The 115343-nt window shown below is 44.0% G+C and carries 104 protein-coding genes, 1 tRNA gene and 5 pseudogenes (2 of these 110 cut by a window edge); 53 read left to right on the top strand and 57 right to left on the bottom strand.

Going from position 1 to position 115343, the window contains the following annotated elements; translation table 11 throughout:
- On the top strand, positions 1-336 hold the final stretch of the coding sequence (locus NIES1031_RS06300) for a DUF790 family protein (RefSeq protein ID WP_073548681.1). 876 nt of this gene lie to the left of the window's left edge; 336 of the gene's 1212 nt are visible here — the last part of the coding sequence; the start codon falls outside the window, past its left edge; it ends in the stop codon at positions 334-336.
- Between the two features lie 428 nt (positions 337-764).
- On the opposite strand, the gene NIES1031_RS06295 is transcribed toward NIES1031_RS06300, so the two are convergent.
- From NIES1031_RS06295 to NIES1031_RS24780, 9 genes are all read right to left on the bottom strand, one after another.
- The gene (locus NIES1031_RS06295) at positions 765-1187 is read right to left on the bottom strand and encodes a hypothetical protein (protein ID WP_143167717.1); all 423 of its coding nucleotides are present in this window, start codon (positions 1185-1187) and stop codon (positions 765-767) included.
- A 335-nt stretch (positions 1188-1522) separates the two neighbouring features.
- The gene (locus tag NIES1031_RS06290) at positions 1523-1840 is read right to left on the bottom strand and encodes a hypothetical protein (protein ID WP_073548625.1); all 318 of its coding nucleotides are present in this window, start codon (positions 1838-1840) and stop codon (positions 1523-1525) included.
- Positions 1837-2520, bottom strand: coding sequence for a hypothetical protein (locus NIES1031_RS06285; RefSeq protein WP_073548624.1), 684 nt, complete (start codon positions 2518-2520; stop codon positions 1837-1839). The genes NIES1031_RS06290 and NIES1031_RS06285 overlap by 4 nt, the downstream gene beginning before the upstream one ends.
- 225 nt (positions 2521-2745) lie before the next feature.
- Positions 2746-3324: a hypothetical protein gene (locus tag NIES1031_RS06280; RefSeq protein ID WP_073548623.1), complete on the bottom strand. Its 579-nt coding sequence runs from the start codon at positions 3322-3324 to the stop codon at positions 2746-2748.
- Between the two features lie 327 nt (positions 3325-3651).
- Positions 3652-5709: a ribonuclease catalytic domain-containing protein gene (locus tag NIES1031_RS06275; RefSeq protein WP_073548622.1), complete on the bottom strand. Its 2058-nt coding sequence runs from the start codon at positions 5707-5709 to the stop codon at positions 3652-3654.
- A gap of 120 nt (positions 5710-5829) precedes the next feature.
- The gene (gene rpsR / locus NIES1031_RS06270; RefSeq protein ID WP_015189143.1) at positions 5830-6045 is read right to left on the bottom strand and encodes a 30S ribosomal protein S18; all 216 of its coding nucleotides are present in this window, start codon (positions 6043-6045) and stop codon (positions 5830-5832) included.
- A gap of 2 nt (positions 6046-6047) precedes the next feature.
- Complete coding sequence (gene rpmG, locus NIES1031_RS06265; protein ID WP_015189142.1) at positions 6048-6242, bottom strand: 50S ribosomal protein L33; 195 nt, start codon at positions 6240-6242, stop codon at positions 6048-6050.
- A gap of 141 nt (positions 6243-6383) precedes the next feature.
- A complete protein-coding gene (locus tag NIES1031_RS24785) occupies positions 6384-6596 on the bottom strand; it encodes a hypothetical protein (protein ID WP_218596683.1) in 213 nt (70 codons plus the stop codon).
- Positions 6593-6892 (bottom strand): hypothetical protein, encoded by a 300-nt coding sequence (locus NIES1031_RS24780; protein ID WP_218596682.1) that lies wholly within the window; start codon positions 6890-6892, stop codon positions 6593-6595. The genes NIES1031_RS24785 and NIES1031_RS24780 overlap by 4 nt, the downstream gene beginning before the upstream one ends.
- A 220-nt stretch (positions 6893-7112) precedes the next feature.
- Between NIES1031_RS24780 and NIES1031_RS06255 the strand changes: the two genes are divergently transcribed.
- Positions 7113-8402 (top strand): molybdopterin molybdotransferase MoeA, encoded by a 1290-nt coding sequence (locus NIES1031_RS06255; RefSeq protein WP_073548621.1) that lies wholly within the window; start codon positions 7113-7115, stop codon positions 8400-8402.
- Positions 8403-8465: 63 nt separating this feature from the next.
- On the opposite strand, the gene NIES1031_RS06250 is transcribed toward NIES1031_RS06255, so the two are convergent.
- Both NIES1031_RS06250 and NIES1031_RS06245 read right to left on the bottom strand, forming a co-directional pair.
- Positions 8466-9215, bottom strand: a complete 750-nt coding sequence (locus NIES1031_RS06250; protein WP_143167716.1) for a hypothetical protein — start codon at positions 9213-9215, stop codon at positions 8466-8468.
- A gap of 208 nt (positions 9216-9423) precedes the next feature.
- Positions 9424-11043, bottom strand: coding sequence for a serine/threonine-protein kinase (locus NIES1031_RS06245; RefSeq protein WP_073548619.1), 1620 nt, complete (start codon positions 11041-11043; stop codon positions 9424-9426).
- Positions 11044-11562: 519 nt separating this feature from the next.
- Between NIES1031_RS06245 and NIES1031_RS06240 the strand changes: the two genes are divergently transcribed.
- Positions 11563-12351: a hypothetical protein gene (locus NIES1031_RS06240; protein ID WP_073548618.1), complete on the top strand. Its 789-nt coding sequence runs from the start codon at positions 11563-11565 to the stop codon at positions 12349-12351.
- Between the two features lie 328 nt (positions 12352-12679).
- Here the strand turns inward: NIES1031_RS06240 and NIES1031_RS06235 are convergent, their stop codons facing one another.
- The gene (locus NIES1031_RS06235) at positions 12680-12979 is read right to left on the bottom strand and encodes a hypothetical protein (protein WP_073548617.1); all 300 of its coding nucleotides are present in this window, start codon (positions 12977-12979) and stop codon (positions 12680-12682) included.
- Between NIES1031_RS06235 and pheT the strand changes: the two genes are divergently transcribed.
- Both pheT and NIES1031_RS06225 read left to right on the top strand, forming a co-directional pair.
- Entirely contained in the window at positions 12978-15422 is a 2445-nt protein-coding gene (gene pheT, locus NIES1031_RS06230) for a phenylalanine--tRNA ligase subunit beta (protein WP_073548616.1), read from the top strand. The two genes, NIES1031_RS06235 and pheT, sit on opposite strands and share 2 nt — an antisense overlap.
- Positions 15423-15431: 9 nt before the next feature.
- The gene (locus NIES1031_RS06225; RefSeq protein ID WP_073548615.1) at positions 15432-15701 is read left to right on the top strand and encodes a YciI family protein; all 270 of its coding nucleotides are present in this window, start codon (positions 15432-15434) and stop codon (positions 15699-15701) included.
- 69 nt (positions 15702-15770) lie between these two features.
- On the opposite strand, the gene NIES1031_RS06220 is transcribed toward NIES1031_RS06225, so the two are convergent.
- Positions 15771-16586 (bottom strand): cobalt-precorrin-6A reductase, encoded by an 816-nt coding sequence (locus tag NIES1031_RS06220; RefSeq protein ID WP_073548614.1) that lies wholly within the window; start codon positions 16584-16586, stop codon positions 15771-15773.
- 707 nt (positions 16587-17293) lie between these two features.
- On the opposite strand from NIES1031_RS06220, the gene NIES1031_RS06210 reads away from it, so the two are divergent.
- Together NIES1031_RS06210 and NIES1031_RS06205 are read left to right on the top strand one after the other, a co-directional pair.
- On the top strand, positions 17294-19852 hold the full coding sequence (locus NIES1031_RS06210; protein ID WP_073548612.1) for a mannose-1-phosphate guanyltransferase: 2559 nt from the start codon (positions 17294-17296) through the stop codon (positions 19850-19852).
- 132 nt (positions 19853-19984) lie between these two features.
- Positions 19985-20527: a single-stranded DNA-binding protein gene (locus NIES1031_RS06205; RefSeq protein WP_073548611.1), complete on the top strand. Its 543-nt coding sequence runs from the start codon at positions 19985-19987 to the stop codon at positions 20525-20527.
- A gap of 67 nt (positions 20528-20594) precedes the next feature.
- Here the strand turns inward: NIES1031_RS06205 and NIES1031_RS06200 are convergent, their stop codons facing one another.
- Positions 20595-21917: an ABC transporter substrate-binding protein gene (locus NIES1031_RS06200; RefSeq protein WP_073548610.1), complete on the bottom strand. Its 1323-nt coding sequence runs from the start codon at positions 21915-21917 to the stop codon at positions 20595-20597.
- A gap of 120 nt (positions 21918-22037) precedes the next feature.
- Between NIES1031_RS06200 and pilM the strand changes: the two genes are divergently transcribed.
- From pilM to cobD, 6 genes are all read left to right on the top strand, one after another.
- Positions 22038-23168 carry a type IV pilus assembly protein PilM gene (gene pilM / locus NIES1031_RS06195; protein ID WP_178378058.1) on the top strand — a complete coding sequence of 377 codons (1131 nt, stop codon included), beginning with the start codon at positions 22038-22040 and terminating at the stop codon, positions 23166-23168.
- Between the two features lie 41 nt (positions 23169-23209).
- Positions 23210-24070, top strand: coding sequence for a PilN domain-containing protein (locus tag NIES1031_RS06190; protein WP_073548609.1), 861 nt, complete (start codon positions 23210-23212; stop codon positions 24068-24070).
- Positions 24067-24822, top strand: coding sequence for a pilus assembly protein PilO (locus NIES1031_RS06185; RefSeq protein ID WP_073548608.1), 756 nt, complete (start codon positions 24067-24069; stop codon positions 24820-24822). The genes NIES1031_RS06190 and NIES1031_RS06185 overlap by 4 nt, the downstream gene beginning before the upstream one ends.
- A gap of 494 nt (positions 24823-25316) precedes the next feature.
- Positions 25317-27656, top strand: a complete 2340-nt coding sequence (locus NIES1031_RS06180) for a type IV pilus secretin family protein (RefSeq protein ID WP_073548607.1) — start codon at positions 25317-25319, stop codon at positions 27654-27656.
- 368 nt (positions 27657-28024) lie between these two features.
- Complete coding sequence (locus NIES1031_RS06175; RefSeq protein WP_073548606.1) at positions 28025-28312, top strand: HU family DNA-binding protein; 288 nt, start codon at positions 28025-28027, stop codon at positions 28310-28312.
- A 14-nt stretch (positions 28313-28326) separates the two neighbouring features.
- Complete coding sequence (gene cobD / locus NIES1031_RS06170) at positions 28327-29418, top strand: threonine-phosphate decarboxylase CobD (RefSeq protein WP_073548605.1); 1092 nt, start codon at positions 28327-28329, stop codon at positions 29416-29418.
- On the opposite strand, the gene NIES1031_RS06165 is transcribed toward cobD, so the two are convergent.
- On the bottom strand, positions 29404-29775 hold the full coding sequence (locus NIES1031_RS06165) for a four helix bundle protein (protein ID WP_073548604.1): 372 nt from the start codon (positions 29773-29775) through the stop codon (positions 29404-29406). The genes cobD and NIES1031_RS06165 overlap by 15 nt on opposite strands.
- Before the next feature lie 148 nt (positions 29776-29923).
- Here NIES1031_RS06165 and NIES1031_RS06160 point away from each other — a divergent pair, with 148 nt between their 5' ends.
- Positions 29924-31330 (top strand): dihydrolipoyl dehydrogenase family protein, encoded by a 1407-nt coding sequence (locus NIES1031_RS06160; protein WP_073548603.1) that lies wholly within the window; start codon positions 29924-29926, stop codon positions 31328-31330.
- A gap of 874 nt (positions 31331-32204) precedes the next feature.
- Positions 32205-33207, top strand: a pseudogene (locus NIES1031_RS06155) (IS701 family transposase).
- Positions 33208-33264: 57 nt separating this feature from the next.
- Here NIES1031_RS06155 and NIES1031_RS06150 read toward each other — a convergent pair.
- Positions 33265-35040: a DUF3685 domain-containing protein gene (locus NIES1031_RS06150; protein ID WP_073548602.1), complete on the bottom strand. Its 1776-nt coding sequence runs from the start codon at positions 35038-35040 to the stop codon at positions 33265-33267.
- A gap of 41 nt (positions 35041-35081) precedes the next feature.
- Positions 35082-35525, bottom strand: coding sequence for a Fur family transcriptional regulator (locus NIES1031_RS06145; protein WP_015189117.1), 444 nt, complete (start codon positions 35523-35525; stop codon positions 35082-35084).
- A 769-nt stretch (positions 35526-36294) separates the two neighbouring features.
- Here NIES1031_RS06145 and NIES1031_RS06140 point away from each other — a divergent pair.
- Positions 36295-37965: a GspE/PulE family protein gene (locus NIES1031_RS06140; RefSeq protein WP_073548601.1), complete on the top strand. Its 1671-nt coding sequence runs from the start codon at positions 36295-36297 to the stop codon at positions 37963-37965.
- Between the two features lie 93 nt (positions 37966-38058).
- Complete coding sequence (locus NIES1031_RS06135; RefSeq protein WP_073548600.1) at positions 38059-38529, top strand: CRR6 family NdhI maturation factor; 471 nt, start codon at positions 38059-38061, stop codon at positions 38527-38529.
- 72 nt (positions 38530-38601) lie between these two features.
- Here the strand turns inward: NIES1031_RS06135 and NIES1031_RS06130 are convergent, their stop codons facing one another.
- Positions 38602-39546 carry a glycosyltransferase family 9 protein gene (locus tag NIES1031_RS06130; RefSeq protein WP_073548599.1) on the bottom strand — a complete coding sequence of 315 codons (945 nt, stop codon included), beginning with the start codon at positions 39544-39546 and terminating at the stop codon, positions 38602-38604.
- 274 nt (positions 39547-39820) lie between these two features.
- Between NIES1031_RS06130 and NIES1031_RS06125 the strand changes: the two genes are divergently transcribed.
- Positions 39821-40531 carry a carbonic anhydrase gene (locus NIES1031_RS06125; RefSeq protein WP_073548598.1) on the top strand — a complete coding sequence of 237 codons (711 nt, stop codon included), beginning with the start codon at positions 39821-39823 and terminating at the stop codon, positions 40529-40531.
- 107 nt (positions 40532-40638) lie between these two features.
- On the opposite strand, the gene NIES1031_RS06120 is transcribed toward NIES1031_RS06125, so the two are convergent.
- The 6 genes and pseudogenes from NIES1031_RS06120 to NIES1031_RS25945 form a co-directional block, all read right to left on the bottom strand.
- Positions 40639-41772 carry a geranylgeranyl reductase family protein gene (locus NIES1031_RS06120; RefSeq protein WP_073548597.1) on the bottom strand — a complete coding sequence of 378 codons (1134 nt, stop codon included), beginning with the start codon at positions 41770-41772 and terminating at the stop codon, positions 40639-40641.
- A 548-nt stretch (positions 41773-42320) separates the two neighbouring features.
- Positions 42321-42869, bottom strand: a complete 549-nt coding sequence (frr, locus tag NIES1031_RS06115; protein ID WP_073548596.1) for a ribosome recycling factor — start codon at positions 42867-42869, stop codon at positions 42321-42323.
- Positions 42856-43584 (bottom strand): UMP kinase, encoded by a 729-nt coding sequence (pyrH, locus tag NIES1031_RS06110; RefSeq protein ID WP_073548595.1) that lies wholly within the window; start codon positions 43582-43584, stop codon positions 42856-42858. The genes frr and pyrH overlap by 14 nt, the downstream gene beginning before the upstream one ends.
- A gap of 174 nt (positions 43585-43758) precedes the next feature.
- On the bottom strand, positions 43759-44691 hold the full coding sequence (gene speB, locus NIES1031_RS06105) for an agmatinase (protein WP_073548679.1): 933 nt from the start codon (positions 44689-44691) through the stop codon (positions 43759-43761).
- Between the two features lie 84 nt (positions 44692-44775).
- A pseudogene (locus tag NIES1031_RS25445) lies at positions 44776-45204 on the bottom strand (Clp protease N-terminal domain-containing protein); the annotation flags it as partial.
- Positions 45205-45369: 165 nt separating this feature from the next.
- A pseudogene (locus tag NIES1031_RS25945) lies at positions 45370-45615 on the bottom strand (ArsR/SmtB family transcription factor); the annotation flags it as partial.
- Between the two features lie 173 nt (positions 45616-45788).
- Here NIES1031_RS25945 and NIES1031_RS06095 point away from each other — a divergent pair.
- Positions 45789-46676 carry an alpha/beta fold hydrolase gene (locus NIES1031_RS06095; RefSeq protein ID WP_073548593.1) on the top strand — a complete coding sequence of 296 codons (888 nt, stop codon included), beginning with the start codon at positions 45789-45791 and terminating at the stop codon, positions 46674-46676.
- A 1-nt stretch (position 46677) separates the two neighbouring features.
- On the opposite strand, the gene NIES1031_RS06090 is transcribed toward NIES1031_RS06095, so the two are convergent.
- Entirely contained in the window at positions 46678-48105 is a 1428-nt protein-coding gene (locus tag NIES1031_RS06090; protein ID WP_073548592.1) for an LCP family protein, read from the bottom strand.
- 259 nt (positions 48106-48364) lie between these two features.
- Positions 48365-48901 (bottom strand): hypothetical protein, encoded by a 537-nt coding sequence (locus NIES1031_RS06085; protein ID WP_143167715.1) that lies wholly within the window; start codon positions 48899-48901, stop codon positions 48365-48367.
- A gap of 108 nt (positions 48902-49009) precedes the next feature.
- Between NIES1031_RS06085 and NIES1031_RS06080 the strand changes: the two genes are divergently transcribed.
- A complete protein-coding gene (locus NIES1031_RS06080; protein ID WP_073548591.1) occupies positions 49010-50191 on the top strand; it encodes an AI-2E family transporter in 1182 nt (393 codons plus the stop codon).
- A 187-nt stretch (positions 50192-50378) separates the two neighbouring features.
- On the opposite strand, the gene NIES1031_RS06075 is transcribed toward NIES1031_RS06080, so the two are convergent.
- A complete protein-coding gene (locus NIES1031_RS06075; RefSeq protein ID WP_073548590.1) occupies positions 50379-51680 on the bottom strand; it encodes a serpin family protein in 1302 nt (433 codons plus the stop codon).
- A 94-nt stretch (positions 51681-51774) separates the two neighbouring features.
- Positions 51775-53370: a S8 family serine peptidase gene (locus NIES1031_RS06070; protein ID WP_073548589.1), complete on the bottom strand. Its 1596-nt coding sequence runs from the start codon at positions 53368-53370 to the stop codon at positions 51775-51777.
- A 243-nt stretch (positions 53371-53613) separates the two neighbouring features.
- On the opposite strand from NIES1031_RS06070, the gene rpe reads away from it, so the two are divergent.
- A complete protein-coding gene (gene rpe / locus NIES1031_RS06065) occupies positions 53614-54318 on the top strand; it encodes a ribulose-phosphate 3-epimerase (protein ID WP_073548588.1) in 705 nt (234 codons plus the stop codon).
- Positions 54319-54414: 96 nt separating this feature from the next.
- On the opposite strand, the gene NIES1031_RS06060 is transcribed toward rpe, so the two are convergent.
- From NIES1031_RS06060 to NIES1031_RS06045, 4 genes are all read right to left on the bottom strand, one after another.
- The gene (locus NIES1031_RS06060; RefSeq protein WP_073548587.1) at positions 54415-54936 is read right to left on the bottom strand and encodes a hypothetical protein; all 522 of its coding nucleotides are present in this window, start codon (positions 54934-54936) and stop codon (positions 54415-54417) included.
- Positions 54937-55032: 96 nt separating this feature from the next.
- The gene (locus NIES1031_RS06055) at positions 55033-55461 is read right to left on the bottom strand and encodes a hypothetical protein (protein WP_073548586.1); all 429 of its coding nucleotides are present in this window, start codon (positions 55459-55461) and stop codon (positions 55033-55035) included.
- Between the two features lie 134 nt (positions 55462-55595).
- Entirely contained in the window at positions 55596-55778 is a 183-nt protein-coding gene (locus NIES1031_RS06050) for a CsbD family protein (RefSeq protein ID WP_073548585.1), read from the bottom strand.
- A gap of 257 nt (positions 55779-56035) precedes the next feature.
- A complete protein-coding gene (locus NIES1031_RS06045) occupies positions 56036-56497 on the bottom strand; it encodes a hypothetical protein (RefSeq protein ID WP_073548677.1) in 462 nt (153 codons plus the stop codon).
- Positions 56498-56666: 169 nt separating this feature from the next.
- On the opposite strand from NIES1031_RS06045, the gene uvrB reads away from it, so the two are divergent.
- Both uvrB and NIES1031_RS06035 read left to right on the top strand, forming a co-directional pair.
- Complete coding sequence (uvrB, locus tag NIES1031_RS06040; RefSeq protein ID WP_073548584.1) at positions 56667-58664, top strand: excinuclease ABC subunit UvrB; 1998 nt, start codon at positions 56667-56669, stop codon at positions 58662-58664.
- A gap of 129 nt (positions 58665-58793) precedes the next feature.
- Positions 58794-59252, top strand: a complete 459-nt coding sequence (locus NIES1031_RS06035; protein ID WP_073548583.1) for an MEKHLA domain-containing protein — start codon at positions 58794-58796, stop codon at positions 59250-59252.
- Positions 59253-59350: 98 nt separating this feature from the next.
- Here NIES1031_RS06035 and NIES1031_RS06030 read toward each other — a convergent pair whose 3' ends face one another.
- Both NIES1031_RS06030 and gmd read right to left on the bottom strand, forming a co-directional pair.
- On the bottom strand, positions 59351-60295 hold the full coding sequence (locus tag NIES1031_RS06030; RefSeq protein WP_073548582.1) for a GDP-L-fucose synthase family protein: 945 nt from the start codon (positions 60293-60295) through the stop codon (positions 59351-59353).
- Positions 60296-60320: 25 nt separating this feature from the next.
- Positions 60321-61400: a GDP-mannose 4,6-dehydratase gene (gene gmd, locus NIES1031_RS06025; RefSeq protein WP_073548581.1), complete on the bottom strand. Its 1080-nt coding sequence runs from the start codon at positions 61398-61400 to the stop codon at positions 60321-60323.
- Positions 61401-61719: 319 nt separating this feature from the next.
- On the opposite strand from gmd, the gene NIES1031_RS06020 reads away from it, so the two are divergent.
- From NIES1031_RS06020 to NIES1031_RS06010, 3 genes are all read left to right on the top strand, one after another.
- Positions 61720-65391 (top strand): hydantoinase B/oxoprolinase family protein, encoded by a 3672-nt coding sequence (locus tag NIES1031_RS06020; protein WP_073548580.1) that lies wholly within the window; start codon positions 61720-61722, stop codon positions 65389-65391.
- Positions 65392-65775: 384 nt separating this feature from the next.
- On the top strand, positions 65776-65991 hold the full coding sequence (locus NIES1031_RS06015; protein ID WP_073548579.1) for a hypervirulence associated TUDOR domain-containing protein: 216 nt from the start codon (positions 65776-65778) through the stop codon (positions 65989-65991).
- 5 nt (positions 65992-65996) lie between these two features.
- Positions 65997-66326: a DUF3140 domain-containing protein gene (locus NIES1031_RS06010; RefSeq protein WP_073548578.1), complete on the top strand. Its 330-nt coding sequence runs from the start codon at positions 65997-65999 to the stop codon at positions 66324-66326.
- Between the two features lie 39 nt (positions 66327-66365).
- Here the strand turns inward: NIES1031_RS06010 and NIES1031_RS06005 are convergent, their stop codons facing one another.
- Complete coding sequence (locus NIES1031_RS06005; RefSeq protein WP_073548577.1) at positions 66366-66719, bottom strand: late competence development ComFB family protein; 354 nt, start codon at positions 66717-66719, stop codon at positions 66366-66368.
- 693 nt (positions 66720-67412) lie between these two features.
- Between NIES1031_RS06005 and NIES1031_RS06000 the strand changes: the two genes are divergently transcribed.
- The 4 genes from NIES1031_RS06000 to NIES1031_RS05985 all read left to right on the top strand — a co-directional run bounded on the left by NIES1031_RS06000 (position 67413) and on the right by NIES1031_RS05985 (position 70502).
- Entirely contained in the window at positions 67413-68249 is an 837-nt protein-coding gene (locus tag NIES1031_RS06000; protein WP_073548676.1) for a YaaW family protein, read from the top strand.
- Positions 68250-68265: 16 nt separating this feature from the next.
- Positions 68266-69591 (top strand): O-antigen ligase family protein, encoded by a 1326-nt coding sequence (locus NIES1031_RS05995; protein WP_073548576.1) that lies wholly within the window; start codon positions 68266-68268, stop codon positions 69589-69591.
- Positions 69592-69697: 106 nt separating this feature from the next.
- On the top strand, positions 69698-70249 hold the full coding sequence (locus NIES1031_RS05990; protein ID WP_073548675.1) for a J domain-containing protein: 552 nt from the start codon (positions 69698-69700) through the stop codon (positions 70247-70249).
- Positions 70230-70502 carry a DUF3143 domain-containing protein gene (locus tag NIES1031_RS05985; RefSeq protein WP_073548575.1) on the top strand — a complete coding sequence of 91 codons (273 nt, stop codon included), beginning with the start codon at positions 70230-70232 and terminating at the stop codon, positions 70500-70502. The genes NIES1031_RS05990 and NIES1031_RS05985 overlap by 20 nt, the downstream gene beginning before the upstream one ends.
- A 120-nt stretch (positions 70503-70622) precedes the next feature.
- Here the strand turns inward: NIES1031_RS05985 and NIES1031_RS05980 are convergent, their stop codons facing one another.
- The 3 genes from NIES1031_RS05980 to lysA form a co-directional block, all read right to left on the bottom strand.
- A complete protein-coding gene (locus NIES1031_RS05980; protein WP_073548574.1) occupies positions 70623-71372 on the bottom strand; it encodes an undecaprenyl pyrophosphate synthase in 750 nt (249 codons plus the stop codon).
- A complete protein-coding gene (gene cdaA, locus NIES1031_RS05975) occupies positions 71369-72295 on the bottom strand; it encodes a diadenylate cyclase CdaA (protein ID WP_073548573.1) in 927 nt (308 codons plus the stop codon). The genes NIES1031_RS05980 and cdaA overlap by 4 nt, the downstream gene beginning before the upstream one ends.
- 227 nt (positions 72296-72522) lie before the next feature.
- A complete protein-coding gene (gene lysA, locus NIES1031_RS05970) occupies positions 72523-73917 on the bottom strand; it encodes a diaminopimelate decarboxylase (protein ID WP_073548572.1) in 1395 nt (464 codons plus the stop codon).
- A gap of 63 nt (positions 73918-73980) precedes the next feature.
- Here lysA and rimI point away from each other — a divergent pair, with 63 nt between their 5' ends.
- A complete protein-coding gene (gene rimI, locus NIES1031_RS05965) occupies positions 73981-74565 on the top strand; it encodes a ribosomal protein S18-alanine N-acetyltransferase (RefSeq protein WP_073548571.1) in 585 nt (194 codons plus the stop codon).
- Between the two features lie 290 nt (positions 74566-74855).
- Complete coding sequence (locus NIES1031_RS05960) at positions 74856-77333, top strand: ATP-dependent Clp protease ATP-binding subunit (RefSeq protein ID WP_073548570.1); 2478 nt, start codon at positions 74856-74858, stop codon at positions 77331-77333.
- A 154-nt stretch (positions 77334-77487) separates the two neighbouring features.
- Here NIES1031_RS05960 and mgtE read toward each other — a convergent pair whose 3' ends face one another.
- Complete coding sequence (gene mgtE, locus NIES1031_RS05955; RefSeq protein WP_073548569.1) at positions 77488-78858, bottom strand: magnesium transporter; 1371 nt, start codon at positions 78856-78858, stop codon at positions 77488-77490.
- Positions 78859-79077: 219 nt separating this feature from the next.
- On the opposite strand from mgtE, the gene NIES1031_RS05950 reads away from it, so the two are divergent.
- The 5 genes from NIES1031_RS05950 (at position 79078) to NIES1031_RS05930 (ending at position 87679) form a co-directional block, all read left to right on the top strand.
- Positions 79078-79881, top strand: a complete 804-nt coding sequence (locus NIES1031_RS05950; protein ID WP_073548568.1) for an alpha/beta fold hydrolase — start codon at positions 79078-79080, stop codon at positions 79879-79881.
- The gene (locus tag NIES1031_RS05945; protein WP_073548567.1) at positions 79863-83066 is read left to right on the top strand and encodes a hybrid sensor histidine kinase/response regulator; all 3204 of its coding nucleotides are present in this window, start codon (positions 79863-79865) and stop codon (positions 83064-83066) included. Before NIES1031_RS05950 ends, NIES1031_RS05945 begins: the two co-directional genes overlap by 19 nt.
- Positions 83067-83199: 133 nt before the next feature.
- Positions 83200-85281 carry a response regulator gene (locus NIES1031_RS05940; protein ID WP_073548566.1) on the top strand — a complete coding sequence of 694 codons (2082 nt, stop codon included), beginning with the start codon at positions 83200-83202 and terminating at the stop codon, positions 85279-85281.
- Positions 85282-85287: 6 nt separating this feature from the next.
- A complete protein-coding gene (locus NIES1031_RS05935; RefSeq protein ID WP_178378057.1) occupies positions 85288-85758 on the top strand; it encodes a response regulator in 471 nt (156 codons plus the stop codon).
- A complete protein-coding gene (locus NIES1031_RS05930; protein ID WP_073548565.1) occupies positions 85751-87679 on the top strand; it encodes a hybrid sensor histidine kinase/response regulator in 1929 nt (642 codons plus the stop codon). The genes NIES1031_RS05935 and NIES1031_RS05930 overlap by 8 nt, the downstream gene beginning before the upstream one ends.
- On the opposite strand, the gene NIES1031_RS05925 is transcribed toward NIES1031_RS05930, so the two are convergent.
- Entirely contained in the window at positions 87676-88665 is a 990-nt protein-coding gene (locus NIES1031_RS05925) for an aspartate carbamoyltransferase catalytic subunit (RefSeq protein ID WP_073548564.1), read from the bottom strand. The genes NIES1031_RS05930 and NIES1031_RS05925 overlap by 4 nt on opposite strands.
- A gap of 310 nt (positions 88666-88975) precedes the next feature.
- A pseudogene (locus NIES1031_RS26310) lies at positions 88976-89065 on the bottom strand (hypothetical protein); the annotation flags it as partial.
- 314 nt (positions 89066-89379) lie between these two features.
- On the opposite strand from NIES1031_RS26310, the gene NIES1031_RS05920 reads away from it, so the two are divergent.
- The 7 genes and pseudogenes from NIES1031_RS05920 (at position 89380) to NIES1031_RS05890 (ending at position 93840) form a co-directional block, all read left to right on the top strand.
- A complete protein-coding gene (locus NIES1031_RS05920) occupies positions 89380-89691 on the top strand; it encodes a hypothetical protein (protein ID WP_073548563.1) in 312 nt (103 codons plus the stop codon).
- 411 nt (positions 89692-90102) lie between these two features.
- Positions 90103-90273: a hypothetical protein gene (locus NIES1031_RS24205; protein WP_178378056.1), complete on the top strand. Its 171-nt coding sequence runs from the start codon at positions 90103-90105 to the stop codon at positions 90271-90273.
- A gap of 103 nt (positions 90274-90376) precedes the next feature.
- Complete coding sequence (locus tag NIES1031_RS24200) at positions 90377-90679, top strand: hypothetical protein (RefSeq protein WP_073548561.1); 303 nt, start codon at positions 90377-90379, stop codon at positions 90677-90679.
- Between the two features lie 39 nt (positions 90680-90718).
- A complete protein-coding gene (locus NIES1031_RS24195; RefSeq protein ID WP_178378055.1) occupies positions 90719-91099 on the top strand; it encodes a hypothetical protein in 381 nt (126 codons plus the stop codon).
- Positions 91100-91250: 151 nt separating this feature from the next.
- Positions 91251-91948 (top strand): annotated as a pseudogene (locus tag NIES1031_RS05900) (DevA family ABC transporter ATP-binding protein).
- A 1-nt stretch (position 91949) separates the two neighbouring features.
- Positions 91950-92807 carry an SDR family oxidoreductase gene (locus NIES1031_RS05895; protein ID WP_073548559.1) on the top strand — a complete coding sequence of 286 codons (858 nt, stop codon included), beginning with the start codon at positions 91950-91952 and terminating at the stop codon, positions 92805-92807.
- A 463-nt stretch (positions 92808-93270) separates the two neighbouring features.
- Positions 93271-93840, top strand: coding sequence for a manganese efflux pump MntP (locus tag NIES1031_RS05890; protein WP_073548558.1), 570 nt, complete (start codon positions 93271-93273; stop codon positions 93838-93840).
- A 22-nt stretch (positions 93841-93862) separates the two neighbouring features.
- On the opposite strand, the gene NIES1031_RS05885 is transcribed toward NIES1031_RS05890, so the two are convergent.
- On the bottom strand, positions 93863-94783 hold the full coding sequence (locus NIES1031_RS05885) for a magnesium transporter (RefSeq protein ID WP_073548557.1): 921 nt from the start codon (positions 94781-94783) through the stop codon (positions 93863-93865).
- 120 nt (positions 94784-94903) lie between these two features.
- Positions 94904-96100 carry an FAD-dependent monooxygenase gene (locus NIES1031_RS05880; RefSeq protein WP_073548556.1) on the bottom strand — a complete coding sequence of 399 codons (1197 nt, stop codon included), beginning with the start codon at positions 96098-96100 and terminating at the stop codon, positions 94904-94906.
- A gap of 122 nt (positions 96101-96222) precedes the next feature.
- On the opposite strand from NIES1031_RS05880, the gene NIES1031_RS05875 reads away from it, so the two are divergent.
- On the top strand, positions 96223-96792 hold the full coding sequence (locus NIES1031_RS05875; protein ID WP_073548555.1) for a DUF4126 domain-containing protein: 570 nt from the start codon (positions 96223-96225) through the stop codon (positions 96790-96792).
- 20 nt (positions 96793-96812) lie between these two features.
- Here the strand turns inward: NIES1031_RS05875 and NIES1031_RS05870 are convergent.
- The 4 genes from NIES1031_RS05870 to NIES1031_RS05855 form a co-directional block, all read right to left on the bottom strand.
- Positions 96813-96886: transfer RNA gene (locus NIES1031_RS05870), tRNA-Pro, on the bottom strand.
- Positions 96887-96993: 107 nt separating this feature from the next.
- Positions 96994-97359, bottom strand: coding sequence for a DUF1818 family protein (locus NIES1031_RS05865; protein WP_073548554.1), 366 nt, complete (start codon positions 97357-97359; stop codon positions 96994-96996).
- Between the two features lie 105 nt (positions 97360-97464).
- Positions 97465-97995 carry a hypothetical protein gene (locus tag NIES1031_RS05860; RefSeq protein ID WP_073548553.1) on the bottom strand — a complete coding sequence of 177 codons (531 nt, stop codon included), beginning with the start codon at positions 97993-97995 and terminating at the stop codon, positions 97465-97467.
- A gap of 9 nt (positions 97996-98004) precedes the next feature.
- Entirely contained in the window at positions 98005-98238 is a 234-nt protein-coding gene (locus NIES1031_RS05855) for a DNA-directed RNA polymerase subunit omega (protein WP_015189056.1), read from the bottom strand.
- Positions 98239-98377: 139 nt separating this feature from the next.
- On the opposite strand from NIES1031_RS05855, the gene NIES1031_RS05850 reads away from it, so the two are divergent.
- Both NIES1031_RS05850 and NIES1031_RS05845 read left to right on the top strand, forming a co-directional pair.
- Positions 98378-98800 (top strand): fasciclin domain-containing protein, encoded by a 423-nt coding sequence (locus NIES1031_RS05850; RefSeq protein ID WP_041919145.1) that lies wholly within the window; start codon positions 98378-98380, stop codon positions 98798-98800.
- 296 nt (positions 98801-99096) lie between these two features.
- Positions 99097-99408 carry a hypothetical protein gene (locus tag NIES1031_RS05845; protein ID WP_073548552.1) on the top strand — a complete coding sequence of 104 codons (312 nt, stop codon included), beginning with the start codon at positions 99097-99099 and terminating at the stop codon, positions 99406-99408.
- Between the two features lie 64 nt (positions 99409-99472).
- Here NIES1031_RS05845 and NIES1031_RS05840 read toward each other — a convergent pair whose 3' ends face one another.
- A complete protein-coding gene (locus tag NIES1031_RS05840; RefSeq protein WP_073548551.1) occupies positions 99473-100936 on the bottom strand; it encodes a glycoside hydrolase family 13 protein in 1464 nt (487 codons plus the stop codon).
- Between the two features lie 229 nt (positions 100937-101165).
- On the opposite strand from NIES1031_RS05840, the gene NIES1031_RS05835 reads away from it, so the two are divergent.
- The 3 genes from NIES1031_RS05835 (at position 101166) to NIES1031_RS05825 (ending at position 104506) form a co-directional block, all read left to right on the top strand.
- Positions 101166-102455 carry a glucose-1-phosphate adenylyltransferase gene (locus NIES1031_RS05835; RefSeq protein ID WP_073548674.1) on the top strand — a complete coding sequence of 430 codons (1290 nt, stop codon included), beginning with the start codon at positions 101166-101168 and terminating at the stop codon, positions 102453-102455.
- Between the two features lie 52 nt (positions 102456-102507).
- On the top strand, positions 102508-103029 hold the full coding sequence (locus tag NIES1031_RS05830; protein ID WP_073548550.1) for an AAA family ATPase: 522 nt from the start codon (positions 102508-102510) through the stop codon (positions 103027-103029).
- A gap of 451 nt (positions 103030-103480) precedes the next feature.
- Positions 103481-104506 carry a DnaJ C-terminal domain-containing protein gene (locus NIES1031_RS05825; protein WP_073548549.1) on the top strand — a complete coding sequence of 342 codons (1026 nt, stop codon included), beginning with the start codon at positions 103481-103483 and terminating at the stop codon, positions 104504-104506.
- A 114-nt stretch (positions 104507-104620) separates the two neighbouring features.
- Here NIES1031_RS05825 and NIES1031_RS05820 read toward each other — a convergent pair whose 3' ends face one another.
- Entirely contained in the window at positions 104621-105184 is a 564-nt protein-coding gene (locus tag NIES1031_RS05820; RefSeq protein ID WP_073548548.1) for a peroxiredoxin family protein, read from the bottom strand.
- Between the two features lie 175 nt (positions 105185-105359).
- The gene (locus tag NIES1031_RS05815; RefSeq protein WP_015189047.1) at positions 105360-105971 is read right to left on the bottom strand and encodes a peroxiredoxin; all 612 of its coding nucleotides are present in this window, start codon (positions 105969-105971) and stop codon (positions 105360-105362) included.
- Between the two features lie 134 nt (positions 105972-106105).
- Here NIES1031_RS05815 and NIES1031_RS05810 point away from each other — a divergent pair, with 134 nt between their 5' ends.
- A complete protein-coding gene (locus tag NIES1031_RS05810) occupies positions 106106-108103 on the top strand; it encodes an amylo-alpha-1,6-glucosidase (RefSeq protein WP_073548547.1) in 1998 nt (665 codons plus the stop codon).
- Positions 108104-108139: 36 nt separating this feature from the next.
- On the opposite strand, the gene NIES1031_RS05805 is transcribed toward NIES1031_RS05810, so the two are convergent.
- On the bottom strand, positions 108140-109933 hold the full coding sequence (locus NIES1031_RS05805; RefSeq protein ID WP_073548546.1) for an iron uptake porin: 1794 nt from the start codon (positions 109931-109933) through the stop codon (positions 108140-108142).
- 269 nt (positions 109934-110202) lie between these two features.
- On the opposite strand from NIES1031_RS05805, the gene NIES1031_RS05800 reads away from it, so the two are divergent.
- Entirely contained in the window at positions 110203-111186 is a 984-nt protein-coding gene (locus NIES1031_RS05800) for an acetamidase/formamidase family protein (protein ID WP_073548545.1), read from the top strand.
- Between the two features lie 17 nt (positions 111187-111203).
- Here the strand turns inward: NIES1031_RS05800 and NIES1031_RS05795 are convergent, their stop codons facing one another.
- The 6 genes from NIES1031_RS05795 to NIES1031_RS05775 all read right to left on the bottom strand — a co-directional run bounded on the left by NIES1031_RS05795 (position 111204) and on the right by NIES1031_RS05775 (position 114993).
- Entirely contained in the window at positions 111204-111338 is a 135-nt protein-coding gene (locus tag NIES1031_RS05795; RefSeq protein WP_236738735.1) for a DUF3303 domain-containing protein, read from the bottom strand.
- Positions 111328-111474 (bottom strand): hypothetical protein, encoded by a 147-nt coding sequence (locus tag NIES1031_RS24190; protein WP_178378054.1) that lies wholly within the window; start codon positions 111472-111474, stop codon positions 111328-111330. The genes NIES1031_RS05795 and NIES1031_RS24190 overlap by 11 nt, the downstream gene beginning before the upstream one ends.
- 202 nt (positions 111475-111676) lie before the next feature.
- Positions 111677-112714 carry a cyanuric acid amidohydrolase gene (gene atzD / locus NIES1031_RS05790; RefSeq protein WP_073548544.1) on the bottom strand — a complete coding sequence of 346 codons (1038 nt, stop codon included), beginning with the start codon at positions 112712-112714 and terminating at the stop codon, positions 111677-111679.
- 5 nt (positions 112715-112719) lie between these two features.
- Positions 112720-113133 (bottom strand): GlcG/HbpS family heme-binding protein, encoded by a 414-nt coding sequence (locus NIES1031_RS05785; protein ID WP_073548543.1) that lies wholly within the window; start codon positions 113131-113133, stop codon positions 112720-112722.
- Positions 113134-113162: 29 nt separating this feature from the next.
- Entirely contained in the window at positions 113163-114311 is a 1149-nt protein-coding gene (locus NIES1031_RS05780) for a ring-opening amidohydrolase (protein ID WP_073548542.1), read from the bottom strand.
- 7 nt (positions 114312-114318) lie between these two features.
- Positions 114319-114993, bottom strand: a complete 675-nt coding sequence (locus tag NIES1031_RS05775) for a GntR family transcriptional regulator (RefSeq protein ID WP_073548541.1) — start codon at positions 114991-114993, stop codon at positions 114319-114321.
- Positions 114994-115178: 185 nt separating this feature from the next.
- Between NIES1031_RS05775 and NIES1031_RS05770 the strand changes: the two genes are divergently transcribed.
- On the top strand, positions 115179-115343 hold the 5' end (the start) of the coding sequence (locus tag NIES1031_RS05770) for an ABC transporter substrate-binding protein (protein WP_073548540.1). It continues 945 nt past the right edge of the window; 165 of the gene's 1110 nt are visible here — the first part of the coding sequence; its start codon is at positions 115179-115181; its stop codon lies beyond the right edge, outside the window.

Here is a 115343-nt window from a genome sequence, read left to right as displayed (position 1 = left end):
TTTGTAAATCGCTGGGAAGCATTAAATACAAATTGGGTTCTAGAACGCGAAGTTGATTTAATTCCAATTCCTGGTAGCATCATGATTCCCGACTTTCGCTTGGTACATCCCGATGGCAGAATATTCTTATTAGAAATTGTCGGTTACTGGCGACCTGAATATTTACAAAAGAAGTTTTCTCAAGTGCGTAGAGCGAATTGCGATAATTTAATCTTAGCAATCTCTGAACGCTTAAATTTAGAAAAAGCTGGAGTAAAACTAAACGATTGCCCTGCAAGAATTGTGTGGTTTAAAGATAAATTACAACCCAAATCTGTATTAGCCATACTAGAGTAGTTTATTTAATATTTATTAGATTACCGATACAATTTGAATAGGATTAGTAATTTCTAATAAGAAAACTATCCTAAAAGCGTTATTTTTGACTTTTTTGACTTCAGATTTTGTGACAATTTCACTAAATGAGAACTACAATTAATTTCTCTTGAAGCCCCTCTACTTACTCTCCTCCTCACTTGTCTTACAATCAATAGTTGGTTAAAATGAAATAAAAAAATCTTACCAAGCTAGTCGGATTTATCCAACTTAAGCTATCAGCCAAGAAATTAATTCCTTGGCAGGATGGTACTTTATACTGAGTTACTGACTATGAATCAGAAAGAAGCTGCAACCACTGTTTAATGTATAAAAGCATCTAACAAGCAGAATTAAAAGATATAAACCTTTCTTGCAGCGCTCTGAAACATCACATAAATGAAATATGACTAAGCCACCTTGACTAGTATATTATTTTCTTTTGATTCCTTAACCGAGCGAACAAGACTTATAAAATAATCTTGATTTTGGTAAACTAACTGAAATTTATTAAATCTTTTTTTCAAAAAGTTAACAGGGTACTTTTCTAATTTAAGTTCTTTCAAAACTGACGACAAACTTTTACCATAAATACTGCAAAAGTGACTAGCTAAAACACTGAGTAAGACGCTTGCCGTTTTTTTCTTGGCACACAAATCTGCTAATAAAGTAACTAGGCTATTTTCTAATTCTTCTTCAGTAAAAGTCACTCGCTTAGTTTTAGATAACTTAGGTACTTCGATGACTTGATGATTTGGAGCGTCGATATGTTCTTGCAATTTCTGGTTAACGCGATCGCAGCGTTGATTGACAAGCTGCATTACTTCTTCCACGCGATCGCTTGTCAAATTGTTTTGAATTTGGAGTTTGTTAATCGCACATTGAGAGTCCTGTAAAGCTTCAACAGCACTTTTTTCTGCCTGTTGTGTTTTTTAAATCACTATTAATAATGTAGTAAAAGCAGACATTAAACCGATATCTTTGGGTTTATTTATCATAGTATTAGCAATACCGACGGTGCAAACTATTGTAAGTGCAACAGTGATTATTTTCTGTTGGCTAATGTGCGTAAAAGTCATTGTATAAATTTTCCTTTAAAGTTACAAACAAGTTGATTGGTCTTTTTTGTAGCGTACAGGAATTTATATTCAATCAACTCGATACGATATTACTGCCAATACCCTAAATGAACCAAGGCAGATTCAATATTATTAACTTTCTCAACTAATGTAGTCCAACTTTTTGCTTTAATGCCGTAGATTTTTGCAAAGTGATTTTTAGCCGCCTTGAATCCACCAAGTTCGCGCTTCATGATAGCGATCGTCCAAGTTTTTCTTTTGGCTGGTAGTGTAGGTTGATTAAACATATCCAGTTGCTCTAATATGCGCTCATGAGCCTGAACGAGTTCTGATGTAGCTCCTAAAATTTCAGAAGTTGTTCGACGAGAACGCGCTACGTTATTTCGTATCCGTTGTGCAAGACTCATAGATTCTCCTCTGTCAGCCATTGAATTATTTGCTGTAGCTCTAGCCGTAATTTTGGCTTTAGCCGCCGCGAAAACCGAGTTAACTTTTCACCACCAGTCTTAATCCGCAACTCCTTTTGCTCCACTTGCTCCACTTCCTCAGCAATCACGAGCATCTCTTTATCTTGTTGTGCTTTTTGCTGAATCAGGTTAGCAATTTCTTGTTTTAATCCTTCAATCCAATACTTTTGTCTGTAAATTTCCTTACTTAATTCTGCGTTCCTTGTTTCAGTTTCTGCTGCTAAATCAATGGCTGCTTCAACATCATCTTTTAATTTTTTATTAGTTGAATTTGCTGCTGCCAGCTGAACCTCAAGTTGATTAATTTTAGCTTTGTAGAAATTTGAGACTTTTTGAGGCTTATGGTTTGCGTTTATGTATTCCACATCCTTAACCGAAGGCTGCTGTAGTGATTTAATGACTTTATGCGCTGTACCGTTAGGAACAATTGTGCTATCTCTATGTCCTGGAATGGGAACGCTGGAATGTCCTTTTTTACAGGCTTTTAGTTGTTCTTTGCCTGCTGGTACAACTTCCCAACCGTTGTTTATAGCAATTGCGACAATTTCTTTGCGAGTTATATTTCTACATATCTCACCTGTACGTCTACAAGATCTCTGTAGTGTCTCTTGTTGCCCCATGTATTTTCATCAATAAAGTTTTGACATAAAAGGTGGTTTCTTTCAAATTCAGACTATTGTTTAGATAGGTAAGTCTATGAGATTATTTAGATGACTCAATATGGATTTCGAGAACTTTAAAATAACAGAAACCTTATGTAGCGCGAAGTTGTATGTTTTGTCATTTTTAATAAAATGGAAACTTCTGTATCTCTAATATCCATATTGAGAAAGCTATAAACTATGTTAATTGAAAGTTGGTTGTTGGGAAACTTCCTTATTTGAAAAGAGTGCTTTCAACTTCGTCTTAGCACTTCGATCTAAATAAAACATCTTATTAACAAATCCTTGTACTCCTTCTTTTGTACTGTTCAACTCCTGCTGAGTTTTTTGTAATTCTTCTTCAGTAGAAGATAATTGTTGCCGAAGTTGACTTAGCTCAATTTGAGCTTGCTGTTCTTGTTGCTGAGCTTGCTGTAATTTAGCATCAAAATAAGATTGGATTTGGAGTTTGTGTTGATGAGATTGTGTTAATTGTTGTTGAGTTTGTTGTAATTGTTCTTGAGTAAAAGATAGTTGTTGCTGAAGTCGACTTAGCTCAATTTTAAGCTGTTCTTCAATTGAAACAGGTTTTTGTTCACTTACTTGTGACTTGATCGGCTCTGGTTGTGACGCTCCTTCTTGAGGAGGTTCACCATCTACTAATTGTAGTTGTCCTTGTGTCCAGTACTGATATACAATAGTTGCACCAGCTGCGAGTACTCCAGAAATGGCGACACCATTAATTAGATAAGTCAATGTATCCTGAAGCAGTTGATATTGCATTTTTCAATTCCTTTAATAGAATCTAGATTATTCTTACCGATGGGAATTAATTGTTTTAGTAAAAAATCTAATTCTTGAAGTAAAATCAATTTCGTTCGATAGTTTCATCTTAGAAACTAGAACTTTAAACTACCACTGTGTAATTACTACTTAAAATTTAAAAGAAGAATAAAGTATAATTGCTATCTTTAAACGAACTTTATCAAGTTTTAAAGCATAGCAAAAGTACTATTATGAATTTGATGTGAAGTAGAGAGCTAACTGTGTTGTGGTAACAGTAATCTTACGGAAGTATATTTTGTGTGCGATCGCATTTACACTACTGCATTAATTAGCCGCCTGTTGTGCTTCCGAATAAGTGACTTCTTGAAACTGCAACACGTCTTGACGCGGATCGACGTAGCTGACTTTTACTGATACCTGTTCGCCTATTTTAACGCCACGCTTGAAAACCATTGGTAACTGCAACCCTAAGTCTTCAATCAAAATCAGAGCTAATCGGCTATCTTCGCGCAGCCACATCAGTACTAATGCTTGCCAAACATGATTCGGATGACGACGCAGATATTCTAATCCCCAGTAGCGGTTTGTTTGACGTTCGACTAACGTTGCTTCTTGCGTTGCACTCGTTACACTCAGCATAACTTCTTGAATTTGTTCGCCGGAAAAAGGAGGCGTTTCACCGCGTAGGTGTGCTTTTAATTGAAAATGCGTGAGGAGATCTGCATAGCGGCGAATCGGTGAAGTTGCTTGCGTATAAGTTGCTAACCCTAAGCCTGCGTGACGTGTAGGTGTAATACTCATCTCGCTTTTAGGCATACAGCGGCGCATCGCACAAGCCCGCGCAAAGCCTGCGGGTAATTGAATTAACTCTTCTTCGGAAGGTAATTCCGGTTGTGGTTGACCGCGAAATGGTAAGGCAATTTTATGAACTTGGGCGTAATGACCTGCAACTTCTCCTGCTAAGATCATCATCTCGGCGACTAACTGGCGCGACAGAGAATCGTTCAAAACCTTGATTGTAATCTCGTCGTCTTGAACTTTAATAATAGCTTCTGGTAGATTAATGCTAATTGCGCCTTGCGACTGCCGCCACATTTGACGACGTTGGGCTAAGTTTGCGATCGCGGCAATTTCTGGTTCTCCTTCTACCCCCAGTTCCAACATTTCGTCTACATCTTCATACGTCAGACGATATGTTGGTTTGATCAAACTCGGATGAATACTGTACTCTTGTACCGCGCCCGATTCATCTAAAACAACACCAAAACTTAAAGCACAACAAACTTTTCCCTGCAACAAACTCATTGGTCCTGTTGCTAAAATTGAGGGAAACATCGGGATCATTCCCGTTGGTAAATAAACTGTTGTTCCCCGCCGTCGCGCGTCTAAATCAAGTTCATCTTCTGGAACTAACCACCGTGTCGGATCGGCAATATGAATCCACAACCTTTGGCGTTGATCCGCAAGCAATTCCCAGCTGACGCCATCGTCAATTTCGCTCGTACTTTGGTCATCGATTGTGTAGACTTTAAGATAGGTTAAATCGAGGCGCTGATCGACATCAGGTGGTGGAGAATCCATACGCTGTTGAGCCACTTCTAACACCTTGGTAGGGAACTGAACCGAAATTTGGCTGCGCCGTAAAAATAAATTTTCGTGAACACTCCAGAGTCCCAAATCGACGAGCAACTGAAAAGCTGCTTGCGGCGTAGCGGAACGTCCCAAGGTATTCATGGTTTCTACAACCGAAGCCGGTGGGGCATAAGTACGCGCTAGCGAGTCTGGAGTTACCCCCGAACGCACACTTTCTACTAGTAGTGTCGCATACTTTTCTAACATCTCGATTCGTTGGCGATCTTGGCGACTCCACTCCACGGCTTCACCGTTGATCGCTTGTGCAACTCGCGCGAGAAATTCTTGTTGTTCGCGTTGGCGGTTGACTTCAACTTCGATTTGATGTTTTCGTTCAGCAACTTGTGCTGCACTTCGTGGCTCGTAGCTATCGCCTTTTTGCTTAAAGTACAGCTTATCGTCGGATAATAAGCAGTGCGCAGCGTAACACTGCGGCGGGTTTTGCTCGGCGAATAACAACATTGCCATTTGTGCGGGATTGACAGTTTCGCCGCTTTCTACGAGCAATTCCCAAGCGACTTCTAAGCTTGCAGGGTCAAGGTATGTTTGTACTTCTGCCAAAAATTGGGGAATTTCTGGTGGTTTGTACGTTTGACCGCAGACTTGGTAGGTAATTTGTCGTGGTGCTAGACTATGCGTTGAACCACGTTCGTCTATGGCAATCCAACGCGATTTGCCATCAGGACGATCGACAACTCCAAGTCGGCGATCGCCTTGTAATCGAAATTCGACTAGCGTTCCCTTTTCCACAACAAGCGCACTCAGCAGTTAAGTTTATGTTCGATCCAGTGTTACAAGCAGGGTTTAGGGCAAAGTTACCAAAAGACAGCTAAAGTTCTCGCTCCTCGCCCCTCGCTCCTCGCTCCTAATTTACCCCTCTTGATTAATAAAAGGTAGCATTGCTAAAATGCGCGCCCGCTTGATTGCTACGGTCAAATCGCGTTGTTGCTTAGCAGTTAATCCTGTAATCCGGCGTGGCAGAATTTTTCCCCGCTCGGTAATAAACTTGCGCAGCAATTCGATATCTTTGTAGTCAATCGGGTCTTGCGGTTTAATTGGTGACAGACGACGACGAAAATAACTCATTCTTACTTAATTTCCTTGTGAACGGTGTGGCGGTTGCAGTTTGGGCAAAACTTCTTGAGTTCTAACCTCGCAGTTGTGTTGCGGCGGTTTTTCATCGTGGTATAACGCGAAACCCCAGGCGATCGCTTGTCTGGGTTAGTGCGACATTCAGTGCATTCTAGTGTCACGGTAATTCGGACACCCTTACTTTTAGCCATATTGACACTTACTCAAGTTTAAACAAAATTAAACACAATCTATTATTTTATAATACGCTGGCAAGCTTGGACAAGAAAACGCTTGACTTTGATGTCGAGCGAATAGCCGCGTAAGCAAACTTACAACAATTGTACGGGCAATCATGTCATGTCCGGCAAGCGATCGCGTGTTGTCTGTAAACGCAATACTACAGTCAATTGCCAAAGGCAGCAGTAATATATTATTACTGGCACTGGTAAAAAAATATTGAGGGCGATCGCGGCGAGCATTGCACCCAACCCAAGAATACTTTCGCGTATCACTAAAGCTAGTAAACTTGGAACTTTACCAAACTCGACATCGAGGACTTTCATGTCCAAAGCCCAGCGACCGAAACTTTAAATACCCGCGTACCGTACCACGGTAACAAAAATACGATACCCTGCGCCCAAGAAAAGCGATCGCCTCCACCTAATACAGAAGTTAGTAGCCAAACTCCCAAAAAATCTATTCCAAAACCTACAGCGCGCCTTCCCATTTGCACCCGAGGAAAGCGGGTACAGTCTAGCGAAGTATTCATAGCAAAAAGTTGTGACTGGCTACTTTCATATCCTATGCTGATAGCTGTTGCATTGTAGCCATTGAATCGTTCAATTTTACTTTGAGTCAAAAGTGTTTGATTATATAACTTATGATAAGTAAAGCGACGCTGAACCTACAGCAAATGTTTACTTACCAAAAAAGCAATTAGTACGTGCTTAATGATGCTCAAGCTTGCATATGATATTTACATCCTCGAAATCGATTTTTGAGGATTATGGCTAAGTGTTAATTGCTAATAGCTAAGCGCTGTTACTAAGCTAAGAATACAGAATTCAGAGTTAACTTGTATGCTGCCAGCAAGCCAAGCAGAGGCAATGATTTTAGATTTGGTGCAACCCCTAGATGGAAAGCGACACGGTGAGGTTGTAACACTTTTAACAGCAATTGACCGCATCCTGGCAGCACCAGTTGTGAGTCAGTTGGATTTTCCGCACTGGGATAATTCGGCGATGGACGGCTACGCGGTGCGTTACGAAGACGTTAAAAGTTGTCACGCAGATCAACCCATCGCGTTAGAAATTGTCGAAGAAATCCGCGCGGGACAAGCACCAAAACGCGAGATCAAACCAGGACAAGCCGCACGCATTTTTACAGGTGGGGTAATGCCTTCCGGTGCAGATACCGTTGTGATGCAAGAACACACAAAACGCGAAGGCGATCGCGTCATGATTTTAACAGCACCACCTGAAGAAAAAGCTTTTGTTCGTCAGGGTGCATCGTATTATCAAGCGGGAACGCCTCTTTTATTGCCAGGAATTGCGCTACAACCTCCAGAACTCGCAGTACTAGCAGCAGCGCAGTGTACCCAAATCAAAGTTTATCGCCGCCCACGCGTCGCAATTCTTTCGACAGGTGACGAATTAATTACCCCTGATCAGCCGTTACAACTCGGTCAAATTGTTGATTCCAATCAGTATGCTTTAGCCGCCCTCGTCGCGCAGACAGGTGCAGAACCGTTACATTTAGGAATTTTCCCAGATAAACCTAATGTCTTGCGCCGCGCGATTTCGCAGGCGATCGCTACTGCCGATGTTGTCTTATCCTCTGGTGGTGTTTCGGTGGGTGACTATGACTATGTAGAGCAAATTCTTGCTGAGTTGGGCGCGACAATTCATATCCGTGCCGTCGCCGTTAAACCAGGTAAACCATTGACATTTGCGACATTTCCTGCATCAGCAGCGTCTAAACATAAACCTGTGTTGTATTTTGGTTTGCCTGGTAATCCCGTTTCTGCCTTAGTCAGCTTTTGGCGGTTTGTGCAGCCTGCATTACGCAAGCTTTCTGGACTCGCACACAGTTGGGGACCAATGTTTGTGCAAGCGCGATCGCAACACGATTTAAAATCCGACGGTCAGCGCGAAACTTATCTTTGGGGACAACTACACCTCATCGATGGTGCCCACGAGTTTCATTTAGCTGATGGTAGCCACAGTTCAGGCAACTTGATTAACTTAGCACAAACTAATGGCTTAGCCGTCATTCCCATCGGTCAACCCGCGATCTCCAAAGGTGAAATCATCCGAGTGCTACAGGTAGGTACACCTTTAATACCGCTAACCCAAACTGAACAATACTAACATTGCGATCAGCAGTTGTATCCAATCATGCAACTGCTCGCATTCAGCAAATCGTACAATAAGCTAATTTACAATCCGCCCGTTAACATAGTGTGTTGCTTTACCTACCGTTCCGCCTACTTGTTGAGCGAAAGACAACGCACGTTCGTAAGAAGTAAAAGAAGCGACTTGAACTGAGCGAATTCCTCTTTCTCTAACAATAGAAAATGCATCATTACATAGGTTTTTTCTGATTTTACTCAGATTTCCTCCATCTATAAATACTGGCCAATATGTTCCTTGGCTCTGAAATGGATCTCCACAGCTTTTGCGAGGAAATGACGTATTTCTAGCGACAGTTACGCTATTACTTGCGCGAGAACTAGTTACGGTTTGTCTTCCACCGTTAGCAGTTCTTAAGCTACAAACGTAAAGTAATTGCATTTCACCAATACTATCAGGTACAGGTGAACGTAAATTACGTGGGACTTTAAGATAACTTAAGTCATAATCATTTAATACATTACCTTTAGAATCATATTCTACCCGTCTTAATACACCTATTTCATTACTTACACAATTAACATACATTAAGGATTTTATTAGAGTTTGACGTTTTACGCTATCAAATGAAAAGTAAGAACTAGAAGATGAACCTTGCGCATCAATTAATTCACTCCAAAAAGTTCTACTATCTCCCGTTCCTTTAATACTATCAATATCTACAGCAAGATAAGGCTCAGGATTCAACACTACCCATTGTCGTGCTGAAACGGGGTTTATAGAAAATATTGCTACTAGGGAAACAGTAGCTGCTATAATTTTTTTCAACATAGATTTGCTTTTCTATTTTTAAATAGATAGAAAAACTCAATAATAGTAATTTCTATTAATTTGTGTTGAGCTTGAGTTAGTGGTAACTATTTAACTGAGTTCTATATCAAATATATTTCTTGTATGTATGATCGTGTTAAAGAATGGCTCTTATTCAGACTCAAAACTATGAAGTTATCGTAAATTTAATAGTCAATCTTCACGATGACTAAAACCAACCACGCTTACCATTAGGGCGCACTGTCATCCAATTTACTTTAGCTTGTGCTAGCTGTTCATCCGAAACTTTTGCCCCAGTAAGATTAGCGCCGCATAAATTAACATTTTGTAAATTAGCCTCACTCAAATCAGCGTAGCTCAAGTTAGCACCGCGCAAATCTGCTCCTTCTAAATCCGCAGAATGAAAGTACGCCTTCGTTAAGATTGCTTCTCTAAAATTAGTTCGCTTAAGGCTAGCGTGGCTAAAGTCATTACCTGACAAAATACATTTAAAAAAAATTGTGCGGTCTAATTTTGCCGCACGAAAATTTACCTCTGATAAATCTACTCGCTGTAGGTCAAGTAAACTCAGGTCGTAAGAGGCAAAATCTCTTCTGCCTTTGATATAAGACAAGACTAAATTATCAGCATCGAGCTTTCTCGGTGGTGAAGTTTTAGGTTTCGCCCCAAGGACTGAAGGTGCAGGAGTAAGCGCGACTGATGGTAGTGGAGGTTGTACGGGTGTATGCGATACCTCCGTCAGATTCGCTTTTCTTGCACGAATTGCAGCCGCCATTTGTGCCCGCGATTGCGCAGCGTTACTCCCAGAATAAGTACTTGTTGTAGTCGCTACTGGCGTTGTCGTAGGTGTTGCTTGCTTCACCATGCGGGGTAATTTGGGTTTACGCACCGGTGAGGGTTGCGCCGCCATGCTATTTGCTAAACTATCCATGTATGGTTCGAGTTCGAGGGCGGTGAGCACATCATTCGGTGATTGGTAGCGATGTCGCACCGAACCTTCTACCATTTTTTGTAAGACTTCGCGAAAGCGATCGCTAATCTGAACTTTGTTTTGCCACAGCATTTCCCCCGTCGAGGAATTATAGTCTAGATCCTTAGGCGATTTCCCAGTGAGGAGATAAATGCAAGTAACTCCTAGTGCGTAAACGTCACTTGCATAGACAGGACGCATTGCAAGTTGTTCAGGCGGTGCAAAACCTGGAGTTCCCACAGCAAAAGCTGTTAAGGCTGTATTTTCTGACATACTCGTTGTTTGACTGACTTGGTCTTTCACAGCACCAAAATCGATTAACACGAGTTTGCAGTCCTCATGACGACGAATAATATTAGCGGGTTTGATGTCGCGGTGAATCACCTGTTGGCTATGAAGATATTGCAGCGTTGGTAAAATTTCACTTAAAAATTGTTTGACCCCAGCTTCGCTAAAAGGACCAGAGCGTTTGATTTCCTGTTGCAGCGTTAAACCATTTATGTACTCTTGAACCAAGTAGAATTGTTCGCAATCTTCAAAGTAGTCAAGTAGCCTAGGAACTTGCGGATGGCTGCCAATTTTACCCAAAGTTTTAGCTTCCCGTGCAAAAAGCTTCCGCGCCATATCTAATGCTTCTAGCGATGTCGCTGAAGGGCGAAGCTGCTTAACAACGCACTTAGGTTCACCAGGTAACGTGACATCTTGCGCTAAAAACGTCGCACCGAAACCACCTTGTGCGAGTGCTTGCAGTGCGCGGTAGCGATCGCGTAATACCAATTGAGCGCCACAAGCTGCACACGTTTGACGAGAACTTGAGTTTTGCGGATGGGAACAGTTGGGATTTAGGCAATAGCTCATATGAGCGTTTACTCACTGTTTCAGGTAACACTGGGAGCGATCGCACCCTGCTTCAATTATTTAAAGAAAAATTACTCATAGCCACGTGATTTATACGGAAAACGAGAGATGCGGCTCCAAGTAGCCGTATTCCCTTACTCATTAATTGCCCAGCGCAGGTAAGATACGTGCCCTCCTGGCTTCTAGAGCGTTTTTTAAAACTGGGTTAGCAAAAATTAAGAGTTGGATGTCAAACGAACAGGTTCCGGTTGTCCTTAAGTGCGTTCCATTGCATTGTTGCAGACAACTAAAACTACCTTGCTATGTTGTTGACTGTCGTCCCTATTCCTTATGGCTGTAGTTTTAAAACAGAGCCTAGCCATACTACTAACTCACTCTAAAATTTCTAACTTTAGATAACTATTGTATTTGGCGTTGTCCCCCCTCAGTTAGGTGTAAGTCCTTTTTTGTAATCGTTACATTGGCACTAGTCAACTTGCCACAAATTGTTGGTGAATACTTTACTCAAAGGAAAAAGCGATGACTGAGAACAAGCAACCAATTAATGATGACGAGAATATTGAACCTAATATGCAGCAGGAGGAGCAGCCAAGCAGTTCGGGTATTGGTGCAGCGGCAGCTGGCGCGGCTATTGGTGCTATACTTGGCGGTCGAACTGGAGGAATCATTGGTGCTGTAGCCGGTGCAGCAGCGGGGGCGATGGCCGGTAGGGGTACCGCTGAGGCTGTCAATAAGACTGTAGAAGGTGTAGTAGACGCTGTAGAGAGTGTAGCCGAGAATGTAAACGAAACTGTAGAAGTTGTAGGCGAAGCAGTAAAAGATACAGCTGAGTATGTTAAGCCCTCTGTAAAGGGTGCAGTAGACTCAGTCAAGGAGACAATTGAGGAAGCAAGACCTTCCATCGTTGACACAGCAGAAGCTGTCAAGGAGACAGTTCAGGAGTCCAAACCCGCTGTTGTAGAAGCTGTCCAATCTGCATCTGAAGAGGCTAAGCCAGCCGTAAGAAGTGTAGCTGACTCGGTAAAGGGTGCAACACAAAGTGTAGCTCACTCTGTCAGAGGCGCGGTTGAAGATGTCAAACCAGCCGCACAGAGTGCCGCAAACTCAGCCATGGAAGCAACAAAAAGTGTTGCTGACTCAGCTAAGCGTGCTACTGAGGAGGTGCAACCACCCTCAATCAAGAAAAAGCAAGTTGAGCTACCAACAACAACTACAAACTCTGAAACGCTAGTTGCTTCCAGTGAAGCAGACTCACAAGAACGGAAAGTTGTTCCGGTAGAAATTCGCGATCAAAGAACTGATGTGTAAAAGTAACCTTGTCAGGGAAGAGGACATCAACAGTTTTTTGAGTTGACGTGAGACAGTTTAACCAAGGTTGTCTTAAAAAATTTTTCCCTGATTAAATACACTAGCTAACGTAGCAACAAGTATCGGAACAGAAAACTGGTTTAAGAGTGTAGGGCTTAAAAATAAGTTGTTTCAACCCTCATCTTTAAGGCTTCTTCTTGATGGTTAGTTCTATCAAGTAAAGATTGATTTTCACTATATACTTAGCGAAACGGGTAATTAGTGCTTAAAGCAGTCCTTGATTCCAGTTTGGTGTTCCGTTGCTGTCTGCTGTAGCCAAGCAATATCACTACCACGTGAAACAACTGACAACGAGTTGCAGGAAAACCCGTTGCGGATTGATTGCATTTGCCTCAACTGTGCCTGACGGGCGGACTTGATAGCAGCTATATCTACTCTTATTACCATGCGCATGGCTGTAATGAAGCGGGTTGCAAAGAAAGTAAGCAACAAAAATTTTTAGTTGCGTTCGCAGACGTTGACACAATTGCAGAGCATCATATGCCTGCTGCGGTGCGGTAATCTCTTCAAAGCTTTGCAATAATTTTGATAAGATAGTCTGGCTAAGGTCTAAGCAAGCACACTCCATGCGTATTTCTCTGAATTGGCTGCAAGAACTGGTTGAGTTGACGCTTTCTCCTGAAGAATTGGCGGAAACGTTAACAATGGCAGGATTTGAAGTAGAAGAAATTGAAGATCGCCGTGCATGGGCAAAGGGTGTTGTTGTTGGGAAAGTGTTAGAGTGCGATCGCCATCCAAATGCAGATAAACTCAGTGTCACGAAAGTCGATGTCGGAACAGCTTCCCCAGAACCATTAAATATTGTCTGTGGTGCGCCGAATGTCCGTGCGGGAATATATGTACCCGTCGCCACAGTGGGTACTTACCTCCCTAAAATCGACGTCAAAATCAAAGCAGCCAAACTACGCGGAGTCCGTTCAGAAGGAATGATTTGCTCTTTAGCTGAGTTAGGACTCGCGAAAGAATCCGCAGGAATTCATATTTTTGAGCAGGAACTCGAATTAGGAAGTGATGTTCGCCCGTTGCTCGGTTTGGATGATGTGATTCTTGACTTGACAGCAACTGCAAATCGTGCTGATGCGTTAAGCATGGTGGGTGTCGCGCGCGAAGTCGCCGCAATTACAGGAAAAACAGTGCGACTACCACAAGCCCCAGAAATCTCGATTCCTGACACTCAGAAGAATTTAAAACTCAAAATCTCGCAGCCACAAGCTTGCCCTGCGTATATTGGTACAGTTATTGAGTCGGTTAAGATTGCGCCTTCGCCTGCGTGGTTACAACAGCGACTACAAGCTGCGGGAACTCGCCCGATTAACAACGTTGTTGATATTACTAATTACATTCTGCTTGAATGGGGTCAACCGCTTCATGCATTTGATCGCGATCGCCTCTTCGCCGTCAGTGGAACTCAATCAGACTTAACAATTGGCGTCCGGTTTGCGCAATCTGGCGAAACACTCAAAACGCTCGATGGTCAAATGCGCACGCTTTCCAGTCAAGCTTTACTCATTACCGCACACGAAGAACCAGTTGCGTTAGCGGGAGTTATGGGCGGCGAAGCAACTGAAGTACATGAGGGTACGCAAAATTTAGTTTTAGAAGCCGCGCTATTCGATCCTGTCGCGGTTCGGCGTTCGGCGCGCAGCCAAGGATTACGTACCGAAGCTTCTGCAAGATACGAGCGGGGCATCAACGCGGCTGAATTAGAATTAGCTTGTCGTCGCGCATTAATGCTTATTCAGGATCTGGCTGGCGGCGTTCCTGTACAACAAGAATTTGCTGACGCACGACCTGATGTAGGCGCAATGTCGCGTTCAATTGAATTACGTCTTGATCGCGTCAACCAAATTTTAGGACCAATCGACTTAGAAGACACGACTGGCGAACTTCAACCAGAAACAATCCAGCAAATTCTGACCGCCCTCGGATGTCAAGTCACATCGTCTGAACCGCAAAAAGTTTTGACTGTAACCGTTCCACCGTATCGTCATCGCGATCTAGAGCGTGAAATTGACTTAATTGAAGAAATTTCGCGACTGTATGGCTATGATCGCTTTTGCGATACTTTACCTGAAAAAACGGAACCTGGTTATCTTTCCTTAGAACAGCAACTCACTCGCCAACTCCGCGAAGCCTTCCGCGCTGCTGGGCTGACCGAACTCATCCATTACTCGCTCGTCAAACCAGGACAAGACCGACAAATTGTGCTTACCAACCCGATTTTTGTTGAATATTCCGCGCTGCGTACCGACTTGATTTCCGGTTTAATCGATGCTTTTCAGTACAACCTAGAGCAAGGTAATGGTAGCCTGAATGGATTTGAAATTGGGCGCATTTTCTGGCAAGAAGAAGATGGATTACTCGAAGCCGAGGCTATAGGCGGGATTTTAGGCGGCGATCCGACTCAAGGGAAGTGGACATCTGGTGGAAAAGAACGTCCCCTCACTTGGTTTGAAGCTAAAGGCGTTTTAGAAAGTGTCTTTCAGCGCTTGGGGTTAAAGGTAGAGTACCAACCAAGTCATCAAGATTCGCGCCTACATCCAGGGCGTACAGCGTCGTTATGGTTGCAGGGTAATCGCTTAGGTGATTTTGGACAAGTTCATCCGCAACTACGCCAAGAAAAAGGCTTACCAGATGCGGTTTACGTCTTTCAACTTGATTTAGATGTGATTTTGGATTATTGGGATCGCAACGCAGTTTTAGTACCAAAATTTCGTTTGTATTCTACATATCCAGCCTCGCCTAGAGATATTGCGTTTTTCGCGCATCTCGAAGTTTCTGTTGCAGAAATAGAACGCGCGATCGCACTTGCGGCGGGAGAATTGCTCGAATCAGTTGAATTATTTGATGAATATCGCGGCGAACACGTTCCCCCAGGACAAAGAAGTTTAGCGTTTCGCTTAGTATATCGCGCCCAAAATCGCACTTTGACGGATGAGGACATCGAACCCGTACACCAAAAAGTGCGAGAATCTTTGGTAGAAAAATTTGGTGTGAATCTGCGCAGTTGAGCTTGTGTTATGCCTAAGTACGTAATGTGGGGAAGTTATTGCGAGGATGTGCTAGAAAAGCGCGTTCCTCATCGACAAGCTCATCTCGACGGGCTAGCTGCACAAAAAGAGTCAGGCGTATTGATTACAATTGGTCCAACAAAGGATTTAACAAAGGTTTTTGGCATCTACGAAGCTGAAGATGAAGCAACAGTTCGTCAACTTGTTGAAGCCGATCCTTATTGGAAAAATGGTGTTTGGACTGAGTACTTTATTAAAGAGTGGATTCCAGCTTTTTAAGGAGGAAGTGAACCACTAAGGCGCAGCGATCGCAGAGAAATGCGCTCATAATACGAGTTAATCGAAAATTCAGAGGTACTGACGACAAAAATCAAGTGCAACAGCTAAATCGCAGGTTTGTTGTGGATAATTAACGGTGGGTCTACTGATTGTAATAAGCGGAATACCGAGTTGAGTGGCGACAAGGCGTTTTGTGTCTTCACCACCTGGTTTCCCTGAAGCTTTGGTAATCACAAGTTGAATTTTCCACTGACGCCAAAGCGCAAGTTCTAATTCATCAGAAATTGGCGGACGTAAACAAATTAAGCGATCTGGGGTAAAGCCTGCTTGAGTGGCTGCTTCTAAGGCGATCGCCGACGGCAGAATTCTTGCAAATAACGTTGTGCGATCGTGCCAAGCTTGAAATAAGTGTAGCGGTCTGTAACCTACAGTTAATAAAACGCGCTTGTTTTGCAAACGGTTCGTTGATAATAAAGCTGCAAAGCTATCAAAATGCTCACCTTCGCTAGCTGTACTAGGCGACAAGATCGGACGTTCGTAGCGCAAGTACGGAATTTGCAGGTGTTGCGCCGAGAAGATCGCATTTTGCGAAACTTCGACAGCATAAGGATGTGAAGCATCCACAATCGCCACAATTTCTTGCTGTTTGACAAATTCAGGGATTTGAGCAAAAGTTAAACGCCCTACCCAAACTGTTAAACACGGTGCAGGCTTATAAAGCGATCGCGCCGCAGAAGTTGTTACAGAAATAATACAGCGGATATTGTAGTTCGCGATCGCCGCAGCAATTTCAACACTTTCTTGAGTCCCGCCAATTAACCACAACTTACCATACGCTGGTTTACAAGTTGGAAGTGGCTGATCAAAAGCGGGAGGAATACGCAACGCAGCTAGCCTCTTAGTGCTTTCCTGAAGTTTTGTCGATAAGATTTATTAGAGATTAACAACACTGGCCATAAGAGTGATAGAGATAATCGATTGGGCAAACTCCGCGAAAAGGTTGTGCGGTGAAATCCATTCCAAAATATCCAAGCACCTATTGCATACCCAATAACAACTAACCAATAAATCAAGTTCATTCTCAGCAACCACCTATACAACTCATTAGTTAAGCAAAAGCCGGTATCTTGAGCGGCGATAAACTTCCTCTTCCACTATCTTTAGTGTAGAGTAGCCTACAGAAATCGTTATAGCGATCAGCCTAAGTAGCTTTGAGTTAGTTGTAGCTCATAAAGTATCATAACTACCACACATTAACCAAGTTCCTGCTCAAATGTTGCCAGCGCAGGAAGCTTTTGTGCCGCAGGCTATTCAAAAAAATCTCACAAGAATGAGAACCATTCATTTATCAACGTTCATTTCTACGTACAGCCGATGCATTACCTTACTGTAACATGTGATTGTCCAATATAGGTGCACAGTTGTACACCCCTACACTGACATATATGCCTAATGAAGTTTACTCTGAACGGATGTATCTTGTGGAAGTACCTTAAGTTTCAACATACGTAGGAAACTAGAATAAGACTTGCTTTTTGCCAAAGTCATTGGCTTGGTGCCAGTGATGAGTGCAAATCACATAAGGAGGAATTATGCGTGCAGTGCTGATGGCTGGAGGGTCTGGAACGCGGTTAAGACCGCTGACTTGCGACCTTCCTAAACCGATGGTACCTATCTTAAACAGACCAATTGCAGAACATATTACTAATCTTCTCAAACGACATCAAATAACCGAGGTTATTGCCACACTGCATTATCTACCTGAAGTCATTCGCGATTATTTTCAAGATGGCACTGACTTTGGCGTAGATTTGATTTATGCCGTTGAAGAAGATCAACCCTTGGGTACCGCAGGCTGCGTGAAGAACATTGCGGAATTACTCAATGAAACATTTTTAGTGATTAGTGGTGATAGCGTTACAGATTTTGACCTCACCGCAGCGATTGAGTTCCATAAACGCAAACAAGCCAAAGCAACCTTAGTTCTGACTCGCGTTCCCAATCCGATCGAATTTGGGGTCGTGATTACTGACGAAGACTATCGAATTCGGAGATTTTTAGAAAAGCCATCCACAAGCGAGATCTTCTCGGATACGGTGAACACGGGTATATACATCTTAGAACCGTCAGTTTTAGAGTATTTACCAGCAAATCAAGAATCTGACTTTTCCAAAGATTTATTTCCTTTGTTGCTGGAAAAAGGTGAGCCGATGTACGGCTACATTGCGCAAGGGTACTGGTGTGATGTCGGACATCTTGATGCGTACCGTGAAAGTCAATATGATGGTTTATTTGGGAAAGTAAAGCTTGACTTTGCGTACACTGAGACCAAGCCAGGAATTTGGGAAGGTCAAAATACTTATATTGACCCAAGTGTAGAAATTTGTCCACCGGTGCTGATTGGCAGCAATTGCAGAATTGGACCGCGAGTGCGGATTGATGCTGGAACGGTAATCGGTGACAACGTAACGATTGGTGCGGATGCTGATTTAAAACGACCAATCATCTGGAATGGTGCAATTATTGGCGAAGATGCAGAACTGCGAGCGTGTGTGATCGGTCGTGGAACACGCGTAGATCGCCGGGCGCAAGTCTTAGAAGGTGCGGTCGTTGGTTCGCTATCAACAGTCGGAGAAGAAGCGCAAATTAGTCCTAACGTTCGTGTTTGGCCGAGTAAACAAATCGAATCAGGCGCAATATTAAACATTAATTTAATTTGGGGACAAACCGCGCAACGCAATTTATTTGGTCAGCGTGGGGTAACTGGATTAGCCAATATTGATATCACACCCGAATTTGCCGTGAAGTTAGGCGCAGCTTACGGCTCGACATTGAAGCCTGGCTCACAGGTGATGATATCCCGTGATCAACGCAGCATTTCCCGCATGGTGACGCGATCGCTAATTGCGGGTTTAATGTCTGTAGGTGTCAATATTCAAAACTTAGATGCAACCGCAATCCCGATGTCACGGACTGTTGTACCAACTTTGGGCGTTGCTGGCGGAATTCACGTAAGACTGCATCCAGATCGACCCGATTACCTGTTGATTGAATTCATTGATAATAAAGGCGTCAATATCTCGAAAGCACTCGAAAAGAAAATCGAGGGCGCCTACTTTAAAGAAGACCTCCGGCGCGTGCAAATTCATGAAATTGGTAATGTTGTCTATCCGATTCAGATGATCGACACTTACTGCAATGCTTTTGAGAAAAATTTAAATGTAGAAGCAATTCGCCATAGTAACTCGAAAGTTGTCATTGATTACACGTATGCGGTATCTGGTGCGGTTTTACCGCAACTTTTAGCGAAATTTGGTTGCGACGCCGTAGTGTTGAACGCTAGTTTGAAACAAACGGCGGTTTCTTCAGTCGAGAAGGAAGCACTCTTACAGCAGCTTGGTCATGTTGTCGAAGCATTGCGCGCGACTTTTGGCGTCCAGGTATCCGCCAACGGAGAACAACTAATTTTGGTTGATAAGTTGGGAACGCCGATTCGCGGTGAAATGTTAACCGCCCTTATGGTGAACATGATTCTCACCGCACACCCTCGCGGAACTGTCGTTGTCCCGATTCATACATCGAGTGCTGTCGAACAAATTGCCCGTCGCCATGATGGTAAGGTCATTCGCACTAAGGCAAGTCCTACCGCACTGATGGAAGCTTCTTTGCCAAGTGCTAACCCGAATGTCGTCCTTGCTGGTAGTGGGGATATGGGATTTATCTTCCCGCAGTTGCATCCTGGGTTTGACGCCATGTTCTGCATTGCGAAAGTGATTGAGATGTTGACGGTTCAAGAGCGATCGCTCGCGTCAATTCGCGATGACGACTTACCACAAGTGAGCCACCGCAGCTACACTGTACGCTGTCCTTGGACAGTTAAGGGAGCATTGATGCGCCATTTAGTCGAAACCCACAACGAGGAGAATCTAGAGTTAGTTGATGGTGTGAAAATCCGCTTTGAAGATGATAATTGGATACTGATTTTGCCCGATGCGGGCGAACCACTGGTACATTTGTTCGCTAACAGTAATGATCGTAATTGGGTAGATGATTCGCTGAGGGAATACCGCACCCGCGTTCAATCATTTATTGAACAACAACAAGGAGTGGAAGCTTACAGCAACAGTCCTCGGCAGTCAATTGTGAGTTAGGAGTGGAGTGAAAGAGTGGTTAGTGGCTAGTGTCAAGATCAACTCGTGATGAGTGACTAGTCACTCATTCTTCCCCTGACCTCCGACCTCCAACCCTTGACCCCTGATCGAGCGAACACATAGGAGAAGCGAATGAATAGCTGTATTTTGATGGCAGAAATTGTGCAAGCGCCACAACTGCGTTACACGTCTGACAACATGGCATTAGCGGAAATGCTGATTCAATTTCCAGGGTTACGCGCAGAAGACCCTCCTGCAACATTAAAAGCTGTCGGCTGGGGAAACTTGGCGCAAGAGATTGAACAAAATTATCAGCAAGGCGATCGCGTCATCATTGAAGGTCGCTTAAGCATGAGTACTTTTGAGCGATCTGAAGGCTTCAAAGAAAAACGTGCTGAGTTGACAGTACAACGAATTCACGCAGTCGATAAAACTGTAGATACAACGGCGACAAAAGCTAACCCCAAAGCTGCACCCGCTGCTGTAAGTTCGCGTTCTGAAAAAGCGGCTAAGAATGTTGATTCAGACACGATGTCTCGTACCGCAATGGCGACTTCGACAACAAATCGAACTGATGTCATAGCTGACTTTGCGACTTATGAGCCACCTGTAAGAACATCGTCAGCACCGCTACCATCTAGCGAAGACCAGGACATCGACGATATTCCGTTTTAGGAGGGATGAGGGGTGAGTGATTAGTGGCACTTTGGCTAGTTCTTCCCCTGATCTCTGACCCCGACCTCTAACCCCTTCGATCCCACTCAGCCGCAGCGTCAGCAACAGCTTGGTCTACGGTTTTTTCGCCTAACATGGCGGCTTGTAGATTGTCATAAATTGCGCGTTGCAAGACATTGCGGTTTTCCATCGCGGGAACTAAAACTTCGGCTTGCTGCAATTGACTGGCGCTGACAACGCGGGCTTTTTCGACTGTTGACGCATCGTTTGGTACTGACTTAAAGTAGCCGTCTGAGAGTGCTGCTACTGTTGAGGGTAAGACATTGGCAGCTTTGGCAAAGGCAAGCTGATTTTGATTATTTGTGACGTACAATGCAAATTTTAACGCTGCATCCGGTTGGTCGGTGTTGGCAGGAATGACTAAGTTCATGACCGCAACGTTTTTCTTGCCTGTAGGTCCTGTTATTTGTGGTGCGGTAGCTGAAACTTCTGCAATCGCTGGTGCATTTTTAGCGATCGTTTTTAAGAATTCTGGACCTGAAGCTAATAACGCAGTTTGTCCTGCTTGGTACTGCTCAATACCATACCTATGCCCCTGCGTCAATACTTCGGGTGGTATGAGTTCATGGCGATACAAATCTACCCAGTACTGAAACACAGCCCGACCTTCAGGAGTATTAAACGCGGCTTTGCCTTGCGCGTCTACTAAATTGACTCCCATTTGTACAAAAGATTCCAAAACTTCGGCAGAATCTTCGGGAACAAACGTTGTAAAAAACGCGTACTTCCCAGTTCTTTCTTTAACTTGTCGCGCCACTGTTGCTAATTCTGCATACGTGGTTGGCGGTTGACTTACTCCTGCTTGCTTTAACAAATCGGTGTTATAAATTGTCAGGCGTGTTGTGAGGTACCAAGGTAAACCAAAACTTTTCCCATTGATCGTGCTTGCTTTCCAGATGTTGGGAAGATACGTTTGGCGGACATCCGTACTGACTTTGGAATCTAAATCTAACCAAGCATTCCGCGTTGCTAGCTGCGAAGCAAAACCAGGATTTAAGTTAACGACATCCGGTGCAGTGCGTGCTGACATCGCGGTTAGAATTTTGCTTTCCATTGCTGACCAGGGAACATCGACCCAGTTAACCTTAATTTCAGGGTTTTCAGCTTCAAAAGAACTGATGAGGTTATTGAAGAAATCCGTGAATTGTGGCTGGAGTTGCATTGTCCAGAATTCCACATTAGTGTTACCTGATGCCGATTGCTGGGTACTATTATTGACGTTACCAGTACCACAACTAACAACCCAACTCAAAATTAAACCTAACAAAGCAAAAATTCCGAGGCGTTTCCAACCTCTGAATTTGCTACCAAATACTGATATTATCGACATTTTTCAAACGTAACTTGCTGACTTATACGCGCAAAGCAATTCTAAGCTAGAGTAGCAAACATTCACTTTTAAGTCTCTCACTCTCAGTTTCTTTTTACCCTCTAGACAACCAGCAAAACTGTGCTTAACCGCTTCCAGACACTACCTAACCGCTTACAGATACTACCAAAACGTGCCAAGGGAGTTGGTGTTGAACTGGCTCCGGAACGGATTAACATTGCCCAGCTACGCAAACAAGGACAGGGAATAAGACTGGCGGCGTTTACCTCAGTTCCCGTACCCGAAGGAATTTTTCAGGATGGTCAAATTATTGATCCACCAGCGCTTGCTGAAATTATTCAATCCGCTTTAGCCCAAAGCAAAATAAAAGCTAAGCGAGTTGCTACCGCTGTTCCTGGAAGAGATTCACTCGTGCGTTTAATTCCTTTACCTGCCGAGTTGGATGACCAAGAATTACGCGAAATGGTACTTAATCACGAAGCAGGTTTGTATCTCCCGTATCCGCGTGAAGAAGCTGATGTCGATTACCAAAAGCTTGGGTATTTTGTGGATGAAGACGGAATTGAAAAGGTACAAGTCTTGTTAGTTGCTACGCGCAAAGAGGTGACAGATACTTACATTGATACATTTCAACAAGCTGGGCTACAAGTTGATGTTTTAGAAATTAATAGTTTTGCGTTGTTACGCACGATTCGAGAGAAATTGCGCGAATTTCCTTCGCAAGAAGCCGTTGTGTTAGTTGATATTGAATTTGACAACACCGAAATTGCCATTATTGTAGATGGAATACCGCAGTTTTCGCGGACTGTCCCGATAGGTACATTTCACCTGCAAAGTGCGCTATTGCGAGCACTGCACTTACCAATGTCTAGAGATACACAAGTCTTACTACAGTCGGTGATTATTCCCACCACGACAACTGATGAAATGAGAGGAGTCATCAATCCTACAGTTGACCCTGGTACCGCCGCAATGTTGCGCGTGATGGGAGAGTTAATTGACGAATTACGGCGATCGCTCGATTTTTATCTCAGTCAAAGTGAAAATCTCGAAGTTGCCCAAATTCTCTTAGCAGGACCTGGGGGAGGATTAGTAAACTTAGATGAGTTCTTCCAACAACGAGTAAACATTCCCACCGTACAAATCGATCCTGTGGCAGCTTTGTCATTAGAAGTTGATGAGAAAAAAATTACTCCAGGACAACGCCCAGGACTCGGAATTGTTCTTGGTTTAGGAATGCGCGAGATTTAGTTAACTTGCCTGTCAGCTATCCATCATGATGAATACTCAATATGTACAGTCTAGACATTAACTTTATTCGCGATCGCCCAGAGTACACCTTAAAAAACGCTGGTGCTAAGCAATTAAAGCTACTCGCGGGCGATACAACACCTTTGTATTTGGGAATTGCAATCGGCGTGATTTTGCCTGCGATGATTGGTGGCGCGTGGTTAGTTTTGCAAACGCGCATTGGACAACTCGAAGCCGAAAATGCCGAGCTTGATGCTGAATTAAGCCGCTTGGGACTGCAAGAACAAGAAATTCAGACGACACAAGCGCAAATTAATCAAATTCGCACAGAAACCCAAGCTTTAGCTACGGTATTCAATCAAATCCGTCCGTGGTCAGCGATGTTGCAGGATATGCGCGATCGCATTCCCCGCGCAGTCCAAATCGAAACCATCCGCCAAACCGCTGCTGCAACTCCCCAACCCAGCCCGCAAGCTGCGAATAATAACAATAACCAGCAACAGCAACAAGAGGGACAAGATCAACAAAACGCTGAACAGCAGCAACAAAACCAGCAAACCGCACAAGTTCCCGCAGGTAATATAGAAATTGCTGGAATTGCTCGCTCTTTTAACGATGTCAACGATTTCTTACTAACACTGCAACAATCAGCATTTCTCAAACCCACAGACACGCGAATTGTCACTGCTGAGTTGGTAGATATTGCCGAACCAGGGACAGTCGCTGTACCCCAAGCAAATTCAACCGCAGTTGTGACGCCTCAAGCTGTAAGATATACAATTCAATCAACGTTGAGCGATGTTCCTGCCTCAGAGTTGTTAAGAGAACTGGAGCGTAAGGGTACATTAGGATTGGTAACTCGCATTCGCACACTGCAACAGAAAGGTGTGATTCAACAATGACGGTGACTGAAGACTTTATTCCTGAAGAAAGCATCGAGTTTCAACCAGTGGCGCCAAGTTACCCTAAAGCATTTGGCGTGACACTGACTCCGGCGGTAAGCGGTGTGCTGATTGCGCTGTTAGGGCTAGCAGGAAGTGTTTACTTGGTTGTTAATTTGTTAATGCCAACGTGGCAAAGACACCAAGAATTGCAAACTAGTCGCGATGAAAAAAATGTGCTGGTTGAACAAAAACAACTTGCAATCCAACAAACCGAACAAGTTAGAGCCGAGTTAGCCCAAGTCAAACAGCAAAATTCTCAAGTTCTCACTTTATTTGCTGACGAGCGCACGTTAGATACCTTGTTATTGGATTTGAACCGTGTTGTAGAATCAGGAAATGCCCAACTCGCGCGAAATGCCCCTAGGGCAAAACTGAAGCGATTTGTCCCCGTTAATCAGTCACCAGAAATTGTTTCAGATGGTAGTCTTGGAGGGGCTGTCAATGGAAAACTCAAGCGCCAAGTTGTCAATATTGAGCTAGAAGGCACTTTCGAGCAAACGCAATCAATCATTCGCAATATTGAGCGGCTACAGCCATTATTGATAGTTAAAGATTATCAATCATCCCTGGCACAAACCGGAGACAATCAACAACCTGGTGTTGTGCAGCCACGAGGCGCAGTTATTACAACATCTTTTCAGTTAGAAGCCTTAATGCCAGCTAGCCCCGCCGAAGCAGCCGCAGCCGCAAGTACCCAGAATCAACAGTAAATAAATTATAGAAAAATTCTGATTTTCGGATTATAGCGATCGCCTGTATGGTTAGAACTTTGTCAAAAGATAAAACTATTTCCCCATTACAGGCAAAGGAATATTCACCCTTTATTTTAACGCTGACTATTATGGACAAGGCAATGCCTTGCCCCTCTACCGTATTTTCACTGAAATCTTAATATTGAATATATTAAATTTCTTATGCATTGTCGGTGGAATTGCTCTTGGACACAAAGGATAGATAGCGTTATTTTTTTTATATTTTGTGATATAAAGCTAGCTGGAAATAGTTAATTAGTGAGCAATTTATTATACTAATTTGAATTGCCAAGGATTTAATAAACATTTTCAGCAACTCAGTGTCACGCCCATTATTCAAACTTGGTATTCGTTGTTTTACCAGTTTTCGCAAGAAGTACATAACATTTTCTAAACAAATTGAATTGCACTCGTAAGTTGAGTAACAAAGTAAAAAGGCTGAGGAGAAAACAGTGAGACAGCTTCCAGGTAGTGGAATGATATTAACTGGAGCAACAATAACGTTGCTAGCAGCACAGCCCGTGTGGGCAGCAGCAACACAGGTGACAGCAGTACGTCTGAATCCAACAAATCGCGGGTTGAATGTCATTCTAGAGACTGCCGCAGGCGATCGCCCGCAAATTTTCACGAGCAGCCGAGGTAACGCCTTAGTCGCAGATATCATTAACACACAGTTGCGATTACCACAAGGCAACAGTTTTCGTCAAGATAACCCAGCCCCTGGTATTACCGCAGTCAGTGTCACTCAACTTGACCGCAATAGTGTCCGGTTAGTCGTTGTTGGAAGTACCAGCACTCCCACAAGTCAGCCTGCGGCTAAAAATGCTCAAGGAATCCTCTTCAGCATTAGTCCTACATCTGGCGCTGCACCTGTTGCACAAGCGCCAGCCCCGCAACAACCACCTGCACAAACTCCGAGTCAAACGCCAGGGGTTCTCGTGCCTAATCCTGATGTACAAATTCAGGGCGCACCCACACCCCAACCTGGAACACCAACACCACCCCCTTTTTTACCACGAGCCGTTGCCCCACCAGTAGGTGATATCGCGGTTTCCAACGTTGATTCTTCTGCCTCGGCGATTGATTTAGAAACCAACGAACGCGTACCGCGCTTGGTCTTACGCGATGCGCCTGTCAGAGAAGTGCTAGCCCTCCTGGCGCGGGCGGCTGGACTCAACCTCGCGTTTAGTGCGGCTCCCGCACCTGGTACGCAACAAGCGCAAGCTGAGCCGACTCCTGGCGGTGAAGAAGGACCAAGAATTTCTTTGGATATAGAAAACGAGTCGGTACAAGATGTTTTTAACTACGTCTTGCGGATCAGTGGATTGCAAGCTAACCGCACAGGACGCACGATATTTGTGGCGCCACGCTTAACAAATGAAGCGCGTAACGTCATTGTCCGCAGCTTGCGACTCAATCAAATTAATGTGGGTAGTGCCTTAAACTTTTTGGTGGCAATGGGTGCAGAAAGTGCTGTCAGCCGCGAACGTGTTGTCACAAGTGTAAATGCGGTGCCTGTGGGAGGTTCAGCAACACCCGTCACGCAAACGCAAACGAGTACAGAAACGCGAGTCGAAACGCAGCGAATTGACTTTCAAGACTCGATACCACTGCTACGTGGTTTACAGGTCGTGGGAGATGAACGCACAAACTCTGTCAGCTTAATTGGTACTCCGCGCCAAGTGGAGATTGCAACTGCGCAATTAGTGCAAATCGATTCGCGTAGGCGTCAAGTCGCTGTCAACGTCAAGATTGTTGATGTTAACCTGCTGAATACAGATAATGTCAACACGAGCTTTTCATTTGGCATCGGGGACAGTTTCTTTGTTAGTGATGGTGGTTCGGCTGTCTTTAATTTTGGTGGGACTAATCCACCGTCAGCAGGTACTGCGCAAACAAACCTTTTTGGTCGCCCTGTAGTTCCTAATCCTTTTGGTGAGGGTCAACCCTTCCTTGAAGCCCAGCCGAATGCACCTTTTGGTACAGGCACTCCGCAACAATTTGCGAATCCGCCATTACAACAAGGCAATGTTCAAAATGGATTTGGTACCTATCCTCGCCCTCCGTTTGGAACCAACAATAATCCTCTGCAACCTGGAGTCACAAACATTCCAGAGACAGGTCCGATTGAGTTTAGCTTGCCAACGCTGTTCCAATATCCCAGTAGATTTTTGTCGCGTTTACAAGCTGTCGTGACTAATGGTAATGCCAAAATTCTGACTGATCCGACGCTGACAGTGCAAGAAGGACAGACCGCGATTGTCAACCTTACACAAGAAGTTTTTGGAGGTTTTAGATTACAAACGCAGACCGACCCGACAACAAACTTAACAACTCAAGTTCAAGAACCAATCATCAAGCAAGCGGGTTTAATTTTACAAGTCAGAGTTGACCGCATTGATGACAATGGGTTCGTCTCGTTGTCGGTTGCGCCTACAGTTTCGGCGATTACGGGGGAACAAACAACGCCGCAAGGAACAATCACGTTGCTCTCATCACGTCAGTTAACTTCAGGACAACTGCGTTTGCGCGATCGCCAAACTCTGATACTCTCCGGCATCATTCAGGAATCAGACCGCGTTGAGGCAACTAAAGTGCCGATTTTGGGTGACATTCCCATCCTAGGAGCGTTATTTAGAAGTAGAAGAATAACGAACTCGCGCCAAGAAGTCATTGTGTTACTCACGCCTCAAATTCTCGATGATTCGCAAAATGCTTCGTTTGGCTACAACTATAATCCTAGCCCTGACGCACGGCAGATGTTAGAACGCCAACGTTTTCAGACTCGATGAAACTAGGCTGGAAATTGGGAAGAAATTCTAATCGCTGATCTCTGATCTCCGATTTCTGACCCCTGCTTCATATCCCTGACCTCTATGGGCAAGGCAATGCCTTGCCCCTCTGACCCATTTTTTCGGGCAAAAATGCCACTTTTTTTGGGTGAAAATACCTAAAAAATGTTGAAATCCATATATCTTAAAGGTTTCACCGATCCAGATTGAGCTAGCACGCCTTAGAATAGGGCATTGAAATATCGAGCCTAGGAGAGTTTCAGCGATTGTCTTTCAATGAAACTTGCTCGACTACAAGCTGAGTCTCCACACATCCTGAGATTCGGTAGTTTCGTCAAATCTAATCTGTAAACTCTAAGGAGATCCACATGAACAAAGGTGAATTAGTTGACGCGATCGCAGACAAGGCAAGCGTTACCAAAAAGCAAGCCGATGCAGTTTTAACCGCAGCTTTAGAAACAATCATCGAAGCTGTTTCTTCTGGTGATAAAGTCACGCTGGTAGGTTTCGGTTCATTCGAGCCGCGCGAGCGCAAAGCCCGTGAAGGTCGTAACCCGAAAACAGGTGATAAAATGGATATTCCAGCAACAAAGGTGCCTGCATTCTCCGCTGGGAAGCTTTTCCGCGAAAAAGTGTCACCAGGCAAAGACGAGTAAAACGGCTCACACATTTGATGCGACCTATCCACGGGGGAAATTTAGCCTGGGCAGCAGCAGTTGCTGGCTGTTCCCCTAGCGATATTTTGGATTTTTCTGCAAGTATCAACCCCTTGGGACCACCCAAGAGTGTGATCGCGGCGATTCAAGCGCATATAGGGGATCTAAGCGCTTATCCAGACCCTAACTATGGGGAACTACGCACCGCGTTAGGTCAATGGCATCAATTACCACCTGAATGGATTCTGCCGGGAAATGGCTCGGCAGAATTACTTACCTGGGCAGGCTGGGATTTAGCACAACTTGCTAAAACTTATTTATTTACCCCAGCCTTTGCCGATTACTATCGTGCTTTGAAGGCTTTTGGTGGGACGATACAGGAATGTCCGCTAGAACTAGAGGTCAGAGGTCAAAGGTCAGAGATCGGGGGTAATGTTTCAATAGCATTAGAGTGCGGTCTACTTTTGAATAATCCTCACAATCCTACAGGGCAGATGTTTTCGCAGGAAACAATTCTGCCTTATCTTGAGCAATTTGCTTTGATTGTGGTGGATGAAGCGTTTATGGATTTTCTGCCGCCAAGTGAAGAACAAAGTTTGATTCCTCTGGTACAGAAGTATCCCAATTTAGTCATTTTGCGATCGCTTACCAAATTTTACAGTTTACCTGGGCTGCGACTCGGATATGCGATCGCGCACCCAGACCGTCTACAAAGCTGGCAACAACGGCGCGATCCGTGGTCGGTTAATACCCTAGCAGCAGCGGCGGCGATCACCGCGATTCATGACAGCGAATTTCAACAGCGAACTTGGGCGTGGCTACCACCCGCAAGAACTCAATTGTTTGAGGGTTTAGCTCAAATACCAGGGTTGCACCCCTTAAAAAGTACTGCTAACTTCTTACTCGTACAATGCGAATCGAGTCAAACCTTGCAACAATACTTGTTACAGCACCACAAAATTTTAATTCGCGATTGTTTGAGTTTTCCCACCTTGGGCGATCGCTTTTTTCGCATCGCGGTACGCGCAGACGATCAAAATGAGCATTTGTTGCAGGCGTTGATGGAGGGGTCGGAGGTCAGGGGTCAGAGGTTAGGGGGAGTTTAGCTTTGCTTTGAGTGTTTTTTGCAAACCGCGAAGCATTCTAGCTGTTTCCTCAGTTTTGAGAAGAAGCAGTTTTGAGTTATCCATACTTAAATATTTAAATTTTTGTGCTAGAAGCAATTGTGTTTTTAATTCTGCCAGTGAACCTAGCGCTATTGATAAAAAGTGTAAAAATTCCTTTGTAGAATCTCTAGTATGACCCTCTGCTATGTTTGAAGGAATTGAAATAGCAGCTTTTTGTAGTTGATTTGTTAAACCGTAAGTTTCTTGCCTAGGAAAACTTTGTGTCAAAAGATAAACGTGTTCAGCCTCCATACTATTCTGCCAAACCTTTAAATCCTTATAACTAAAACTACCCATAAAATAAAAAAGTTCTATTTGACGTTAATTATTATACTATTTGCTCCAGTATTAACACTGATGATCATGGGTAAGGCAGTGCCTTACTCTCCAACCTCTTTGATCTTTAACCTGACCTCCCAACCTCTGACCTCTGACCCCTCTTCCAATGACAGTTGACTACGATGTTGTAATTATTGGTGGCAGTCTGACGGGGCGCTATGCAGCGATTCTGGCGACTCAATTGCACGCTAAAGTTGCATTGGTAGAACCTACAGCGCAAAAGATTTTTCCGCATCTTTTGACACCTCATGCATTGGCTTATCTAGGAAAATGCCAGCAGAGTGCGATGTCGTGGGAAATCACTGCGAATAAAAAAGACACTGTAGAGTGGGCAGATATTTTACAGCAAGTTAAGGGTGTCGTCGCTGATGTCGAAGAACAATATTCTCCTGCTGTTTTAGCCGCGTTAGGAGTTGATATGATTTCAGGTGATGGGCAGTTTGTGCGATCGCCTGCACTAACTTTTAGCGTGAATCGGCGGCAATTAAAATCGCGAAGTTATCTACTTGCTACAGGTTCGCGTCCGCTTATCCCCAATATTGAAGGCTTGCAAGCAACAGGTTATTACACTACCGCAGACATTTTATCCGTACTCAATGCCAATCCACCAACTCGATGGGCAATTATCGGGGGCGATCCATCGGGAATTCAAATGGCACAAATCCTCACGCGCTTTGGTTTAGATGTGACTTTGATCGTCAAGCATTCGCACATCTTACCTAGAGAAGATCCGGCAATTGTACAACTCATTCAAGCGGCGCTAGAAGCGGAAGGCGTGCGCATTTTGACAGAAACACCCGTAACGCAAATCAAGCAAATACAAGGTACAAAATGGGTGCAAGCAGGTAATTACGCGATTGAAACTGATGAGATTTTGTTGTGTGCTGGACAACAGCCCGATCTAGCGCATCTCAACTTGGAAGCTGTCGGCGTGCGATCGCATCGTCATCGTTTAGTGTTAAACGCGAAACTGCAAACAACGCAGCCGCGAATTTATGCTTGTGGAGAAGCCATCGGCGGCTATCCTTTGACCAACATTGCTCATTATGAAGCAGCAGTAGCCTTAAAAAATGCGTTGGCTGTTTCGCGCGATCGCGTCGATTACGGTAGCATTCCTTGGGCAGTTTTTTGCGATCCGCAGTTAGCGCGAGTCGGACTTACCGAAACGCAAGCTCGACATCTGTTCGGTGATATAGTGGTGCTGCGTCAGTATTTCAAAAGCATCGCCGCTGCGCAAATCGAGATGGCAACAACGGGAGTTTGTCAAGTCGTACTTTTACTTAATGGAGAAATTTTAGGTGCGACTATTGTTGGTGCTTACGCCGCAGAATTAATTCATGTTTTCAGTTTGGCGATCGCACAGCGTATCAAAATTAATAAGCTTGCGCAGCTTGCTCCGATTTATCCTAGTTTTTCAGAAATTTTCGCTCAGATCGCGGCGTTAACGTACCAAACACACCTAAACCGTGGTTCAATTTGGGATAAGATTTTAACGACTTTCCGCCGTTGGTGACTCATAGACCTCCTGAATGACAAGAATTGCAAATAAATTGGCTACTAGATAAGCCTTGTCCACCTTTGTTAGGAGTTACACACTTGCCCCCTAAATTCCCTACGAGTGGGAGACTTCAACTCAGATTCCCCTGCCCCTCTCACTCTCCCTCAATCTTCTACCGTGTACACACAAATAGTCGGTATCTAGCAAAGTCCCTGACGAACCGCCCCCCAAGCTTGGGGGGTTCGGGGACTTCCGAGCCTGTCCTGCTTCAAAGTCCTCCACTCATGGGAGATTTAGGGGGCGAAAAAGCTTGGAGCGAAGCCAGTCTAGAATATTATGTGTACACCGTAGCCCCCAATCTTGGAGGCGGAATTGATTCAACTGCGTAAGTCCTAAATTATTTTCCTTTCCCTGATTTTTGCAGTGTAGGTCTGCGCTAGTGCCCTCAGAGCTTTGATTCCTCTTATGTGTATCTTCAGCAAGAATTTGCCTTTCTTGATGCGTGGATTCCAATTCAGTTTGTGTTGCTTGCAGTGCCTCAGAAACTCTTTTTAACTCTGCGTTTGTGTATTCGAGTTTATCTTTTAGCCGCTTAGAGTCAGTTTTATTAACAAACGTCAGTATGCCTTCCTAGTAACGGCTTTTTAGCGTTTAAGACAGGTGCGATCGCCACGTCAAAGTATTGAGTACCTTGTGAAGTTTTTCGCTCAATATCCTTCAGTATCACGGGGCGACGACGAAAATAAAAGATTTTTACTGAAGTGTGAGCAGCAATAAGTTTTCCAGATTCAAATTCGTGAAAGGGTAGTTCCAGTCATCAAGCGTTAAACCAAATAGAATCAGGAGTTACGCAGTTGAGTAAAAAGGGCAGGTGCGATATAAAAGGGGAATGAATCCACCAAAGGTCAACGAGTACGACTATATCAACTTTCTGATTGCTACACAGAAAGCCTATAGCAGTGTTGAAGCAGAACGAGTCCAACCGGAAAGTGAAAATTCGCCTGCCCATGATGCAATTACAAGGCGACTACATTGTCTGGAACCAACGCCAGAAGCATTGTGGAATGAAGCTCAACAGCAGGTGAATAAGAAAGCAGGAATTCTAGTGGTGGATGATTCCACACTTGACAAGTTGTACGCCAAGAAGATGGAATTAGTGACACGGCGCTTGCAAGCGGTCAGGTAAACATGGACGGGTCGTGCAAGGAATTAACCTGATTTCATTGCTGTGAACGCAAGGCGACCAACATATCCTATTAGACTATCGGTGCTGCGAAAAGTCTGTGGATGGAGCAACGAAAAACGACCACTTCCGCATCATGTTGGACGTAGCAAAGGCGAGAGAGTTTGCCCCACAATGTGTCGTCTTTGATAGTTGGTATAGCAGTTTAGAGAATCTCAAGCTGATTCGCTCCCATCAGTGGACTTGGCTAACCCGATTCAAGCGCAATCGACAGATCAATCCTGATGGCACAGGCAATCGTCCCTTGGCTGAAGTTGACATCGCTACGATGGGAACCGTTGTACACCTCAAAGGCTATGGCATGGTCAAAGTATTCAAGATAGTCACCCCAAACGGCGACATTGATTACTGGGCAACGAATGACCTCAATTTGAGTGAGTTACAGCGACTACAGTGGAGCGAGTTTGCTTGAGCGATTGAAGAGTATCATCGTGGGCTGAAGCAGTGTTGTGGGGTAGAACGCTCTCAAGTACGTGCCACTCGGGCGCAACATAATCATATTGGGTTAGCAATTCAGGTATTCTTGCGCTTAGAACTCTACTGGTTTGCTACAGGTATTAGTTGCTACGAAGCAAAATTGAGTATTGTTCGAGATGCAATTCGGACTTACTTGAGTGCTCCTCGCTACTCCCTTCACCCAACTGCGTAACTCCTGTAATTATGATAATAGTACGGGCAAGGCACTACCTTGCCCCTCTTGCCCCTATTAAAATTTCTTCTTTCTTCCTTCCGATATTGAACCACCAATTCCTTGGAGAATACCGCGACCGACCAAGCCAATAGCACGCCCAATAACTTGTGTCAAGACATAAACAACGCCATTTCCTAAAAACGCGATGACAGCACGGAACCGAGGCGCGATCGCATCGCGTAATTCGAGTGCTAAAGTCACTAATTGCGGAATCCCAGAAAGTTGCTGTAATTCCTGACCGCGTGGTGCATAAATTGATGTTTTAGCAATACCTCTACTGATAAAAATCAATAAATCGTAGCGACTTTCAAATATTGCCTTGGGTTCAATAAAATACTTATTCCAGCGATATCTCCAAGATAAATTATTTCTAAACCTTTCAATTTCCCGCGTAGAAATTAATCGACTGTCATAAAAGTTTTGCTTAATAATTTCTACATCAGCCAGCCTATTTAACAAAGGTTGTGCTACAGCATTCGCTACATGAATCAAGAGATTGTGTAAAATTATTTCAGCGCGTGCTTTTGCTTCTGGCGTATCTGCTTTATATGGGAAATTATCAATGACTAGTGGGGTTTGAAATAATAAAAACGAAAACAAGTCACTGACTAAGGGAATTTTATTGAGAATTTCAACTTGAACAATTTCGACATCTTGTAGAAAAAGGTTTACAATTTCTAAGTTGCGATCGCCTACTTGTAACATCGCATATCTACCAAAAAAGTCTACGGTTGCACCTTGCCACAAATCGCGGAGAATCAAGCGCTGCATTTCAACTAACTGCTCCGGCTGTACTTGCGCAAAACGTAAATCTTCTAAAACGTCTACAACTTTTTGTAAGATGGTTTTGAGTAACTCGCGCTTCTTTCCTTCCCGAAAAATATCGGTTTCGAGCGTTATCGTTGTCAAGTTCTGCAAACTACTTTGTTCTAGCTTTGCTGATGTGAGATCTATTATCTCGTTTGCTTCAACTCGGCGGCTTAAGTTACCACTTTCTAATCGCACAATTGACATTGAAGGCGTGCTTGTCTGCGGCGATAATGCAGAGACACCTTCACTAGCGTCTGTCTCGAATGATGCAGCGATATTTCCTGCTATTGAGGAATTATTCGCAATTTTAGTGTAAGTTTTCCCTTCTGGGATAGGTAATAAATGCGTCACGAGCCAGCGCGAGGCGAGGAGTTCTCGACGTTGTCCGGCTAAAAAGGCGCGATCAAGTAATGATAAACCAGGAACTTGTAATCGTGCTGTGACCGCAGCTAATGTTGTATCAATTTGCTGTAATCCTGTCCATCGCAGGTGATTTCGCACTAAGGCAAGAATACTTGGTGCCCCTAAAGGACTTTGTAGCGCTTCGGCTTCTATCCAATGAGTCCTTCCTGCGGCGACTTGGCGAATAGCTGCAACTACCTCAACAATCGAAGTTCCTTTAGGACAGTAACCTTCCACCCCTATAGCCTTAGCTGAAGCTAACAAAGCTGGTTCCTGCACTGAACTGAGAATTAATATCGGCAAGTCAGGATAATGCGATTTTAGCTGCTGGCAAAGTTCTAGCCCTAGCTGTAGCTCTAATACAACTAAATTGACTGCGGTATCTGAAGGTAAACCACTAGAGAACGCCGTAGCAGTTTCTCTCGCCAGGTCTGCTAAGATTTTTCTTGCCGAAGAACCCGCTTCAGCTTCGGCAACGATTTGGATATCAGCGTAAGATTCAACGATGAGCCGCGAAAATCCCATCCGAAAAATCGGGTCAGGCTCGACTAATAATAACTTGATTGTGCGATCGCTCATTGTGTTCGATAGTGCCTCCACATTCAGCGTACGCGCACATCTTACACTTGTGTCTGTCGATATCCGTAAAAGTTAATACTATAATCTGTGATTTTGACTCCGGTTCTTCTTTCGACTTCCTCTAGCAAATCTTCTGGAAGTTCTACTTCTACATCCAAAATCTGGTTAGTATCTAAGCAGTTCACATGGCTGTGCGAATCGCTGATGTTTCCGTAGAGGCGTCCGTCTGAGCGTTCAACGCACTCAATGATACCTTGACTCGAAAGTGCTTCTAGGTTTTGATATACTGAGGTGTGTCCGATCTCTTTTCCTTGCTGATTGAGGCGATCATAAATTTCTCTTGCGGATAGATGTTCTTGCGCTTGCCAAAGTAGCTCCAAGATGAAGCGACGCTGGCGACTCAAGCGCATACCCAGTGCTTGACACTGAGCAACAGCATCTTCAAGTGAACGAATTGGTTTGGTAGCTGCCGCTTCTTTTTGCATGGCTGAAACTTCTTTTGCGATCAGGTAGTGAATCTACCCGTTGTTTATTATTTTACCGAAACGGGTAATCGTATTGGAGCTAATTGCGTTTCATATAAATTGCTATTTACCAGCGAGTTGCTACCTCGCTATCTTTGGCAAGAGATGCCATCTGCTATCGACCTGGTGAGCAGGTTTAGATGGTTGTTGGTAGACAAACTCATTACAACTTTAACTTAAATTTGCCATAAATGTCTACAAGCCTTGTCCTGACTCGCTTAACCTGCCGCGAAACGAAATTATCATAGCGATCGCTTGAGAAAACGTACTTTTTGCCTATTGACTAAAGTTAAATAAATAGATATTGCCATGTTTTATACTTATTTTTAATTTGTTTAACTGTTGCAAAATTATGTCTTTATTAAATGACTTCTGAGTAGAAGATTTAACTGAAAAAAGAATTTACTATAATCTGCTAATCAAGACAAACATTTTTACTTCAATACTTATGGTAATTGAGATTTAGAAAATAGATATTCTGAATCAGAAAATATAATTAATAATAGTTATAAATAGCTAAAAAATCCCAATTTTCAAAGATAGATATTAAAAATCTATTAAAAATGAGCTAGAGAAATCTACTTACAAGATTAAATGCAGTTGACTAGTTTTCAAGTAGCTGCTTGAGTAGTGTCAAGGTATAAGTAAAGAAGAAGTGCTATTACGTAATCGAACTTGATAAAGAAGTTATTTTACACGACTAGTTCCAACTTATTAATTTAAATTAATTATGCAATCGGCAACTCCCTCGGCTTGGCAAAGACTCAAAAATCAAGAAATTAGCTGTGCTGAAGCACTCAAGCTACTAGTAGATGATCGCGGAAGTGTTAACACAGAATTACTTGATCGCGATGTGAATTCGCGATTTTTACGTCACTTTCCTGACAAAAGCACCGTTCCTCCGGTGATTCCGTTGTTATTGTGGCGCGGTTGTTACTATTTAGGGAGTCCAGTCGATATTGATTCGCAAGCGATCGCTTTCTTAGCTGAACGCACTGGTAGCAGCATCAAAATAATTCCTATATCCGATAACAGTTACCGTACTTGGTATCACACTCAAAATCACAACACCAACCGCATCACAGCGACACCGTTTGTCAATCCACTCACAGGCGAACAAGAAGCCGAAAATATTACTGAAACAACACAAATATATTTGTCGCGATCGGCTGACCAAATTGAACGCATCAAAACGTTGCTTTCTGGGGCGTTACGCAATCGCGCAAGCGATATCCACCTCGAACCTACAACCGAAGGTTTGCGCGTGCGCTACCGCATTGACGGAGTGCTACGCGATATCACAATGCTACCCCAAGAGTTAAGCCGTCGCGTGATTGTGGCGATTAAAGTGATGTCCAAAATGGACATTTCTGAAAGTCGCCGCCCGCAAGATGGACGTATTGAAGAAAAATACACGATTGACGAACACGCAGAAATGGGCATGGATATGCGTGTCAGTACGCTTCCTTGCGTCAACGGCGAAAAGGCAGTCATTCGCTTACTACCGCGTGAAAATCCGTTTTCACAACTCGAAAATTTGGGATTTACGCAACAAACACTAAAGGTGTACAAATCTTGGCTGAAACAACCGCAGGGGATGATTATCCTTACAGGTCCTACGGGTTCCGGTAAAACAAGTACTCTTTATACAAGTTTGCAAGCTGTAGCCACCGAAAATGTCAACGTCGTAACGGTCGAAGATCCTGTCGAGTACATCTTGCCACGAATTACGCAAACACAAGTTAACGAAGCCGCAGGGATGACGTTTGCCGCAGGTTTACGCGCTATCTTACGTCAAGACCCTGATATTATCATGGTGGGAGAAATTCGCGACCACGAGACCGCAGAAACGGCGGTACGCGCCGCACTGACAGGACACTTGGTATTTACGACACTGCACACCAACGATGCAGTAGGTGCGATTCCGCGATTGCGCGATATTGGTCCTGATCCTGGATTACTCAGCGATGCGTTACTAGGAATTGTGGCACAGCGACTTGTTCGCCGCGTGTGTCCGCATTGTAGCGAACCTTACACCCCGACAGAAGCCGATTTAGGCGTACTCGGAATTGACTCGCAACACGCGCATACTGGACAATGGCGTAAGGGTAGAGGGTGTGGGATATGTTTCAATTCTGGTTTTTTAGGACGCGAAGCCGTTGTTGAGTTATTAGATGTCGATGATACTGTGCGGGAAATTATTTATGAAGGTACCGTGACGCAACTACATCGTTACTTACGCGAAATTCATTTTGCTTCGTTCCGCACTGCGGCGGTCGAAAAAGTGATGAATGGTTTAACAACAGTGGAGGAAGTTCTCCGCGTCTTACCGCGTACAGCCTTATACAACAAGTTGGTAGATAAAGAACGAACGCCTAAACTAAAGTCGATGAATGTATGATGAATGTATATAGAAATGTCGAAAATTGATAGCGTAAATTTTAAACACGCGCTTAATGCGACAATGAATTTACCTTGAGATTTTGGTTATTTCATGACGTTGGCGATCGCGCTCAATTTCGAGCAAATCAATACCTTAGATTTATCTCCGGCGCAAACGGTGATCGAAAACCTACTGCAAGCAGGAACAATTGCTACCCACGAGCAACAGTTGCGCTTTGAGATTGACTATCCGCGCGAACCTGACGATCCGCGCGAACTTTCTGAGATTCCAGAAATTCGGCTGTGGTTTATTCGTCTAGACGCACAGTATCCTTGGTTGCCATTTTTACTCGATTGGACAGGGGAACTTGCCCGCTATACGGCAATGCTTATACCGCATCAATTTAGCACTAAAGAAGGCATTCAGTATAATCCTGAAGCCTTGGAAATTTTCTTGATGCACAAAATTTTTATTTTGCATGATTGGATGCAGCAGCAAGGTATCCCCAGTCGATCACGCCTCAAGTCTATAGGACAAATGTTTGGCTATGACTTAGAGGATACGTTCTTTGAAATGTTTTGAGAGGTGAGGAATGAGGAGTAAGGGGTGAGGGAGTTTAAGAAAATTTTATATAAATTACAACTCAAAACGCTTTTAGCCCCGCCAAATTCGTTCTAAAACAGTTTGGGGTGCGATATCCGCAACTTGTCCGCTAGGAGATTTAATCGGGATATAGCGATCGCTTTTTGGTAATAATTTTGCGGGATCTGTCAGTCCGAATAGGGCGATCGCATACGTTTGTACCGCGACGGCTAGCTGTAGTGGCACGCCCTCGATACACAATAACAAATCTGCGCCCGCAATCATTGCGGCTAACTTACCTACATCAGGAGGCGATGTGAGTTTAAGATCAGGATTTGCTTGTGCTAGCTGTGTCCATCGCATATCATCTGATGATTGAAGTGCGACTAAAGGCAATTCAGGCTGTTTCTGGCGAAAGTCTTGGATAATTTGCCGCCAACTTTCCATTGGGTAGCTTTTATTCGGCGTAGATTGCTCAAAACTATCCGACAGTAAAACATAGCCACTGCTTTGAATTCCCAATCGTTTCTTTTCAGCTTCCGCCCAGTCAATATCTGCGGCTGGCACATTAACCGTCAACTCTGGACAAGGAGAATTAATTCCCAACCCTTGCAGCAAATCGTGGTACATTGCTGCATCGTATTGCTGTGATTTCAGAGGTACAGCATTCGTGAGGAACATATCACCTGCACCTTTGTAGCCGATACGAATGGGAATTCCGGTTAACCACAGCAATAAACCGACAAACCAACGTTGCTCTACCGAAATCGCGACATCATACTCGCGATCGCGTAGAATACCTACTAAATTGACCCAATCCGCCGCGCTGTTCCGGTCTTTGTAATCAAATGCTAGAACATTATTGACTGCTTTGCAGATGCGGTATGCTTCTTTGGCGCGTGGTTCTACCACGACATCAATTTGAGCATTAGGATAATTTTGCTTTAAGTCATCAAGGGTGGGAAAAAATAGAATTTGCTCGCCGATGCCGCCAGGGACTAGGGCTACTACTCGCATAAATAATAATACTTTACGCTTACTCGCTCCTTATTTTAGGGGAACATATACTTATTTGAGTGATTTATTTTGGGAATTAATCAAGATCTTCAAAGTTTTCTCGATTCGCGATCAACTTCAGCGTCAGGAAATCTCAATATTTCTTGGTGTGATTTTACATTTTAATCAAAGTAATTTTAAGAAAAAATCTTTCTTTAGCATTTCAGGGGCGATTATTTCATAAACTTAAGTTAAGTAAGAAGGTGCTGCGCAAAGCGCCGTTAGGGGAATATGTATGAAAAAGCTGATTCAGGGTATTCATTCGTTTCAAACCAATTATGTGAGTACCCACCGCGAGATGTTCGAGTTGCTGTCGCAAGGTCAGCATCCACGAATTTTATTTATTACTTGCTCTGACTCGCGGATTGACCCGAACTTAATCACGCAAGCCGAGCCTGGGGAAATGTTTATCATTCGCAACGCGGGTAACATCATTCCGCCCTACGGTGCAACAAATGGTGGAGAATGTGCGGCGGTTGAGTATGCGATTCATGCTTTGGGTATCAAAGAAGTCATCGTGTGCGGTCACTCGCACTGTGGCGCGATGAAAGGATTGCTCAAGCTAGATAAGTTAGAAGAAGAAATGCCATCCGTTTATCAATGGCTCAAACACGCCGAAGCAACTCGCCGGATGATGAAAGAAAATTATCAAGACTACGAAGGCGAAAAACTGCTGCAAGCAACCGTCGAAGAAAATATTCTGACTCAACTCGAAAATTTACGTACTTACCCTGTAATTCATTCCCGATTGCACTCTGGTCAAATTCACCTACACGGCTGGGTATATCATATCGAAACTGGAGAGGTTCTCGAATACGATCCTGTACGACGTCAATTTGTCGCGCCTGAAACTCGATTACCTAGAGCCGCATGGTTAACTCCTGAGCAACAGCAGCGTATTTACCAAGGCTCAGGAGCATCGGCTAAAGGAAATGGAAAGGGATAGAGGAGCACAGAGGGTGCAGAGGAAGAATAGTGTCTTACATAACTCACTACTCAAAACTCTATTACCCATACTCCCACATTCCTACTCTCTCACCCCTAGTTCCTTTTTTATCCTCCCATTCCTGGGATTAAGCTACCACTGAGGCGCTTGAGGGCGCGACCCGCGACATCACCATAGCTCATTTCCCCACACAGGATTTGACCCATGCGTTGTGTTGCTGTGGGGCGTTTCACGCCGACTTTGTAACCAATACCAGGAACGCGGTAGAAGACTCCGGCTAGTTTTTGCGCCCACGCCATATCAGCACCCCACTCGTCGCTGATGGCTTGCGAGTAGCACTCTAGGGCATTAATGTCACCCGCGATCGCCTGATCGATTGCTTCTGCGGCTTTGACGCCACTAAAGATCGATGGGCGAATGCCTTCGGCGGTTAACGGATCGACGACACACGCGGCTTCGCCTGCTAATACGGCGTTTTGAGTATGTAGCTTTTGATTGCCATTCCACAAACACAGCGCGTGACCGTATTGCTTGCAGGTTTTGATATCCAAGCCGAATAAGTTACCGTACTCGCTCAAAATGCCTTTAAAATCTTGAGGTTCGCCGCCAATAAATGTCCCGACGCCAATTGAGTAACCGTCGGCTTTCGGGAAGTTCCAAATGTAGCCATTTTTGACCATCCCAAACTCGAAATGGGCAATATGGCCATCTTCTACCTTAGCGGGGGCTTCGGCTTCTAATGCGCCTGCTAAACGGCGTTTGCGGTCTTTAAACCCTAACCACTTCGCCATTGGTCCTTTCGCACCATCTGCGGCGATAATATAACGACCTGTGACAGAACCATTAACCGTATCAACTTGCCAATGATCGCTTTTAAACTGAATTCCTTTCACTTCGGTGTTGTCGCGCAGTTCGGCTCCTTGTTTTTGTGCTTGCTGCACTAGGAAGTGGTCAAATACGTCGCGCCGTACCATCCACATCGGTTCGGGTGTTTGCAATTTGGCTTGCACTGGATCGCCCATTTTCCAGGTGTAGCGAATGGTGTTGACCTTTGTGGAAATTGCTGGCGAAAAATCAAAGTCAAACCATTTGGCGATCGCGGGTGAAACTCCACCTCCACAAGGCTTGTAGCGTGGCAGCGATTCTTTCTCTAAAACTAATACTGAATGTCCTCGTTTAGCTAAATGATAGGCTGCTGTACCGCCAGCAGGTCCGGCACCGACAATTATGCAATCGTACATGATGCTACAGTTTTGCTCCTAAGTTCGCTAACTTTATTCTTAAGCAGGTTTTAACTCATTTTGCCCGTCAATCGTGGCAATGCGATCGCCTCAACTCACAAGTTATCCGCTCAAAACTAGTTCATTTTGTGATTTTTAGCAGTATTTTTAGATGCATTTTTTTTTGATTATCAGGCAATTAAGCTGTAAAAATCTCCTTCATTAAGTTGAACTTAACATTTAAATTACCATATTTATAATCTCTATTTGATTTGTTTAATCTATAAAGATTTAATGAATTACAGCTAAATTTGATAAAGTTTTTGTAAATCTGTATGTCATAAAAAACGCCACTTTATAGGCTTTTCAACTTATTCAATGCTCAATATCGATAGATATTTATGCGTTCTTTAATACTAATACTACTTGCATGAACTACTACCAGTTGCAAAACTTTGATTAACTTTATCCTACTGCATCTAAAAACTACATAGGAAATTAAGGGGAAAAGTTCAGTAAAAAAATCACTTTTTACCCCTTATTTATTAGCTATAGCTAATATCACAAGCTTAAACAGTTGTGATATCTTTCTCTTTTTCTGTTAGTAATTCATCTATTTTGCTGGTGTATTTGTTCGTCAATTTTTGCAGTTTATCTTGAAGGTCTTGCGCTTCATCTTCTGAAATTTCGCTGTTTTTCTCTTGTTTGCGGATGGTATCAAGAGCATCGCGGCGAATATTCCGAATCGAAACGCGTCCTTCTTCCGCATACTTCGCGGCGAGTTTCACCAGTTCTTTACGGCGATCGCTCGTGAGTGGCGGAATGTTTAGACGAATCATTGAGCCGTCATTGTTCGGAGTTAACCCGACATCCGACATCGAAATCGCCTTTTCAATCAGATTGAGACTGCTACGGTCATACGGTTGAATCGTAATTGTTGTAGCATCAGGCGTACTAATATTCGCCAGTGATTTGAGCGCGGTGGGAGTACCGTAGTATTCCACCATCACGCGGTCAAGTAAACTCGCATTAGCGCGACCAGTGCGGATTGTATTAAAAGCGCGTTGCGTTGCTTCAACGGCTTTTTGCATCGTACTCTCAGCTTCAGCTAACTTCACAGAAACCTCCCACAAGGGTTCCGATCGATTCTCCTGTCACCGCGCGGCGGATGTTACCCCGTACCGACAGGTCAAAGACAAGAATCGGAATATTGTTTTCTTTACATAAAGCGATCGCGGTACTATCCATCACCCGCAGATCCTGAGTCAAAACGTGGACATAGTTAAGCGTTTGATAGCGTTTAGCATCAGGATTTTTATGGGGATCGGAATCGTATACTCCATCAACTTTGGTGGCTTTAAAAATCACCTCAGCGTCAATTTCAGCGGCTCTTAGTGCTGCTGTTGTATCGGTTGTGAAGAACGGATTTCCCGAACCCGCACCAAAAATCACCACTCGCCCTTTTTCGAGATGGCGAATTGCTCGACGTCGGATATACGGTTCCGCTACTTCTTGCATGGCGATCGCAGTTTGCACGCGTGTTTGCACTTCCATCTGTTCCAAAGCATCTTGGAGCGTGAGCGCATTCATCACAGTTGCAATCATACCAATGTAGTCGGCAGTTGCCCTATCCATTCCAGCAGCTGACGCTTTGATGCCACGAAAGATGTTGCCACCACCTACTACAATAGCTACTTGTACGCCACTATTTACTACTTCTGCGACTTCTGCCGCAATTTCTTGAACGATGGTCGGGTCGATCCCATAGCCCAGGTCGCCCATCAAGGCTTCACCGCTCAGTTTTAGTAAAATCCGCCGGTAAGGTTTTCCCATGCATTTAGGATAAATTTGATTGCAATTGCCTCCAATTTAAGATAGCAGTAGAGGGGTGCTGTGTCTCTACCTACTTTAGGGATGAGGAGCGAAAAGCGAGGGGTTAGTCAATAGAGGAATTCACCTTAATTGTCTTGCCCAGCGTAATTTTGGCTCTTCGTACCGCACTATTCCCTATCTTGTTACTCGCTCCTCGCTCCTCACCTCTGATCCCTTTGCGTGATAACCAATCAGTTTGTAAACAAGCTTAGCGGCGGTAAATTCTGAAACGACCGAATCAGTCACTGGGGCTAATTCCATCACATCACAGCCAATGACTTGATGTTTGTCAAAGACGCCACGCAGAAATGTTGTCAGTGCGTACCAATTCAAACCACCAGGTTCAGGAGTTCCAACACCGGGAATCAGTGTGGGGTCGATGCCATCTAAGTCAATCGTCAGAAATACCTTTTCTGTGGGAATTGCGGCGATCGCATTTTCGATCCAATTCGGTTGTGCAGCAATTTCTCGCGCGCGCAACACGGTAAGATTTTTTTCTTTAATTAAGTCAGCTTCTTCTTTACAAATCGCGCGAATGCCAATTTGAACCGTTGGTAATTTCATATCAACAATCCGCCGCATCACGCAAGCATGGTTATGAATCGAGCCTTCATACTCGTGGCGCAAATCTCCATGCGCGTCAATTTGCACAACGGTAAATGATTCATCTGGATACGCTTGGCGGTACGCCTCCACAATGCCTGTGGTAATACTGTGTTCGCCGCCTAAAGAAATGACAAATTTGCCATCTCGCACGAGCTTGAAAACAGTTTCTTTGGTAACTTGCAACATTTCCTCGGAGGTAATAGCTCCGCTTCTAGTATCCGCGATCGCCGGATGCGTGTAGATACCTACATCAAGTCCCGTTTCCCAGTCGAGTTCCTCATCATAGTATTCCACTTGCTGCGAGGCTGCGAGAATTGCATCAGGCCCGGTTTCACAGCCACGCCGATACGTTGTTGTTGCTTCGTAGGGAATTGGTAAAATAACAACCTGCGCCGCAGCATAATCTGCCGCAACGTCTGCGCCCAAGAAAGGTGTAACCGCTGTAGAAGTTTGAGCCAGCATGACAAATGAGTTTAACAGGAACACAACACGAACCATCCTGGCATACTCCAGGTGAGCGCTGCACGACTAATTAGATGCATTCCATTGAAGAATTCGCTGTTCTAAGCTGTATAGATTAACTCCTAAGCTTTCGAGGACGCGAACCGCCATTCCTCCGCGTTCGCGCAAAATTCCTAACAGTAGGTGTTCAGTACCAATGTATTGATCACCTAATCGCTGTGATTGTTCAACAGAAAGCTCTAAAACTCTTTTGGCTCTCGGTGTAAAAGGGATATCCAGCGGCGTTCCTTTCCCACGTCCAATGCGTTTCTCGACTTCTATTCGCAGATTTTCTACGTTGAGTCCTTCGGCTAAAAGAATTTGTGCGGCGGTTCCGGTTCCTTCTCCGAGTAGTCCTAATAAAAGTTGTTCAGTACCAACGTATTGATGTCCCAAACGGCGCGATTCATCTTGGGCTAGCGCAATGACTTGCGTTGCTTTTTGCGTGAATCTTTCAAAACCTCTGGGAAGCACAATCCGGTCAAACACGCTATCAAATAGGCTTTCGATGGAGTTTAAGAATCCTTCAAACATAAATCCTGCCTCCGTGAATGGATTGCGAACAGGGTCTAGCTTGTCTTGTCTACTGCGAGGGTTCGCGATCGCACAGCCGTTAAAGAGAAAAGCTAATAAATCTTCGATTGTCTTGGTGTTGACTGCGTACCAGATATATTGCTTTTCTTTTCTAGAACTGATGAGATGCTCTTGTCGCAATTTCTCTAGATGATGCGACAGTGTTGAATTGGGAATTTGTAATTTGGCTTGAATATCACTCACGATCATTCCTTGCGGATAAGTTGCAAAGAGTAATCGCATAATTTCTAGCCGAGGTTCTGACGCAAGTGCCGCAAATAAATCTGCATATTTTGCCGTGCTTGATTCCATATTTCTAGTCTAATAGAAATAATAAAATTAAATTTAAAATTTTGTGAAGAATTGTCACAATACAATTAGGGCGATCACCTATTGATACTAATAGAAATATTTATTTAACCCTGATACGGGCAAGGCATTGCTCTGACCGTCTGACCCCTGACCCCTGAACCCCGACCCCTACTATGACTGCTACTTTATCCTTCACCGCGACGAAAACTTGGACTTGGCGAGGATTTCCGATTTGCTATCAAACGCAAGGCACAACAGGACCTGCGGTTGTGTTAATTCATGGTTTTGGTGCTTCTTGGTGGCATTGGCGCAAAAACATTCCCGTACTTGCTGAAACTTGCCGTGTCTATGCGATTGATTTGATTGGCTTTGGTGGTTCTGCCAAACCGGAACCCACAGAAAAAATGCACTACACGTTTGAAACGTGGGGACAGCAAATTGCCGATTTTTGCCGCGAGGTTGTGGGCGAACCCGCGTTTTTAGTGGGAAATTCGATTGGTTGTATCGCGGTGATGCAAGCCGTTGTCGATCATCCTGATATTGCGAGAAGTATTGCACTGTTAAACTGTTCGTTGCGACTGCTTCACGATCGCAAACGGGCAACCTTACCTTGGTATCGCCGTTTTGGTGCGCCCCTGGTGCAACGAATCCTCGCCGTCAAACCGATTGGCAACTTTTTCTTCAATCAGATTGCCAAGCCAAAAACCGTCCGCAAGATTTTGCTGCAGGCGTACGCGAATGCGGAAGTGGTGACAGATGAACTCGTTGATATTTTGATGGCACCAGCCAAAGATCCAGGTGCTGTCGCCGTCTTTTTAGCTTTCACGGCGTATTCTTCCGGACCATTACCCGAAGATTTGTTACCACAGCTACCATGTCCAGCAATTATGTTGTGGGGAACTGCCGATCCGTGGGAACCATTTGAATTGGGTAAACAATTAGCGAACTACCCACAAGTAAAAGCGTTTATTCCCATTGAAGGTGTTGGGCATTGTCCCCAAGATGAAGCACCCGAAAAAGTCAATCCGATATTACAAGAATGGATTGCACAGCAAATCTAATTTACTGCGCTTCTCTGCGCGACGATGCGCGAACACGCGATCTCAGCCAATCTTGACCGAGTTGAATCGTCACATCCGAACGCAGATTACCCGTGCTTTCTACGCGGATTTCACCAAATCCCAAAGCATTGCGAATCGCTTGCGCGCTATCAACATCACCTTGCTGGGCAACAATCCGCGTTACTTCCAGCGGTTCATTCCAACGGTTAGCGACGTAGACGCGTTGATATCCAGAGGATTGGAGAAAGTTCGCCAGCGATTGGATCGCGCGATCGCTTCCTGTGCTATCTTGAATGGCGATTCGTAGCCTTGCCGGATCGACATCACTCATTTCCGAATCGGTAGGCACATTAAAGTGCTTTGCCATCATTGTGGCAATTCGTTCTTTATCGGGTAACCAATAACTTGCAACGTACTGATCTGGCGTGCTAAAAGTGCCTGGAACAAGTAGCATTTCGACATCCGCACGTTCTGTTTGGACGCCAAAACCGACGAGCGCCATTAACTCCTCTACCGTCAAGTTCGTATCGATATGCGTTTGAATCACCGACATAATCTGCGGCATTCGCGCCAAGGTCGTCGGGTTTAGGGCTTGTTCCATCAAAGCCCGCATCACCATTTGCTGGCGTTGGATGCGACCAATATCGCCGTATTCGTCGTAACGATAGCGCAGTAATTGCAACGCTTGATTACCGTCGAGATGATGTTCCCCTGCTTTCAAATTGATATACAGGTGTTGGCTGTCATCTTGATATTTCATGTCTTTGGGGACATAAACCGTGACACCACCCAAAGCATCAACTAGTTTTTCAACGCCTTGAACGTTAATGCGGATGTAGCGATCAATAGGTACGCCATTGAGAAGATCGCTCACGGCTTGCGCGCTGAGTGCAGGACCACCTCGAGCATTCGCGGCATTAATTTTTGTGACGCCTAATCCATCGACATGGGTACGCGTATCTCTAGGAATCGAAAGTACTGCTAATTTTTCTGTTTCTGGGTTAAACCGCAGCAACAGCATCGTATCCGAAAGACCTTCAAAAGAATTAACCAATGCGTGATAGCCTAAGTCTTCTGACCTAATATCAGGATCGTCAACATCAGAAGAGAGAACCTTGACGCCCAAAACCAGAATATTCACAGGACGAGTCAATTCAGCAAGGCGTAAGCCTGTTTTAGAAATGCGATCGCCCCTGCCAAAAACGGCTTTCTCTTCGGGGCTAAGCCGCGATTGCATTAACGGGGTACTCGATAAAGATACAGCTAACAGCGCTCCAGCGGTTGCCGACAACATCGCGATGCCCGACATTGCCACCCAAAACCACAGCCAACGCCCTGACTTAGCTGAGGAATACTTGGTGTTGACGATTCGGGGAGTCGCAGTTACAGAGGGATTTTGAGCAGAAATTTTATGAAATGGCACAGACATCCTCACACGTAACAAATACAGCAGTTCATCTAAGAACAAGAAAGCAAAAGACGTTAGATCAAGCTAGCCCTCAATTATCAACTGTAGTGAGCCATAAATAGCAATAACTATGACACATCTCGCAGGATATCGGAACTTTCGCTAGAAATTTGAGTTTTTGCTGTTTGGAGTTTAACTGGATTTGTGTAGATTAACCACCCTCAGCAGAGGAAGAATAGTGTTTTATATAACTCACCGCTCATTACTGAAAACTCTTGAATTAGGGTAAATGCTTACTTAAGATGCGCTCTGCCCATTGACTAAATCCTGGTAGACGCACAGCTTTACCTTGAATCAGCAAAAACATTAGCCAAAGACTGACTAGAAAATAACCCGAAGTCAAAAAGCTGTTTAAGATTAATAAGCGCAGTGCTGGAAACTCAGAAGTTTCCGCGCCAACACCCATTAACAAATAACCTAACAACCAAGTACCTGCTAAGGTAATCGATAGACGGCTAAGTGCAAATTGTTCTTTGCTACCTTGACGGCGATACAAAGTCCAAAGCGATGGAAAAAAGCCAATCACAGGAATGAGATAGAACAATAGCAATAGACGGTTAGGAAGAGTTGGGAATTGGGAATCAGCGATGAGGAAATTGTTATAAGGATCAGTCACAGAATGTGCAACTTGGTTTTGAGTCGGCTGCTGACGTTGAGAGGAAGTTACCGATGCGTTCTCTAGTAACCTTGCGCTAGCAATTTGCTCGTGTTGAGCAAACTGACTGGGGCTATTCACCTTGATTCGACGATTGTTCATAACAGTTTTTAGAATCCTGAGGTAGAGGGATGAGTCAAAGCGATAGAGTTAGAGATAATAGGCTGCAAGGAAAAAGAAATTGAGTTTGTTCTATTTGGCAGTTGGTAAATGCAAACACGCAAACTCCTAAATTGGTGGCAGGTGATGACGCCGACTGGGCGGCTGTTAGCGATCGCGCTATTCGCTCCCCTGCTTGTTTTAAATGCTTTGGCAGTATCGACGATTTTTGATTACTTCCACTCGTTGATTGTGATTTTAGTCGGGGCATCACTGTTAGCATTTTTGCTGAATTATCCCGTCAGTTGGATGGAACGCCAAGGCGCAAGGCGCGAACAGGTTGCGGTTTTGGTGTTTTTGCTAACGTTATCGATATTGCTGGCGGTGGGGGTGACGCTCGTACCCTTGGTATTGATGCAAGCCCAACAACTCGTAGCGCGGTTGCCAGAGTTAATTGATTCAGGGCGACATCAGTTGATGTTGTTGAATGAGTGGGCAGAAAATCAAGGTTTACCATTGAATCTTGATGCTTTGGTGGTACAAATTAACGATCGCGTCAAAGGGCAACTGCAAGCGATCGCGGTGCAAGTTTTAAATCTCGCGGTTGTCACGCTTACAAGCCTGCTAGACTTTTTGCTAACAATGGTGTTGGCATTTTACTTATTGCAGCATGGCGATGACCTCTGGCAAAGTTTAGTTCAATGGCTACCGACAAAGCTTCGTACTCCTTTTTCGCAAACATTACGCCTTAGCTTCCAAAATTTCTTTATTGGACAGCTGATTTTTGGTTTGTGCATGGGGTCTTCGCTCACGGCGATCTTTCTATGGCTAAAAGTACCCTTCGGGTTACTGTTTGGTATCACGATTGGTATTATGGCGTTGGTTCCCTTTGGGGGAACTGTGGGTATTGCCATTACCACATTACTGGTCGCATTGCAAGACTTTTGGCTAGGTTCGCGCGTTTTGATTGCGGCGGTGATTGTGCAGCAGATTTTAGATAACTTAGTTGCGCCGCGCATTTTGGGGAGTGTGACAGGTTTAAATCCTGTGTGGGTACTAGTTTCGGTCTTAACTGGAGCGAGAATCGGTGGTTTATTAGGTGTGATTGTCGCCGTACCGACTGCTGTTGTGATTAAAACGGCTCTAAGTGCGGTACGTTCTTCTGAACCCGAAGCAGTAGCAGTACATGATGTCCCCGCCGAACCAAGCCGTGATGCCTCGCAAACAACCGTAGAAGTCACGCAACAAAAAGCCGCTGAAGATCTTCCCCCTAAAAGTTCGTATCAGGTGTAGAAAGGTAATCAACAGGTTATTCCAGCAACTTCAGATTTTGTAGGCTCTGATGAGTAGTGCCAATTCTTGCCTATCGATCTTCAGGACGCAACATATCAATATTCATAGCGAAAAAGTAAACGCGATCGCCGCGTTCGAGATAGCCGACATACCACCCCCATAATTAAAACATGTGCGTACATCCTTGCTAAGCTTGCGGTTCGACGATAGAACCCATAAATAAAACGGTTCCTGTTTGGTTATCGCGAATCGCACAGAAGAAAGGACGATTCACTGTCATCTCGAAAGGTTCTGCAATGGGTGCAGATACCGCCATCACTCTTCCCGATGTCACAGCCGCCGCTTCGGTTCCTTCTTCATTCACTTCGACAAAAGTTTTATGCTTGACTTCACTTAGCGCTAAATCGTCGCCGACACCCGAAAAGTTGGCATTGTCTGCAAACGCGACTTTCATACCCAATGCTTTAAGGGTATCGTTGAGTGTTACGTCATATTCCATTTGAAAACGCGGTAGCCGTACTGTACCTTCACGCAAGTTAAATTGAGTTAACCACTGTTCCCAGTTAGCCGAATTGAGTTGTTGGTAAAAGTTTGATAGATTCGAGTTTTGACGAGGTAAGAAGACGTATAAACTGAGTCTGCCGTTTTCGCCGTAGGGTAAGCTAACAGCTTGAAACTGTGGATTTTCGTAGTATCGGTATCTACCCGTTTGCGACATCAGCGGGTGTTGTTTCGGCGTACCGCTTGTTAGATAAAATGGTGCATCTGTTGTTTGGCTTTTGTCGAATTCATCGGTCCATTGACCTTTAAAGTAAATCGCGTTGATCAAAAACAGCACATCTTCAGGATTAATCTCGTCTACAATCTGCTCAATTCTGCCATTCGTGTTTTGGTTTACCCATTGATTAATTGTATTTGTCGCATCGGGGGAATCAAAGTCTAAATTGCTGACTTGTGCTTTGTAAAAGCTTTGAGTTCGTTGTAAAAAATCGGGTCGGATGGGGTATTCTTGCTTTGCCCAAAGTGAGTTTGCGATCGCCAGTTGTACATTCGCATCGGGATTTGTCAGAGTATTGAGCAGCGCGGTGTTGGCAGCGTTGATATCTTGGAGGCTAATGCCTTGTACTTCTAAGGTTTTCGCCATTGCTTGTTGCGTTTCGCCACCAGCACCGTTGTAGAGCATTTCTAGCAGAATCGCGATACTAGTCGGTGAGAGAAAAATATTGCGATCGCTTTGTTGTCTCAAGATCTCCGAAAAGAGTTTAAACCCAAATCGTGTATTTGCTGCAACTAATTTGTTATCCACTGCCGATGGTGTTACTTGTATATTGTCGGGATCTTGACGATTCAAACGAGGCTGGGCGACAACCGAATCGATCGCATCGATTCTGGAACATCCTATGATTCCGAGAAAAATGATGCCTGTCGCCGCAAGGACATATCGTCTTCCGAGGCGAATTGCATAGCGTCTTAGCAGGAAAGGCTGCATTCTACTGTCACCCTAGTTCTTTATGCGAACTATGCCATCGTTGTGGTAGCGATCGCGCTGTGGTTACGTTTTTTGCAACAACAGTTGTAGAAGGTCAATTTCTCGCAGGTACAGTCCACCACGCTAGCGCATAAGGTTGAACGGCGTGATTTACTTTTTGCTGAAACTGAACGCGGACTTTGTATTTACCAGTGTTGGGAACTCGACAAAAAATGTGTTCGACGCTATCGACTTCGCTTGTGGAAGTGCAAGTTGTATCAACAATTGCGCCGGAATCAGCATTAAGCAAGTAAAGGTCAAGGTTATTTAAACCGCGATCGCGAAAAGTTTCTCCTACGTCAAATCTACCGTTTCTGTTCGTATCGTTCAACTCTACCAGGCGATTCCAATTTAACGTAACCGATACAAAACTGCCTTGCTGCAATGGTTGCGCTAATACGTAATCGTGATGCGCACTATCGTTGACCGTCCGATAATCCCAACCAATCGCGGGGACAGGTCTTGCGGGGTGCCATTGACCTGCACTAAATTGCTGATAAGCGCGATAGGCATTAAGTTGACCTGTTCCCATCTGTGCTTGTAGGGGAATTTTCGGATTGCGGTAAGCGTCTGAATTTAACCAGTGCTGGTTTTGTTTATCCAAAATGGTTTTGCTCATTCCTAGCAGTAATCCATTGCCTGGATCTCGGTATTTATCCGCCGAATTGAGCATTACGGCTTTCATGACTTCCTGACGGCGCGCATCTAAACTCCAGTTACGCTGACGCGAACTCAGTTGCTTGTCGCCGTATTCTTGTAGTAACGCAACCGTTGCGGTAACATGAGGTGCGGCAAAACTTGTCCCAGTGACTTGCGTCGTTTTACCATCTGGATTGAGCAACGTAATTTTATTTCCAGGAGCGACTAAACTGATCGCCCGCCGTGGACCTAAGTTGACTTCTCGACCGTTGAGTCTACCGCCAACGCCACCAGAAATCGCATCGCTTAAATTAGAAACATCCAGCCGCGTGAAGATTCCTTGCCTGCGAGTGGTAAACGCAACGTTAATACCATTAAAGTTGTCCGTAGGGATGGGTATTCCGCCTTTACCTTGATTACCTGCGATCGCATACACCACATTGTGAACGCGGGCAGACCAATCGATGCATTGCGTCAGTAAGGCTTGACCATCTAAAAGCGCATTCGGTCGCGGATCGCGATCAAGCGTTTCGCCGAAGCTAAAGTTGATCGCGCGGACATCACCGCCGTTTTGTTGCGCAATGTGTTGTGCAGATAAACACTCTTCTGGCTGACCACCTGTTCTCAGCGAACCAACCGCAGTCGAATAAAGTCGCGCGCCTGGTGCGACACCTCGTACGGCTTTATCAGTACTAATCATTACACTCGCAACGTTTTGCGCGTGCGGGTCAATATTTGTATTAGGTTTTGCTGGCTGGTTGCGCAAAAAGACACCTGCTAAACTCATGCGTTGATTGCGCACTACAGCTTTATCTAAGCCAAATTGTCCAGGACGTCCAATTTCTACTTGACCAATACCTATTTTGCGACCAATTAGGTTGTAAGGCGCACCGTGTAACCGCAATGCATTAATTCCTGCTTCTCCTACTGAAGTTGTTTCTAACGCGAGAACAGGAAGACTGATACAGGAAGCGCTTAGTCCTCCTACTAGCCAGACAAGTTTTCTTACCATTGATTTCTAAATTCACTCAGTTTTGGGCAAAAAATTATAATTAACTAGTGCTAATTCGTTGATAAGATCTTGCTCCTCACTTCTTTATTTTGTAGCGAGTCTTCTAAGCCGTTGCATAAATTGATAAGAAATTTTGTTTGATTAGAGGCGCAATATTGCTATAAGAAGTTTTGGCGATCGCACGTTTAATACTAAAGATTTTGTTAAAATGCATACAATCGAGGAAGCAGGAGAACGAGTAGCATGACCCAAGCCAGCAAAAAGCCTATTGTAGTTGCTCCATCTATACTATCAGCAGATTTTTCGCGTCTAGGTGACGAAATTCGAGCAGTGGATGCAGCAGGAGCCGACTGGATTCATGTTGATGTGATGGATGGGCGGTTTGTTCCCAACATCACGATTGGTCCATTAATCGTTGAAGCTATTCGTCCTGTTACTCAAAAGCCGCTGGATGTCCACTTGATGATTGTGGAACCAGAAAAATATGTCGAAGATTTTGCAAAGGCTGGAGCCGACCACATTTACGTTCATGCTGAACACAATGCTTCACCGCACTTGCACCGCACGCTTGGTCAAATTAGAGAGTTGGGCAAAAAAGCTGGTGTTGTTTTAAATCCTAGTTCTCCGCTAGAGTTAATCGAATACGTGCTAGAGCTTTGTGACATGATTTTGATCATGAGTGTCAACCCTGGCTTTGGCGGTCAAAGTTTTATTCCTGCTGTATTACCCAAAATTCGCAAACTGCGTCAAATGCTTGACGATCGCGGTCTCGATCCTTGGATTGAAGTTGATGGCGGTTTAAAAGCAAATAATACTTGGCAAGTGATTGAAGCGGGTGCAAATGCGATCGTTGCTGGGTCTGCGGTATTTAATGCCAAAGATTATGCTGAAGCGATCAAGGGTATTCGCAACAGTAAGCGTCCGACTCCAGAATTAGCAACAGTTTAAAAGTTTGGTAGTTTCATGAAAAAGAGAGCAGACCATCGCGATCTACTCTCTTTTTTAGTTTAAGCAATGAGTAAGGTAAGCCTTACCCCTATGAGATTATTTGCGCTGACTACCTAACCATTTAGCCGCAGCAATTCCGAGAACCGCAGCAACTAAAGGATTGCTGAGGAACTTGATGATTCCTGGCTGCTCCGCCATGACTTCTTGGAAGATATCAGGATGATTGTGATAGACAAAAGTAGCAAGTTTGCTAACATCATCTGCACTCATCTTGTTTGGATGATGAGTTGATAAAGCTAGCTGTTGTTCAAGCTGGCGATCGCTCAGTCCTCTTTCTTTGAGGTGCTTGAAGAACGCGCGGGCGACGTCATCTCTCTCATTGGGCTTGATTTGCGCGATCGCTTTTTGCAATTCTGGCTCCATTTGGCTGGGAGGAATGCGATCGGGGTGCAAAGAGCGTCCAAATAACTGACGGCGTTCTGCGTGGGATGAGCGTTGCGCAAAATCATCAAAATTTTCGTATTGGCGCTCGTTGGTGGATACTTCATCCATTGTTTCGGAATCACCTTGCGCCAAGTCGTTCATAATCTGGCGTTTGTATTGCTCACTGTTATACATTTTTCCTCTCCTTGCTTGAATTGCCTTGTCGCGCACTGCGCTTTTAATTTTCCCTCAGCTAATTGCTCAAGCTAAGGTTGAATTATTTACCACATTTTATTGATACTTGATCTGATTCGATTGAGTGTCGTACTGAGCAGTCAGAATCAGTTTTTTATCAGGAGCGTACATCAAAACTGTTAAATCTTGATTGGGGAAAGTTTTATGGAAGCCTTGGAGTAATGATTTTGCTAAAGGTCTTACCTCGTTAGGGCGAACTTGTGGCGTAATCACAACACCCAACTTGTTTTGGTCGCGGACATATGCGTCTTGAACTAAGCCTCTACCTGTCTGAACTACCCAGTTACCAAAGTCTTGTCCGGCGGAGGTATTGCCACGCTCTAGTAATGCGTAGTTTCCAGTTGTGTCTGCGGCTGGTGGTAAAGTTGTTGGCGCTTTGGCATTAACCGCACTGCTACAAGCAACAGACATCGTAAGAACTAACACTAGGGTCAGCGCCGTCAGAACTTTACGAAATCTCTGCATAAAATTCACTTTAATTTTCCTCCCATTACTTACAGAATTACAAAGCTAATTGCTGATTTGAGTTAAACTTTATGAGACTTTATAAATTACTAAGGTCTAGTTCTCCTAGACCTTTTAAGTTAATTAATTAGCAATTAGTCAAGCTTCTCTTTTACATTATCTTTTACGTCTTCTACACCGTGACGTACTTCACTTTCTGCTTGCTTTGCTTTGCCTTCTGCCTTATCTTCGGGATCTCCTGTAAGGTTTCCCCAAGCTTCTTGAGCTTTACCTTCGATATTTTTACCTGTAGCTTTAGCTCTATCTTCTAAACTCATTTTTTTCTCCTTGTTCCTAAACAAACTTTATCGCGCTATCTAGCAACCTTGAAGTTTGTTTGTGCTTACGTTTACAACTTATCCGAAATACGACAATGCAGGCTTCTGTCAGAAGACATATTAAGATTATCAATATAAAGAGTGAGAAAAGTAGAAGTTTGTTGACTACTATGCCTAAATGAAGAGAATCATACTTACACAAAAAAACTGGCATTTCTACAATACCAGTCACCAAGAAGTGGCTATTAATTTTTAACCTAATCTATGTAACCCATAAGATCGTCGTATTTTTCTAGGATATTTGCAGCGATTGGGCGAATTCCCGATGTAGCAATGGTTTTGGAAACCTTTATATCACTCGAGGTAATAGGACGAATGCCCAGTAAGTCTATAGTGTTAGAAACTTGCAAATTGCTCGACCCAATCGGGCGTACTCCGGCTAAATCAATTGTATCCGAAACTTGTAGATCGCTTGAGACAATCGGGCGCACTCCTGCTAGATTAATTGTATCAGAAATTTGCAAATCGCTTGAGACAATTGGACGCATCCCCAGTAGATTGACTGTGTCGCGAATTTCAAATGTGCTATGTCCGATCGGGCGATCACCTGGTAGCGAGCTTGATGGAACGTTATTATTTTTGATTTGTGTAGATAATTCTGAACTAGAATTTGCGTTGCGCAGTGTTTCGTTTACCTTAGCAGTGCTACTTGCAACCATAGTTTTATCCTTCTTGATATCAAGTTTTTTTTTAATAATTAGAAAAATTGTTTTTGCGATTGATTTTGAGTGTACTGGAAAAAGCATTATTTAGGTCTAAATAAGTTCACATGGTATGCATAAATAAAACTAAATATGTAAAGATAAGTAAAGGGATTCATAAAACTGTATGACAGAATTTTGTCTCCAAGCACCGTTTCAACCGACTGGCGATCAACCCCACGCGATCGCTCAACTGACTCGACACGTCAAACAGGGAAATCAGTACCAAACCTTACTCGGCGCGACGGGAACCGGAAAGACATTTACCGTTGCGGCGGTGATTGAAAAAATTGGGAAACCAACACTGGTGCTAGCGCACAATAAAACGCTCGCCGCGCAACTATGCAACGAGTTACGCGAGTTCTTCCCGAACAATGCGGTGGAGTATTTTGTCAGCTACTACGATTACTATCAGCCCGAAGCGTATATTCCAGTCACCGATACCTATATTGAAAAGAGCGCTTCAATTAACGATGAAATCGATATGTTGCGACACTCCGCAACGCGATCGCTATTTGAACGCCGCGATGCGATCGTTGTTGCTTCGATTAGCTGTATTTATGGTTTAGGGATTCCCTCAGAGTATCTCAAAGCCGCAATTCCCTTGAAAATGGGAATGGAAGTCGATCAAAGACAGATTCTGCGTGATTTGGCTACCGTTCAATATAGCCGCAACGATGTCGAAATAGGGCGAGGGCGTTTTCGGGTACGCGGTGATGTGTTAGAAATTGGTCCTGCTTACGAAGATCGGATTATTCGCGTTGAATTCTTTGGCGATGAAATTGATGCGATTCGCTACGTCGATCCGGTAACGGGTGAAATTATTCAAAGCTTGTCTGCGGTTAATATCTACCCAGCGCGTCACTTTGTCACACCAGAAGAACGCTTAGAAGCGGCGTGCGATGCGATTGAAGCTGAACTTAAGCAACGCAAAGCCGAATTAGAGCAAGCAAGTAAACTCTTAGAAGCCCAGCGCTTGGATCAGCGAACGCGGTATGACTTGGAAATGTTACGCGAAGTCGGTTACTGCAACGGCGTCGAAAACTATTCGCGCCACTTAGCGGGGCGTCAACCAGGCGAACCGCCAGAGTGTTTGATCGACTACTTCCCTGACGACTGGTTACTTGTCGTCGATGAATCGCACGTCACCGTTCCACAAATTCGCGGGATGTACAATGGCGACCAAGCGCGGAAGCGAGTCTTAATTGAGCATGGATTTCGCTTACCCAGCGCCGCCGATAACCGCCCGTTAAAGGCTGACGAGTTTTGGTCGAAGGTTAATCAGTGTATTTTTGTATCAGCAACGCCAGGCGATTGGGAGATAGAACTTTCAGAAGGTCGAGTTGTTGAACAAGTGATTCGTCCTACTGGTGTTGTCGATCCGGAAATCTTTGTACGTCCTACCGAAGGGCAAATTGACGATCTTTTAGGAGAAGTGAAAGAACGCGTTGAGCGCCGCGAACGAGTTTTAGTGACAACTTTGACAAAGCGCATGGCGGAAGATTTAACAGAATATTTGCAAGATCAGGGAATCCGCGTGCGGTATCTGCATTCCGAAATTAACTCGATTGAGCGAATTGAGATTTTGCAAGAGTTGCGCCAAGGCAATTTTGATGTTTTAGTCGGGGTGAACTTGCTGCGGGAGGGCTTGGATTTACCAGAAGTTTCGTTAGTGGCAATTTTGGATGCGGACAAAGAAGGGTTCTTACGTGCAGAGCGATCGCTGATTCAAACAATTGGTAGGGCGGCGCGTCACGTTCGCGGACAAGCAATTCTATATGCAGATAATCTGACGGATAGCATGATCAAAGCGATCTCAGAAACCGAGCGACGCCGCGCAATTCAGCTAGAATACAACGAAAAACACGGTATTACACCGCAACCAATCGTTAAGCGTACAAATAATGCAATTTTGTCGTTTTTAGAAGTGTCGCGGCGGTTGAATTCGCAACAACTCGAAGAAGCTTACGAACAAGCGGATGATTTACCGTTAACTGATATTCCTGAGTTGATTACGCAGTTAGAAGCCCAGATGAAGGAAGCCGCGAAGAATTTGGAGTTTGAGGAAGCGGCGAAGTATCGCGATCGCATTAAGCACCTGCGCGATAAGTTATTGGGACATTGAGGGATATGCAGGGGTTTGGCATTGCTAAACCCTTACTTATGGTGGGATTGCGTTACCGATCGCTGACGGTGGGATGGCATTCCCGATCACGTACAGTATGGTTGATGGTTGACACATTGTGGATTGTCTATGTTTGTTTGGCAGCAGCAGGAAGTTATCTGTCAAAGTCAGCGCTTAATGTACAGTTTTGAGTACTGGACGGGGAATGCCTTACTCGATATCACGGGAACACCAGCGGAAATTGCCCAAGCTTTGTTTACTGCACCGTTTGTTGTCGTTTCGCATGGTACACAAGCCGATCCAATTTTCAACTATGGTAATCAGCAAGCATTAACACTGTGGGAGTTTTCTTGGGAAGAATTTACGACATTGCCTTCGCGCAAATCGGCTGAGGAGATAGTACAACAAGAACGCGATCGCCTACTTGTAGAAACAACTCATAAAGGCTATTGTCACTATTCTGCTACCCGCATCTCAAAAACTGGTCAGCGGTTTTATATCGAAGATGGGATTATCTGGAATGTCGTCGATGATGAAAATCGAAAATGGGGTCAAGCTGCGGTTTTTTCTGAATATAAATTTATCTAATTTGCCCTGTCGCTAATCTACATCAATAGAGGCGAAGGTGAGGTCATTATATGATTTTAAAGGTACTCTCCCTGACCTCTCACCTCTGACCCCTTACTTTAGCTAGCGTGTTGCCGATACCAATCAATCGTGTTTTTGAGTCCTTTTTTAAAATCAACTTGAGCCGTGAAGCCGAATTTTTGCTTGGCTCGTTCTGTATCTAAACAACGACGCGGTTGACCGTTGGGTTTATCGGTTTCGTAAACAATTTTGCCGTCAAACTCCATCAGTTCGCAAATCAAAGTAATCAAGTCACGGATGGAGATCTCATAGCCGGTACCTAAGTTAACAGGTTCAGGCTCATTGTAAGCGACAGTTCCCATAACGATGCCCCGTGCTGCATCTTGGGAATAGAGAAACTCGCGCGTAGGACTACCGTCACCCCACACGCGAATTTCTTTGTCACCTTTTTGTTGAGCTTCGTAAACCTTACGAATTAGTGCAGGAATCACATGAGAACTTTTAGGATTAAAGTTATCTTCTGGACCGTACAAGTTTACTGGCAGTAAGTAAATACCATTAAAGTCGTATTGTTGCCTGTAGGCTTGAAGTTGAACTAAAAGCGCTTTTTTTGCTACACCATAGGGCGCATTTGTTTCTTCTGGATAGCCATTCCAAAGGTCGTCTTCTTTGAAGGGTACTGGTGTAAATTTAGGATAAGCACAGATTGTGCCGACACAAACGAATTTTTCTACGCCAGCTTGATACGCAGCGTGAATTAACTGCGCGCCCATCATTAAATTATCATAAAAAAGTTCTGCTGGTTTGACTTGATTTAAACCAATGCCACCAACATGTGCTGCGAGGTGAATGACGATATCTTGCTGATCGACTGCGCGTTGGCAATTTTCTAAAGTGCGTAAGTCACATTCTTGCGATCGCGTTACTGTAATTTTTTGCGGTTCGGCTCCTGCACAATGCAATTGCTCAATGACTTGACGACCCAAGAACCCAGCCCCACCCGTGACAAGAATGCGTTTGTCTTTTAAATCTAAGGCTGTCATTTTTTTAATTCCTTGTCCGTTTTGCCTAAAAGTGTAGACTACCCAACTCTTGACGAATCGTAGCTAAATCCTGAACAACTTGCGCACCATTACCATTAGGCGACTCTTGACCTAATGCTTTTAAATCAGCTTCTACCATCAGTGCGACTAACTGCTCAAATGTAACGGATGGTTGCCAACCTAGTTTTTGTTTAGCTTTTGTCGGATCGCCAATCAATAACTCAACTTCTGCGGGTCGCAGATAACGATCGTCAAACTCGACATAATCTTGCCAATTGAGATTGACATAGCCAAATGCTAAATCAAGAAATTCGCGTACCGAGTGCGTTTCTCCAGTCGCAACCACATAATCGTCGGGTTCGGGCTGCTGTAGCATCAACCACATTGCGCGTACGTAGTCTTTCGCATAGCCCCAATCGCGTTTAGCATCGAGATTGCCCATGTAGATTTTCTTTTGCTTTCCTGCAACGATTCGCGCTACTGCCCGCGTAATTTTGCGCGTGACAAAGGTTTCTCCACGGCGTGGCGATTCGTGGTTAAACAAAATGCCATTACACGCGAACAAACCATAGGATTCACGGTAGTTGAGTGTTTGCCAATGTGCATAGACTTTCGCACAAGCATAGGGACTGCGCGGGTAAAATGGTGTGGTTTCTTTCTGGGGAACTTCTTGCACCAAACCAAACATTTCTGACGAACCGGCTTGGTAGAAGCGGACTTCGATTCCTGTACGCTGTTGATAATCGCGAATTGCTTCGAGCAGCCGCAGCGTACCCATCGCCACTGAGTCTACAGTATATTCAGGTGAATCAAAGCTCACGCGTACGTGTGATTGTGCGCCGAGGTTATAGATTTCGGTCGGCTGAGTTTCTTCTAGAATCCGTCGCAGCGTTGTGCCATCGGTAAGATCGCCATAGTGTAAAAGTAACTTGACTCCCTCTTTGTGTGGGTCTTCGTAGATATGATCGATCCGGTCAGTGTTGAATGTTGATGTCCGCCGGATAATGCCGTGAACTTCATATCCTTGTTCAAGTAAAAACTCACTCAGATAGGAGCCATCTTGACCTGTAATTCCTGTAATTAGCGCTCGCTTGCGTTGCGTCATACTCGATTTCTAATAACCTCTTCTGAATTGGATACTGTAAAACTGCTACAACTTAGCATAAGAATCACAGATTCACCAGAAAAAATTGGTGCTGTGGGTACGGAACGATTGTTAAATTAAACTGTACGCGAACTCGCATCTATTGCAAAGTATTAAGGAGAACTTCTGACCGCGGAAGGCGGTGAACGCTTTTCCCCGGAGTTTAACTCCGGTGTACCGTTCACTTTGCAAGATTCTTGTCGCAAATAGCTTTCTGTGCTTATTGATAACCTAAAGAATAATAACCACAGAATTTAGTCAAATTTGTGTTGAGGTTAGCATGAATGCTCGTTGGGAGTTTTGGATTGATCGGGGCGGTACATTTACTGATATTGTGGCAAAAAGTCCCGCAGGCGAGTTGGTAGTACACAAGCTGTTGTCAGAAAATCCCGATCGCTACACTGATGCTCCTGTACAGGGTATTCGAGATATTTTAGGAATTGCACCTGATGCACCAATACCAGCCGAGCAAATCGCTGTGGTGAAGATGGGGACAACTGTTGCGACGAATGCACTGCTCGAACGTAAAGGCGATCGCACAGTTTTAGTCATTACAAAAGGATTCGGCGATGCTTTGCGGATTGGCTATCAAAACCGCCCAGATATTTTTGCGCGACAAATTGTCTTACCAGAAATGCTCTACGAGCGCGTCATTGAAGTCGCAGAACGCTACACCGCTCAAGGCGAAGAACTGATTAAGCTCGATCTTGATACTCTACGCAGTGAATTACACGCAGCTTATAAGGATGGTATCCGTGCGTGTGCGATCGTGTTAATGCACGGTTATCGCTTTCCGGCGCATGAGCAGGAGATTGCCACTTTAGCAAGGACTATTGGCTACACTCAAGTATCAGTATCGCACGAAGTTAGCCCGTTAATGAAATTAATTAGTCGAGGCGATACGACAGTTGTTGATGCTTACTTATCTCCGATCCTCCGCAGGTATGTCGATCAGGTGTCGAGTCAGCTATCAAGCTCAAATCCCTCTTTAATGTTTATGCAATCTAACGGTGGGCTGGCGGAGGCTCAGACTTTTCAAGGAAAAGACAGCATTTTATCAGGACCTGCGGGCGGAATTGTGGGGGCGGTACAAACAAGTTTGATGGCTGGTTTTCATAAAATTATCAGCTTTGACATGGGTGGAACGTCTACGGATGTCGCGCATTACAACGGCGAGTACGAACGGACTTTTGAAACCGAAGTGGCTGGAGTGCGTTTGCGTACCCCGATGATGGCAATTCATACAGTAGCGGCTGGCGGTGGTTCAATTTTGCAGTTTGATGGCGCGCGGTATCGTGTTGGTCCAGAATCGGCGGGGGCGAATCCAGGTCCTGCGGCGTATGCTAAAGGTGGTCCGTTGACTGTTACTGACTGCAATGTGATGGTGGGGAAGTTACAACCAAAGTTTTTTCCGAAAGTATTTGGTGTCAATGGAGATTTGCCGTTGGATGTGGAAACTGTGCGGCAAAAGTTTGCTGAATTGACAAGAGAAATTGGAGATAGTCGCACACCGGAACAAGTTGCGTCGGGTTTTTTGGCGATCGCTGTCGAAAAGATGGCAAATGCGATTAAAAAGATTTCGTTGCAGCGCGGGTATGATGTGTCTGAATATACTTTATGCTGTTTTGGTGGTGCGGGTGGACAACACGCTTGTTTAATTGCGGATGCGTTGGGGATGAAGCAGGTGTTTATTCATCCGTATGCTGGGGTATTGTCTGCTTATGGTATGGGGTTGGCAGATGTGCGGGTGATTCGCGAACGGGCGGTGGAGGAGGTTTTATCTGAGGAGTTGGATTTAAGGGGATTGTTGTTGGTTTTGGAGAGTGAGGGGAGGGGGGAATTAAACCATACCAACGAAGCACTAGCGAAGCGAAGCCGGAGGCGTCAGCCGCAGGCGTTAGACACGAAAGACGCAAAGGAAAGAGGTGTTGAGGTTTTATCTAAGGTGCATTTGCGGTACGAGGGGACGGATGCAGCTTTGATGGTGGGTTTTGATGATGTGGAGGTGATGCGACGGGAGTTTGAGGATTTACATCGTCAGCGTTATGGGTTTATTGTGCCGGAGAAGCGCTTGATTGTTGAAGCAGTTTCGGTTGAGGTGGTGGGTAAGCATGATGTGCCTGTGGAGGAGGTAGTTTTACGTAGAGAAAATAAAAAAGCTGTGTCTGTTGCTACGGTACAGATGTATACAAGGGACGCTTGGTATGCTACGCCTGTGTATCAACGCGAGGATTTGCAGCCGGAAGAGTTGATTTCAGGTCCAGCAATGATTGTGGAAGCAACGGGGACGAATATTATTGAACCAGGATGGAATGCGCAGCTGAGCGATCGCAACCATTTAATTTTGCAGCGCACACAGCCGAGAACATCACTAACCACTAGCCACCAGTCACTAGCCGCTAGTGCTTCTCCCGATCCTGTCATGTTGGAAATTTTTAATAATTTGTTTCGGGCGATCGCTGAACAAATGGGAATCACGCTCCAAAATACGAGTTCTTCGGTCAATATCAAGGAAAGGCTGGATTTTTCTTGTGCGATTTTTGATGGTGATGGGCAGTTGGTTGCTAATGCACCTCACATTCCGGTTCACTTGGGTTCGATGAGTGAAAGCGTGCAAGCACTGATTGGCAATCGCGGAAATACGCTCAAGCCTGGAGATGTTTTTGCATCGAATAATCCCTACAACGGTGGAACTCACCTTCCCGATATCACTGTCATTACTCCGGTATTTCCAGTACACTCACAACCCACCACCAGCCACTCCCCACTTTTCTACGTCGCCTCGCGCGGACATCATGCTGATATTGGTGGAATGACTCCTGGTTCTATGCCGCCAAATAGTACCACAGTGGCAGAAGAGGGTGTTTTGCTCGATAATTTTCAGCTAATTGTTGATGGTCAATTTAGAGAAAAAGAGCTATTGTCACTTTTAGAAGGCGGACGTTATCCAGTACGGAATTCTACACAAAATATTGCTGATTTAAAAGCGCAAATTGCTGCTAACGAACGCGGTGTTCAGGAACTACAAAAAATGGTAGAATACTATCACTTGGATACTGTACAAGCTTATATGAAGTTTGTCCAGGATAACGCTGAAGAGTCGGTGCGGCGTGTTATCAATGTTTTGCAAGATGGCGAGTTTACTTGTTATTTAGATAACGGTAGTGCGATTAAAGTTACTATTTCTATTGATAAATCTACTCGCAGTGCTTGCATTGATTTTACAGGAACTTCACCGCAACTCGAAAGTAATTTTAATGCTCCATCTGCTATATGTAAAGCAGCAGTTTTATACGTTTTTCGTACTTTAGTAAATGATGATATTCCACTAAACGCAGGGTGTTTGAAACCTCTAAAAATTATTATTCCTGAAGGTTGTTTACTTAATCCGCGTTATCCAGCTGCTGTTGTTGCAGGAAATGTCGAAACTTCTCAAGCGATTACAGATGCGTTGTATGGTGCTCTAGGCGTGATGGCAGCATCGCAAGGAACGATGAATAATTTTACCTTTGGAAGCGATCGCTATCAATATTACGAAACAATCTGCGGTGGTTCGGGCGCAGGTAAAGACTTTGATGGTACTGATGCTGTCCACACGCACATGACAAATTCTCGCCTCACCGATCCTGAAGTTTTAGAATGGCGGTTTCCTGTTCTGTTAGAAAGCTTTAGCATTCGTCCTCATAGTGGCGGTCAAGGACTTCATCAAGGTGGTAACGGCGTTATCCGTCGCATCCAATTTTGCGAACCAATGACAGCAGCAATCCTTTCAGGGCGTCGTGTTGTTCCTCCATTTGGTTTACACGGCGGAGAAAATGGCACAGTAGGCAAAAATTCTGTCGAACGCAGTGATGGAACAATTGAACAATTGGGAAGTACTGCAATGGTAGAAATGCGACCAGGAGATGTATTTGTGATTGAAACTCCTGGCGGAGGTGGATTTGGTGAATAATATCGTTTCACCTTAATTTTGATTCAAATCAGCAGCTTCAGAAGCAGACGAGGAATTATTTGTAGCCCTCATACCACCAGCTTTCTCCAAATTAATTTCCTTAACTGCAATGGCAAGCAGGAATCACAGACACCCTCCGACTACCTTCAGCGCTATCCAAGCAAAGTATACTTTCGTACACTAAAACAAGATTTTTATGGGTAAGTTTACGGTAGTGAACTTTCTTTTAATTATTTATCTCGCAAATAAATTCGCGATTCTCTTCACGCAGGAGGTTTATTTCTTAATGTAGTTACTGCCTTCTCTGTCATTAGGTTGATGGCTAGCCTTGGCACTCTTAACATAATTTAAAATTAGGCAGAAATTACCAACAGGAGCATTATCTTGGCTAAAGAATTCAAAAAAGGTGACAAAGTAGAGTGGAAAACTTCACAGGGTAAAACGACTGGTAAAGTCAAACAAAAAGTTACTTCACCAACTGATATTAAAGGACATCATGTTGCTGCGTCAGAAGATAACGCTCAATACCTTGTAGAAAGTGACAAATCAGGTAAAGAAGCTGCCCATAAACCTGACGCATTAGAAAAGATCGAGGAATAGTTTCTATGAGCAAGAATGATAAATCAGTTATCGAGGAGTTTTTTGATGTTATTAACATGACACCAAAAGAAATTGATTCTTGGTTGGATACCGAAGAGTCGCAATCGGTAGGGCAAAAAGACGGCAATGATGAATCAATTGGTCATAAATCTGGGAAACGCATTGTTGAACTTTTACAAAAGGAGAAAAGTGATTATACCGATGACGACTTAGCGCACATGAAAAAGGTCATCAGTTATGTCCATCGTCATACAGCACAAAAGCCATCAAGCGATATAGAAAACTCGCGATGGCGATACTCTTTAAAAAACTGGGGACACGATCCCTTGAAATGACATTAATATTTTGGTAAATAGCCGCCCAGCCAGTCTACACTAACCAAACCAATGCGACGGTTCAACACTACATTGCGTGGCTTCAGGAAGGTGGCGATTTACCCAGTCAGATTTTTCTTGCAAAATCGCGTAAATCCCTTGGTGAATCAAGTTTTCTAATTGGATTTGTTGCTGGGCACTTGGTAACTGATAATTGAGTAGTATTGCTTTTCGTTCGTTGTCTACAACACTATAAACGCAAGGAATTCGATTAAGAACATAGGCAATTAATTCTTGTCTTAAATCTGGAATTGCAAAGGCTTTTTGGTAAGGATGACACGGATACGTATCTAAAACGTTTTCGATTTCCGAGATAACTGCTTGTTGTGTTAAATTGACTACTGTCTTAAACATCTTTAAGTTTCACCTCCAATTGAATTGATGCTATGTGCAGATTACAGATTCGTAACTTTGCGTAACTGACACTCCTCTGGAGGCTAGCGCTGAGGCTTAGCGTATTAGATAGCATTTTCGTCTAAAGAAATCGACGATCGCCGCTATGACTTGTCAACAAACATTTTTGTAAAAAACAATACTATTGTCTTGGAAATTTTGCTCAACGGGTGAACTCCCGCACGTAAGTTTTCGCTTGGATAAAACCTAATGCACCACTATCTTAATATATAAACTATATTAGTTTTGAGTGATGTCATTGCAGCACAAATCTATACAAAACAAAATACTTTACTCAAAAGGATCAAGATAACTGCTGAATAATAAAAGTAGAGAATGCCAGATAAACAATATAGTAAACAGCTATTCTTTGCCAAATGAGCTAATTTTTGCAAAGACATCAAAATTAAATCAAAGTTAGTCTGAAAACTTGATTGGTAATTAAGAATACCTTTAGTAAAACGAAAAATATTGACTCAGTAAGTATTTAAGATATAGATATATTACCTTAGAGTGTAGCTAAAATAACATGAACAAAATACATGCTTAGCTTTCATTTATCTCGATAAGTGCCTAAAAAACGACTGTGAATGAGTACTCACTAGGAAAAGCAGAGAGTAGAATAAGGTAGCAAGGGTCTTGGAGGAAGCGACGTTGGACGAGCTGAGAGCGGCGCTAGAATTAGCCACTGAAGAAGAGTTAGAGCAACTGACAAATATCTTATTTCATCGTAAATTTAATCCGCTTGATTATCTACACACTCCTGAACCAATAGAAGTGCAAAGTCGCGATCGCTCGTCATGGATAGACGCCATCGAGCAACGATTTCGCTATTTAGCTGCTGATGGCATGACTGTGTTGCAAGGGCGTACAGAACAAGTTACCTATCGGCAAACATTAATTCGAGTGTGTCGTTATTTAAAAATTCCCTTTTCGAGTAGCCTAACGACAACAGATTTAGAGGCAGAAATCTTTTTAAATCTACTAGGGCGCGCTTGGCGGCAACTACCAGCGCAAGAACAACAAAGCTTAACAAGGCGAATACAGCGATCGATCGCGCAAGCAAGTGCCACATTCCCCGCAATCGTTCACCAAAACCCAGTAGCACTACTTGTGAAAGGCGGTAGTGCTTTAGCTGTCAGTTCAGTTTTAAAACCGATCCTACTTCAGCAAATTGCCCGACAGTTTGCCGTTCATTTTGCGAGTTATCAAGTTGCCAAACAAGCCCTTGTGAAAGGTGGTACAGCCGCAGCCGCGCAATTTCAGAGTCATTTAGCACTACAAACCGCACAACGCGGTATGGCGATGAGTGCAGCGCGATACGGTGCAGTTCGCGGTGTGTTTGCCTGTGTCGCACCCGCACTATGGACGTGGTTCTTTGCTGATTTAGGATGGCGGGCGATCGCCACAAATTATGGTCGCATTATTCCCACGATCTTTGCGCTTGCTCAAATTCGCCTAACTCGCACCGAATACTGGCAGCCGGCATAAAATTGGAGATCGCCAGATGGGCAAGCACAATCAAATACTACAATCGCACCTTATTGCCCGTCTGCACCCTGCCTGGAACTTTGCTCAACTAGGATTACTGACTTTTCCTTTAGTTCCAATTTTAGGAGCTTTAGGGATATTTTTAGCATTAGCTACTACCTGGCGATACAAGTACCGCCAAATTGTCCGCGATCCACTGAATCGGGGGCTGGCTGTTTTAGCGATTTGGCTCGTGATGACAGCGATTTTTGCTGACGATCGCCTAGCTGCAACGTTAGGTTTATTCAACTTCTTACCATTTTTTCTCTTATTTGCTGCCTTCAGTACGCTGATTCAAACACCAACTCAGTTGCGGCAATTATCCCAAATCTTGGTAATCCCCTCTATTCCTGTCATCATTCTTGGCTTCGGGCAATTATTACTTAATTGGGCAACAACAGCAGCGTTTTCAGGTTTTCTCGGTTGGACACTCATTGCGCAAGGCAATCCTCCTGGGCGTATGGCTGCTGTTTTCATGTACGCCAATATTCTTGCTGGATATTTGGTGATTACTTTTATTCTGGCTTTAGGGTTATTTCTCGCGCGTGTTCAAAGATCTGACTTGCCATCAGCGAGCGCAACGAATATGCTCTTATTCATGGCAGTGATGGGAAATTTTGTTGCTTTAATCTTGACAAATTCACGCAATGCTTGGGTGATCGCCTGCTTGGCAATTTTTGCTTTTGCCGTTTATCAAGGTTGGCGATGGTTAGTCGCGAGTGTGAGTGCGATCGCGGGCGCAATTTTACTCGCTGCTTTTGCTCCCGCACCATTGAGTCATCTACTCCGAACAGTTGTACCGCAATTTTTCTGGGCAAGATTAACCGATCAACTCTATCCTAATCGACCAATTCCTTTTTTACGTACGACTCAATGGCAGTTTGCCTTATCTTTAACGCAACAACGTCCCCTTATTGGCTGGGGATTGCGTAATTTTACACCGCTGTATGAAAATCAAATGCACGTTTGGCTAGGTCATCCGCATAACTTTTTCTTGATGTTCGCAGCCGAAACAGGAATTGTAGGTATTGCCTTTTTAAGTATTTGGGTTGGTTGGATTTTGATTCGATGTATTCAACTATTACACAACTGGCAATTTCCCAATTTAGATGAAGCACAAACCACTCAAAATCAAATAATTTTCTTTAGTTATCTTGTCGCTTTTTTTGCTTGTGTGTTGTTCAATACCGTAGACGTCACAATTTTTGATTTACGCCTTAATACCTTAGTTTGGATACTACTCGCTGCAATTTATGGTGTTGCCAATTCACGCAGATCTCAGCCATTTCTGCAAAATAGATAATCATCCATACTTACCTACAGCAGCGTGGAAGTAGATCTCGTTTTAAAATAGACAAGAAGTATTGTGAGCTATGCTGAGTTAAACTGCTGTGAGTCAAGATCAGGCAATGCCACAACAGGAGCGTGATCGCACGTTTGTCCGCTATCAAAATAGCCATTACGCACTGCTGGGACTTCACCCTTCCGCATCCGCGATCGAAATTCGCCGCGCCTATCGGGAATTGAGTAAACGCTACCATCCCGATACCACAGATTTACCCAAAGCAAATGCTACGGCAAAGTTTCAGCAACTTAATGAAGCTTATGCAACGCTCAGCAATCCAGAGCGACGCATGCAATATGATTTAAAAATTGGCTATTCGCGAATTGCGGTCATGCAAGCACCGGCTGATCTTAACCGTCCTGTTTCGCCAACTCCGACTTGGCGATCACGTTCAGCTTATCTCGATCCTACGGATCGCCCTTTATCATCAGGAGAGATTTTTGCTTTGTTTTTGTTGCTGTTGACTTTTGTCGGCTGTGTCATATTAGCAATTACAATTGCGCTCACCCGTGGAGATAGTTTTAAACCAACAACTAATCCACAACCTCCCGTTGCGGTGCAATACGTTAAATCTAACCTATCAACTCAAAATCCTTATGTCTCTCCCTTCTGCTGATACTCCTTTATATAACCACGCCTTACCGAACATTGAAGAATGGCTAAGAAGCCAAGGTTGTCAACAAGATAGCGAGCTACTGCACTGTTGGTACGTACAACGCCCTGATTGGGAAGCTGAGTTACTGCTCGATGTCGATCAATTAACCGTACGTTATACGAAAGTTGGTACGTCATCACAAGACATCCTCCGCTCGTTCAAATACTCTTTGAGCCGTGAAGATGTCGAGCAAGCAGTTTTTTCAGGACCTTGATGAAGAGGTCAGCGGTCAGGGTTCGGGGGTCCGGGGAGTGATGAGTTATAAAGATTTTTATTAACTCAATACTGTCTTTAATTCAACAATCATAACTAATCACCAGCCACTACTCACTCCTTACACTTTGCCAAATCGACGTTCGCGCTGCTGATAAGAGCATAATGCTCGGTGAAACTCCGCACGGTCAAAATCAGGCCATAGGGTTTCAGTGATATAAATTTCCGCATAAGCCATTTGCCATAGAAGAAAGTTGCTAATGCGCATTTCTCCACTCGTGCGAATTAATAAATCAGGATCGCCAATGCCAGCAGTATACAAATGCCGTTCAAATAAAGCTTCATCAATGTCATCAGGTTGTAACAATCCTTGCTGTACTTGATGCGCGATCGCGCGACACGCATCTAAAATCTCTTGTCGTCCACCGTAGTTGGTTGCTACTGTCAATTGAATTCCGCGATTATGTTGAGTTTCGGCGACAGCGCGCGCAATTTCGGTTTGTAGCGATCGCGGTAGCGCACTCAAGTTTCCCACAAACTGAATGCGGACATCTTCTTCGATCATCTCCCGCAATTCTTTGCGCAACACCCGCTCAAACAACGTCATCAAAAAGTCCACTTCCTCTAGCGGTCTTCCCCAATTTTCTGTAGAAAAAGCATAGGCTGTCAGGGCGGCCACTCCCCAGTCGCGACAACAGCGTAGTAAATCTTTTAAGACATCAACGCCCCGTTTGTGACCCATGATACGAGGTAATCCCCGATGTTTAGCCCAACGACCATTTCCATCCATAATGACTGCCACGTGCTTGGGCAGGCGTTCTCGTTTTAAATCTGGGGGCAAATCTTGTAACACAATTGGCTTTACAGTCATTTTTTGTTTCGATGAGAAGCTGATGATAGACCGAGTAAACGCGATACAAATGCCACACCTTGACTACTAAATTGGCGAACCCAACTTAGCACACTAGGGGCAACAGCTTCACGCTCCACAGGGGGAGAAAACTTAGCTTCTAATAATTCCTTCAGTTTACTGCTGGTGAGTGGTCTATTCAGCATTCCTTTTTCAGCAAAAGAAATTGAACCTGTTTCTTCTGAAACGACAACACAAATACAATTGTCTGGAACGCGTTCTGTAATTCCCATTGCTGCACGATGGCGAGTTCCTAGCTGTCGCGAAGCCGTGCGTGCCGTCAGCGGCAAAATAACCGCAGCAGCAACCAGACGCGAACCACGAATCAACGCGGCACCATCATGAAGTGGCGTTTTTGGGTGAAAGATTGTTTGAATCAGTTCCTTCGACACTTCCGCATTTAGCTGTACGCCTACTGAATTAAAATCTGCGTCATCAATCGGACCATTCGTTTCTAAAACAATCAACGCGCCAATACGGTTTTGTGAGAGTTCTTTAACTGCCTCCACAATCTCATCAATTACGCTATCTGGTTTAGCGATCGCGCGGCGCGACGGTTGCCATAAATGTCCTAATTCACCCCGCCCTAGTTGTTCCAAAAATCGCCGAAAGTCTGATTGGTAGGCAACCGCGATTGCCACCGCACAACCAACAACTAACTTTTCCAGTACAAAATTCAATAACCGTAACTCTAATCTGCCACTGACTACTGATGCCAGCATCAAGAGAATAAACCCCCGCACCATCCACAGCGTCCGGCGTTCACCAATAATCACAAGCACCACATAAGTCAACCCCAGCACCAACCCCAGATCAATAATGTGAAGCAACACCGACTGCGTCCAGCCAAGGTCGATCAGCCATTGCTTCCACAAATCTCTCATGATCGGGGTTCAGGGGTTAGGGGTTATGTCACGTCTGATTAAAGACTTATTGCTAAGGCAGCAAGAAAGCTTCGATGCAAAGGAGCAGAGGAGAAAGGTTTTTGAATTGTCTACATATATTCGGGAATGAGAACTACTGAGAATATTGGGGATTTGGCAAGAAAAAACAGGAGGGATGTAGAAGAAGCTATTCTATCTTCCTCGATTTCTGCACTAAATTTCCTGCGTTATACCTCATTTGATAATCTTGCAGGAAGACAGTCTTGCCGTATTAGGTCTTGATAAGTTTCGCGCCGCAGAATTAAGTTAGCTTCTCCATCTTTAACGATGACTGCTGCTGGTCGCGCCAAGCGGTTATAGTTCGATGCCATACTGTAGTTATACGCCCCTGTTGCCAAAACCACGAGAATATCTCCTGGTTGAGATGGCGGTAAAGTTGCCTCTTTAATTAGAATATCGCCGGACTCGCAGTGTTTGCCTGCGATTGTGACTGTTTGCGTCGCGGGTGCAGACATCTTATTAGCGACGACGGCGCGATAAACTGACTGGTAAGTAATCGGACGCGGATTATCTGACATTCCACCATCTACAGCAACGTAGGTACGAATTCCAGGAATCGTTTTTGATGCTCCTACGGTGTAGGCAGTAACACACGCTGCACCAATGAGCGATCGCCCTGGTTCGCAAAGTAACTTTGGTAATGCTAACTGTTGCGCCGCACAAGCGTCTTTGATCGCTTCGCACACACCTTTAACCCACGCTTCAATACTCGGAGGATCGTCCGCTTCGGTATAGCGAATTCCTAATCCGCCACCGACGTTTAATTCTTGAATCTGCAAACCATAACCGCTTGCTTTATCCAACCACTGCACCATGACTCCTGCTAGATCTTGATGTGGCTGCTGCTCGAAAATCTGCGAACCAATATGCGCGTGTAAACCTACACAATTCAACGCCGAATGCTGACTAACAAACGCAAAAACTTCATCTAACTGATTGGGATCAAAGCCAAACTTACTATCTAAATGCCCTGTGCGAATATATTCATGCGTGTGACATTCAATTCCTGGTGTCAGCCGCAACATGATTCGAATCGGATTATCGATACTCGATGACCAATTACCTAGAGTTCGCAACTCGTACCAATTATCAACAACAACTGTGCAACCTGAATCAATTGCTAATTTGAGTTCTTCTAAGGATTTGTTATTGCCGTGGAGATAAAGTTTATCGGGACTGACGCCTGCTTGCAACGCAGTATAAAGTTCGCCACCTGAGACAACATCGATGCCCAAACCTTCTTGATGTGCGATCGCGCATACCGCAAGACAACTCCAAGCTTTTGATGCATAAAGTACCTGCGACTCTCCTGGATAATACTTTTGAAAAGCCTCGCGATACTGGCGACAAGCGGTACGTAACGTGTCTTCATCCAAAATATAAAGCGGTGAACCAAATTGCTGTACCAGCGTTGTGACATCACACCCGCCAATTTCGAGGCAATCACTGTTGTTGATTCGCGCACTCAGCGGTAAAAGTTGTTGGTTAGAGGAGACTGCGCCAGTTGAATTCGCAAGATACTGACGACCAGATTGCACCCCCGCAGGATGAGTCGATACCATAGTTGTGGATGTTTCCCTTTTGACAGGCGTAAGTAGGTTTCGTTTCCCAGTGTACAAATTGCTGTGACTTTATTAGAACTTAAATTTCTCGCACCTGAGCATCTCAACGCAGCGCTAGAGTTAGACCAAGCGTGCTTTGGGGGTCTTTGGACGTTAGAAGCTTACCAACGCGAGTTAGATAGTCCTAACAGCGATTTAATCGGTTTAATCAATCCGTTTGAACCCCATTCATTATTAGGGATGGGTTGTGTTTGGGCAATTCTTGAGGAAGCTCATATTACCATTTTGGCGGTGCATCCGCAATACCAGCGCCAAGGTTTTGGTCAAGCGCTACTTTATGGACTCTTGTCAGTAGCCGAAGAACGCGGCTTAGAACGCGCTACTTTAGAAGTCAGGGTTTCTAACGATGCGGCGATCGCGCTGTATCAAAAGTTCGGGTTCAAAACTGCTGGACGCCGCAAACGCTACTACAAAGATATTGGAGAAGATGCCTTAGTTCTTTGGCATGGGGGTTTAGCGCAACCCGACTTTTCCCAAATTTTAGCAAGTTGGGAAGATCAAATTCAAACTCGCCTCGCTCGCTGCGGTTGGAAGCTAGAAATTGCTTTGTGTGGATATTCCGCCAATTCGCCCTTGACAAAAAAGTGAATTTCTGCTACAAATCTACTCTTGGGGCTTAACGATTTTAAGAATAGCAACCATTCAGAAACAAACTTTTCATGTCAAAGGGTTTGTCTTGTTGCCAAAGTTTGTTTGCTTCTAGATCAAATCTTTTGCTGGGTGTCTGAAAACCTGATAGAGCAAAAGTTGTAAAAAGTATAAATCTTCCCAAAAAAAGAGGGAAAACCGTGCTGTAGTTTGTATCATAATTTGACAGCCGGACATGAAGCCTATGCTAAAATCAGCGTACCGGCACGACTCAGGTATGGAAGAACGCCATGTTTGAACGCTTCACAGAAAAAGCTATTAAAGTGATCATGCTGGCCCAGGAAGAAGCTCGCCGCCTGGGTCACAACTTCGTAGGTACAGAGCAGATCCTCCTGGGTCTGATAGGGGAAGGGACAGGTGTAGCGGCTAAAGTGCTGAAATCCATGGGCGTCAACCTTAAAGACGCTCGGATTGAAGTCGAAAAAATTATTGGTCGAGGCTCTGGCTTTGTGGCAGTGGAAATTCCGTTTACCCCACGGGCAAAGCGAGTTTTGGAACTTTCTCTAGAAGAAGCACGCCAGCTAGGACATAACTATATTGGTACCGAGCACTTGCTACTCGGCTTAATCCGCGAAGGAGAAGGCGTTGCAGCAAGAGTACTAGAAAACTTAGGAGTTGATTTATCTAAAGTACGCACGCAAGTGATTCGGATGTTGGGAGAAACCGCTGAGGTATCAGCCGGATCTTCGCAATCGGGTCGCACTAAAACTCCAACACTCGATGAGTTTGGCTCGAACCTAACTCAAATGGCTGCTGAGGGTAAACTCGATCCTGTTGTTGGTCGTGCAAAAGAAATCGAGCGAGTTATTCAAATTTTAGGTCGTCGTACCAAGAATAATCCAGTATTAATCGGAGAACCGGGTGTAGGTAAAACCGCGATCGCCGAAGGTTTGGCATCGCGAATTGCCAACAAAGATATTCCCGATATCCTCGAAGAAAAGCGCGTCGTCACCCTCGATATCGGCTTGCTCGTTGCAGGTACAAAGTATCGCGGTGAATTTGAAGAACGCCTAAAGAAAATCATGGATGAAATCCGTTCAGCAGGGAACGTGATTTTAGTGATTGACGAGGTGCATACGCTGATTGGTGCGGGCGCGGCTGAAGGTGCGATCGACGCAGCAAACATCCTCAAACCTGCTTTGGCAAGAGGTGAATTGCAGTGTATCGGTGCAACAACACTCGATGAATACCGCAAACACATCGAGCGCGACGCCGCCCTCGAACGCAGATTCCAACCGGTGATGGTGGGCGAACCTTCGGTAGACGAAACAATCGAGATTTTGTATGGTCTACGCGAACGTTACGAGCAACACCACAAGCTGAAAATCTCGGATGAAGCCCTAGTCGCTGCTGCGAAGCTTTCCGACCGTTATATCAGCGATCGCTACTTACCAGATAAAGCCATCGACTTGATCGACGAAGCCGGTTCAAGAGTGCGTTTAATTAACTCGCAACTTCCTCCCGCAGCGAAAGAGTTAGATAAAGAACTGCGTCAAGTTCTTAAAGAAAAAGACGATGCAGTCCGATCGCAAGACTTCGACCGCGCTGGCGAACTCCGCGATCGCGAGATGGAAATCAAAGCCGAAATTCGGGCGATCGCGCAAAGCAAAACCACCAGCACCCGCGAAGGAGAAAACGATTCTCCAGTGGTGACTGAGGAAGATATCGCGCAAATCGTTGCTTCTTGGACGGGCGTACCTGTCAATAAACTCACCGAAACCGAATCCGAGAAACTGTTGCACATGGAAGACACATTGCATCAGCGACTCATCGGTCAAGAAGATGCGGTCAAGGCAGTTTCTAAAGCAATTAGGCGTGCAAGAGTTGGCTTAAAAAACCCCAACCGTCCGATTGCAAGCTTTGTCTTCTCTGGACCTACTGGTGTTGGTAAAACCGAGTTAACAAAAGCGTTAGCAGCTTACTTCTTTGGTTCCGAAGAAGCGATGATTCGCTTGGATATGTCGGAATACATGGAACGCCACACCGTTAGTAAACTCATCGGTTCGCCTCCAGGCTACGTTGGTTACAACGAAGGCGGTCAATTAACCGAAGCCGTACGCCGCAGACCATATACTGTAGTGCTATTCGATGAAATCGAGAAAGCACACCCCGATGTCTTCAATATGCTGCTGCAAATTCTTGAAGACGGTCGCTTAACCGATGCGAAAGGTCGCACCGTAGACTTCAAGAATACGTTGCTGATCTTGACCTCGAACATTGGTTCTAAAGTGATTGAAAAAGGTGGTGGTGGTTTAGGCTTTGAATTTGCTGAGAACCAAGCCGAAGCGCAATACAATCGCATTCGTTCATTAGTTAACGAAGAACTCAAGCAATACTTCCGCCCAGAGTTCTTGAACCGCTTGGATGAAATCATCGTCTTCCGTCAATTGTCGAAGGACGAAGTCAAGCAAATCTCGGATATCCTGCTCAAGGAAGTGTTTACACGCTTAACTGAGAAGGGAATTACGCTAGAAGTTACTGATCGCTTCAAGGATCGCTTAGTAGAAGAAGGATACAATCCGAGCTACGGTGCAAGACCACTACGTCGGGCGATTATGCGCTTACTTGAAGACAGTTTGGCAGAAGAAATCTTGTCTGGACGCATCAAAGATGGTGATACAGCTGTCGTTGATGTTGACGATACTGGTAATGTCAAAGTACTTGCTGAACAGCGACGGGAATTGTTACCGCAAGCTGTAGAACAGTAAATCATTGATTTTAAAAAAACGGTAGAGGAAAGTAACACTCTGCCGTTTTTTTGTACCAAACTTTGAACTAGTACAACTTCAATGCAGTCAAGACTTATATAACTCGTATTTCTTCGTGTTCTTAGCATCCACACAAAGCTACGCAGTTGCCAACTTATACAACTCCTACTAGCCAGTTAACCAAGGCGAAATAGATTAATAGCCCCAAAAAATCTTTGATCGTAGTTAGGAAAGGATCGGCACCAGTAGCATGGTCAAATCCAAATCGCAATAACATCCAGGGTAGAGTTGCTCCTAACACAGCACCCAGCAACACAACTGCAAACAGTGCTAATCCTACCGCGATACCTAGCTGTGGTACATCATTGGGTAAACCTTGCCAAAAGTATGCTATCACTCCTGCGGCAATGCCTAATACTAGACCAATTAAAGCCCCAATCATTGCTTCTCGTGCCAAATAAGGAAGAAAGCGCTTAGCATCAATCTGATTCCAGGCTAAACCCCGCGCAAAGATGGTTGTAGATTGAGTTCCCACATTACCGCCCATATCCATCACAAGCGGAATAAAAATAGCGGCTGCTACCACCGCTTCTAAAGTTTCTTCAAACTGATCGATCACCCCACCTACTAGAAAACCTCCAATGAGAGTGATAATCAAAAACAAAAGTCGCAGTCGAATCGCATACCAAATTGGTCCATCTACCAATCGCTGACTCCAAACGCGATCGCGCCCTTGCAAATTGCCTCCAACTCCAGCCTTAGAGTAAGCTGCTTCTGTTGCTTCTTCATCAATGAGATCAATTACGTCGTCAAAGGTAATGGCTCCTACTAACCGTCCTTCTTGATCGACAACTGGAATTGCAGGTAAATCCGCATCTTTCATGACTTGAGCTGCACGAACTTCACGATCAACAACTCGAACAGCAGTGTTCCCTTCAATAAGTGCTTCAACTGAAGTATCTGCATGGGCTTTGACCAGAGTTGCTAACCAGGTATAGCCTTGATAAAACCGCTCTGGGTCAATGACAAAAATTACTTGCAGCTCATCGGCTCGCAGTTTTGAATTGCGTACAGCATTTATTGCGTCCCCTACTGAAGTGCCGCTGCGAACAGCTAGGTAGCGAGGACTCATTAACCGTCCAGCACTGCGCTCTGGATATCCTAAAAGCGTATTTACACTCTCACGGGAATCTGGGCTGAGATCTGCAATCAACCTTTTGGTTACCTTGGCAGGCAGTTCTTCAAGCAATTGCACTCGATCATCTGGATCGAGAGACTCTATCATATCAATACTTTCGGGTGCCTCCATTGCCTGAATCAGGTCTGCCTGTTCGTCATGATTAAGGTACTCAAAGACTTCTATTGCCTTGTTTTTATCTAGCAACCGAAAGGCAAGTACCCGCTTTTGATAGCCAATCTCATTGAGCAATCGCGCTAATTCAGAACTGCTCATTTGATTGACAGTTTGCTTGGTTGACTCGACTAAAGGTTGCTCTAATAGTTGGTCTAGACTATTACTCGGCATCGCTGAACTTCTATTGCAAAAGAGTTTTTAATGCGATCATCCACAATAGTAGTATCTAGTTCTCAAAATAGCATTGCTATTTTGCTGATTTGCCCCATTCCTTTCCATTAGTCTGACTGTTGCTGCTTGATGCAGTAAGCGTGAACTTGAAATGGTACAATTAAATCAATCTATGTGTACTTTAAATTTAAGTGCATAATAAAAAGCGATCGCTGGCTTATGGTAACGAGCATCTTGCCGCGCAACAACGTTAACGTTCTAGGCAACAGTGGTCAGACATTAATTTTCGCACATGGTTTTGGCACGGATCAAACCGCCTGGCGACATCAAATCCCAGCTTTTGCCGATCGCTATCGCATCGTTCTTTTCGATCAAGTCGGTGCGGGAAAATCAGACTTTGCTGCATATAGTCCACACCGTTACAGCAGCTTGTATAGTTACGCTGAAGACTTGCTCGATTTGTGTGCCGAGTTGAAGTTGAAAGATAGCATTTTAATTGGTCACTCAGTGAGTGGGATGGTAAGCTTATTAGCTGCCTTAGTTGAGCCGCAATACTTCTGTAAATTAATTTTTATCGGTGCATCACCACGCTATCTCAACGATATCAATTATATTGGCGGTTTTGAGCAAGCTGATTTAGATCAACTATACGCCGCAATGGCTGCGAATTATTATGCTTGGGCGAGTGGGTTTGCACCGCTGGTGATGGGAAATCCTGATAAACCTGAACTTGCGATCGAGTATGCAAATACTTTATCCGCAATTCGCCCTGACATCGCGCAAGCTGTAGCACGGGTGATTTTTCAATCGGATCACCGCGACAAGCTACCGCGACTCAAGATCCCTGTAGATATCTTACAATCGAATAACGATATTGCTGTACCGCTCGAAGTTGGTCAGTACATGGCACAAAAGATCGCTAACAGTACGCTGACAAATATACCAACAACAGGGCATTTACCGCACCTCAGCGCCCCAGAAATCGTTACCCGTGCGATCGCCTCATGTCTCGCCAATATCTAAACCTAAATCATCCTGATTGGCTACCAACATTTAGACCAATATTATTTGCTGCCATCCTCATTTTTGTCAGCTTAGGTGTATTGCAAGGATGGACGTTTTTGTTATTAGCGCTCATTCTGTTAACTGTATGCATCAGTTTACCTCTGCAACTTAAGCCAACACTCCTCATTATTGCAGTTACCTTTTTTGTCGGTATATCTAATCCCGCACAGCTTTTACAGACTCTTGGTTTGTGCAGTGTCATTATCAGCAGTCTTCCCGTAAATAAGTTTCTCCGCGATATCGAGTGGCGTTTAGCGGCACAATCTATCCTTGTGACACTCGCGAATGCTGATAAAACGACAACTCCGAATGCGCTCATTGACCAAGCATTAACACTTTTGCAAAAGATAACTCGTGCGCATGCAGCGATCGCCTTACGTCAGATTGATGACGTCACCGCGCAAATCATCGCGTCGTGTCTTCCAGCAAAAGCGCTTCCTGCTTCGCTCACCACGCCTGCATTATTCACCGATGCACTCGCACAAAATCGTTGTCTTTATTACAACGACTATCCTGCAACTCCCGACGCGTCGCATATTCTACTCGCGCAGGGTGCTAAATCTGTTGCAGTGTTACCACTTGTAGCATCAGATAGTACAAGAGGTGCAATTTTACTAATATGGCAGCGCTATACTTTCATTAATCCACAAACGCGGCATTTTGTCGAGTTATTGTTGGGCGAGTTACGTACATTACTACAATTTACTGACACAACGATCCGCCTTGATAAACTGCGATCGCGCTTTAGCGCCATGCTCGAAACAATTCATCAGGGAGTTGTCTTTGTTGATGAAAGCGGCGAACAAGGCTGGATTAATCAAGCCGCTGCGGTACAACTAGGGCTACAACCAGGCGCGGTAGAACCACCGATTTTAGCGCAAGCAATGGCAAAATTGCGGACAAGTGCTGACAATCAAAGCGAAATTACCGCACAAGCCGCACATTTTTTTGCGCAACCACTGTCTTGGAAACTTCCCTCAACGGGGGGAACCCCCGCACGGGAGTTTCCGCAAGCTGAAATTCGCAATTGGCATTGGATTTTTCAAGGTGAAACCCCAAAAGTTTTGAGCATTTCGAGTACTGCAACGCGCGTGCAGAATGTCGCTGGTAGATTGTGGATATTAGATGATATTACTGAGCAATATCTCAATCAAAAAATGCTTGTGCGACGTACTCAAGAGTTATCACAAGCTAATCAAGAATTAGAAAAAGCAAAAACCGATGCTGAAGCCGCAACTCGTGTTAAAAGTCAATTTTTAGCAAACATGAGCCATGAAATTCGGACTCCAATGAATGCAATTGTTGGGATGACGAATTTACTTTTGAATACTCCGTTATCACAGCAACAAAAAGAGTTTTTAGAAACGATTCGTACAAGTAGTAATGTTTTGTTGATACTACTCAACGACGTTTTGGAATTATCGAAAATCGAGTCGGGTAAGCTTGAATTAGAACAATACGCTTTTAATTTAAGAACTTGTGTTGAAGAAGCTGTAGATATTTTAGCTTTCAAAGCAGCAGAAAAAAATATTGAATTAGCCTATATTATTCATCCAGATACTCCGAATAACATCGTTGGTGATGTGACTCGCTTACGGCAAATTCTCGTCAATCTCCTGAGTAATTCTGTTAAATTTACACATCAAGGTGAGGTTATCGTTTCAGTGACAGCCCGCGAGTTGGAGTGCGCTGATAAACTAGCGGGGAGGTATGAAATTCAATTTGCAGTCAAAGATACAGGAATTGGCATTCCCAGAGAGACGATAGAACATTTATTTCAAGCTTTTAGCCAAGGCGATGCTTCGATTACACGTGAATATGGCGGTACTGGTTTAGGTTTAGCGATCGCCAAGCAGTTGTGTGAGATGATGCAAGGTCGAATCTGGGTAGAAACGCAAGTCAATCAAGGCTCTACTTTTTATTTCACGATCGCAACAACAATTGATACTAGCGTTTTTCCTCCAGAAAGTTGCGCTTTGCACTTTACTCGCAAGCGGATGTTAGTTGTGGTAGATCATCCAACGATTCAACAATCTTTAGTTTGGCAAGCCCAATCATGGGGTATAATTCCCTACAGTTTAGACTCTGTAGCAGCACTTGCTCAAATTCAACAAGGTACATTATTTGATGTTGCGATTATCGATTCACATATACATCAAACTGATGCGTTAATCGCCGCGTGCCAAAACTCACAGTTACCAACAATACTACTAACAACGATTAGCCACCAAAATGCACTGTTGCAAATATCGCAACGATTTATCAGTTACCTAACTAAACCAATCAAAACATCGCACCTTTACAGCATCTTAAGTCAAATTTGGAATCAATCATTAGCATCTGATACTAACAAGATCGACACCACATTTGCAGCAAACTTACCACTGCGAATTTTACTTGCAGAAGACAATCTTGTTAACCAAAAAATTGCCTTACATATTTTGCAATCTTTAGGTTATCACGCAGACGTTGCCACTAATGGATTAGAAGTTTTAGATACTCTACGTCGTCAAAATTATGATGTCGTTTTGATGGATGTGCAAATGCCGAAAATGGACGGTTTGACTGCAACGCGTCAGATTGTTAAAGAATTTGGGACAGAAATACGTCCTAGAATTATTGCAATGACGGCGAATGCGATGCAAGAAGACAAAGCCGAATGCCTCGCGGCTGGTATGAATGATTACATTAGTAAGCCGATACAAGTCGAAGAACTCACGCAAGCGTTACAGAAAGCTCCAAAACCGCAAATTTCTTATACACTGACGTTTCCTACGCAACATTCAACAGCGATCAATTTTCAAAAACTAAAATCTTTGAAAAAGATGATTGGGGAAAACGCGGAAAACATTGTAGCTGAATTAATCAAATGTTACATTGATGATTCAGTAAAGCTTGTTGAGAAAATGGCGAGTGCAATAGAAAGTGATGATGCGATCGCACTGCGTAAAGCCGCGCACACACTCAAATCAAGTAGTGCTACTTTAGGTGCAATGACTCTTGCGCAATACAGCAAAGAATTAGAAACAATGAGTACTGAGGGAAATGCGAGCGAGATGTTATGCAAAGTGGAGCAAATAAAGCTTGAGTTTAGTAGAGTCAAAGCCGTTCTGCAAACCGAACTTCAAAGAGGTCAGGGATAGAAGTCTGGGATCAGGGAAACGTACACTTAAAAGCGTGATGCGATCAGAATCTCAAGCGTCTCAACACAAATTTTGCGAACCTTGGTAAGTCTCTGAGCCCTAACCTCCAACTTCTGTCCCCTTCTTTCCAAGTATGAATATTACTGATCCTGAACAAGCTCCTCCCCTCGTCCTCATTGTTGATGACGAGAAATTTACACGGCTGCAACTTCGTTTAGCAATGGAACAAGTCGGCTATCAAGTTGTGGAAACAAGTAACGGCGAAGAGGCGCTAGCCGCTTACACGCAGGTGCAACCAGATATTGTACTGCTCGATGCCTTAATGCCCGCGATGGACGGGTTTACGTGTAGTAGAGTATTACAAACGCTTCCTGGGGGCGATCGCACGCCAATTTTGATGATTACTGCCTTAGAAGATCAAGAGTCGGTTGATCGCGCTTTTGCAGCAGGAGCTACAGACTATATCACAAAACCAATTCACTGGGCAGTACTGCGGCAGCGAGTATATCGTTTATTGCAAGTAAGTCGAGCAACCGAAAAATTACGCCAGCAGACAGAACGCGCGCGTGTTAGCGAAGAAAGGCTACGATTAGCTTTAGATGCGGCGCATATGGGAACTTGGGATTGGGATTTGCTCAATAATAAAATTTCGTATTCGGCTACCGCAGCAACTAATATGGGAGTTGCGGAAGCGGCGGTTGACACCTACGAAAGTTTCTTAGAAAGCGTTCATCCGGAAGATCGTCAAGTCTTAGAACAAATCATCAATACGGCGATCGCGCAGCAAACCGACTACAATGTTGAATTTCGCGTAGTTTGGGCAGATGGTAGTATTCATTGGATTGCAGCGCGAGGTCAAGTTTACTACGACGAAACAGACACGGCAATCCGCATGACTGGAATTAATATGGATATTACCGATCGCAAACATGCTGAAGCCGAATTACAACGGCAAACGTTGCGATCGCAGCTATTTGCGGATATTACACTCAAAATTCGGCGATCCTTGCATATCGAGGAAATTCTGCAAACGACGGTAACGGAAGTGCAAAGACTGTTGCAGTGCGATCGCGTTGTTTTATTTCAACTATCGTCGGATGGTTCGGGTAAAGTTGTCAAAGAAGAAGTTGTTCCAGGATGTACAGCAATTATTGGGCGCAATCTCCACGATCCTTGTTTTGAAAAACAATACCTAGATAAATATATTCACGGGCATATTAGTTGTGTTGCGGACATTTATAACTCAGAAGTTCAACAGTGCTACATCGACTTTTTGCAACAATTTCAAGTTGTCGCCAACTTAGTTGTGCCGATTTTTATCAAAGAAAAACTGTGGGGTTTACTCATTGCGCATCAGTGCGATCACCCGCGACAGTGGAGTTCCTTTGAAGTTGAACTATTGCGACAACTCAGCGATCAAATTGGCATTGCGTTAGCCCAAGCGCAACTCCTGGCAGATGAAACGCGCCAACGTCAAGAACTAACGCGCGCGAATGCAGAATTACAACAGTTTGCCTCAGTTGCCTCGCATGACTTACAAGAACCATTACGCAAGATTCAAGCTTTTGGCAATCGATTAAAGACGATGTACGGCGACTTACTCAACGATCAAGGGCGCGATTATCTCGATCGAATGCAAAACGCCGCGCAGCGGATGCAAGCTTTAATCGATGACTTACTGACACTTTCGCGAATCGCAACACGCGCACAGCCGTTTGTCCCTGTGAATCTCACGCAAATTGCACAAGAAGTGTTATCCGATTTAGAAATCCTCATCCAGCAAACCAATGGACGCGTTATGCTGTGCGAATTACCCACAATTGATGCTGATGCACTGCAAATGCGGCAGTTGTTACAAAATTTAATTGGCAATGCGTTAAAGTTTCATCAACCAGAACAACCACCAATTGTGAAGATTTACAGCCAAGCTCTTGCAGATTGGCAAAGCACCGAAGGTGAAGAATCGCTAGATGCTAAGTGTGAAATTATTATAGAAGATAACGGTATAGGTTTTGACGAAAAATATCTCGACCGGATCTTTAACGTTTTTCAACGATTACATAGTCGTAGCGAGTACGAAGGAACGGGCATGGGTTTAGCAATCTGCCGGAAAATCGCCGAACGTCATGGCGGTAGCATTACTGCAATGAGTAAGCCGATGCAAGGAGCAAAATTTATTGTCACGCTGCCAATCAAACATAATAGAGGAGATTGAATATCAGTGAGGAGGCGACGCACACCCGTCACAATCTTAATGGCTGATGATGATGAGGACGACTGTATGCTAGCACGCGAGGCGTTTTCAGAAAGTCGATTGGCAAACGATCTGCACTTTGTTCGAGATGGCGAAGAGCTAATGGATTATTTGTATCAACGCGGCAAATACGCTGTTGCAAACAGCGCGCCTCGTCCAGGGTTAATTTTACTTGATTTGAATATGCCCAGAAAAGACGGTCGTGAAGCACTCAAAGAAATCAAGGCTGACCCAAGTTTAAGACAGATTCCTGTGGTTGTCCTCACAACATCAAAAGCCGAAGAAGATATTTATCGTAGCTACGATTTAGGTGCAAACTCATTCATTACGAAACCAGTAACGTTTGCCTCGTTAGTGGATGTCATGCGAACCATAGGTAAATATTGGTTTGAAATTGTGGAATTGCCGATAGAAGGCGTGGGAGATGGGCATGGATAATCAACCAATCCGAGTACTCCTTGTGGATGATGACGAAGATGATTATATCCTCACGCGTGATTGGTTTTTAGATCAAGGCAATAGCTTTGACCTAGAGTGGGTCACAAGTTACAATGCGGCGCTAGCAGTGATCGCCCAACATCGGCATGATGTTTATCTTCTGGATTATCGTTTAGGCGATCGCAATGGCTTAGAACTTTTACGCGCAGCAATGAAAGCAGGCTGTACTGCACCGATGATTCTTTTAACTGGGCAAGGCGATCACGAAATTGATGTTGAAGCAATGAAAGCCGGTGCAGCCGATTATCTCGAAAAAAGTCAAATTACCGCCTATGCTTTAGAACGTTCGATTCGCTACGCACTCGAACGCAAACGCACTGAACAAAAAATCCGCGAACAAGCCGCTTTACTCGATGTCGCTACTGATGCAATTAGCGTCCAAGCATTAGATAGCACAATTTTATTTTGGAACAAAGGCGCAGAAAGATTGTACGGTTGGACAGCCTCCACCGCGATAGGGAAAAAAGCAAGCGAACTATTGTATTTAGATGTTCCGACGCAACTTGCGATCGCGCAGAAAATTGTCCTCGCGCAAGGCGAATGGCGCGGACAGTTATCGCAAGTTACTAAAACTGGTGCAGAAATCATCGTCGAAAGTCGTTGGACACTTGTGCGTGACGAACAAGGGCAACCTAAATCAATTTTGGTCGTTAATACCGATATCACTGAGAAAAAACAACTAGAAGCCCAATTTTTACGCGCGCAACGCATGGAAAGCCTCGGTACGCTGGCAAGTGGCATCGCGCACGATCTTAATAATATCCTCGCACCCATCTTAATGACGGCGCAACTTTTGGAAACACAACTTTGCGACGAACGCAGTCAACGACTTTTACCCATACTCGTAACTAATGCCAAACGCGGCGCAGCCTTGGTCAAACAAGTGCTATCTTTTGCCAAAGGGCTGGAAGGGAAACGCAGCGTTTTACAACTGCGGCATATTTTATCAGAAATTAAGCAAATTACAAAAGAAACTTTTCCCAAATCGATTGAAATTTGCATCGATGTGCCCCAATCGCTGTGGACGGTTTCGGGCGATGCAACGCAGTTACATCAGGTATTAATGAACCTGTGCGTTAATGCGCGGGATGCGATGCTTGAAGGTGGTACGTTGACAATTTCAGCAGAAAATTTAGAAGTCGATCAAAGTTACGTGCGTAAACATCTTGATGCTAAGGTGGGGTCTTATGTTGTCATTACCGTTGCAGATACAGGATGTGGCATTCCACCTGAAATCATGGATCGCATTTTTGAGCCATTTTTCACCACAAAAGGAATCGGTAAAGGTACAGGGCTAGGACTTTCGACAGTCATTGGCATTGTGAAAAGTCATGGTGGGTTTATTAATGTAGAAAGTGAAATTGGCAAAGGAACGCGATTTCAGATTTATTTACCAGCAGTAGCAGCAGTCGAAACGCTTGAAGTAGAGGATGTGGAACTTCCGCAAGGGCATGGAGAATTAATTTTAGTCGTTGACGATGAAGCACCAATTCGCGAAACAACAAAAACTTCCCTCGAGACTTATAATTATCGGGCAGTCACTGCGAGTAATGGCATTGAGGCAGTCGCCTTATATGCAGAATATCGCGACGAAGTCAGTGTCGTGATTACTGATATGCTAATGCCTGCGATGGATGGCCCAACAACAATCCGCACGTTACAAAAGATGAATCCGATGGTAAAAGTGATTGCGGTGAGTGGATTAGCGTCTAAAGATAAAATGAATACGGTGGCGGCGGCGGGAGTCAAAAGTTTCTTGTCTAAGCCATTTACGACACAAGAATTACTGCAAACAATCGATGGAATTTTGCACCCGAATAAGCGGGTGAATAGTACAACACAATTACCCACATTGCTTTAAGCTTTGCTACTGCCCATAAGGTACAACAGCGCCATTCGCACCGCAACGCCACTTGTTACCTGTGTCTGAATCAAGCTAAATTGTGGATCGTCCATGAGATCAGAACTGATTTCGACACCGCGATTCACAGGACCTGGATGCAGTACTTTAACATCAGATTGACAAATCCGCAGGCGATTGCGGGTAATCCCAAAGTGTTGATGATACTCGCGCAAACTTGGTAACAAATACTGCGTCATGCGTTCTTTTTGCAACCGCAGTGTCATGACAAAATCAGCATCTTGTAGGGCAGGTTCAACTTGCCAATGTAAAAACAGCTTACCAGGAGTGTCAGTAACGAATTCTGCAAATAACTGCGGTAATAATGTCGGTGGTGCAGCTAAGTGAACTTCGGCACCGCTTGCTGTTAAGCTCCAAATATTCGATCTTGCGACGCGTGAGTGTAAAATATCACCAACAATTGCAATTTTCTTGTCTTTTAAAAGTTCCAATCGGGGACGATCGGGATCGATCAGCGTACATATCGTAAATAAATCAAGTAATGCTTGCGAAGGATGTTCGTGTTGACCGTCCCCTGCATTTAAGACTCCGACTCTGACACCTAGTCGATCCATTTCCGAAGCGATCGCTTGGGGAACTCCGGCTTCGCGATGGCGAATCACCATCATATCGGTTCCCATCGCCAAATACGTTTTTGCAGTATCTAAAATTGTTTCGCCTTTGGTTAACGATGAGGTGGAGGCGGCAAAATTAAGCGTATCTGCGGATAATCGTTTGGCTGCAAGTTCAAAGCTACTGCGAGTCCGTGTCGATGGTTCAAAAAATAAGTTGGCAACAACTTGTCCTTGCAATGTTGGAACTTTCTTTGTTCGTCGCGAGAGAACCTCACGAAAGCTTGCGGCGGTTTGTAAGACTGTATTGTATTCTTCCGGCGTGAAATCTGCAAGCGAAAGAACGTGATGACGAGTCCAAGTTGTAGTAGCCATGAGCGGTAAGCGATCGGGGTTTGTAGTTGGTATCGTATCAGATATTTTGGAGTGGTTCAGGGGTAAGGTGTGCCTTCGGGAATGGGTAAGGCGTGCCTTACCCGTACGAGGCTGTGAATTGATTTGCTAGGCTTTGCGTAGGTAAGATAGTAAAAAATTGCTGATTTTTTTGCTCTAATTGCCCATTATTGAAAATTTCTTGACATTCAATGACGGCTGCATGAGTTAAAGCTTCTACCGTTCTTACTAATCTTACTAAGATAAACTTAGTCAGGTCGAGATTTTGGGGGACAATGCGATCGCGCCATTGTTAGCTTCTTTCTTCGGGAAGTATCGGGAAGTATTGATACAACGAACCAATACTGACTTTGGCTAGTTCAGCAATGCGAATTATACTCGCACAGTCGTAACCTTACTTTGGTCAAAATCTGAGCAGTAGCAATTCAGATCGCCTCGACAGTAACTTTAGATTTTAAATTACATAGAATTGCTTGCAGTACTTAAATAAGGGTGAGTTTGAACGCTAATAGTTACTTGGACGGTAACGACGAGTATATTTATCAACCGCGCCAACGGGTAGATGTATTTAATATTTTGCACTTGTGGCTACCTCGACACCCTATTTTTTTAGTTATATTGCTACTCGTAGTATACTCACATGAATGGGTTTGCTGTTAACTTGGATAGCGTTTCGTCTAGCCATGCCTCACATAGATGAAATGTCACCGCAGACTTGCCAAATTACGAGAACAAGGAACAGCATTTGTTTTAGTATCGCACAATTCTCATGGTGACCTTCAATGTGATGAATATCTGCGATTGCTCGATTTAGTTGGCAAGAGTCAACTGATTATGAGCGGAGGTAGCGAAGTCGTTATTCACAAGTATGAAGAAGACTTGTGTTTAAGCGATACAGAAATTGCCACAGGACAAATGATTTTGCCAGAAAAGCCAAAACTCAGAGAGTTTAGGACTCGATATCCTTTCGCTTGCTTTCAAAGATGCCAACGGTCAACTTCTGACTGAGTTGATGACTGGAGAACCTGCTTATTTATCGATAGAATGTAAATCCTATAAAACCCTTGAAGATCTCAGCGTCAAAATTCTTGTTAAAGCTTTTTCAGGAGAGCATGAGATAGTTTTATACGTCACCTCCGATACAGATGGGACATCGCTAAAAATAGTCCCATTGAATATCAGCGGTATCAGAAATTATATCAGGAAAGGGCAATTTCTACATCCGAACGTGATAGTAAGAGTTTAACGCTACAAACTGTACAGCAGCAACTGAATGAAGCTCAAGCGAATTTAAACCGCATTATAAGAAGTAGACAAGAACAAGTTGATGAAGCCAAAGCAACATTAGATCGGATTACAGAAGTCTGTCCTGTAGATGTTGCAGCAGCGCAAGCAGAGGTTGATAGTGCGGGTGTTGCAGTGACGCAAGCGCAAGCCAATTTAGATTTAGCTTATGTGCGATCGCCGCGCGATGGACAGATCATGAATATTCATACTTGGGCAGGTGAAATTGTTGGCAATGATGGAATTGTTGACATTGGAAGAACTGATCGGATGTATGTTGTTACTTGCGCTCGAGATTTGAGTTAAGAGTTGGAATACGAACTACAGAAGACTAGTGCGTTGCAGAGGAAAGAGTTGGGGCGGGTTGTTCTGTGAGGATTTTTCAGAATTAATCACAGGGATGTAGCAAATGAAATGTAAAACTCCGTTGGCTTGGTTGCAAGTGAGTTGCGAAAGAACGCGGCTGTTGATTGCAATCGCGGGAATTGCTTTTGCTGATATGTTGATGTTTTTGCAAATGGGTTTTCAGGATGCGCTTTATGATAGTAATACGCGAATGCATCGCAGTATGCAGGCAGATTTAGTTTTGTTGAGTCCGCAAGCACAAAATATTGTCAATCTTTCTACTTTTCCGCGCAGTCGATTGTATCAAGCAACGAGCTTTGCTAGTGTTGAATCGGCTGTACCTTTTTATGCTGAAACGGCTAATTAGAAGGTTCCGCAAACGTGTCTTAATAGTGCTGTATTGGTTTTGGCTTTTAATCCAGAAACATCGGTTTTTAGTTTGCCAGGAGTTGAGCAAAATCTCGATCACATTAAATTACCTGATACTTTTTTGTTTGATACTGGTTCTAGAGGAGAATACGATCAAATGATCGCACAACTGCAACAAGAGCAATCGATATCTACAGAGTTTAGCGATCGCAAGATTGAAATTGATGGTTTATTTAATGTCGGTGCTTCGTTTGCGGCAGATGGAAATTTAATTACAAGTGAAGCGAGTGTGGGTTTAGTGACATTAAAACCTGGTAGCGCTCCGCAGCAAGTTGCGGCTGTTTTAAAGGCTAGATTGCCTAATGATGTTGAAGTATTGACGCATGAAGAGTTTGTTGAAACTGAAAAAACATACTAGGCTAATAATACACCAATTGGTTTTATTTTTTGTTTGGGAACTGCGATTGGCTTTTTCGTTGGTGTTGTGATTGTTTATCAAATTCTTTATAGCGATGTTATAGCCTAACTTTTCAAGCACTTCTACTTAGTGCAACGGTGACATGCTCCCTATGCAGCAACCTGTAATTCAAAACTTAAATCACTATTTTGGGCAAGGACAGTTACGCAAACAAGTGCTGTTTGATGTCAATTTAGCAATATTTCCTGGCGAAATTGTGATTATGACAGAATCATCAGGTTCAGGAAAAACGACGTTACTGAGTTTAATTGGTGGGTTAAGATCTGCTCAAAAAGTTAGTTTACAAGTTTTGGATCGAGAATTGTGTAGTGCGAGTAAAAATCAGTTAGTACAAGTGCAATGCCATATCGACTATATTTTTCAGGCGCATAATTTATTAAAGTTTTTGACAGCACAGCAAAATGTGCAAATGTCGATTGAGTTACACGAAAACGTTTCTTATCAAGAAGTACAAGAAAAATCCGCAGCAATCCTTGAAGCCGTGGGATTAGGAAACCGACTCAATTACTATCCTGAAGATTTATCCGGAGGACAAAAACAACGAGTTGCGATCGCACGGGCTTTAGTCAGTCGCCCTCAGTTAGTTTTGGCGGATGAACCAACTGCGGCTTTAGATAGTAAATCAGGACGCGATGTTGTGGAGTTAATGCAAAATTAGCGAAAGAACAAGGAACAACTATTTTGCTGGTAACTCACGATAACCGCATTTTGGATGTTGCCGACCGCATTGTACATATGGAAGACGGACAATTAGCTCAAAATACCAAACTTGCAACCGCAGTAGTTTAAGATGACTCAAATAAGGCAAGGTGCAGTTGTTGTCACCGGTGCATCGACGGGGATTGGTGCAGCGTGTGCGCTACGTTTAGATCACTTAGGGTTTCAAGTCTTTGCTGGTGTACGCAGGAAAGAAGATGCGCAAGCTTTGCAAGCGAAAGCCTCTCCACAGTTAATGCCGATTTTTTTGGACGTGACTGATCTCGACTCGATTACCGCTGCTATGCACAAGGTAGCGATCGCTGTCGGAAATTCTGGATTAATTGGATTAGTCAACAACGCAGGTATCGCTGTTGGCGCACCGTTAGAGTTTATCCCAATAACAGAATTTCGCAAACAGCTAGAAGTTAATGTAACTGGACAACTTGCCGTTACTCAAGCTTTTCTGCCACTATTACGATTAGCTAAGGGACGAATTGTGAATATGGGTTCGATTACTGGAAGAAGCGCAACACCGTTTCTCGGTGCTTATAGTGCATCTAAATTCGCGCTAGAAGCTTTGACGGATGCTTTACGTCTTGAGTTGCGCCCTTGGGGAATTTGGGTAGCGATTATTGAACCTGGTGCGATCTCAACCCCCATTTGGCAAAAATCTTTGAGCCAAGCTGACACCTTACAGCAAAGTTTACCACAGCCAGCCCACGAACTTTATGGTCAGGCAATGAAAACAGCCAGCAAAGGCGCAGCAACTCTTGCACAAAAAGGAATTTCACCCGACAAAGTTGCCCAAGCTGTTGTTCGCGCACTCACTGCAAAAAGACCAAAAACCCGCTATCTTGTTGGGCAAGATGCCAGAATTAGAGCAATGCTAAGCTTTTTACCTGATCGCATTGTTGACGAACTTACCGCTAAAGCAATGAACCTTGAATAAGGAAAGATTTTTGAGAACTATGCATATAAATCGCAGACAGCCTCCGACTGAAGTCGGGGCTACCCGAACAAAGTGTGCCTGCGCACACTCAAGAGTAAAAGTTATATTTGTAAGTCCACGCAGGTGGACTTTGTTTATTTAGCTGCGAATTCATTCGCCAAGCATTCATGCAATTTCACAACGAATTTTTCTGTGCAAAGGTTGATACGATTTAGTCTAATTTTAGGTAAAAATTGAATAGATATAAACACAGCAAAGTTTCAGAAACTTCGGCAAACTATGCAAACTATATTTAATACTTATAGCTTTTATAAGAAAACTTAAAGATTTAGACTTATTTGTATGAACTTTAAACTATGAGAAAAATATGAATTAACAATGAATCGAATATGAAAAAAATCCATAGAATTTTAATGAAAATTCAGGTAAAACTATAGAGTAATGAATTAATTTTACAAGATCAATGCAGCCAACGGCTACTCTGGTTTTAGCTTTGGGATTAGCAGCAGATGCCTTTGCAGTTTCAGTTGCTAGTGGTTTAAAAATCAAAAATGTCAAGGTTCGCAAAGCTTTGAAAATCGCGATCTTTTTCGGAGGCTTTCAAGCTATTATGCCATTGATTGGCTGGGTAGCAGGAATCAGCTTAAGAACGCTTCTAGCAGCAATTAGTCACTGGGTCGCTTTTAGTATTCTCTGTTTACTTGGTGCAAAAATGATTTATGAATCGTGCCAAGAAGAAGATGAAGAAAAAGACTTTAATCCTTTGTGTAATACTACCTTGCTAGCCTTAGCAATTGGTACAAGTCTTGATGCTTTAGCGGTAGGATTAGGTTTTGCATTGTTAAAAGATTCAATTTTTACGATTATTACTGCGATTGGATTTATTACTTTTTGGTTAACATTCTTTGGGGTATTTATTGGGAACAGATTTGGCAATCTTTTTCACAATAAAATTGAAATTATTGGTGGTGGTATTTTAATTGCTATTGGCAGCAAAATCTTAATTGAAAACTTAATGAACGTAACAACATAAATTCAAAATGCATAAATTTATGCTATATATGTAAAAACGCTCGTGCAGTGTAAAGGTAAATTAATACACCTAAAACATCGACAATCGTAGCACTGAGAGGTGCAGACATCAAAGCAGGATCGAAGCCGAGAAATTGAAACAAAAACGGTAAAGTAGCACCGGAGATGGTGCCAATAATAGAAATAGTAAATAAGCTTACTCCTACCACGATCGCTACGGTAGGATTATTTTGTAACAGCAAAGCTTCTCCAACAACAATTAACCCCATCATTGCCCCAAGTAAGATTCCGGCGATCGCTTCTCTACCCAAGACAGGTAGTAATTGATTTTGAGTAGCCCTATCTGAGTTAAGTCCGCGTACAACTACCGTTGCAGCTTGGATACTCACATTGCCACCGCTAGCGAGAAGTAAGGGAATGAAAATAGCTAAAACAACGACTTTTTGCAATACATCTTCTTGACTTTCAATCACGGCTGCGGTGATTGTATTCGTGATGAGTAAGACGAATAACCAACCGATTCGGCGGCGAGTCACAGCGAAAGGATTACTTGGAAAATAATTACTTTCTTGATTTTCTGAAACTTCAAGATGAGGACTAGGTAAGTATAAAAAGTGAAACAACTGTTTTTTGTCTTCTAGCGAGAGATTTTTCATGATGTTATATTCGCTATGTTTTTGAAAGTCTTCTTGCAATTGTTGCTGCACTTTACTATCAAGGAGTTGATAAACTGCGACCGCTTGTTTTCTATGCAGTAAGTAAAAGATTTGACTTTGTAGATGCGATGGTAATGCAGCAATTTGACGGGCAATTTCTGCTGATTGCTGGTTGGCGAGTAACTCTGTTAGCTGGTGAGTGTTGTTTTCTTCTAGTAATGCAAGTAGTGGGGAAGTTGTAGACAACGCTTCTACTTCAACTTGAGTAGATGATGGATCGTGCAGCAAAGTATTTCCTCCTGATTATCAGCTATTGGTATAGCCTGCTTCTACTCTATATCTCACCAAAAGCAACGATTTTCTTCTATAGGTACTGAGACAGAATTAAGGACGCAAAGGCGATTGCTTTTAGACTGTAAGTTTAATCGGTGTTACTCCTTGGCGTAACTCGCGCTGTCGATGCAACCAAGACAGTTTCACCGGAAGGCGAATTAAAGGTGCGAACACACTTGCGCCCCAGCGGAGGATGGCGCTATTTTCTAAAAGTTCAGCTTGCGCCGCTTCTTGGCTTTGCAATCGTTGTGCTTTAATTATCTCAGGCTCTCGTTGAGACTGAATACGCGGTAATACGGCATCAATTTCCGCAGTGTCACCTTGAGACAAGCAAGGAACTAAATAATTTGCCGCAGCGATCGCATCGCGCAACGCCATATTGATACCTTGGGCGCGAATTGGTGACATCGGATGCGCCGCGTCGCCTAGTAGCAATACACCTGGTTGATACCAACGCGGACACTGCCCCACAACAACAGATAATAATACAGGTTGCTCAATTGTCGCTGCTGACTCGCGAAAATGTTCGGCTAGCCACGCTGGTGATGCACAAGCAAAGATTTCAGCCCAATTATCAACTAATTTCCAATCTTGCGGAAAATCTTTAGGAAGTGTCCAACCTAAGTGGAGATCTCCTTCAGACCCGCGAAACAATCCAAATGCATAGCGATCGCACACAATTGAATAAAAGATATTCTCCGACGCAAAACGCGGACTATCGGCTAATTTAAACCATAAAATATCAAAGCTGTGCGATTGTTGCTCTAAAGCTAAGTTTGCACGTTGCCGTACGATTGAATTGCGCCCGTCAGTGCCGATCGTTAAATCTGCATCAAGATGACGTCCATCACTCAGTTTTACACCGCTAACTCGTTGATTCCACAATAAATCTTGTACCGCCGTCGCCTGTATAAACTCAAAATGGGAATAACGGCTAGCTGCATCAATAAGCGCTTCTAGCAAAGCTGGCTGCGAAACCAATGTGCAAGGCTTGCCACCAGGTTCTATCGGTTCATCAACGCGGAAAAGCGATCGCTTATTAATAATAATCTCCCAAGCATCTAAAGGTTGATGCGGAATGCGTTCTAAAATGGGTAACAACTCCATTTGTGCAAGCGCATCCAAACCACTAGGCATTAACCCTTCACCCCGAAAAATCCGCCGAAAGTTGCGCGATGCTTCAATTAATGTGACACGAATACCGCGTTTTACCAATAGAAGTGCTAGCGTTGCACCCGCAGGACCTGCCCCGACAATGACAACTTGAGTCATAATGTTTAATAAAATACATAAATTTGGGTAATTAGCTAAAAGCTAACAGCTAATCGCTCATCCAAGGCTTTTTTACTCATTTAGAATGAATCTACAAGGGCATAATTATACTTAATCCAACTATGGATACCTTAGAAAGTATAGTCATTGGTATTGCTTTGAGTGCAGCTTGTGGCTTTCGGATTTTTGTTCCACCACTTGTGATGAGTCTTGTAGCAATTTACGGACATCTAGCCTTATCGTCAGGATTTGAGTGGATGGGAACGTATCCTGCACTTTATGCGTTTGGTATTGCCACAGCGATTGAAATTGCAGCTTATTACATTCCCTGGGTTGATAACTTATTAGATACAGTTGCTACCCCGACTGCGATCGCTTTTGGGACTTGGGTTGCTGCGGCGTTATTTCCAAACACCGATCCTCTCCTCAAATGGACAATGGCAGTGATTGCTGGCGGTGGTTCAGCAGGAATCATACAAGCTTTAACCAGTTTTACACGATTGTCTTCAACCGCACTTACGGTAGGATTTGGTAACAGCATTGTCGCGACAATCGAGTCAGTTGGCGCGTTTGTGTTATCAGGACTCGCAATTTTTGTACCGTTACTAGCCATCAGCTTAGTATTAGGATTACTCCTTTTCAGCTTAAACAAGAAATTCCAGATACGTGCAATCAAACGACAGTCGCAGTAAACAACTGACTTTACAACATATCGGAGCGGCGGGATTCGAACCCACGACCTCCACTACCCCAAAGTGGCGCGCTACCAAGCTGCGCTACGCCCCGTTAAGAATATTTATGCTAACACAGTCACGCAAGAATTAAAAGAGTTGGGTAATGGGAGTTGTTTCAATTACCGATGACCAATTACCAGTTACCAACCTTAACTTAACTCAGAAAACCTGAATCATTTGCACTGCTTGAATTAAATGAGGAACAGCTTGAGGTGTCCAAGTGCCTTCTACTCCTCGTCCTGTATGCAAAATAAAGTGTAAACTGTACGCATGAGGATATCCTGTGACTTCCATCCACACTAAGTCACTTTCGGCTTCACAACTAATCTTCTCCTCATCCATTAATTCTTGTGAAATTTGAGCGATCGCTTCTGTTAACTGTACAGCTAATCGACAAAAGTCATAAAATTCCGCAGATGTTAGTTCGATTGCCCAGTCATCTGTACCAATTAAAACTTGATACTTTGCCGCATGAGGATTCCATCCAACACGCCAACCTGTCCCGCTTTTGACAACACGCTCCATATAATTATTTTGCCTGAAAGTAGCTGTATATGGACAAGCAGAGGGGCTTTAGGTGTAGGGGAGAATAGACAAATACGAATATTTGAATTGGTAGGTATAACTTGATTATGGATTTTGTTGTGCCTCTGGTGGCGTATTAGGAGTTGTCTGTGAAACACTACTAAAAACATTTACCAACGCTTGCACTAATGCATTTCGCTGATCGCGGTTGAGGCGTTGAATCGCAGCGCGATCGCCTTCTAGGGGATTTTGTCGCAGTGTGTCGTGTCCTGGATAACTTGCTTCGCGAATCCATTCGTTTGCACCAAGATAATCCGCTAAAGTCAATTTCCAATCGAGTCGATAATTTGGCGGACGTCCTTTGACGAAGGTATGGTAGCTAATCAAGCGTCGCACCAAGGTGTTTTCTGGATCGAGTTTTCCAGTTTGGCGGTTGATGTATTGGTTTTCGAGGGGTAAATCGGGTAGCTGTTGATAAACTTGTTGCCAAGCATCGCTGATTCTCACACTGTGGGCGATCGCTGGCGGTTGTCGAAATGCAAATTGAGTTAGGTTATGTCGTCCTGAACCCAAAACAACTAAGCACATTACTCCTAGCGCAGTGAGTAGTAAACTCAGCGATCGCTTACGTTTCACAGCCGTTTGTTACTCTCCAATAATTTCCGGTTGCGTTAACTCATCAGACATCTCAATAATTGCCCGAATTACTGGCTTCATCATCGGATCGTCTACATTGTCAAAATCTTCATAACGACGACGCTTCGCGCGGTTAGCAACTTGAACTGTGATCCGGTACCGGTTAGAAGCTGCACCGATTAATTCTTCTGCCCGATGCATAATTTGAGTTTGGGTCGTCTCGAACTTAGAGCGCTTGAGCATAGTATCTTGTGCTGGGGATCTCTCCTAGTTTATCAGGACGTTTAAATTTGCTATTGGCTACAACCTCTCTGTTGATAGATGCTAAGATGCTATTTTCATTTTATTAATAATTTTTAATACTACAACAGTTTTAAATCTCATGGCTGACATTATCGAGACTGCGGTTAATGCTGGAACTTTCAACACTTTAGTAGAAGCAATCAAAGCCACTGACTTAGTTGATATCCTTAAAAGTCCTGGTCCCTACACCGTCTTTGCGCCGACAGACGAAGCATTTAACAAGTTACCAGAAGGCGTAACCCTTGATGCTTTGCTGCAAGACAATCACAAGCTAAAGCGGATATTAACGTATCATGTTGCCTTTGGAGATGTCAGAGCCGAAGATTTAATGCAAATTGAGGAAGCCGAAACCGTCGAAGGCTCAGTTGTCGCAGTTGAATCTGCATCAGGTAGTATTAAAGTTAATAATGCTAATATTTTGCAATCAGATATTTTGACAGATAACGGCGTGATTCATGTCATTGACGCGGTACTCATACCTGGTTTAGTTGCTGCTGAGTAAAAAAATATACTCTGTATTGATTGTGTTCTTGCAAACAACCAGAAATTGCAAAGTTAGATACAATTACGGTTGGTAAGTGCGATTGCATTTCTCTATGTAAATTTTCTAAAGCATAGGGCAAGTCTCTAGCTCAGTTTATAGCTGTTAGCATTTCCTATTAAGGCTTTAGCGAACGCATTGCTTATTTGCAATTAGAACTTATTATATTTACTTAAACTTAATTTAACTTAATTGCTCTTTACAAAATACAACATATCTTTACAATGAGTTAAGGAAACATTTTTTAGGTGAACATCATGGCACAAGCAGACTTAGATACCACCATTTCAGCTTTACAAGGTGGTTTAACATCTATTCCTGCGGAAGCAGCTTTAGCTAATATTGAAAGCTGGCAAGAGCAATTAAAAGACGCAGCCCCTGAAATTGCTAGCGCCTTAGGTGAACTAAAAAGCCAATTAGCAAGTGGTAATGCTTCTGGTATTGCTCAAGCGTTAAAGCAAGTTGGTAGCAAAACGACTGAAGCTGCTGCAAGTGCTGGTGGCGAAGCTGGTACAAAAGTACAGCAACTCGGTCAAATGCTCACCCAAGCCGGAAACTCCATCTCCTAACCTCAAGCATCACCTGCTATAGAAAGGGCTTGGCAGTGCCAAGCCCTTTTTTTACTACTAGACGCTACCCTACACCAACAACACACCCAGAACGCGCAGCTAAACTCAACTCGATCCGAATCGACTCACCTGCGTTGTGCCATTGCGCGACACCATCTCCATACAAAACCTTACTCGGTTGCGACTTTAAATCATCTGTAAAGACAGTCACATCTACCGATGTTGTACCCCTATTAACAGCAACAATAATTTCTTCCTTGTCTAAGATTCGCGCAAAAACATAAATATCAGCATCAGCATAGAGAACTCGATACGTCCCAGTGCGTAATGCAGGATAACGATGTCGCAACGCAATCAGTTGACGATGGCATTCTAAAATATCGCGTTCCCAGTGCGCCTCTAGCGGAAAACCACGACGCGAATCAGGGTCTAACCCACCAGCTAAGCCAACTTCATCACCATAATAAATACTAGGCGCACCAGGAAACGTTAAAAGCAGTAGCGTTGCTAATTCGACACTTTGACGATCACCATCAGCAATAGACATCAGCCGCGCCGTGTCGTGACTTGCCAGTAAGTTTAACTGCGTCAGTTGAATTTCCCAAGGGTAAAGTTGCAGAAGTTCCTGCATTTTCCTGGCATATTCAGGTGCAGATAGTGGCGGATACGCCTCATAAGAAGGACCCTGGACTTGTTTAGGAACTACGCGATCGCCTGCGGCAAAAGCAATCGTAGGACCTGCAAACAAGTAATTCATCACGCCGTCAAACTGGGTGCCATCAAGCCACTGCCGCGAATCGCCCCAAACTTCACCGACAATGTAAGCTTCGGGGTTAATTGCTTTGACGCGATCGCGAAACTCTTGCCAAAAACCAGGCGTTTTCACTTCAAATGGTACATCCAATCGCCAACCGTCGATACCAAACTTAATCCAATATTCCGCAATTTCCATGATATATTCGCGCACTTCTGGGTTATCATGATTAAATTCTGGTAGCGCCCGAATCCCAGCCCAACAACCATAATTAGCCGGAAAATTGTCATCGTAAGGATACAAAGGCCAATCGTAGATTTTAAACCAATCGACCCAAGGCGAATGTTGACCATTTTCTAGGACATCGTGAAAAAAGAAAAAGCCGCGACTCGAATGGTTAAACACGCCATCTAACACGACTTTTATATTGCGATCGTGACAAGCATCTAGTAATTCTTTAAACGCACTGTTTCCTCCCAACAACGGATCGACCTGATAATAATCGTGCGTGTGATAGCGGTGATTGCTTGCCGATTGAAAGATGGGGGTGAAGTAAATGGCGGTAATACCCAAATTCTGCAAGTAGTCTAGCTGTTCGGTGACACCCCATAAATCGCCGCCCTTGTAGCCTTGGAGTGTCGGCATTTCATGCCAATCTTGCCACGCGGCATTTTTTAATAATCGCTTGCGCGGTAGCTGACTTTGAGCAAAACGGTCAGGAAAAATTTGATAAAAAACAGCGTGCTTGACCCAATCTGGGGTTTGAATCAGCATAAACACTCCCTAGTCCTTCATTGACAAGGTACAGATATTAATAGTTTGGCGGTTCTAGCTAGAGATGGAAATAAACATCAATTTTTTGGTAATTGATACTTGGCTAAATGCTAAAAGCTTTTCCATTACCTGTTACCAGTTACCCATTTTCTGAATTTCCCCCTTACTAGTTGTCCCGGACAGTCCTACACTGTACTTGGGAATCGAATGGCAGTTGGGAGGATTTTTTGTGAAAAGAGTACTAGCGATTATTTTGGGGGGCGGTGCAGGTACGCGGCTTTATCCACTGACGAAGCTACGCGCCAAACCAGCAGTACCATTAGCAGGGAAGTATCGCTTAATCGATATTCCTGTAAGTAACTGTATTAATTCAGAAATATTTAAAATTTACGTTCTGACACAATTCAATTCAGCTTCACTCAATCGTCATATCGCCCGCGCGTACAGCTTTTCGGGTTTTACCGAAGGTTTTGTCGAAGTACTAGCAGCCCAACAAACGCCAGAAAACCCCAACTGGTTCCAAGGAACCGCCGACGCGGTTCGCCAATATATTTGGCTATTGGAAGAGTGGGATGTTGATGAATACCTGATTTTATCCGGCGATCATCTTTACCGCATGGATTATCGCTTATTTGTCCAAAGACACCGCGACACTAATGCTGATATTACGCTTTCGGTCGTACCAATGGACGAGCGCCGCGCATCTGATTTTGGGCTGATGAAAATTAATGATTCAGGGCGCGTCGTTGACTTTAGCGAAAAACCAAAAGGTGAAGCGTTGCGTCAGATGCAAGTTGATACCAGTATTTTAGGGTTAACAGGAGATCAAGCGCGACAAAAGCCATATATTGCGTCAATGGGAATTTACGTCTTTAAAAAAGATGTTCTCATCAAGCTATTAAAAGAATCTCAAGAGCGGACAGATTTCGGTAAAGAAATTATTCCAGCTTCTGCACAAGACTACAACGTTCAAGCTTACTTGTTTGACGGTTATTGGGAAGATATCGGAACAATTGAAGCGTTTTATGAAGCTAATTTGGCGTTAACGCGGCAACCACAGCCAGCATTTAGCTTTTATGATGAAAACGCACCAATTTACTCGCGCGCGCGTTACTTGCCTCCTAGCAAGCTGTTAGATTGTCAAGTCACCGAATCAATTGTTGGTGATGGTTGCATTCTCAAAAATTGTCGCATTCACCATTCAATTTTAGGTGTCCGCGCCAGAATTGAAGCCGGTTGCACAATCGAAGACTCGCTGATCATGGGTGCAGACTATTATCAACCGTTTGCCGAAAGACAATCGGACTGTAATGATGGCAATATTCCTTTAGGAATTGGTGCGAATACGACCATCCGACGGGCAATCATCGATAAAAATGCGCGGATTGGCTGTGATGTCCACATTATCAACAAAGATCGCATCCAAGAGGCTGAACGCGAAGAGCAAGGGTTCTATATTCGCAGTGGTATTACTGTTGTTCTCAAAAACGCACTCATTCCTGATGGTATGGTGATTTAAAGGTGAGGGGTGTAGGGCTTTGCCCTTCTCGGAGAGTGGGGTGAGAGGTGAGATGGAACATCAACATTCTAGCTCGGTTACGACTTGCCCCTTAATTCTCCTTATTGGATTACCAGGTAGTGGTAAATCAACACTCGCGCGAGTGCTGCTGGCGGAAGATCCCCGTCGGCGGCTAATTTCTACCGATCTACTGCGTCAACAGTTGTTTGGTAGTGAAAGTATCCAAGGACCTTGGTTATTAATTTGGCGTCAGGTACAGCTTCAATTTCAGCAAGCTGTCTTACAAATTTCTCAAGGAATTGCAACTGAAGCAATTTACGATGCTACGAATGCCCAACGCCGCCATCGCCGTGAAGTCATTGCCCTCGCTCGTCGTACTGGCTTTAATGACATTACAGGATTATGGGTTGATACTCCCGTTTGGTTGTGCCTAGCACGTAATAAAAGACGAGAGCGCATTGTACCAGAAGAAGTCGTGCTGCGAATGCATCGTCAACTACGCGATGCACCACCAACGCTAGGAGAAGGCTTAGATCGCTTGATTCACTACTCTGCAAATTTAAAGTACGTATGACTTACGCAATCTTAGCGTTTTAATTCAGAACCAAGACTTGGGGGGCTTTCCCCCCCATTTCCCCCATCGGTGGACGGTTGCGTCCCCCAAACTCCCTCCAAAAAAACGGCTGCTTATGAAGAAGTAGTGATTGTTTGGGGTAGCTGTTGCGTAAGTCCTGGTACGGATATCACGCAGCCGCTTTGACAAACAACCGAACGTAACTCTGTTGGCACTTTTCGCCCTCTGAAGCTAAGCTGAGGGTACGGGGTTATGTCGTTTTACTTTAGTTGGAATCACAGCGTTTTAACGTGCTGATGTAATCTTGAGATACAACATCAATTCAACAAAATTGCTCTAATTCAAGAAGGGTATTCTATTTGTGGTACGGGGCTGCGATCACTGTTGCAGTCAGTTGTTTAAAAAACATACATAAAATAATAAAGTAAATTTCTCTTGAGGAGGCTAGTGGATGGCTGCGACCGACTTCAAAGATTATTACAGTATTTTGGGAGTCAGTAAGACTGCCACAAATGACGAAATTAAACAAGCGTTTCGCCGACTAGCGCGAAAATATCACCCAGACGTTAACCCTGGGAATAAACAAGCTGAGGCAAAATTTAAAGAAGTCAACGAAGCTTACGAAGTTCTCTCAGACGCCGAAAAGCGGAGAAAATACGACTCTTTTGGGCAATACTGGAAACAAGCTGGACAAGGATGGTCTTCAGGGGGTGGCGGTAGTAGTGTCGGATTTGAAGAATTTGACTTTGGTAAATACGGCTCTTTTGATGAGTTTCTCAACGACCTTTTAGGTGGATTTGGTCGGACTGGGGCGAGTCGTAGTGGTACTACTCGTAGCCAAACTTATACTTATCGTACGACTCCGCGCTCAAGTGGTTTTAGTGGCTTTGATGGCTTTGGCGATTTCTCTAATTTTGATACTGCCGCGCCTTCTAGTGCGTCTTTAGACACTGAAGCCTCGATCAAGCTGAGTTTTGCGGAAGCTTTCAATGGCGTGCAAAAGCGAATTAGCTTAGGTAACGAAGCGATCGAAGTCCGGATTCCGCCTGGCGCTAAACCTGGTAGCAAAATTCGCGTACGCGGCAAAGGAAAAACCAGCCCTTACAATCAGCAACGTGGCGATCTTTATCTGAAAGTCGAACTTTTACCGCATTCATTCTTCCAGTTTGAGGGAGATAATTTGGTGTGTGAAGTGCCAATTACTCCTGACGAGGCGGTACTCGGTGCAGTGATTGAAGTTCCAACACCCGATGGAAGCGTCAAAATGAATATACCTGCGGGAATTCGTTCGGGTCAAACCCTACGATTACGCGGTAAAGGTTGGACATTACCAAAAGGCGGGCGCAGCGATCAACTTGTGAAAATTGCGATCGCACCACCTAAAGAACTTACCCCAACTGAACGCGAGTGCTACGAAAAAATCCGCGACAACCGCACTTTCAATCCCCGCAGTCACTTGCAGCAGGTGACACTTTAATAGCTGATGCGGTTTTAACCGCAGCTACAAAAACAAAGCCTGTTTGCACAGGTTTCTACAACAATATTTGTTTTTTTTAGTCCACCACGTGGACTTAGAGTTTGAGCCGCAAATTTATTCGCCAGGCGTCTTTTTATTCTGTTTCTCAAACTGCGCTAATAACGTTTCGATACTGGCATTATGTGAAAAAAAGGAAAACAGATGTCTGTATTGCAGTTTACCTTGTGTGTCTAGGACAAACTGTGCGGGTAAAGGTGCGCCTAATGCTTGTCCTACTTTATAGTTGCGGAATGTACTACAACTAGGATCGCTGAGTAAGGGAAGTTTTAATCCCAAATCTTTAATAACGATTTGACTTTGACGTTCATCAGTACTGGTAATCATCAGAACTGCTATCCCACGACTTGTAAAGCGATCGTAGTTCTCGTTCAAATCGATGATATGAGGATAGCAGAAAGGACAATATTGCTTTTCGGTAAAAATCCGCGTAAAATCTAATAAAACTGGCTGTTTCCCTTGATAATCGGATAACTTGACTAGCCGACCGTTAGTAATATCGGGTAGCCCAAAGTTTGGCGTGGTTTTGCCTAAACTAATAGCATCTTCAGCGGGAATCGGTAACAAATTCCGAAAAAAGCGTTCGTTTAATAAACCACTAAAATTTGTGGAAGTTAGCATAATTTTTTTCTTTATCAGCTTCAAGAAAATGAGAAATACTATGCTAAATTTAGCTATTTTTTTCGAGAAAACTGTTTAATATTAACATTTTTGCTTTGATGAAAACCCAACACATTGTTACTCTTTTTAAGCTGTGTTGGGTTAGAAGCTTCTATGGTGTTAGTGCATTTGTTGTTTACACTGAAGCAAAGTAAACTTTGGACTTGACAGGATCGGGTGTCATTGTCTTATCACCAGGCTGCCAACCAGCAGGACATACCTCATCCGGGTGATCTTGTACGTACTGAATTGCTTTGAGTGTGCGTAGCGTCTCGTCTACGTTGCGACCAAAGGACAGGTTATTAATGGTTGAGTGCTGGATAATACCGTCTTTATCGATGATGAACAGACCACGCAGCGCAACACCTGCTTCTGGATCGAGAACGTTGTAAGCAGCACTAATTTCTTTCTTGATGTCCGAAACAAGCGGATAATTTAGGTCGCCTACGCCACCAGATTTACGATCTGTTTGAATCCAGGCTAAGTGCGAAAATTCACTATCAACAGAAACGCCTAAAATTTCCGTGTTGATTGCCTTAAAGTCGTCAAAGCGATCGCTAAATGCGGTAATCTCAGTTGGGCAAACAAAGGTAAAGTCTAGAGGATAGAAAAATAGGATTACGTACTTGCCCCGATAGTCAGAGAGTTTGATTGTCTTAAACTCCTGATCGTATACAGCAGTAGCTGTAAAATCGGGAGCAGTTTGACCAACTCTGAGGCATCCATCTGCTGCGTAACTTAGAGGCATTAAACTATTTCTCCTTGATGCGTCTACTTTCAGGTGACTATGAGCGAGTTTGATAAAACTAACTCATGCACGCAAATTTTAATTATGTCGAACTGTTACAACTATATCATACTCATAACGATTTTGAGTAGCAAATGAAGAATTTAGACGATCGCGAGTGGCTGCTGACAAATGGATTAGGAAGTTTTGCGAGTGGTACAGTAACTGACGCTCGCACGCGGACGTATCATGGTTGGTTAGTTGCAGCATTGGACCCACCGAGTCAGCGCACGTTACTACTGTCGCACATCGAAGCAAGTTTAGAAGTGGCTGGCAAAGTTATTGCCTTAGGCACAAATTATTGGGGTAATAACGTTATCGAGCCAAAAGGCTTTGAGTTGCTGCATCGCTTTGAGATTGACCCTGTTCCTACGTGGATATGGCAACAAGATAATTGGCAGCTAACGAGACAGATGATTATGCCGCATGTAGGTACTGTACCCTCAGATAGCAATACAAATCGCGTTCTAATTCAGTATTGCTACAAAGGAGAAGTTCCAGGGATTTTACGCTTGCGATTGATGATTGCCGATCGCGATTTTCATCATCAGCAGCAAGCCGATCCGAATCTACAATTTTCGCAACTTTTGGAGCAACAACAGGTATTTTTGCAAGCATTACGCCCTGGATGGATAGGAACCCCTTGGCGGCTACGTTGGACAGCCGGTGAATATCAGCACGATCCTGTATGGTACTGGAATTATCGTTTGCCCGAAGAAACAAATCGAGGATTAAGCGATCACGAAGACTTGTATAGTCCTGGTTATCTTACAATTCACCTAGAGCCTGAAAGTTGTCTTACCATAGAAGCACGGGTAGGGTTTCCGAGTCGTGCTTTACCGACATTGCAGAACACAGATTTTGCCGAGGCTGTGCAAGAAGAACAGCAACGACTTGCCCAAACGTTCAATTTTGAGTCTTCAACTTCTACACAACTTCGGCAATTACTCCGTGCGAGTGACCAATTTGTCGTGTACCGCGCTTCGATTGCTGGACCTACAGTCATTGCAGGTTATCACTGGTTTAACGATTGGGGACGCGATACATTAATTGCGTTACCAGGATTAGCGTTGACAACGCAGCGCTTTGATTTAGCAAAAGGACTGTTACAAACTTTTGGTCGTTATTGTCGTCATGGTTTGATTCCGAATACGTTTCCTAATACTGGCGCTGAACCGTCTTACAACAGTATTGATGCGGCTTTACTATGGATTGAAACTTTAGGGTTGTATCTCGAAGCTACGCAAGATTGGGATTTTTTAGTCGAGGAATACGCCGTCGTACAGCAAATTTATAAAGCTTTTATGGCGGGGACAAAGTTTAATATCCAAGTCGATGCTGCGGATGGACTTGTGAGTTGGGATGCACCTGGTGTCGCGCTGACTTGGATGGATGCGATTGTTCGCGGACAACCTGTCACACCGCGTCGCGGTAAGCCTGTCGAAATTAATGCTTTATGGTACTCTGCTTTGTGTTGGGCGAGTAGTTGGGCACAACGTTTAAGTCAAGAGGATGGATTTGAACAAGCCCGTTTATTGAATCAATCACGACGCTATCAACAACAAGCCGCACAAGTCAAAGACTCGATGCAGAAGTTTTGGAATCCGACAAAAGGCTATTTATACGACACGATTGAACCGGACGATCGCCTCAATTCTCAAATTCGTCCGAATGCGGTTTTAGCACTGTCATTTCATCATTCTGCGTTTCCCGCACACCAAGGACGGCAAATTTTAGAAGTTGCTAGGGCAAAACTACTCACGCCTTATGGATTGCGGAGTCTAGCACCAGAAGACGTACAATATGTTGGTAAATGCACCGGAGATGCGGAACACCGCGATCGCGCTTATCATCAAGGTACAGTCTGGAGTTGGCTGATTGGTTCCTTTATCCGTGCTTGGCAACGTTACAACTTGGAAGAACCTGTTCCTTTCGATTGGCAACCTTTACTCGAACACTTTCACGCACAAGCTTGTATTGGTTCAATTTCTGAAATTTTTGACGGTGACGCGCCGCATACTCCCAGAGGTGCGATCGCGCAAGCTTGGTCAGTTGCAGAAGTCATTCGACACTATAGCAGAGGTCAGGGTTAGAAGTTTACTAGAGTATTAAATTTTTGCTGATTACCTCTAAAAGCTAAACTGGGCGCGTAAGTTACCGACATAGACTGTCGGGTTATTGCTGAAATTATTGGGATTGCCTATAACATAAAATGCGGGAACAAGCGCAATGTTATTTGTTAGTGGGTAGAAATATGTTGCTTCAAATTCGTACTGTACTCCACCATCTCCACCACCAGAGGCGAGAAAATTACGTCCGTCAAGAATTGAGAAGGGAAGCAGATAAGATAGTGTTAACAGCGCGCCTTCTTTAATTAAGTCAGGAAACGCAACTCCGAGTTGTAGTGACTGGGCGTTGACTTCTCCATCCGGTAAACCTGGAGTTAAAGGAAATAAATTGGTACTACCGTAGCCATAGCGTCCAAAGATACCAAAACCATCCGCAATGAGCCAGTCGAAGTTGACACTAACAACATCCGCTGTGGCATTATCAACAGGACCATCAAAACCATCATCGGCAAATCCATAAATCGGTTCGCCGATCGCACCGCCGATTTGTCCACCAATTGCTCTAGTATTCGAGCGGTTATAGAGTAATCTTAAGTTAAAGCGATCGCTCGGTGAAAAAGTTAGCTCAGCGGTAATTGTATTCGTAGGGTTAAATAGACCTTGGCTCGGATTGCTAGAGGAATTAAATACACCACTAGGAAGAAATTCGGAATTTTCACCCAAATAAGCAACATTAAGCCTAAATTGATCGTTAATTTGCCACAGAAGCGCTAAACCCGAACCGCGGTCAATTGTATTTAACAGCGTACTTCCACTAGAGTTAAAACTACCTGCACCTGTTAAAAAGAACGTAAAGCGGTTTGTATCAAAATAGCGATACCAGTTAATCCGCGAACCTACGATTGCTTGCAAATTATCTGTCACAGGAAAGCTGTAAAACAGTTCACGCACCACTACATCATTTGCACCTTCGGTTCCCCCTGGTGCGGTTGTTTGGTCGGTAAAAGGAACTCCCCAGGTATTATACAAGCCTGCCGAGACAAATTGATTGGCAGGAGAGTTACCATTACCTGCTCCTAGCTGTACAACTAATGAATCTCTACTTGTAAAAGATGTATTGAAATTCAACCAAACTAAATTACTGAGAGTAATATGGGGATCTTCATCAATTTGGCGTAATAAAGGTGTTGCAGTTCTCGGCTGCGTTCTAAATGCGGTTTCGCCTTCGGCTAGAATCGTTCCATCTGCAAATGCCCCAGTAAGATTGACAAAGACATTCCCTGTCAGTTTCGTTGTTGTTGAAAATTGATTTGCTGCGAGTTCGGCGACTTGGGCTTCTAAGGTATCTACTCGTCCACGTAAAGTTGCAAGTTCTGCTGCGAATTCTGTTTCTAGTCTTTGTAGCGCTTCGACATCTTCCCGAGTCACTTGATTCGCGGTTGCTGCTGCAATTAGTTCATTAACGCGATCTAAACACGCATTCAAACCCGCAGCAAATTCATAACGAGTTAAAGCGCGGTTACCGCGATAGGTGCTATCAGGATAACCCACAATACAACCATAACGTTCGACAAGCGATTGTAATGCTTGAAACGCCCAATCAGTAGGTTGCACGTCGGATAACTGCGAGACTGATGTTACTTGTGCCATTGAATCGTTGTTTGTCGTGACGAAGTTCGTGACTTCGGTTATAGAAGTTGTATCTGTTGTATTTTGATAAGTTTTAGTCGCGATCGCTTGTGTCGGCGATCCCCAGACTTTTGATGATGATAAAAATGTAGTCTCAACTAATAAGCACCAAAAAGTTGCCGCAGCAATTAAACTACCTTTACAGATAGTTGCAACGTTCGTCATTATTTCTCACACCTGTATAAAAAGACTTAAGTAGCCCAAATCTTATCTGAGTTTCCTCAAGCTATATGTAATTTAGATAACATTACTGTAGAGTTTTGTTAACGGCTGTTGACATGATTCAAGATATGTAATTTTCGTATTTTTTAATAAAGCTCAGTTGTGCAATGCGAGCATGATTCTTAAAGATGTATTTGTTAAATTTATGGCATAAATGCAGTAAGCTACTGAAATAAACTCGACATTGTGACTATCGTCCATAGTGCGATCGCATGGCGCATCATATTCTTAAAGCTAATCGTGACACGGTACACTTAGGCGGTTTTTCCCATCAATTGAAACCCGTTTTAACGATTCATTCAGGTGACAGCATTGATGTCGAAACATACACAGGCTTCTATGTTTACGACAAAGCACCACCAGCATTTCTTACTCCTGAATTTATAGAGATTTGTCAACATCTTCCTCAAGAACGTAAAGTTAATTCGGGACCTCACTTGCTCACGGGACCAATTTATATCACAAATGCTCAACCTGGAGATGTTTTAGAAGTTAATTTAGAGGCAATTTCTCCGCGATTACCCGTTGGTTTTAATGCAATTTATCCAAATAAAGGAGCATTACCGAAATATTTCTCAGAACAAAAGGTACAATTTATTCCACTCGATTTAAAAGAAAAAATCGCAGAGTTTCCGTTAGGAAGTGGGATAAAAATTCCACTCAAGCCTTTCTTTGGTATTCTTGGTGTTGCGACCGCAGAAAATCGTTCTTCAGTTCCACCAGGCAATTATGGCGGAAATATTGACAACAAAGAACTGCAAGCAGGATCGCGGATATTTTTACCGATATTTGTTCCTGGTGCGTTGTTTTCCATTGGTGATGGACACTCGGCGCAAGGTGATGGCGAAGTTGATTTAACTGCGATTGAAACATCAATGAATGGCAGAATTAAGATAACACTGCGTACAGATCTCAAATTGACGACTCCTATCGCTGAAACACCTACCGACATTATTACAATGGGTTTTGGGCAAACTTTAGATGCAGCATTTGAATCTGCACTACAGCAGATGATTGAACTACTCAAACGCTTTGTAGGATTAAGTGCTCAAGAAGCTTATGTGTTGTGTAGTTTAGCTGTAAATTTTCACATTACGCAAGTCGTGAATTTGCCCCAAAAAGGCGTTCATGGAATGTTATCTAAGGCAATGTTACCGAAAGCGATCACAAATTGTAAATTACTATCACGTTGCTAAAGCTGATCTGCGATATGCTAGGCGGCTGCTGAAGTGCGCACTGGGATAATCTCAAAATGACCAAGATCGCTCCAAGCTTGAATCCAGATATCAAACAACGAGGAATCGTCGGTACGCATGATTTGAAAGCAATTGAAGTATTCAATCACCATATACAGCATTCGTCACCTTGATTTTGTTTATCAACAGTCCGCGATCGCGCCTAGTTTTTTGTACATCTAGCCACAATACAATCTTTTGTCCGAGTAACTCAAACGCTTGTAGCTTGTCAGCAGATAAATGCACCATTGGCACAATAGGATACCAAAAGCGCCGGAAAACAGGTTACTTGGTGAAATTAATTGAAAAACAGGAAAAGCGTACTGTTAGTTGTACGCCTGTATATCAAGCAAATAAACACAGAACAGGGTAAACCATTGAGTATTGAAACACTACCTGTGTTACTGTTTCTGCCACAATTGCAACTGTTTACTACTGGCAGTACACTTTACTAATCGTGTCCACAAAATGCGATCGCCGCGACAGGACCACCACCAGGAGGACCTTGATGTTCGCTTCCACCGGAAACATATACCATAGGGTCTTGCACCACAGAAGCCGCAATCGTCCCAACAACTGCCCTTGCCATGCGGGTATGGTTGATATCTGAATCGTCTAACATCGTGTGTCGGCGTCCTAAAATAAATCCCGAAGGATCAGCCTCAGCTTTAGCAAATATATTGACAATACGTTCTATCGGTTGGTTTGTACTACTTACTGCTTGACAAATTGCCTCGCGATCCAACGCGTGTTGCATGACACTGTGTCCAATGACAAAGCTGCTTGTTGATTGGTGAGAGTTACCCAATACGATAATTTCACAGTTACGCAACTCCACTCCTGCTGAAGTCGAAGCAACTCTAGAATACAAAGCATAGTTTGCACAAATATCCGTTGCTGTTATTTGCTCAAGATCAATCTCCCCCATCGCCACAGCCACGCCTAAGGCAGACGCCCCGCGCGAATATGCCATCGATTGATAGCTGTTACTTGCTTTAACCTGTTGCGTGGAAACGATCAACGGGCATTTAATTTGCACAAAATGAACATCTGATTTATTTAATTTTGCATCTGTGATCGCCGCTTCTACTCCTGCTGCCACTTCCTCGACCATTGCAAGCGTACCAATCTCGGTTGGTAAAAAGTCCCGTGTCCGCCTAATTCCAATTGCTAGCCCCCAGCGTTGCACTCCTTCTTGCTCGTCTCGTGTAAAAATATTCAGGTGCGGACTCAAAACTCCCTCAGTACCACCCGACATCATATAAACAATGCGTTGTGCAACTTCAAGATTCACTTTGTCGCGTAGATAAGTTTTCAGCGTTTGGATTGCAAACCCGCGTGTAAAATCATTAACGCAACCGTTACCCTCGGTTTTACCAAGAATTGCCACAATTTTATTCGGATCGATCTTACCGCTATGAATCAAAGCATCAAGTTGCGATAAGTCATCAGGACTATTTTGCGGAATTTTGTAAACTTCTACTTTCATAACTATTACATGAGCGCCTGTAACGCAGCGATACCAGCTAAAGCGACTTCGACATCTTGTTGTCCAGTCCCCGAACCCACACCGATTGCCCCAACGATTTGCTCATTGATTGTAATGGGAACTCCACCTTTTAGATTCGTTAACTGTCCCGCCGTTGCCAATGCCAGTTTGATTTCGACATCTTGTGCAACTCCCCCTGTCGGTACTCGCGAAGAAACTGCCGTCACGGCTTTTTGCGTTGCCGAAATTTGACTCAAAATCTTCGCGCCATCCATCCGCACAAACGCCAATAAATTTCCCCCAGTATCCACAATCGCAATACACTGCGGTACGCCCATTTCTTCAGCTTTGGCGATCGCCCCTTGCAATACCACCATCGCCCCTTGATGAGTTAACTCGCGTGTTTGACGCAAATACATATTTTTACTTCCTTGTCAACTGTATTAATTTAATGGGCAAGGCACTGCATTGTTCCTGCATCAACGATCGCTGCCACCAAATTACTACCTCGCGCACCTTGATGTTCGTTCCCCGCCGACGCCAGAATCATCGTATCGCCAACTACCGAAGCAACGATCGCATTTGCTACCGCTTTTGCCATAATTCCGGTATAGCCTGCTAGAAAATCACTGTGCATTGTATGACGGCGATTGCCCACCGCAGTTACTGCATCTGCACCACAGTTCACAAAGACTTGCGTAATCTTGTTTTGTTGATCTGTTGTTAGCGGAATCTGACAATTTAACCCTGCGGATTTCAATGCTGCATATACCCCAGTTGTATCCAACTGATCCTGCATTACTCCACTTCCGACGCGATAGCGACTTGCGGAAAACTCTGAGTTACCCATCACTAAAACGCGACACGCCGATTGTTCTCCGCCAGCAGAAACCGAACCACGATTTGTGTAGAGTGCGTGATTTGAGTTAATCGCGCGATCGTCTAGTTTTTCTTGAGGTATTTCTTTTAAAGCCAAACCAATACCCAACGCACACGCACCCTTTGCCATTGAACTTGCTTGATTGAGATTAGTATTCACAACCTTCACCCTACGCTTTTCAGCATCTTGTAGCCGCGCTAAAGTCATCGCGGGACACTTGATTTCAACGCAATGAACGTCGTTTAACGAACTTATTCCGGCTTGGGCGATCGCGGCTTCTACGGCTTCGGCTACTAACTCGACTTGCGTCATGGTGCCGTATTCTTCAGGTAGCAACACGCGAGTATCTGCTATTCCTACAGCTAATCGTTTTTCTTGAGGAGGTGCGGAAGGTGCAGCAACTGCTTTGCGTGTAAATATCGTATAATGCGGACTCATCAAGCCACCACATAACCCAATCATCATCATCGGAATGCGGTGGAAAACATCTTCCACAGAAATTTGCAGATACTGCGACAGCAATAGTTGCAGACACAAAGATGCATAACCGCGTGCGTATCCTGTACCTTCGGTTTGGGCAATAATCGCTACAATATCTGCGGCTTGAATTTGCTGTGTTTCTAAAAGATGTTGTAAGCCACTCACATCTTCTGGTGCAGACATTGGTAAGCGAAAGACGCCAACATCAATCCACTGTTGCGAAGTCGAAGTGTTCATAATGTACTTATTGGTGACTTTGTAAAACTTTTCGTGCGGCTTCTAACGTTGAATTGATGTGATTGAGAGATATATTTATCGCCCGCGCCGCATCTTTACTACGATATGCTTCTAAAAGTTCGCGGTGTTCTTTCTCGGCTGATTCTTTTTGTAATGGTCTTTCGGCAAAAGATAAATTGATATAAATCGCTGCAATATCTGATAGACGTTGTAGTAAAGTTTTTAAATGCAAACTGCGGTCTGCTTGATACAGCAAATCGTGAAATTGGCGATTTAGTTCTACCCATCGCGGGCGATCGCCTTCTACTTCCATTTGTGCTAACAAGAGTTCAGCTTGCTCGATCTCTTGCACGGTAATCGCATGTACTCCTCTTTGAATACTTAATGGTAGCAACGCCCTACGAATCTCAAAGATTTCTTCTAATTCTGCCAGCGTTGGCGCGTGCACTACAGCACCGCGAAAGGCATCTAAGTCAACTAAACCTTGCGTACTCAGTTCGCGGAGTGCTTCGCGGATCGGAGTAACACTCACATTAAGTACTTGCGATAATTCTGCTTGCACAAGACGAGTACCCGCAGGTAACTCTCCCGAAAGAATTGCTTTTCGTAAATAATCTGTAACACTCGCTTGCGTCGTGCGTGGAATTCCTGTGATGGTTGGAAAGTGTAGCTTTGCGATCAAGGTTCGCTCCTTTGTACGCAGTTTTTGTAGCGATGCTTACAGTTAAATTGTGAACATCCAGGTTTTATATATCATATATGATCGATTATTTCTAGTCACGGTTGTGAACGATAAATTCATTGACATCTTTATGTAGCTTCGTTTCAAATCGTTGCAAAGATAAAATAGTTATGAGCAAGACAATCATGCCGAAGCTTGGGACAAAATTTATTGCACTTGCATTAGTTGCCGGATCAGCAGTATATCTTGGTAGCTGCGCTAATCAAACAACGTCTCAGCCTCCGACAACAGCACAAACAGCAGTCAATAATCCAAATCGCGAGTTACGCGAGGTGCGCTTTACCTTATCT

The organism is Chroogloeocystis siderophila 5.2 s.c.1, assembly GCF_001904655.1.
GTDB lineage: Bacteria > Cyanobacteriota > Cyanobacteriia > Cyanobacteriales > Chroococcidiopsidaceae > Chroogloeocystis > Chroogloeocystis siderophila.
Note: the sequence above shows the minus strand (reverse complement) of the source record. Positions and strands in the feature narration are given on the sequence as shown.

Coding starts and splice junctions, on each gene's coding strand:
- NIES1031_RS05920 (WP_073548563.1), top strand. CDS start 89,380: ATGAAATGTCACCGCAGACTTGCCAAATTACGAGAACAAGGAACAGCA.
- NIES1031_RS06005 (WP_073548577.1), bottom strand. CDS start 66,719: ATGTTTAAGACAGTAGTCAATTTAACACAACAAGCAGTTATCTCGGAA.
- NIES1031_RS05830 (WP_073548550.1), top strand. CDS start 102,508: ATGGAACATCAACATTCTAGCTCGGTTACGACTTGCCCCTTAATTCTC.
- NIES1031_RS05950 (WP_073548568.1), top strand. CDS start 79,078: ATGGTAACGAGCATCTTGCCGCGCAACAACGTTAACGTTCTAGGCAAC.
- NIES1031_RS06020 (WP_073548580.1), top strand. CDS start 61,720: ATGAATGCTCGTTGGGAGTTTTGGATTGATCGGGGCGGTACATTTACT.
- NIES1031_RS06050 (WP_073548585.1), bottom strand. CDS start 55,778: ATGAGTTTAGAAGATAGAGCTAAAGCTACAGGTAAAAATATCGAAGGT.
- gmd (WP_073548581.1), bottom strand. CDS start 61,400: ATGACGCAACGCAAGCGAGCGCTAATTACAGGAATTACAGGTCAAGAT.
- NIES1031_RS05925 (WP_073548564.1), bottom strand. CDS start 88,665: ATGGCTACTACAACTTGGACTCGTCATCACGTTCTTTCGCTTGCAGAT.
- NIES1031_RS05805 (WP_073548546.1), bottom strand. CDS start 109,933: ATGACGAACGTTGCAACTATCTGTAAAGGTAGTTTAATTGCTGCGGCA.
- mgtE (WP_073548569.1), bottom strand. CDS start 78,858: ATGCCGAGTAATAGTCTAGACCAACTATTAGAGCAACCTTTAGTCGAG.
- NIES1031_RS06290 (WP_073548625.1), bottom strand. CDS start 1,840: ATGAGTCTTGCACAACGGATACGAAATAACGTAGCGCGTTCTCGTCGA.
- NIES1031_RS24190 (WP_178378054.1), bottom strand. CDS start 111,474: ATGGTGCATTTATCTGCTGACAAGCTACAAGCGTTTGAGTTACTCGGA.
- NIES1031_RS06245 (WP_073548619.1), bottom strand. CDS start 11,043: ATGAGCTATTGCCTAAATCCCAACTGTTCCCATCCGCAAAACTCAAGT.
- rpe (WP_073548588.1), top strand. CDS start 53,614: ATGACCCAAGCCAGCAAAAAGCCTATTGTAGTTGCTCCATCTATACTA.
- NIES1031_RS05940 (WP_073548566.1), top strand. CDS start 83,200: ATGAATATTACTGATCCTGAACAAGCTCCTCCCCTCGTCCTCATTGTT.
- NIES1031_RS06185 (WP_073548608.1), top strand. CDS start 24,067: ATGACGGTGACTGAAGACTTTATTCCTGAAGAAAGCATCGAGTTTCAA.
- NIES1031_RS05865 (WP_073548554.1), bottom strand. CDS start 97,359: ATGGAGCGTGTTGTCAAAAGCGGGACAGGTTGGCGTGTTGGATGGAAT.
- NIES1031_RS06235 (WP_073548617.1), bottom strand. CDS start 12,979: ATGGAGTGTGCTTGCTTAGACCTTAGCCAGACTATCTTATCAAAATTA.
- NIES1031_RS06090 (WP_073548592.1), bottom strand. CDS start 48,105: ATGTCTGTGCCATTTCATAAAATTTCTGCTCAAAATCCCTCTGTAACT.
- NIES1031_RS06140 (WP_073548601.1), top strand. CDS start 36,295: ATGCAATCGGCAACTCCCTCGGCTTGGCAAAGACTCAAAAATCAAGAA.
- NIES1031_RS06030 (WP_073548582.1), bottom strand. CDS start 60,295: ATGACAGCCTTAGATTTAAAAGACAAACGCATTCTTGTCACGGGTGGG.
- NIES1031_RS06145 (WP_015189117.1), bottom strand. CDS start 35,525: ATGCAAAAAGAAGCGGCAGCTACCAAACCAATTCGTTCACTTGAAGAT.
- rpsR (WP_015189143.1), bottom strand. CDS start 6,045: ATGAGTTATTTTCGTCGTCGTCTGTCACCAATTAAACCGCAAGACCCG.
- NIES1031_RS06240 (WP_073548618.1), top strand. CDS start 11,563: ATGACTGAGAACAAGCAACCAATTAATGATGACGAGAATATTGAACCT.
- NIES1031_RS05960 (WP_073548570.1), top strand. CDS start 74,856: ATGTTTGAACGCTTCACAGAAAAAGCTATTAAAGTGATCATGCTGGCC.
- NIES1031_RS05875 (WP_073548555.1), top strand. CDS start 96,223: ATGGATACCTTAGAAAGTATAGTCATTGGTATTGCTTTGAGTGCAGCT.
- NIES1031_RS05780 (WP_073548542.1), bottom strand. CDS start 114,311: ATGAACACTTCGACTTCGCAACAGTGGATTGATGTTGGCGTCTTTCGC.
- NIES1031_RS05880 (WP_073548556.1), bottom strand. CDS start 96,100: ATGACTCAAGTTGTCATTGTCGGGGCAGGTCCTGCGGGTGCAACGCTA.
- NIES1031_RS05800 (WP_073548545.1), top strand. CDS start 110,203: ATGGCGCATCATATTCTTAAAGCTAATCGTGACACGGTACACTTAGGC.
- NIES1031_RS06165 (WP_073548604.1), bottom strand. CDS start 29,775: ATGGGTAGTTTTAGTTATAAGGATTTAAAGGTTTGGCAGAATAGTATG.
- NIES1031_RS06075 (WP_073548590.1), bottom strand. CDS start 51,680: ATGCAGCCTTTCCTGCTAAGACGCTATGCAATTCGCCTCGGAAGACGA.
- NIES1031_RS06095 (WP_073548593.1), top strand. CDS start 45,789: ATGACTGCTACTTTATCCTTCACCGCGACGAAAACTTGGACTTGGCGA.
- NIES1031_RS06150 (WP_073548602.1), bottom strand. CDS start 35,040: ATGAGCGATCGCACAATCAAGTTATTATTAGTCGAGCCTGACCCGATT.
- NIES1031_RS24785 (WP_218596683.1), bottom strand. CDS start 6,596: ATGAAAGTCCTCGATGTCGAGTTTGGTAAAGTTCCAAGTTTACTAGCT.
- NIES1031_RS05785 (WP_073548543.1), bottom strand. CDS start 113,133: ATGTATTTGCGTCAAACACGCGAGTTAACTCATCAAGGGGCGATGGTG.
- NIES1031_RS06085 (WP_143167715.1), bottom strand. CDS start 48,901: ATGAACAATCGTCGAATCAAGGTGAATAGCCCCAGTCAGTTTGCTCAA.
- pheT (WP_073548616.1), top strand. CDS start 12,978: ATGCGTATTTCTCTGAATTGGCTGCAAGAACTGGTTGAGTTGACGCTT.
- uvrB (WP_073548584.1), top strand. CDS start 56,667: ATGACAGAATTTTGTCTCCAAGCACCGTTTCAACCGACTGGCGATCAA.
- NIES1031_RS06190 (WP_073548609.1), top strand. CDS start 23,210: ATGTACAGTCTAGACATTAACTTTATTCGCGATCGCCCAGAGTACACC.
- pyrH (WP_073548595.1), bottom strand. CDS start 43,584: ATGGGAAAACCTTACCGGCGGATTTTACTAAAACTGAGCGGTGAAGCC.
- NIES1031_RS06060 (WP_073548587.1), bottom strand. CDS start 54,936: ATGTATAACAGTGAGCAATACAAACGCCAGATTATGAACGACTTGGCG.
- NIES1031_RS06280 (WP_073548623.1), bottom strand. CDS start 3,324: ATGCAATATCAACTGCTTCAGGATACATTGACTTATCTAATTAATGGT.
- NIES1031_RS05945 (WP_073548567.1), top strand. CDS start 79,863: ATGTCTCGCCAATATCTAAACCTAAATCATCCTGATTGGCTACCAACA.
- NIES1031_RS05795 (WP_236738735.1), bottom strand. CDS start 111,338: ATGGTGATTGAATACTTCAATTGCTTTCAAATCATGCGTACCGACGAT.
- speB (WP_073548679.1), bottom strand. CDS start 44,691: ATGCTGGCTCAAACTTCTACAGCGGTTACACCTTTCTTGGGCGCAGAC.
- NIES1031_RS06225 (WP_073548615.1), top strand. CDS start 15,432: ATGCCTAAGTACGTAATGTGGGGAAGTTATTGCGAGGATGTGCTAGAA.
- NIES1031_RS05820 (WP_073548548.1), bottom strand. CDS start 105,184: ATGCTAACTTCCACAAATTTTAGTGGTTTATTAAACGAACGCTTTTTT.
- NIES1031_RS05815 (WP_015189047.1), bottom strand. CDS start 105,971: ATGCCTCTAAGTTACGCAGCAGATGGATGCCTCAGAGTTGGTCAAACT.
- atzD (WP_073548544.1), bottom strand. CDS start 112,714: ATGAAAGTAGAAGTTTACAAAATTCCGCAAAATAGTCCTGATGACTTA.
- NIES1031_RS06250 (WP_143167716.1), bottom strand. CDS start 9,215: ATGTTGAAAAAAATTATAGCAGCTACTGTTTCCCTAGTAGCAATATTT.
- NIES1031_RS06200 (WP_073548610.1), bottom strand. CDS start 21,917: ATGTCGATAATATCAGTATTTGGTAGCAAATTCAGAGGTTGGAAACGC.
- NIES1031_RS06285 (WP_073548624.1), bottom strand. CDS start 2,520: ATGGGGCAACAAGAGACACTACAGAGATCTTGTAGACGTACAGGTGAG.
- NIES1031_RS05990 (WP_073548675.1), top strand. CDS start 69,698: ATGCCACAACAGGAGCGTGATCGCACGTTTGTCCGCTATCAAAATAGC.
- NIES1031_RS05850 (WP_041919145.1), top strand. CDS start 98,378: ATGGCTGACATTATCGAGACTGCGGTTAATGCTGGAACTTTCAACACT.
- NIES1031_RS05895 (WP_073548559.1), top strand. CDS start 91,950: ATGACTCAAATAAGGCAAGGTGCAGTTGTTGTCACCGGTGCATCGACG.
- NIES1031_RS06045 (WP_073548677.1), bottom strand. CDS start 56,497: ATGGTTGCAAGTAGCACTGCTAAGGTAAACGAAACACTGCGCAACGCA.
- NIES1031_RS06160 (WP_073548603.1), top strand. CDS start 29,924: ATGACAGTTGACTACGATGTTGTAATTATTGGTGGCAGTCTGACGGGG.
- NIES1031_RS06205 (WP_073548611.1), top strand. CDS start 19,985: ATGAATAGCTGTATTTTGATGGCAGAAATTGTGCAAGCGCCACAACTG.
- NIES1031_RS06175 (WP_073548606.1), top strand. CDS start 28,025: ATGAACAAAGGTGAATTAGTTGACGCGATCGCAGACAAGGCAAGCGTT.
- NIES1031_RS06125 (WP_073548598.1), top strand. CDS start 39,821: ATGAAAAAGCTGATTCAGGGTATTCATTCGTTTCAAACCAATTATGTG.
- rpmG (WP_015189142.1), bottom strand. CDS start 6,242: ATGGCTAAAAGTAAGGGTGTCCGAATTACCGTGACACTAGAATGCACT.
- NIES1031_RS24200 (WP_073548561.1), top strand. CDS start 90,377: ATGAAATGTAAAACTCCGTTGGCTTGGTTGCAAGTGAGTTGCGAAAGA.
- cdaA (WP_073548573.1), bottom strand. CDS start 72,295: ATGAGAGATTTGTGGAAGCAATGGCTGATCGACCTTGGCTGGACGCAG.
- NIES1031_RS05890 (WP_073548558.1), top strand. CDS start 93,271: ATGCAGCCAACGGCTACTCTGGTTTTAGCTTTGGGATTAGCAGCAGAT.
- NIES1031_RS05995 (WP_073548576.1), top strand. CDS start 68,266: ATGGGCAAGCACAATCAAATACTACAATCGCACCTTATTGCCCGTCTG.
- NIES1031_RS06010 (WP_073548578.1), top strand. CDS start 65,997: ATGAGCAAGAATGATAAATCAGTTATCGAGGAGTTTTTTGATGTTATT.
- NIES1031_RS06255 (WP_073548621.1), top strand. CDS start 7,113: ATGCTGCCAGCAAGCCAAGCAGAGGCAATGATTTTAGATTTGGTGCAA.
- NIES1031_RS05985 (WP_073548575.1), top strand. CDS start 70,230: ATGTCTCTCCCTTCTGCTGATACTCCTTTATATAACCACGCCTTACCG.
- NIES1031_RS06035 (WP_073548583.1), top strand. CDS start 58,794: ATGTTTGTTTGGCAGCAGCAGGAAGTTATCTGTCAAAGTCAGCGCTTA.
- NIES1031_RS06055 (WP_073548586.1), bottom strand. CDS start 55,461: ATGCAGAGATTTCGTAAAGTTCTGACGGCGCTGACCCTAGTGTTAGTT.
- NIES1031_RS05810 (WP_073548547.1), top strand. CDS start 106,106: ATGAAGAATTTAGACGATCGCGAGTGGCTGCTGACAAATGGATTAGGA.
- NIES1031_RS05855 (WP_015189056.1), bottom strand. CDS start 98,238: ATGCTCAAGCGCTCTAAGTTCGAGACGACCCAAACTCAAATTATGCAT.
- NIES1031_RS05825 (WP_073548549.1), top strand. CDS start 103,481: ATGGCTGCGACCGACTTCAAAGATTATTACAGTATTTTGGGAGTCAGT.
- NIES1031_RS05980 (WP_073548574.1), bottom strand. CDS start 71,372: ATGACTGTAAAGCCAATTGTGTTACAAGATTTGCCCCCAGATTTAAAA.
- lysA (WP_073548572.1), bottom strand. CDS start 73,917: ATGGTATCGACTCATCCTGCGGGGGTGCAATCTGGTCGTCAGTATCTT.
- NIES1031_RS06135 (WP_073548600.1), top strand. CDS start 38,059: ATGACGTTGGCGATCGCGCTCAATTTCGAGCAAATCAATACCTTAGAT.
- NIES1031_RS05840 (WP_073548551.1), bottom strand. CDS start 100,936: ATGCTGATTCAAACCCCAGATTGGGTCAAGCACGCTGTTTTTTATCAA.
- NIES1031_RS06080 (WP_073548591.1), top strand. CDS start 49,010: ATGCAAACACGCAAACTCCTAAATTGGTGGCAGGTGATGACGCCGACT.
- NIES1031_RS06070 (WP_073548589.1), bottom strand. CDS start 53,370: ATGGTAAGAAAACTTGTCTGGCTAGTAGGAGGACTAAGCGCTTCCTGT.
- NIES1031_RS05930 (WP_073548565.1), top strand. CDS start 85,751: ATGGATAATCAACCAATCCGAGTACTCCTTGTGGATGATGACGAAGAT.
- NIES1031_RS06120 (WP_073548597.1), bottom strand. CDS start 41,772: ATGTACGATTGCATAATTGTCGGTGCCGGACCTGCTGGCGGTACAGCA.
- NIES1031_RS06130 (WP_073548599.1), bottom strand. CDS start 39,546: ATGCGAGTAGTAGCCCTAGTCCCTGGCGGCATCGGCGAGCAAATTCTA.
- NIES1031_RS06210 (WP_073548612.1), top strand. CDS start 17,294: ATGCGTGCAGTGCTGATGGCTGGAGGGTCTGGAACGCGGTTAAGACCG.
- NIES1031_RS05845 (WP_073548552.1), top strand. CDS start 99,097: ATGGCACAAGCAGACTTAGATACCACCATTTCAGCTTTACAAGGTGGT.